The sequence below is a fragment of the Microbacterium sp. AK009 genome, from assembly GCF_013410955.1.
GTDB lineage: Bacteria > Actinomycetota > Actinomycetes > Actinomycetales > Microbacteriaceae > Microbacterium.
In genome coordinates, this window is record NZ_JACCCG010000001.1 from 417605 (window position 1) to 531032 (window position 113428).

The 113428-nt window shown below is 70.8% G+C and carries 103 protein-coding genes, 1 tRNA gene and 1 pseudogene (1 of these 105 only partly in view); 53 read left to right on the top strand and 52 right to left on the bottom strand.

Annotation, left to right across the window (positions count from 1 at the left end; translation table 11 throughout):
* A partial coding sequence (locus HDC37_RS02045) for an Hsp70 family protein (RefSeq protein ID WP_179558717.1) occupies positions 1-2115 on the bottom strand: 2115 nt, incomplete at its 3' end.
* A 315-nt stretch (positions 2116-2430) separates the two neighbouring features.
* On the opposite strand from HDC37_RS02045, the gene groES reads away from it, so the two are divergent.
* Together groES and rarD are read left to right on the top strand one after the other, a co-directional pair.
* Entirely contained in the window at positions 2431-2739 is a 309-nt protein-coding gene (gene groES / locus HDC37_RS02050) for a co-chaperone GroES (protein WP_124294187.1), read from the top strand.
* Between the two features lie 187 nt (positions 2740-2926).
* Positions 2927-3889, top strand: coding sequence for an EamA family transporter RarD (gene rarD, locus HDC37_RS02055; protein WP_179558718.1), 963 nt, complete (start codon positions 2927-2929; stop codon positions 3887-3889).
* A gap of 3 nt (positions 3890-3892) precedes the next feature.
* On the opposite strand, the gene HDC37_RS02060 is transcribed toward rarD, so the two are convergent.
* A complete protein-coding gene (locus tag HDC37_RS02060) occupies positions 3893-4642 on the bottom strand; it encodes an NmrA family NAD(P)-binding protein (RefSeq protein WP_308472053.1) in 750 nt (249 codons plus the stop codon).
* A 186-nt stretch (positions 4643-4828) separates the two neighbouring features.
* Between HDC37_RS02060 and HDC37_RS02065 the strand changes: the two genes are divergently transcribed.
* A complete protein-coding gene (locus HDC37_RS02065) occupies positions 4829-6118 on the top strand; it encodes an ABC transporter substrate-binding protein (RefSeq protein WP_179558720.1) in 1290 nt (429 codons plus the stop codon).
* Between the two features lie 257 nt (positions 6119-6375).
* Here the strand turns inward: HDC37_RS02065 and HDC37_RS02070 are convergent, their stop codons facing one another.
* The 4 genes from HDC37_RS02070 to HDC37_RS02085 all read right to left on the bottom strand — a co-directional run bounded on the left by HDC37_RS02070 (position 6376) and on the right by HDC37_RS02085 (position 10380).
* Complete coding sequence (locus HDC37_RS02070) at positions 6376-7086, bottom strand: ABC transporter ATP-binding protein (RefSeq protein ID WP_179559088.1); 711 nt, start codon at positions 7084-7086, stop codon at positions 6376-6378.
* 44 nt (positions 7087-7130) lie between these two features.
* Positions 7131-8057, bottom strand: a complete 927-nt coding sequence (locus HDC37_RS02075) for an ABC transporter ATP-binding protein (RefSeq protein ID WP_308472074.1) — start codon at positions 8055-8057, stop codon at positions 7131-7133.
* A gap of 82 nt (positions 8058-8139) precedes the next feature.
* Positions 8140-9120 (bottom strand): branched-chain amino acid ABC transporter permease, encoded by a 981-nt coding sequence (locus HDC37_RS02080; protein WP_179558721.1) that lies wholly within the window; start codon positions 9118-9120, stop codon positions 8140-8142.
* 9 nt (positions 9121-9129) lie between these two features.
* Positions 9130-10380 carry a branched-chain amino acid ABC transporter permease gene (locus HDC37_RS02085; RefSeq protein WP_179559089.1) on the bottom strand — a complete coding sequence of 417 codons (1251 nt, stop codon included), beginning with the start codon at positions 10378-10380 and terminating at the stop codon, positions 9130-9132.
* A gap of 283 nt (positions 10381-10663) precedes the next feature.
* On the opposite strand from HDC37_RS02085, the gene guaB reads away from it, so the two are divergent.
* The 3 genes from guaB to HDC37_RS02100 all read left to right on the top strand — a co-directional run bounded on the left by guaB (position 10664) and on the right by HDC37_RS02100 (position 14073).
* Entirely contained in the window at positions 10664-12163 is a 1500-nt protein-coding gene (guaB, locus tag HDC37_RS02090; protein ID WP_179558722.1) for an IMP dehydrogenase, read from the top strand.
* A 347-nt stretch (positions 12164-12510) separates the two neighbouring features.
* Positions 12511-13347: an endonuclease domain-containing protein gene (locus tag HDC37_RS02095; RefSeq protein WP_179558723.1), complete on the top strand. Its 837-nt coding sequence runs from the start codon at positions 12511-12513 to the stop codon at positions 13345-13347.
* Positions 13348-13458: 111 nt separating this feature from the next.
* Positions 13459-14073: a TMEM175 family protein gene (locus tag HDC37_RS02100; protein ID WP_218869266.1), complete on the top strand. Its 615-nt coding sequence runs from the start codon at positions 13459-13461 to the stop codon at positions 14071-14073.
* On the opposite strand, the gene HDC37_RS02105 is transcribed toward HDC37_RS02100, so the two are convergent.
* Positions 14048-15505, bottom strand: a complete 1458-nt coding sequence (locus tag HDC37_RS02105) for a DHA2 family efflux MFS transporter permease subunit (RefSeq protein ID WP_179558725.1) — start codon at positions 15503-15505, stop codon at positions 14048-14050. The two genes, HDC37_RS02100 and HDC37_RS02105, sit on opposite strands and share 26 nt — an antisense overlap.
* A gap of 73 nt (positions 15506-15578) precedes the next feature.
* Between HDC37_RS02105 and HDC37_RS02110 the strand changes: the two genes are divergently transcribed.
* From HDC37_RS02110 to HDC37_RS02125, 4 genes are read left to right on the top strand one after another with little or no spacing between them, the layout of a single operon-like run.
* Entirely contained in the window at positions 15579-16232 is a 654-nt protein-coding gene (locus HDC37_RS02110) for a TetR/AcrR family transcriptional regulator (RefSeq protein WP_179558726.1), read from the top strand.
* Between the two features lie 30 nt (positions 16233-16262).
* Entirely contained in the window at positions 16263-16541 is a 279-nt protein-coding gene (locus HDC37_RS02115) for a DUF2277 domain-containing protein (RefSeq protein ID WP_179558727.1), read from the top strand.
* Positions 16542-16590: 49 nt separating this feature from the next.
* Positions 16591-17706, top strand: coding sequence for a GuaB3 family IMP dehydrogenase-related protein (locus tag HDC37_RS02120; RefSeq protein WP_179559090.1), 1116 nt, complete (start codon positions 16591-16593; stop codon positions 17704-17706).
* Positions 17706-18551, top strand: coding sequence for an SURF1 family protein (locus HDC37_RS02125; RefSeq protein ID WP_374939122.1), 846 nt, complete (start codon positions 17706-17708; stop codon positions 18549-18551). The genes HDC37_RS02120 and HDC37_RS02125 overlap by 1 nt, the downstream gene beginning before the upstream one ends.
* On the opposite strand, the gene HDC37_RS02130 is transcribed toward HDC37_RS02125, so the two are convergent.
* On the bottom strand, positions 18540-19424 hold the full coding sequence (locus tag HDC37_RS02130) for an AraC family transcriptional regulator (protein WP_179558728.1): 885 nt from the start codon (positions 19422-19424) through the stop codon (positions 18540-18542). The genes HDC37_RS02125 and HDC37_RS02130 overlap by 12 nt on opposite strands.
* A gap of 103 nt (positions 19425-19527) precedes the next feature.
* Between HDC37_RS02130 and HDC37_RS02135 the strand changes: the two genes are divergently transcribed.
* The 6 genes from HDC37_RS02135 to HDC37_RS02160 all read left to right on the top strand — a co-directional run bounded on the left by HDC37_RS02135 (position 19528) and on the right by HDC37_RS02160 (position 25817).
* Positions 19528-20316, top strand: coding sequence for an SDR family NAD(P)-dependent oxidoreductase (locus HDC37_RS02135; protein WP_179558729.1), 789 nt, complete (start codon positions 19528-19530; stop codon positions 20314-20316).
* An 87-nt stretch (positions 20317-20403) separates the two neighbouring features.
* Positions 20404-20940 carry a DUF3817 domain-containing protein gene (locus HDC37_RS02140; protein WP_179558730.1) on the top strand — a complete coding sequence of 179 codons (537 nt, stop codon included), beginning with the start codon at positions 20404-20406 and terminating at the stop codon, positions 20938-20940.
* The gene (guaA, locus tag HDC37_RS02145) at positions 20937-22517 is read left to right on the top strand and encodes a glutamine-hydrolyzing GMP synthase (protein ID WP_179558731.1); all 1581 of its coding nucleotides are present in this window, start codon (positions 20937-20939) and stop codon (positions 22515-22517) included. Before HDC37_RS02140 ends, guaA begins: the two co-directional genes overlap by 4 nt.
* 168 nt (positions 22518-22685) lie before the next feature.
* Positions 22686-24074, top strand: a complete 1389-nt coding sequence (locus HDC37_RS02150) for a glycosyltransferase (RefSeq protein ID WP_179558732.1) — start codon at positions 22686-22688, stop codon at positions 24072-24074.
* A gap of 529 nt (positions 24075-24603) precedes the next feature.
* Positions 24604-25233, top strand: a complete 630-nt coding sequence (locus tag HDC37_RS02155) for a ClpP family protease (RefSeq protein WP_179558733.1) — start codon at positions 24604-24606, stop codon at positions 25231-25233.
* Positions 25230-25817 (top strand): ATP-dependent Clp protease proteolytic subunit, encoded by a 588-nt coding sequence (locus HDC37_RS02160; RefSeq protein ID WP_179558734.1) that lies wholly within the window; start codon positions 25230-25232, stop codon positions 25815-25817. Before HDC37_RS02155 ends, HDC37_RS02160 begins: the two co-directional genes overlap by 4 nt.
* 193 nt (positions 25818-26010) lie before the next feature.
* Here HDC37_RS02160 and HDC37_RS02165 read toward each other — a convergent pair whose 3' ends face one another.
* On the bottom strand, positions 26011-26727 hold the full coding sequence (locus tag HDC37_RS02165; protein ID WP_179558735.1) for an MBL fold metallo-hydrolase: 717 nt from the start codon (positions 26725-26727) through the stop codon (positions 26011-26013).
* Positions 26728-26819: 92 nt separating this feature from the next.
* Here HDC37_RS02165 and HDC37_RS02170 point away from each other — a divergent pair, with 92 nt between their 5' ends.
* Positions 26820-27329 (top strand): TetR/AcrR family transcriptional regulator, encoded by a 510-nt coding sequence (locus HDC37_RS02170; protein ID WP_179558736.1) that lies wholly within the window; start codon positions 26820-26822, stop codon positions 27327-27329.
* Here the strand turns inward: HDC37_RS02170 and ligD (HDC37_RS02175) are convergent.
* From ligD (HDC37_RS02175) to HDC37_RS02185, 3 genes are all read right to left on the bottom strand, one after another.
* Positions 27326-28564, bottom strand: a complete 1239-nt coding sequence (gene ligD / locus HDC37_RS02175; protein ID WP_179558737.1) for a non-homologous end-joining DNA ligase — start codon at positions 28562-28564, stop codon at positions 27326-27328. The two genes, HDC37_RS02170 and ligD (HDC37_RS02175), sit on opposite strands and share 4 nt — an antisense overlap.
* 25 nt (positions 28565-28589) lie before the next feature.
* Positions 28590-28892, bottom strand: a complete 303-nt coding sequence (locus HDC37_RS02180) for a helix-turn-helix domain-containing protein (RefSeq protein ID WP_179558738.1) — start codon at positions 28890-28892, stop codon at positions 28590-28592.
* 365 nt (positions 28893-29257) lie between these two features.
* The gene (locus HDC37_RS02185; RefSeq protein WP_179559092.1) at positions 29258-30184 is read right to left on the bottom strand and encodes a Bax inhibitor-1/YccA family protein; all 927 of its coding nucleotides are present in this window, start codon (positions 30182-30184) and stop codon (positions 29258-29260) included.
* Positions 30185-30316: 132 nt separating this feature from the next.
* Here HDC37_RS02185 and HDC37_RS02190 point away from each other — a divergent pair, with 132 nt between their 5' ends.
* Complete coding sequence (locus HDC37_RS02190) at positions 30317-31354, top strand: glycerophosphodiester phosphodiesterase family protein (protein ID WP_179558739.1); 1038 nt, start codon at positions 30317-30319, stop codon at positions 31352-31354.
* Here HDC37_RS02190 and HDC37_RS02195 read toward each other — a convergent pair.
* A complete protein-coding gene (locus tag HDC37_RS02195) occupies positions 31323-31655 on the bottom strand; it encodes a DUF3140 domain-containing protein (RefSeq protein WP_179558740.1) in 333 nt (110 codons plus the stop codon). The genes HDC37_RS02190 and HDC37_RS02195 overlap by 32 nt on opposite strands.
* 168 nt (positions 31656-31823) lie before the next feature.
* Between HDC37_RS02195 and HDC37_RS02200 the strand changes: the two genes are divergently transcribed.
* From HDC37_RS02200 to HDC37_RS02210, 3 genes are read left to right on the top strand one after another with little or no spacing between them, the layout of a single operon-like run.
* Positions 31824-32846, top strand: coding sequence for a 3-oxoacyl-ACP synthase III (locus HDC37_RS02200; protein WP_308472054.1), 1023 nt, complete (start codon positions 31824-31826; stop codon positions 32844-32846).
* A gap of 7 nt (positions 32847-32853) precedes the next feature.
* Positions 32854-35631 (top strand): alpha/beta fold hydrolase, encoded by a 2778-nt coding sequence (locus HDC37_RS02205; protein WP_179558742.1) that lies wholly within the window; start codon positions 32854-32856, stop codon positions 35629-35631.
* Entirely contained in the window at positions 35628-36617 is a 990-nt protein-coding gene (locus tag HDC37_RS02210; RefSeq protein ID WP_179558743.1) for an NAD-dependent epimerase/dehydratase family protein, read from the top strand. The genes HDC37_RS02205 and HDC37_RS02210 overlap by 4 nt, the downstream gene beginning before the upstream one ends.
* A gap of 18 nt (positions 36618-36635) precedes the next feature.
* Here the strand turns inward: HDC37_RS02210 and HDC37_RS02215 are convergent, their stop codons facing one another.
* From HDC37_RS02215 to HDC37_RS02245, 7 genes are read right to left on the bottom strand one after another with little or no spacing between them, the layout of a single operon-like run.
* Entirely contained in the window at positions 36636-37847 is a 1212-nt protein-coding gene (locus tag HDC37_RS02215) for a glycosyltransferase (protein ID WP_179558744.1), read from the bottom strand.
* Positions 37848-37889: 42 nt separating this feature from the next.
* Positions 37890-38993, bottom strand: a complete 1104-nt coding sequence (locus tag HDC37_RS02220) for a glycosyltransferase family 4 protein (RefSeq protein WP_179558745.1) — start codon at positions 38991-38993, stop codon at positions 37890-37892.
* Positions 38990-40567, bottom strand: coding sequence for an ABC transporter permease (locus HDC37_RS02225; protein ID WP_179558746.1), 1578 nt, complete (start codon positions 40565-40567; stop codon positions 38990-38992). Before HDC37_RS02225 ends, HDC37_RS02220 begins: the two co-directional genes overlap by 4 nt.
* A complete protein-coding gene (locus tag HDC37_RS02230) occupies positions 40564-41304 on the bottom strand; it encodes an ABC transporter ATP-binding protein (protein ID WP_179558747.1) in 741 nt (246 codons plus the stop codon). Before HDC37_RS02230 ends, HDC37_RS02225 begins: the two co-directional genes overlap by 4 nt.
* Positions 41294-42316 carry an ABC transporter substrate-binding protein gene (locus tag HDC37_RS02235; RefSeq protein ID WP_179558748.1) on the bottom strand — a complete coding sequence of 341 codons (1023 nt, stop codon included), beginning with the start codon at positions 42314-42316 and terminating at the stop codon, positions 41294-41296. Before HDC37_RS02235 ends, HDC37_RS02230 begins: the two co-directional genes overlap by 11 nt.
* Positions 42313-44007 (bottom strand): lysylphosphatidylglycerol synthase domain-containing protein, encoded by a 1695-nt coding sequence (locus HDC37_RS02240; protein WP_179558749.1) that lies wholly within the window; start codon positions 44005-44007, stop codon positions 42313-42315. The genes HDC37_RS02235 and HDC37_RS02240 overlap by 4 nt, the downstream gene beginning before the upstream one ends.
* A 43-nt stretch (positions 44008-44050) precedes the next feature.
* A complete protein-coding gene (locus HDC37_RS02245) occupies positions 44051-45145 on the bottom strand; it encodes a glycerate kinase (protein ID WP_179558750.1) in 1095 nt (364 codons plus the stop codon).
* Between the two features lie 60 nt (positions 45146-45205).
* On the opposite strand from HDC37_RS02245, the gene HDC37_RS02250 reads away from it, so the two are divergent.
* From HDC37_RS02250 to HDC37_RS02265, 3 genes are all read left to right on the top strand, one after another.
* Positions 45206-46006: an HAD family hydrolase gene (locus HDC37_RS02250; RefSeq protein WP_218869268.1), complete on the top strand. Its 801-nt coding sequence runs from the start codon at positions 45206-45208 to the stop codon at positions 46004-46006.
* Positions 46007-46111: 105 nt separating this feature from the next.
* Positions 46112-47053, top strand: coding sequence for a putative glycolipid-binding domain-containing protein (locus HDC37_RS17015; RefSeq protein WP_257021235.1), 942 nt, complete (start codon positions 46112-46114; stop codon positions 47051-47053).
* 372 nt (positions 47054-47425) lie between these two features.
* Positions 47426-48070 (top strand): GNAT family N-acetyltransferase, encoded by a 645-nt coding sequence (locus HDC37_RS02265; protein WP_179558751.1) that lies wholly within the window; start codon positions 47426-47428, stop codon positions 48068-48070.
* On the opposite strand, the gene HDC37_RS02270 is transcribed toward HDC37_RS02265, so the two are convergent.
* Positions 48016-49323 (bottom strand): CoA transferase, encoded by a 1308-nt coding sequence (locus HDC37_RS02270; protein ID WP_179558752.1) that lies wholly within the window; start codon positions 49321-49323, stop codon positions 48016-48018. The genes HDC37_RS02265 and HDC37_RS02270 overlap by 55 nt on opposite strands.
* A 107-nt stretch (positions 49324-49430) precedes the next feature.
* Between HDC37_RS02270 and HDC37_RS02275 the strand changes: the two genes are divergently transcribed.
* The gene (locus tag HDC37_RS02275) at positions 49431-49745 is read left to right on the top strand and encodes a helix-turn-helix transcriptional regulator (protein ID WP_179558753.1); all 315 of its coding nucleotides are present in this window, start codon (positions 49431-49433) and stop codon (positions 49743-49745) included.
* Positions 49738-50193 carry an SRPBCC domain-containing protein gene (locus tag HDC37_RS02280; RefSeq protein ID WP_179558754.1) on the top strand — a complete coding sequence of 152 codons (456 nt, stop codon included), beginning with the start codon at positions 49738-49740 and terminating at the stop codon, positions 50191-50193. Before HDC37_RS02275 ends, HDC37_RS02280 begins: the two co-directional genes overlap by 8 nt.
* Before the next feature lie 13 nt (positions 50194-50206).
* Here the strand turns inward: HDC37_RS02280 and HDC37_RS02285 are convergent, their stop codons facing one another.
* From HDC37_RS02285 to HDC37_RS02295, 3 genes are all read right to left on the bottom strand, one after another.
* Positions 50207-50917, bottom strand: a complete 711-nt coding sequence (locus tag HDC37_RS02285; protein ID WP_179558755.1) for a hypothetical protein — start codon at positions 50915-50917, stop codon at positions 50207-50209.
* Positions 50918-51029: 112 nt separating this feature from the next.
* Positions 51030-51689 (bottom strand): response regulator transcription factor, encoded by a 660-nt coding sequence (locus HDC37_RS02290; protein WP_179558756.1) that lies wholly within the window; start codon positions 51687-51689, stop codon positions 51030-51032.
* Positions 51679-53742, bottom strand: coding sequence for a sensor histidine kinase (locus tag HDC37_RS02295; protein ID WP_179558757.1), 2064 nt, complete (start codon positions 53740-53742; stop codon positions 51679-51681). The genes HDC37_RS02290 and HDC37_RS02295 overlap by 11 nt, the downstream gene beginning before the upstream one ends.
* A gap of 86 nt (positions 53743-53828) precedes the next feature.
* On the opposite strand from HDC37_RS02295, the gene HDC37_RS02300 reads away from it, so the two are divergent.
* From HDC37_RS02300 to HDC37_RS02320, 5 genes are all read left to right on the top strand, one after another.
* On the top strand, positions 53829-54647 hold the full coding sequence (locus HDC37_RS02300) for an alpha/beta fold hydrolase (protein WP_179558758.1): 819 nt from the start codon (positions 53829-53831) through the stop codon (positions 54645-54647).
* Positions 54648-54731: 84 nt separating this feature from the next.
* Positions 54732-55763 carry an acyl-CoA dehydrogenase gene (locus tag HDC37_RS02305; RefSeq protein ID WP_257021236.1) on the top strand — a complete coding sequence of 344 codons (1032 nt, stop codon included), beginning with the start codon at positions 54732-54734 and terminating at the stop codon, positions 55761-55763.
* Positions 55760-57142, top strand: coding sequence for a PIG-L family deacetylase (locus HDC37_RS02310; protein ID WP_308472055.1), 1383 nt, complete (start codon positions 55760-55762; stop codon positions 57140-57142). The genes HDC37_RS02305 and HDC37_RS02310 overlap by 4 nt, the downstream gene beginning before the upstream one ends.
* Positions 57139-57828 carry a glycosyltransferase family 2 protein gene (locus HDC37_RS02315; protein WP_179558760.1) on the top strand — a complete coding sequence of 230 codons (690 nt, stop codon included), beginning with the start codon at positions 57139-57141 and terminating at the stop codon, positions 57826-57828. The genes HDC37_RS02310 and HDC37_RS02315 overlap by 4 nt, the downstream gene beginning before the upstream one ends.
* A 17-nt stretch (positions 57829-57845) precedes the next feature.
* Positions 57846-58724, top strand: coding sequence for an LLM class flavin-dependent oxidoreductase (locus tag HDC37_RS02320; RefSeq protein WP_179558761.1), 879 nt, complete (start codon positions 57846-57848; stop codon positions 58722-58724).
* 2 nt (positions 58725-58726) lie between these two features.
* Here the strand turns inward: HDC37_RS02320 and HDC37_RS02325 are convergent, their stop codons facing one another.
* Positions 58727-59641, bottom strand: coding sequence for a CHAD domain-containing protein (locus HDC37_RS02325; RefSeq protein WP_179558762.1), 915 nt, complete (start codon positions 59639-59641; stop codon positions 58727-58729).
* Between the two features lie 60 nt (positions 59642-59701).
* On the opposite strand from HDC37_RS02325, the gene HDC37_RS02330 reads away from it, so the two are divergent.
* Positions 59702-60328, top strand: coding sequence for a hypothetical protein (locus tag HDC37_RS02330; protein WP_179558763.1), 627 nt, complete (start codon positions 59702-59704; stop codon positions 60326-60328).
* On the opposite strand, the gene HDC37_RS02335 is transcribed toward HDC37_RS02330, so the two are convergent.
* Together HDC37_RS02335 and HDC37_RS17365 are read right to left on the bottom strand one after the other, a co-directional pair.
* Positions 60325-61488 carry a GTPase family protein gene (locus HDC37_RS02335; protein WP_179558764.1) on the bottom strand — a complete coding sequence of 388 codons (1164 nt, stop codon included), beginning with the start codon at positions 61486-61488 and terminating at the stop codon, positions 60325-60327. The two genes, HDC37_RS02330 and HDC37_RS02335, sit on opposite strands and share 4 nt — an antisense overlap.
* A gap of 27 nt (positions 61489-61515) precedes the next feature.
* Positions 61516-63009 (bottom strand): WYL domain-containing protein, encoded by a 1494-nt coding sequence (locus HDC37_RS17365; RefSeq protein ID WP_179558765.1) that lies wholly within the window; start codon positions 63007-63009, stop codon positions 61516-61518.
* Positions 63010-63108: 99 nt separating this feature from the next.
* Between HDC37_RS17365 and HDC37_RS02345 the strand changes: the two genes are divergently transcribed.
* The gene (locus HDC37_RS02345) at positions 63109-63564 is read left to right on the top strand and encodes a VOC family protein (protein ID WP_179558766.1); all 456 of its coding nucleotides are present in this window, start codon (positions 63109-63111) and stop codon (positions 63562-63564) included.
* A gap of 172 nt (positions 63565-63736) precedes the next feature.
* On the opposite strand, the gene HDC37_RS02350 is transcribed toward HDC37_RS02345, so the two are convergent.
* Positions 63737-65107 carry an HNH endonuclease signature motif containing protein gene (locus HDC37_RS02350; protein ID WP_179558767.1) on the bottom strand — a complete coding sequence of 457 codons (1371 nt, stop codon included), beginning with the start codon at positions 65105-65107 and terminating at the stop codon, positions 63737-63739.
* Positions 65108-65245: 138 nt separating this feature from the next.
* Here HDC37_RS02350 and HDC37_RS02355 point away from each other — a divergent pair, with 138 nt between their 5' ends.
* The 4 genes from HDC37_RS02355 to HDC37_RS02370 all read left to right on the top strand — a co-directional run bounded on the left by HDC37_RS02355 (position 65246) and on the right by HDC37_RS02370 (position 71181).
* Positions 65246-66316: a spore photoproduct lyase family protein gene (locus tag HDC37_RS02355; protein WP_179558768.1), complete on the top strand. Its 1071-nt coding sequence runs from the start codon at positions 65246-65248 to the stop codon at positions 66314-66316.
* Positions 66317-67084: 768 nt separating this feature from the next.
* Positions 67085-67966 carry an ABC transporter ATP-binding protein gene (locus tag HDC37_RS02360; RefSeq protein ID WP_179558769.1) on the top strand — a complete coding sequence of 294 codons (882 nt, stop codon included), beginning with the start codon at positions 67085-67087 and terminating at the stop codon, positions 67964-67966.
* A 102-nt stretch (positions 67967-68068) separates the two neighbouring features.
* A complete protein-coding gene (locus tag HDC37_RS02365; protein ID WP_179558770.1) occupies positions 68069-69106 on the top strand; it encodes an iron-siderophore ABC transporter substrate-binding protein in 1038 nt (345 codons plus the stop codon).
* Between the two features lie 2 nt (positions 69107-69108).
* Positions 69109-71181, top strand: coding sequence for an iron ABC transporter permease (locus tag HDC37_RS02370; protein ID WP_179558771.1), 2073 nt, complete (start codon positions 69109-69111; stop codon positions 71179-71181).
* A gap of 3 nt (positions 71182-71184) precedes the next feature.
* On the opposite strand, the gene HDC37_RS02375 is transcribed toward HDC37_RS02370, so the two are convergent.
* The 5 genes from HDC37_RS02375 to HDC37_RS02395 all read right to left on the bottom strand — a co-directional run bounded on the left by HDC37_RS02375 (position 71185) and on the right by HDC37_RS02395 (position 76904).
* The gene (locus HDC37_RS02375; RefSeq protein ID WP_179558772.1) at positions 71185-71736 is read right to left on the bottom strand and encodes a dihydrofolate reductase family protein; all 552 of its coding nucleotides are present in this window, start codon (positions 71734-71736) and stop codon (positions 71185-71187) included.
* A gap of 111 nt (positions 71737-71847) precedes the next feature.
* Entirely contained in the window at positions 71848-72642 is a 795-nt protein-coding gene (locus HDC37_RS02380) for a cytochrome c oxidase assembly protein (protein WP_179558773.1), read from the bottom strand.
* Entirely contained in the window at positions 72639-73136 is a 498-nt protein-coding gene (locus HDC37_RS02385) for a DUF2243 domain-containing protein (protein WP_308472056.1), read from the bottom strand. The genes HDC37_RS02380 and HDC37_RS02385 overlap by 4 nt, the downstream gene beginning before the upstream one ends.
* 322 nt (positions 73137-73458) lie before the next feature.
* Positions 73459-74106: a VOC family protein gene (locus HDC37_RS02390; RefSeq protein ID WP_179558774.1), complete on the bottom strand. Its 648-nt coding sequence runs from the start codon at positions 74104-74106 to the stop codon at positions 73459-73461.
* A 71-nt stretch (positions 74107-74177) separates the two neighbouring features.
* Positions 74178-76904 carry an AAA family ATPase gene (locus HDC37_RS02395; RefSeq protein WP_308472075.1) on the bottom strand — a complete coding sequence of 909 codons (2727 nt, stop codon included), beginning with the start codon at positions 76902-76904 and terminating at the stop codon, positions 74178-74180.
* A 145-nt stretch (positions 76905-77049) separates the two neighbouring features.
* Between HDC37_RS02395 and HDC37_RS02400 the strand changes: the two genes are divergently transcribed.
* From HDC37_RS02400 to HDC37_RS02410, 3 genes are read left to right on the top strand one after another with little or no spacing between them, the layout of a single operon-like run.
* Complete coding sequence (locus HDC37_RS02400; RefSeq protein WP_179558776.1) at positions 77050-77874, top strand: alpha/beta fold hydrolase; 825 nt, start codon at positions 77050-77052, stop codon at positions 77872-77874.
* 35 nt (positions 77875-77909) lie between these two features.
* Positions 77910-78740 (top strand): alpha/beta hydrolase, encoded by an 831-nt coding sequence (locus tag HDC37_RS02405; protein ID WP_179558777.1) that lies wholly within the window; start codon positions 77910-77912, stop codon positions 78738-78740.
* 27 nt (positions 78741-78767) lie between these two features.
* Positions 78768-79553, top strand: coding sequence for an MBL fold metallo-hydrolase (locus tag HDC37_RS02410; protein WP_179558778.1), 786 nt, complete (start codon positions 78768-78770; stop codon positions 79551-79553).
* 74 nt (positions 79554-79627) lie between these two features.
* Here HDC37_RS02410 and HDC37_RS02415 read toward each other — a convergent pair whose 3' ends face one another.
* The 8 genes from HDC37_RS02415 to HDC37_RS02450 form a co-directional block, all read right to left on the bottom strand.
* On the bottom strand, positions 79628-80173 hold the full coding sequence (locus HDC37_RS02415) for a DUF2510 domain-containing protein (protein WP_179558779.1): 546 nt from the start codon (positions 80171-80173) through the stop codon (positions 79628-79630).
* Positions 80174-80288: 115 nt separating this feature from the next.
* Positions 80289-80861 carry a YdeI family protein gene (locus tag HDC37_RS02420; RefSeq protein ID WP_179558780.1) on the bottom strand — a complete coding sequence of 191 codons (573 nt, stop codon included), beginning with the start codon at positions 80859-80861 and terminating at the stop codon, positions 80289-80291.
* 163 nt (positions 80862-81024) lie between these two features.
* Positions 81025-81948, bottom strand: coding sequence for an N-acetylglucosamine kinase (locus HDC37_RS02425; protein WP_179558781.1), 924 nt, complete (start codon positions 81946-81948; stop codon positions 81025-81027).
* Positions 81945-82871, bottom strand: coding sequence for a 1,4-beta-xylanase (locus HDC37_RS02430; RefSeq protein WP_179559097.1), 927 nt, complete (start codon positions 82869-82871; stop codon positions 81945-81947). The genes HDC37_RS02425 and HDC37_RS02430 overlap by 4 nt, the downstream gene beginning before the upstream one ends.
* 26 nt (positions 82872-82897) lie before the next feature.
* Entirely contained in the window at positions 82898-85387 is a 2490-nt protein-coding gene (locus tag HDC37_RS02435) for a glycoside hydrolase family 2 protein (protein ID WP_179558782.1), read from the bottom strand.
* On the bottom strand, positions 85384-86232 hold the full coding sequence (locus tag HDC37_RS02440) for a carbohydrate ABC transporter permease (RefSeq protein ID WP_179558783.1): 849 nt from the start codon (positions 86230-86232) through the stop codon (positions 85384-85386). The genes HDC37_RS02435 and HDC37_RS02440 overlap by 4 nt, the downstream gene beginning before the upstream one ends.
* Positions 86229-87212, bottom strand: a complete 984-nt coding sequence (locus HDC37_RS02445) for a carbohydrate ABC transporter permease (RefSeq protein ID WP_179558784.1) — start codon at positions 87210-87212, stop codon at positions 86229-86231. Before HDC37_RS02445 ends, HDC37_RS02440 begins: the two co-directional genes overlap by 4 nt.
* A 62-nt stretch (positions 87213-87274) precedes the next feature.
* Positions 87275-88594, bottom strand: coding sequence for an ABC transporter substrate-binding protein (locus tag HDC37_RS02450; RefSeq protein WP_179558785.1), 1320 nt, complete (start codon positions 88592-88594; stop codon positions 87275-87277).
* Positions 88595-88860: 266 nt separating this feature from the next.
* Here HDC37_RS02450 and HDC37_RS02455 point away from each other — a divergent pair, with 266 nt between their 5' ends.
* A complete protein-coding gene (locus HDC37_RS02455) occupies positions 88861-89874 on the top strand; it encodes a LacI family DNA-binding transcriptional regulator (protein ID WP_179558786.1) in 1014 nt (337 codons plus the stop codon).
* 47 nt (positions 89875-89921) lie between these two features.
* On the opposite strand, the gene HDC37_RS02460 is transcribed toward HDC37_RS02455, so the two are convergent.
* A complete protein-coding gene (locus HDC37_RS02460) occupies positions 89922-90374 on the bottom strand; it encodes a pyridoxamine 5'-phosphate oxidase family protein (protein WP_179558787.1) in 453 nt (150 codons plus the stop codon).
* A gap of 175 nt (positions 90375-90549) precedes the next feature.
* Here HDC37_RS02460 and ppsA point away from each other — a divergent pair, with 175 nt between their 5' ends.
* Complete coding sequence (gene ppsA / locus HDC37_RS02465) at positions 90550-92940, top strand: phosphoenolpyruvate synthase (RefSeq protein WP_179558788.1); 2391 nt, start codon at positions 90550-90552, stop codon at positions 92938-92940.
* 23 nt (positions 92941-92963) lie between these two features.
* On the opposite strand, the gene HDC37_RS02470 is transcribed toward ppsA, so the two are convergent.
* The 4 genes from HDC37_RS02470 to HDC37_RS02485 form a co-directional block, all read right to left on the bottom strand.
* The gene (locus tag HDC37_RS02470) at positions 92964-93794 is read right to left on the bottom strand and encodes a universal stress protein (protein WP_218869269.1); all 831 of its coding nucleotides are present in this window, start codon (positions 93792-93794) and stop codon (positions 92964-92966) included.
* Positions 93795-93820: 26 nt separating this feature from the next.
* Positions 93821-94663, bottom strand: a complete 843-nt coding sequence (locus tag HDC37_RS17475) for a universal stress protein (RefSeq protein ID WP_179558790.1) — start codon at positions 94661-94663, stop codon at positions 93821-93823.
* A 151-nt stretch (positions 94664-94814) separates the two neighbouring features.
* Positions 94815-94890, bottom strand: a tRNA-Met gene (locus tag HDC37_RS02480).
* 56 nt (positions 94891-94946) lie between these two features.
* Entirely contained in the window at positions 94947-95960 is a 1014-nt protein-coding gene (locus tag HDC37_RS02485; RefSeq protein ID WP_179558791.1) for a YafY family protein, read from the bottom strand.
* 61 nt (positions 95961-96021) lie between these two features.
* Here HDC37_RS02485 and HDC37_RS02490 point away from each other — a divergent pair.
* Positions 96022-97085, top strand: a pseudogene (locus HDC37_RS02490) (ATP-binding cassette domain-containing protein).
* On the top strand, positions 97082-97891 hold the full coding sequence (locus HDC37_RS02495) for an ABC transporter permease (RefSeq protein ID WP_179558792.1): 810 nt from the start codon (positions 97082-97084) through the stop codon (positions 97889-97891). The pseudogene HDC37_RS02490 and the gene HDC37_RS02495 overlap by 4 nt, the downstream one beginning before the upstream one ends.
* Before the next feature lie 337 nt (positions 97892-98228).
* Here the strand turns inward: HDC37_RS02495 and HDC37_RS02500 are convergent, their stop codons facing one another.
* The gene (locus HDC37_RS02500) at positions 98229-98723 is read right to left on the bottom strand and encodes a DUF6326 family protein (RefSeq protein WP_179558793.1); all 495 of its coding nucleotides are present in this window, start codon (positions 98721-98723) and stop codon (positions 98229-98231) included.
* Positions 98724-98829: 106 nt separating this feature from the next.
* Between HDC37_RS02500 and HDC37_RS02505 the strand changes: the two genes are divergently transcribed.
* Positions 98830-99498, top strand: coding sequence for a TetR/AcrR family transcriptional regulator (locus HDC37_RS02505; protein ID WP_308472057.1), 669 nt, complete (start codon positions 98830-98832; stop codon positions 99496-99498).
* 96 nt (positions 99499-99594) lie between these two features.
* Here the strand turns inward: HDC37_RS02505 and HDC37_RS02510 are convergent, their stop codons facing one another.
* From HDC37_RS02510 to HDC37_RS02520, 3 genes are all read right to left on the bottom strand, one after another.
* Entirely contained in the window at positions 99595-100158 is a 564-nt protein-coding gene (locus HDC37_RS02510; protein WP_179558794.1) for a dihydrofolate reductase family protein, read from the bottom strand.
* Positions 100159-100320: 162 nt separating this feature from the next.
* Positions 100321-100965, bottom strand: coding sequence for an alpha/beta hydrolase (locus HDC37_RS02515; protein WP_308472058.1), 645 nt, complete (start codon positions 100963-100965; stop codon positions 100321-100323).
* A complete protein-coding gene (locus HDC37_RS02520) occupies positions 100962-101930 on the bottom strand; it encodes a ring-cleaving dioxygenase (protein WP_179558795.1) in 969 nt (322 codons plus the stop codon). The genes HDC37_RS02515 and HDC37_RS02520 overlap by 4 nt, the downstream gene beginning before the upstream one ends.
* 132 nt (positions 101931-102062) lie before the next feature.
* Here HDC37_RS02520 and HDC37_RS02525 point away from each other — a divergent pair, with 132 nt between their 5' ends.
* The 3 genes from HDC37_RS02525 (at position 102063) to HDC37_RS02535 (ending at position 105350) form a co-directional block, all read left to right on the top strand.
* Positions 102063-103073 (top strand): hypothetical protein, encoded by a 1011-nt coding sequence (locus HDC37_RS02525; RefSeq protein ID WP_179558796.1) that lies wholly within the window; start codon positions 102063-102065, stop codon positions 103071-103073.
* A 124-nt stretch (positions 103074-103197) separates the two neighbouring features.
* Positions 103198-104208, top strand: a complete 1011-nt coding sequence (locus HDC37_RS02530) for an ABC transporter ATP-binding protein (RefSeq protein WP_179559100.1) — start codon at positions 103198-103200, stop codon at positions 104206-104208.
* Positions 104205-105350 carry an ABC transporter permease gene (locus tag HDC37_RS02535; protein ID WP_179558797.1) on the top strand — a complete coding sequence of 382 codons (1146 nt, stop codon included), beginning with the start codon at positions 104205-104207 and terminating at the stop codon, positions 105348-105350. The genes HDC37_RS02530 and HDC37_RS02535 overlap by 4 nt, the downstream gene beginning before the upstream one ends.
* A 45-nt stretch (positions 105351-105395) precedes the next feature.
* Here HDC37_RS02535 and HDC37_RS02540 read toward each other — a convergent pair whose 3' ends face one another.
* Complete coding sequence (locus HDC37_RS02540) at positions 105396-106382, bottom strand: aldo/keto reductase (RefSeq protein ID WP_179558798.1); 987 nt, start codon at positions 106380-106382, stop codon at positions 105396-105398.
* 162 nt (positions 106383-106544) lie between these two features.
* On the opposite strand from HDC37_RS02540, the gene HDC37_RS02545 reads away from it, so the two are divergent.
* Positions 106545-106943, top strand: a complete 399-nt coding sequence (locus HDC37_RS02545) for a hypothetical protein (RefSeq protein WP_179558799.1) — start codon at positions 106545-106547, stop codon at positions 106941-106943.
* A 35-nt stretch (positions 106944-106978) separates the two neighbouring features.
* Here HDC37_RS02545 and HDC37_RS02550 read toward each other — a convergent pair whose 3' ends face one another.
* Complete coding sequence (locus HDC37_RS02550) at positions 106979-108019, bottom strand: beta-propeller fold lactonase family protein (RefSeq protein ID WP_179558800.1); 1041 nt, start codon at positions 108017-108019, stop codon at positions 106979-106981.
* 73 nt (positions 108020-108092) lie between these two features.
* Here HDC37_RS02550 and HDC37_RS02555 point away from each other — a divergent pair, with 73 nt between their 5' ends.
* The 4 genes from HDC37_RS02555 to HDC37_RS02570 form a co-directional block, all read left to right on the top strand.
* Positions 108093-110561, top strand: coding sequence for an ATP-dependent helicase (locus tag HDC37_RS02555; protein WP_179558801.1), 2469 nt, complete (start codon positions 108093-108095; stop codon positions 110559-110561).
* Between the two features lie 57 nt (positions 110562-110618).
* Positions 110619-111713 (top strand): SseB family protein, encoded by a 1095-nt coding sequence (locus HDC37_RS02560; RefSeq protein ID WP_179558802.1) that lies wholly within the window; start codon positions 110619-110621, stop codon positions 111711-111713.
* Between the two features lie 64 nt (positions 111714-111777).
* On the top strand, positions 111778-112812 hold the full coding sequence (gene ligD / locus HDC37_RS02565) for a non-homologous end-joining DNA ligase (RefSeq protein WP_179558803.1): 1035 nt from the start codon (positions 111778-111780) through the stop codon (positions 112810-112812).
* Positions 112813-113135: 323 nt separating this feature from the next.
* Positions 113136-113428 carry the start of an ATP-dependent DNA ligase gene (locus HDC37_RS02570; RefSeq protein WP_179558804.1) on the top strand. The gene runs 769 nt beyond the window's last position, so 293 of the gene's 1062 nt are visible here — the first part of the coding sequence; its start codon is at positions 113136-113138; its stop codon lies beyond the right edge, outside the window.

Consider the following 113428-nt stretch of genomic DNA (forward strand, 5'->3'; position numbering starts at 1 on the left):
GGTTCCTTCGCCTGAGCCGGTTCCTTCGCCTGAGCCGGTTCCTTCGCCTGAGCCGGTTCCTTCGCCTGAGCCGGTTCCTTCGCCTGAGCCGGTTCCCTCGCCTGAGCCGGTTCCCTCGCCTGAGCCGGTTCCCTCGCCTGAGCCGGTTCCTTCGCCTGAGCCGGTTCCTTCGCCTGAGCCGGTTCCCTCGCCTGAGCCGGTTCCTTCGCCTGAGCCGGTTCCCTCGCCTGAGCCGGTTCCCTCGCCTGAGCCGGTTCCTTCGCCTGAGCCGGTTCCTTCGCCTGAGCCGGTTCCTTCGCCTGAGCCGGTTCCTTCGCCTGAGCCGGTTCCTTCGCCTGAGCCGGTTCCCGTCCCAGTCCCAGGTGCTCCGCCCGTCCCGGTCCCAGGCGTTCCGCCAGTTCCTGTTCCAGGTGTTCCGCCGGTGCCGCTGGAGCTCCCACCGCCCGGCGTGTTACCGCCGCCATCGCTGGTCTGCGTGGGCTTCGGCGACGAGGGCTTCCCTGACGTCGGTGATTGGCTCGCTGCGGGCGCCGTCGGCGGGCGGGTCGCGGCATTGCGCTCGGCAGCCTGCTTGCGCTGATTGGTCGCCTTGGCCTTCGGCTTGGACTGGCTCGAGCCGCGGTCCTGCTTGGCCTGGGGTGCCTGGGGCACCGGGCCTACGGCGACAGGGTCGGAGGTCGGGAGATCTCCGTCAGCCGCCGGCGACGGCGTGAGCTCAACGTCCGCCCACTCCCGCAGGTTCTCGGTCGACCCGGTGGAGTCGAAGGTGCCCGCTCCGAGCCCGCCCGCGCTGGCGAAGACCAGGCCCGTCGCAATGACGAGGGCGCCGGCTCCGGCCGCGGCGACGGCAGGCACGCGCTGGTACCAGCGGCGCGCCGCCTTCTGCTCCGCACGGCCGGCGGCGGGGTCGAACACGGCGAGGTCGGTCGTGGCGGCAGCCGCGGCATCCGTCGTCGCCAGGGCACCTGCCGCAGCCGCGGCACCGACCGGGACGAGGGCCAGCGAGGCGACCGACTCGTCGGCGGTGACCGGCACGAGCGCGCGGGCCGCGCCCAGGGCGATGGATGACTTCGGGTCGGCGTCGATCGCGATCGGCCGGTCGAGCCGCTCGGACAGACGCTCGGCGACCAGTGGGATCCGTGAGGATCCGCCGATGAGAAGGATGCTCTCGAGGGCCTCGGGCTCGAGCCCGGCCGAGTCGAGCCCGTCCTCGAGGGTGTCGATCGTCCGCTCGACGGAGCCGTCGATCATCTCCTCGAACTCCTGGCGCGTGAGGCGCACGCTCGTCGCCCCGGAGGGGAGGAGCACCGGCACGGTGACGTCGGAGTCGAACGAAAGGGCTTCCTTGGCCTCCACGCACTCGCGGCGCAGCTGCGCCAGCGCGAGGCGGATGTCGGGATCGGCGTCGTTGAGGTCGGCCTCCGCGACCCCCGACGAGCGCAGCACATGGCGGAAAACGGCATCGTCGAAGTCGGCGCCGCCGAGATTGTCGATGCCGACCGGGATGCCGACGGGAGCGAACGAGCCGTCGGCGCTCTTGCGCAGGACGACGGAGTCGAAGGTGCCGCCACCGAGGTCGTAGACGGCGAGGGCCTGTCCGGCCTCCATGACGCGACCCGCCTCGTAGTGACGCGCGGCTGCTTCAGGCTCGGTGATGAGGTGGACGTCCTTGACGCCCAGCTTGTCGAGCGCCGACAGGATGAGGCCGATCCGGTGGGGACCCCACGCGGTGGGGTGCGTGAGCATCACCGCGGCGGGGCGCGCGCCCTCGCGCTCGACGACGGCGTCGACGACAGCGGACACGGTGTGCGCCCACAGCTTCTCGGCCGGGATCGACCGTCCGCCGGCGACCACCGGCACATCGTCGCCGATGCTGCGCTTGAACTCGCGCACGAGTCGCTCCGGCTGCGTGATGCCGCGACGTTCGGCGGCGTCTCCGATCAGCAGTTCGCCGTCATCGGCGACGAACACCACCGTGGCGGCGCTGTCGTTGCGGCGTCCTAACGGGAACGGTGCCGCGACGATGCTGCCGTCCGGCGCGGTGCGCGCCGTTGCCGCAGCGATCCGCGTCGTTCCGACGTCGATCCCCAGAAAATACGTAGCCCCAGTAGCCAAGTTCTCATCTCCCCCAAGAGAGTCGATTCCGGAACCTCCCCAGGTTCCGCCCCAATTCGACTCTGTATGCCGCGTTGCTCGTCACTGAGTGGTCTCAGCTGTGAGAGCGGCGTCCCACCTCGGATGATACACACGTCTTCCGACGCGCGATAGGTCGTCCGGTGACCGTTTCCCCGTGTGTCGCGAACTGCTAGTGTGCCCGCTTCGAATCTGGCACTCACGTTGCGGGAGTGCCAGCGGTTTGCCTACACTGGATTAGCACTCTCAAGGTGTGGGTGCTAACCAGTCTTCATCTCAAGAAAGAAGAGGTAGACCGTGACGGTTTCCACTCAGGTTTCCATCAAGCCGCTCGAGGACCGCATCGTCATCAAGCAGGTCGAGGCCGAGCAGACCACCTCGAGCGGTCTGGTCATTCCCGACACCGCCAAGGAGAAGCCCCAGGAGGGCGAGGTCGTGGCCGTGGGCCCCGGTCGCATCGACGACAACGGCAACCGGATCCCGCTCGACGTCGCCGTCGGCGACCGCGTGATCTACTCCAAGTACGGCGGCACCGAGGTCAAGTTCGGCGCGGACGAGTTCCTCGTCCTCTCCGCTCGCGACGTGCTGGCGGTCGTCGTCCGCTGATTCGTCCAGCGACACACTCCACGGGGGTCGGATGCTCAGGCATCCGGCCCCCGTTTCGCGTGCCCGAGCGAGGATCGCGCGACGGATGCAAGATCGGTGGGGCGCGTGTGCCCGCATGAGGCGGAACAGGCCACGGATGAGCGATCGGCCCGACATCCGTCGCGCCTCGCGCGCGTAGGCTGAGCCGGTGACGCGCGAGACGACCGAGACGACCGGGAAAGCCGCGCCGCACGCGGACGCGGCGCGCGAACGCACCCTCGGCGCCGTGTACGCGCTGGCGGCCTACCTCATCTGGGGTTTCCTGCCCCTCTACTTCCTCCTGCTCGAGCCGACGGGCGCGATCGAGGTCGTCGCCTGGCGGATCGTGCTGTCCCTGCTGTTCTGCGCGCTGCTGCTCGCGATCACGCGCGGGTGGGGGAAGTTCCTCGTCATCCTGCGCACACGCCGGCTGCTGCTGTGGACGGCGGTCGCCGGCATCCTCATCTACATCAACTGGCAGGTCTTCCTCATCGCAGCCCTCACCGGGCACGTGATCGAGACGAGCCTGGGCTACTTCATCAATCCCATCGTCACCGTGCTGCTGGGCGTCGTGGTGCTGCGCGAACGGCTGCGGATCACGCAGTGGATCGCCCTCGCGATCGCCGCCGTCGCCTGCATCGTGATCGCCGTCGGCTACGGCGCCTTTCCGTGGATCGCGCTGTCGCTGGCGTTCTCGTTCGGTCTCTACGGCCTGGTCAAGAAGCAGATCGGGCCGTCCGTCGACGCGGTGAGCGGCCTGACGCTGGAGACGCTGTGGCTCACGCCTGTCGCCATCGTCGTTCTCACGACCGTCGGCGTCACCACGGGCATCACGATGGGCACCGCGGGCGTCTGGCACGCCGTGCTGCTGTCGCTCGCGGGCGTCGTGACCGCCACCCCGCTCCTCTTCTTCGCCGCCGGCGCGCGGCGGGTTCCGCTCAGCCTCATCGGGCTGCTGCAGTTCGTCGCGCCCATCCTGCAGTTCCTCACCGGGGCCTTCCTCCTCGGCGAGCCGATGCCTCTCGAGCGGTGGATCGGCTTTAGCCTCGTCTGGATCGCTCTCGTCGTGCTGACCGTCGATTCGATCCGTCACGCCCGGCGCGGGGTGTCGGATGTCGGCGCGGTGACCTGAGGGTCAGGCGAGCCACTCGCCGAGCCGCGTCGGCGCGATCCACGCGTCGTCGCCCGGGAGCAGCTCATCACGCTCGATGACCGCGCCGAAGTAGAGCGCACCCGGGTCGGCGACGACGGTCCGGCCGTCGCCGGTGGCCGCAAGGCAGCGCGAGACGAAGTCGGCGAGGGGCATGATGTCCGGCCCCGCGATCTCGGCGGCGCCACCGGAGGGCGCCTCGTCTGCGAGACCCGCGAGCACCGCCGCGACATCATCGCCCGCGATCGGCTGCACCTCAGCGTCGGCGACGCGCGCGTCATCCGTCCCTCCGGTGCGCGCCTGCGCGCCGATCTGCGCACCGAACTCGAAGAACTGCGTCGCCCGCACGATCGAGAAGGGCACCCCCGAGTCGCGCAGGATCGCCTCGCCGTGAGCCTTTGCCCGGTAGAAGGGGATCGACTGAGGGACGCGCTCGGTCCCCACCGCCGACAGGGCGACATGATGGATGACGCCCGCCCGCGTCTCCGCGCCGGCGAGGTTGCGCGCGGCGCGGTCGAAGTGCCGCGAGACCGCGTCGGGGTCGTAGGTGCGGGGCTTGGACACATCGATCACGACGGATGACCCGGCGAGGGCGTCGTCCAGACCCTCACCCGTGACGAGGTCGACCCCGGTGGAGGGAGAGGCCGCGCGAGCCTCGTGCCCCGCGCTCCGCAGCCGCGCCATGACCTTGCCTCCGATGAGCCCGGTGCCGCCGACGACCGTGATGCGTGCCACGGGTGTCATCCTCCACCCTGATGCGCGATTCGCGCCTTCTTTCTGCACAGTGCCGCGCCGCCCCTGCGCAAGCGTTACAGATCGTTAACGAACGGCAACATTGGCGAGACTCGTTCCCGATTAGGTTTATCCCACTGGAAGCGGCTTTCCCGAGCCGTTTCGCACCCTTACACAGCAAGGAGCAACATGAGCGTCTTCACTCGCTCGCGCAAGCGCACCGTCCTCGGTGCCGTCGCGCTCGCAGGCGCCAGCGCCCTCGTCCTCGCCGGATGTTCCGGCGGCGGCGGCGACACCGGTGGTGGCGACAGCGCAGAGCCGTCGGCCGCGGCCCCCGGCGAAGAACTCGCCCTCAAGATCGGCACCGCGCTGCCGCAGACCGGCAACCTCGCCTTCCTCGGCCCGCCGGAAGAAGCCGGTGTGGGCTATGCCGCGTCGCAGATCAACGAGGTCTCCGACGAGACTGGTCTCTCGATCGACGTCGTGTACGGCGACTCGGGCGACACCGACAACAAGGCGTACGAGACCGAGATCCCCCGCCTCCTCGGCGAGGATGTCTCGGCCATCATCGGCGCCGCCTCGTCGGGCACCTCGCTGCAGTTCATCGACCAGGTCGTGGGAGCGGGCGTCATCCAGTTCTCGCCGGCCAACACCTCCGACGCGTTCACCACCTACGACGACAACGGGCTCTACTTCCGCACCGCGCCGTCGGACGTGCTGCAGGGCGAGGTGCTCGGCAACCTCATCGCCGAGGACGGCAACCAGACGCTCGGCATGATCGTCCTGAACGACTCCTACGGCACCGGCCTCGCCGGGTACGTGACGGAGGCGTTCGAGGCGGCCGGCGGCGAGGTCGTGGCCCAGCCGACGTACAACACCGGTGACACGAACTTCGACGCGCAGATCTCCGAGGTGCTCGCCGCCGACCCCGACGCGATCGCCCTGATCACGTTCGAAGAGGTCACGACGATCCTCCCGGGTCTGCTCGGCTCGTTCCCGGCCGACAAGCTGTACTTCGTCGACGGCAACCTGTCCGACTTCAGCGAGGAGCTCGAGCCCGGTGCCCTCACCGGCGCCAAGGGCACCCTGCCCGGCCTGTCCATCGACTCGATCGGTGACTTCACCGCGTCGCTCGACGAGTGGGTCGCGGCCGAGGGACTCCCCGAGCTCACCGAGTACAGCTACGCGGCCGAGTCGTTCGACGCGGTCGTCCTGCTGGCGCTCGCGTCGCTCGCGGCGGGTTCGACCGAGCCGGCTGACATCGCCGAGAACCTCATCACCGTGTCCGGTGGCGAGGGCGAGGGCGAGAAGTGCACCAGCTACGCGGAGTGCGCCGACATCATCCTCGGTGGCGGCACGGCCGACTACGACGGCATCTCGGGTCCGATCACGTTCGACGAGGTCGGCGACCCGACCGAGGCGTCGATCGGCATCTACCAGTACGGCGAGGACAACACCTACTCGGCGTACGAGGGCTGATTCAGCCTGATACGGCAGCGGGCCCCGGAGTCATCGACTCCGGGGCCCGCTCCTTGTGCGGTGGGGGGGGTCACGCGCTGCGCGCGGGGGTGAGCGTCGAGGGGGCGAGGATGGTCGCCCGTTTCGTCTCGTCGCTGCGCTCCTCGCTCAACGACCGGACGCATCCGCTGTCTCGGTCGTTGAGCGAGCGCAGCGACACGAAACGCCCGACCAGATGCGTCAACCTCGACCGGCGCGCCGCCGCGCGCGCCCGCGCGTCAGGCGCCGAGCGTCCCGAGGTACAGCTCGGTGACCTTGGGGTCGTTCAGCAGCTCGCGGCCGGTGCCGGTGTAGGCGTCGCGTCCCTGGTCGAGCACGTAGCCGCGGTCGCAGATCTGCAGGCACCGGCGTGCGTTCTGCTCGACCATGATGCAGGTGACGCCGGCCTTGTTGATCTCGGAGACGCGGATGAACGCCTCGTCCTGCCGCACGGGGGAGAGGCCGGCCGACGGCTCGTCGAGGAGCAGCACCTTCGGGTTCATCATCAGCGCGCGGCTCATCGCCACCATCTGGCGCTCACCGCCCGAGAGCGATCCGGCGCGCTGCTTGAGCCGCTTGCCGAGCTCGGAGAAGATGCCGGTGACGAACTCCAGACGCTCCTTGTAGGCGCTCGGGCGCTGATAGAGCCCCATCTGGAGGTTCTCCTCGATGGTGAGGCTCGGGAAGACGTTGTTCGTCTGGGGGATGAACCCCACCCCGCGCGCGACGAGCTTGTTCGCCTTCAGGCCCGTGATGTCGTCGCCCTCGAGCGTGACCGTGCCCTGACGGATGTTCACCTGCCCGAAGATCGCCTTCAGCAGGGTGGACTTTCCCGCACCGTTGGGCCCGATGATGCCGATGAGCTCGCCCTGGTGGGCGACCAGCGAGCACCCGTTGAGGATGTTCACGCCGGGGAGATAGCCGGCGTGGACGTCGTCGACGAAGACCACGGGGGTTCCGGTGGTCGTGGCGGCGCCGGTGTCGGTGGGGGTGCTCACTTCTGCTCCTCCTGCTGCTCTTCCTCGGCCAGGCCTTCCTCGACGAGGGTCTGCGCACTGTACGACGCCGAGGCGGCGGCATCCGTCCCCGCATCCGCCTCGATGACGGGGATGCGGCCGGTGACGACACCGAGATCGAGCTCCTGGTGGGCACCGAGGTACGCGTCGATGACCGCGGGGTTCTTCATGACGGATGCCGGGTCGCCTTCGGCGACGATGCGTCCCTCGGCCATGACGACGACCCAGTCGGCGATGTGCCGGACCATGTGCATGTCGTGCTCGACGAAGAGCACCGTCATGCCCTCGTCCTTCAGGTCGAGGATGTGGTCCAGGAGCGACTGGGTCAGCGCCGGGTTCACCCCGGCCATCGGCTCGTCGAGCATGACCAGCGTCGGCTGCGTCATGAGAGCCCGGGCCATCTCGAGGAGCTTTCGCTGACCGCCCGAGAGGCTGGCTGCGAAGTCGGCCGACTTGGCGTCGAGCTTGAACTTCTTCAGCAGGCCCTCGGCGCGCTGCTCGATCTCGGCGTCCTGCTTGCGCCACAGCGGCGGGAAGAGCGAGGCCCAGAACTTCTCGCCGCGCTGCCCGGTGGCGCCGAGCTTCATGTTCTCCATGACCGTGAGGAGGCCGAGGGCCTTGGTCAGCTGGAAGGTGCGGACCAGCCCCATGCGCGACACGCGGTAGGCGGGGATGCCGGAGAGGTTCTTCCCCTCGAAGCTCCACGAGCCCGTGTTGGGCTTGTCGAACCCGGTCAGCAGGTTGAACAGGGTGGTCTTGCCGGCACCGTTCGGCCCGATGAGCGCGGTGATCGCGCCCCGCGGGATCTCGAGGTGCTCGACGTCGACGGCGTTGACGCCGCCGAACGAGCGCTGCACGCCGTCGGCGACGAGGATCGGGTCGACCTTGGGCACCCCGGGCCGCACCTCGCCGACGTGGAGACCGGTGGTCTTCGCGCGTGGCGTCGGGGCGGCAGTGGGGTCGGGAGTGTTATCGGACAGCGGCTGGTTATCGGACAAAGGTCAGCTCCTTCTTGTTGCCGAGGATGCCCTGCGGCATGAAGATCACGAGGAGCATGAGCGCGACGCCCACGATGATGAAGCGCAGCGTTCCCGCCTGGATCTGGGTCATGAAGGGAAGGATGCCCGCCGCCACCAGCGCCGGGAGGACGTTGGAGAGGAACGTCTGGAGCACCCAGAAGATCAGCGATCCCAGGAGCGGGCCGAACACCGTCGCCGCACCGCCCAGCAGAAGCGCCGTCCACACGAAGAACGTCAGCGAGGTCACGTACACACCGGGGCTGACCGCCGAGGGGAGGGCGTACACGATGCCGCCTGCCGCGGCGAGCACACCGCCCAGGATGAGCGACTGCATCTTGTACGCGTACACGTTCTTGCCGAGCGCCCGCACGGCATCCTCGTCCTCGCGGATGCCCTTGATCGTCCGGCCCCAGGGGCTGCGGGTCAGCATCCACACCACGAGCACGGCGAATGCGAGGGTGAGAAGCCCCATGATCCGCACCCACCACTGGGTCTCGTTGTAGGTGAAGGGTCCGAAGCCGTACGTGCCGTCGGGGATCGGGTTCGCCCCGCGGAAGCTCGCGTGATAGCCGCTGAGCCCGTCGGCCGAGCCCGTGACCTCGTCGAACGCGGTGGTGAGGAAGAGCAGTCGCACCACCTCGGCGGCGGCGATCGTCACGATCGCGAGGTAGTCACCGCGCAGCCGCAGGGTCGGGATACCCAGGATGACGGCGAAGACCGCCGAGGCGACCAGGCCCAGGAGCGCGGCGAGCCACCACTCCAGTCCGAAGGTGAGCACGCCGATCGCGTACCCGTATGCTCCGATCGCCATGAATCCGGCGATACCCATGTTGATGAGGCCGGTGTAGCCGAAGTGCACCGCGAGGCCGAGGGCCGCGAGCGCGTAGCCGATGGTCGCCGGACTCAGAATCGAGGAGGCGGTGTTGGAGAGGATCTGCAGCCAGTCCATTGCCGGGCCCTAACCTATTCTCTCTCGCCGGCCCAGGATTCCCTGTGGTCGGAACAGCAGGATCACGATGAGGATGAACAGCGCGCTGGCGTACTTGAGGTCCGACGGGATCCACAGGCTCGACACCTCGACGACGATGCCCACGATGATCGCGCCGACGAGGGCGCCGTAGGCGGTGCCGAGGCCACCGAGGATGACGGCGGCGAACATCAGCAGCAGGATCTGCGCGCCCATGTCCCAGCGGATGCCCGGACGGTAATACGCATACAGGATGCCGGCGAGGCCGGCGAGGGCGCCGGCGAGGATCCACACGATGCGGACCACGAAGTCCACATCGATTCCGGATGCCGCTGCCAGCGACGGGTTGTCCGAGATCGCCCTCGTCGCCTTGCCGATCCGGGATCGGGTCAGCCACAGCGCGAAGGCGACGATGACGATGATCGAGATCGCCAGCGACGCGATGTCGATGACGCTGAGCTCCACCGTGCCGAAGAGCGGAATGCGCGGGGCGTTGGAGCCGGGGAGCTGGATCGTGCCTCCACCGATGAAGAACTGGAAGGTGTAGCGCATCGCCAGCGACAGACCGATCGAGACGATCATCAGCTGAACGATGCCCACCCGCCGGCGCCGCAGCGGCCGCCAGAGCGCCATGTCCATCACGAGGCCGAGAAGGGCGCTCAGCACCACCGCGACCGGGAAGCCGAGCCACCATGGCAGCGCCAGGCTCGCCGGTCCGACCAGGACCGCTGCTATCACCGCCCCGAAGGTCACCATCTCGCCGTGGGCGAAGTTGGAGATTCCGGTCGTGCCGTAGACCAGCGAAAGACCGATGGCCGCGAGGGCCAGCATGAGACCGAAGCTCAGCCCCTGGATGATGCGCTGCACGAACTGGTCGAAGAAGCCGGTGACGTTTCGCTCACCCTCGCCGATGAAGAAGTTGACCGTCGCGCGGCCCCCCTGGCCCATCTCGACTTCCTTGGTGTTGGGGGAATCGTCCTCGGGGTCGACCACGGCGATGCCCTCGGGGAGGGTCTCCTCGTCGAGGGTGACGGTGTAGGTCTCGCCCCGTTCGGGCACACCGACGCGCCACTGGCCGTTCTCGTCGGTCTCGACCTCCTGCTCGCCGCCGGGCCCGTCGATGACCAGCCGCACCCCCTCGAGGGGTTCACCGTCGAGCTGGACGTTGCCGCTGATGCGATACGGGTTCTCGGAATCCGCGGCGAGGGCGGGAACGGACGACACGAAGATGCCCATGAGCATCAGGAACAGGGCGATGATCGCGGGGATCGCCCTGCGTCTCGTCCGCTGAGCCGCAGCGATGGTGGGACTCACAGATCCTCCAGTCCGGCGCCAATGCCGACATCGGGTGCATCGGCATTGATGAACGGTATGAGCGTAATGTGTCGGGCGTGTTTCACCTACGAACCGACTTGGCATTCGTAAGGCGTGCTGATCGAGCATAAGTGACCGATCGGTCGGAATAGGTCGCAGCCTCGCGCGTTTACAATCAGGACACCCCCTCTCGCGCGCAGGAGCCCTCCACATGGAACACGATCCCTTCGGCTTCGTCGGTCTCACGTATGACGACGTGCTGCTGCTTCCCGGCCACACCGACGTCATCCCGAGCGAGGCCGACACCTCTTCGCGCGTGACCCGCCGCATCACGGTGGCCACCCCGCTCCTGTCCAGCGCGATGGACACCGTCACCGAAGCCCGCATGGCGATCGCCATCGCGCGCGAGGGCGGCATCGGCATCATCCATCGCAATCTCTCCATCGAGGAGCAGGCGGCGATGGTCGATCGGGTCAAGCGCAGCGAGTCGGGGATGATCTCCGACCCGATCACCACCACCCCCGACGCCACCATCGAAGAGGTCGACGCCCTGTGCGCGAAGTACCGCATCTCGGGGCTCCCGGTCGTCGACACCGACGGGCAGCTGGTCGGCATCGTCACCAATCGCGACATGCGCTTCGTCTCGGGCTTCGAGCGTCAGACGACCCTGGTGAAGGACGTGATGACCACCGAGGGGCTCATCACCGCGCGCGTCGGGATCGGTGCGAACGACGTCATCGCCCTCTTCGCGAAGCACCGCGTGGAGAAGCTGCCGCTCATCGACGACGACGGCAAGCTCGCCGGGCTGATCACCATCAAGGACTTCGACAAGAGCGAGAAGTACCCGCTCGCGACGAAGGACGAGCAGGGGCGCCTGCGCGTCGGCGCTGCCATCGGCTTCTTCGGCGATGCGTGGCAGCGGGCCGAGGCGCTGCGCGACAAGGGCGTGGACGTGCTCGTGGTCGACACCGCCAACGGCCAGTCCGCTGGTGTCATCGACATCGTCCGGCGCCTCAAGGCAGACCCGTCGTTCGCCGGCGTCGACGTCATCGGCGGCAACGTCGCGACCCGCGAGGGCGCGCAGGCGCTGATCGACGCCGGCGTGGATGCGGTGAAGGTCGGGGTCGGGCCGGGCTCCATCTGCACCACCCGCGTGGTCGCGGGCGTCGGTGTGCCGCAGGTGACGGCGATCTACGAGGCATCCCTCGCCGCCCGCGCCGCGGGCGTGCCGATCATCGCCGACGGCGGCCTGCAGTACTCGGGCGACATCGCCAAGGCGCTCGTCGCCGGAGCCGACACGGTCATGCTCGGGTCGCTTCTCGCCGGCACCGACGAGTCGCCGGGCGAGATCGTCTTCCAGAGCGGCAAGCAGTTCAAGCAGTACCGCGGCATGGGGTCGCTCGGCGCGCTGCAGACGCGCGGCAAGAAGACGTCGTACTCGAAGGACCGCTACTTCCAGGCCGATGTGCCCAACGACGACAAGCTCATCCCCGAGGGGATCGAGGGGCAGGTCCCCTACCGCGGCCCGGTGTCGGCGGTGGCGTACCAGCTCGTCGGCGGCCTGCGGCAGTCGATGTTCTACGTCGGGGCGCGCACCATCGACGAGCTGAAGGCCAAGGGCAAGTTCGTGCGGATCACCTCGGCCGGGCTCAAGGAGTCGCACCCGCACGACGTGCAGATCGTCGTGGAGGCGCCGAACTACAAGCGCTGAGCCGCGGCGCGGCGCGCCGTGCTGCGCGCTCTGTCGGCGCTGCGCGCTCTCGCCGCGCCGTCGCGCCTCGCGCTGCGCGCTGCGCGCTCACTCCGCGGGCCGCGGCGGCGCTGCCGCGCCGCCGCGCTGCGCGCTCACGCCGCGCCGCCGCGCCCCGGCGCGTCCGCCGCAGAATTGCGCCTTCTCCGCAGAATCTCGCCAGGATTCTGTGGAGAAGGCGTCATTTTGTGAGCAGCGCGGAGGGATGCCAGGGCGTGCCTCCTGCACAGGTCCACGTCGCCCGCATTCACTCACAGTTCCGCGCGAACAGGGCCGGGACCGCGGCTCCGAACGCCAAGCTCGCAGGCATGAATCTTGCCCACTGGCTCGCGGCGCGAGACGGGATCGCCCACCGCGCCGACGCCTTGCGTGCGGGCTTCACCGTCGCGGCACTGCGGAGCTTCGTACGCACGGGCGGCGCGGTCCTTATCCGCCGCGCGTGGCTCGCGCTTCCCTCCAGCGATCCGCTTCTCGTCGCGGCGGCCAGAGCCGGAAGCAGGCTGACCTGCGTCACACTCGCTCGTCGCCGCGGATGGTGGATGCTCGACGAGCCTGATCGCCTCCACCTCCATCGGCTGCCTGGGTCGGGGGCGGTGACCGATGGCTTCGATGCGGTGACCCACTGGACTCGACCGATGCTCCCCGGCGGCCACGCACTCGTCGCTCACGTCGAGGATGCGCTGCTCCATATCGCCCATTGCCTGCCGTTCGAATCGGCGCTGGCCGTGTGGGAGTCGGCCGTACGCGTCGAGAAGCTCGCCCCGGAGTACCTGCGCTCCCTCGCGTGGACCTCGACCGCGGCGCACGAGCTGGCCGCGGCGGTCACAGGACTCGCTGACTCCGGCCTCGAGACCCTGCTCGTCACCCCGCTCCGTCGCTGGGGTGTGCACGTGCGTCAGCAGGTGTGGCTCGCTGGTCGTCCGGTAGACGTCCTGGTGGGGGAGCGACTGGTGATCCAGATCGACGGCTGGCAGTTCCACTCCTCGGCTGCGCAGCGTGCGAAGGACATCGCGCACGACGCCGAGCTGCGCCTGCGCGGCTACACCGTGCTGCGGTTCGGGTACGCCCAGGTCGTCCACGACCGAGAGGCGGTGCTCCGCGTCATCCGGCAGTCCATCGCCGCCCGTCTTCACCTGGCCGTCTGAGCGCACGTGCTTCGGAGAGAGGCCTCCTCTTCGGAGCATGGGGCCGATCGGCTCCGAACCTCGCGCGGGTCTCCGCAGTTCGTCCACCCCCACCGTTACCCTGGCGAGGTGATGAGGGCGAAGACCCACCCCGAGGCGACGGTCGGCGCGACGCGCCTGGCCGCGTTCACCGATGGCGTGTTCGCGATCGCGGCGACGCTTCTCGTCCTCAACCTCACCACCCACACGTTCGGAACGATCCGCAGCGACGGCGAGATGTGGGGCGCCCTCGCGGCGATGGGTCCCCAGTTCTTCAACTTCGCCCTCAGCTTCCTGCTGCTGTGTCTGTTGTGGATGACCCACGTCGCGCAGTTCGAATGGATCGTCCGGGTCGACGGCGTCATGATCTGGCTGAACAACATCCGGCTGCTCTTCATCGTCGTCGTGCCGTTCGCCACCGGCCTCACGACCGAGTACTCGCAGTACACGGCCGGCCGTGTGCTCATGCCGATCACCTTCTTCCTGGCGATCCTCACCAGCTGGTTGCAGTGGTCCTGGGCGGTGCGCCGCCGCGCCGACATCATTCCCGACCTCTCCGAGGGAGACGCTCGCGCCTACGGTCGGGGCGCCCTCAGCGCGGTGATCATCTCGGTCGTCGTCGTGATCGTCTCGCCATGGATCGGCTCGGCGGCCTTCCTGCTGTTCGTCTTCGACGGACTGCTCACCCGACTGCTGCGGGGACGCTGATCTCGTCGTCGTCGACGTCGTCGACGTCGTCGACCTCGTCCACGTTCGCCGAGGTCTCGCTCCGCCCCGCGGGAAGGAGCAGAGCGGCGAGGGTCGCGACCCCCAGCACGGCTGCGCCGAGGAAGACGGCCGGTCGCGCGGCGGCCACGTACTCGCCCGGAACGAGCGCGCCGCCCGCCCCGACGAAGACCGCGGTCATCACCGCCGTGCCGAGCGCGACGCCGAGCTCGCGCACCGTGGAGTTGACCCCCGACGCCTTGGCGTGGTCGACGAGCCCGAGGGTGGCGAGCAGCGCCGTCGCCGACGGGGCGAAGACGAGTCCCATGCCGACCCCCGCCATGATGAAGGGCGCCACGAGCGCCCCGTAGGGAACATCGGATGACATCACCGCGGCGATCCACGCCAGAGCGCCGCCCTGCAGGGCGAGCCCGAGCACCAGCAGCGCCCGCGTGCCGACGCGCGGCGCGATGAAGCCGGCGAGGGGAGCGACGAACATCGGGGCGAGGGTCCAGGGGGTCGTCTGCAGCGCCGCCTCGAGCGGCGTCGAGCCCTGCTCGACCTGGAGGAACTGGATGAGGAGGAACACCGCGCCGAACGTGCCGAAGCTGAAGGCGAAGCCGACGAGGTTCGTGATGGAGAACGAGCGGTCGCGGAAGAGACGAAGCGGGATGAGCGGTGCCGCAGTGCGCGCCTGCCACAGCACGAAAGCGAGGAGCAGGATGACGCCGAGGGCGAGCTCGCCGATGACGCCGACGGTGTCCCATCCGTCGTCGTTGGCCCGCACGATCGCGTGCACCAGCGCCAGCACGCCGCCGGCGGCCAGCAGCGCGCCCGGGATGTCGATCCGCGCAAGCGCACCGAAGTCGTTCGGAAGGACGAGGAGGGCGAGGGGGATGGCGATGAGGGCGACCGGGACGTTGATCCAGAAGATCGCCTGCCACGTCCAGCCCTCCATGATCGCCCCGCCCACGAGCGGTCCGACCGCGACCCCGAGTCCCGACACTCCGCCCCAGATGCCGATCGCCAGCGGCCGCCGGGCCGGCGTGACCGCGCCACTGAGGAGGGCGAGCGACAGGGGCAGGACGCCGGCGCCGCCGAGGCCCTGCAGTGCGCGCGCGGCGATCAGCTGACCCGGGTCGCTGCTGAGGGCGGCGAGCACCGAGCCGAGACCGAAGACGCCGATGCCGATCGCGAACACCGTCCGGCGACCGAATCGGTCGCCGAGGGCGGCCGCGACGAGGATCGCGCCGGCGAAGACGAGGGTGTACGCGTTGACGAACCACTGCAGCTCTTCGACGCTCGCGCCCATCTCCCGGCTGAGCACGGGGAGGGCGTTGGTCATCACGAGGTTGTCGAGCGTCGCCATGAACATCGGCAGGGATGCCGCGGCGAGAACGAGGGCGAAGGGGCGACGTGGCGGCGAGACGGGCATCGGAACTCCTCAGTTGTAATCGGATGATTACTTGCTGGAGGACAATGTAGTAATCGACTGATAACATGTCAACATGGCTCCTGCACCGTTGACGCCGACCGCCGCTGCCGCCGATGCGGCGAGTGCCGCTCCCGCTCGGCGCATGAGCTCCGACGAGCGTCGCGAGCAGATCGTCGCCGCAGCGATCGCGATGTTCGGCGCGCGCGGCTACGAAGGAACGACCACCGACGACGTCGCCCGGGCCGCCGGCGTCAGCCAGCCGTACGTGGTGCGTCTGTTCGGCTCGAAGGAGAGCCTGTTCCTCGCCGCCCTCTCCGCGTCATCCGATGCCCTGATGGCGGCCTTCCGTGAGGCGCTCGCCGACGACGCATCCGATCTCGAGCTTCCGCAGCGCATCGGCGACGCCTACGTGCAGCTGGTGAGCGTGCGGGGGCTTCACCAGACCCTGTCGCACGCCTGGCTGCTGGGCAGTCATCCGGTCATCGGACCCGCCGCCCGGAAGATCTTCGCCGACGTCTGGCAGTTCTTCCGCGAGGAGGTCGGCTTCTCCGCGGAGGAGGCCAGCTCGTTCCTCGCGCAGGGGATGCTCATCAACGTCATGATCGGGATGCGACTGGTCGACGACTACGACACCGACCCGCGCATCACGGAGTTGATGCAGACGTGCTTCCCCTCCAAGCTCCCGCAGATCCTCGACATCGCTCCTCGCGCCGCCGAACCCTGGTGACGGGCGCGGGCCCGGCGTATCGTCGCTGGCATGTGTCGGAACATCCACACCCTCCACAACTTCGAGCCCGCCGCCTCGTCGGACGAGGTGCAGGCCGCCGCCCTCCAGTACGTGCGGAAGATCGCCGGCACGACCAAGCCGTCGAAGGCCAACCAGGAGGCCTTCGACCGCGCCGTCGCCGAGATCGCCCACGCCACGCAGCATCTGCTGGACGACCTCGTCACCACCGCGCCTCCGAAGAACCGCGACGAGGAAGCGGCCAAGGCCCGCGCCCGTGCGGTCGCGTCGGGTCGGTACCAGGTCGCCTGAGCGCCCCCGCGGCCGCGTCGGACCCGGCGGGTAGGCTGGGACGGTGACCATGGAGATGGAGATCGGCCGCGCCAAGCGCGCTCGCCGCGCCTACACGTTCGACGACATCGCCGTCGTGCCCTCCAGGCGGACGCGCAACCCCGAGGATGTCTCGACAGCGTGGTCGATCGACGCGTACCAGTTCGACATCCCGGTGCTCGGTGCCCCGATGGATTCCGTCGTGAGCCCCCGGACGGCCATCATGCTCGGTCAGCTCGGCGGTCTCGGCGTGCTCGATCTCGAGGGCCTGTGGACCCGCTACGACGACCCCGAACCGCTCCTCGCCGAGATCGCGAGCCTCCCCGACGCTGCGGCCACCCGTCGCATGCAGGAGCTGTACACCGAGCCGATCAAGCCCGAGCTCGTGCGCGACCGGCTCGCCGAGATCCGCGCCGGCGGCGTGACCGTCGCAGGCTCCCTCACCCCGCAGCGCACCGCCGAGCTCTACGAGACCGTCGTCGCGGCCGGGGTCGACCTGTTCGTCATCCGCGGCACCACCGTCTCGGCAGAGCACGTCTCCAGCGTCGCCGAGCCGCTGAACCTCAAGAAGTTCATCTACGACCTCGACGTACCCGTCATCGTCGGCGGGGCGGCGACCTACACCGCCGCGCTCCACCTCATGCGCACCGGCGCCGCCGGGGTGCTCGTCGGCTTCGGCGGGGGAGCGGCCTCGACGACACGCGCGACCCTCGGCATCCACGCCCCCATGGCGACCGCGGTCGCCGACGTGGCCGGCGCGCGCCGCGACTACCTCGACGAGTCGGGCGGGCGCTACGTGCACGTCATCGCCGACGGCGGTGTCGGCACCTCCGGCGACATCGTCAAGGCCCTCGCGATGGGCGCCGACGCGGTCATGCTGGGCGTCGCGCTCGCGCGCGCGACCGATGCGCCCGGCGGCGGGTTCCACTGGGGCCCTGAGGCCCACCACGCGAAGCTCCCGCGCGGTCGCCGCGTGAAGGTCGACCAGGTCACCACGCTCGAGTCGATCCTCTACGGCCCGGCGCCGGTCGCCGACGGCACCGCGAACCTCATCGGGGCGCTGAAGAAGTCCATGGCGACGACCGGCTACTCCGACCTCAAGGAGTTCCAGCGCGTGGAGGTCGTCGTCGCGCCCTACCCGCAGTGATGACCCAGCCCGCCCCGCTGCCTCAGCCGGCTGCGCCGCAGGAGTTCCCGCCGACGCTGCGCGAGGTGATGATCCGGCCGCAATGGATCGCGCTCCTGGCGCTCTCCCTCGTGGTCGCCGGCCTGTTCGCGTGGCTCGGCCAGTGGCAGCTCGGGCGGGCGATCGACACGGCGCCCCTTCCGCCGGGGGCGACCGAGCAGGTGCGCCCCCTGGACGAGGTGAGCGAGCCCGGCGAGTACCTCCCCGAGCCCTTCGTGGGGCAGCGCGTGAGCGTGAGCGGCTCGTGGGTACCCGGTGACTTCATCGTCGTCTCCTCCCGCTTCAACGACGGGGTCGAGGGCTACTGGGTGACCGGGCAGCTGCGCGTCGCCGACACCGTCACACCCACCTCGATCGCCGTCGCGGTCGGATGGGCGCCGACGCAGGATGCCGCGGACGCGGCCGCCGAGCGCCTGAACGCCGACGTCGCGGGTGGGGCTTCTCCGATCGCGATCGAGGGGCGCCTCATCTCCGACGAGGGCGCGGTCCCGCCGCCGTCGGGCGCGGATCCGCAGACTTCGATCCGGATGTCGCCGGCCGCCCTCCTCTCGCGATGGAGCGACACGGCGGGGCTGGAGGTCTACCGGTCGTACATCGTCGCCGAGGTGCCGCAGGGCGGGCTCGACCAGATCGTCTCGGCGCCGCCCGAGGCGGGGTCGGCGGTGAACTGGCTGAACATCTTCTACGCCGCCGAGTGGGTCATCTTCGCGGGCTTCGCGTTCTACCTCTGGTACCGGCTGGCCAAGGACGCCTGGGAGAAAGAGGTCGAGGACCTCGAAGACGCCCGCGCCGCGTCATCCGCCTGACGCCCGCTGCAGGTCCGCCGTCGGCGACAGCCGGTAGGCGGCCCGGTAGTCGCGCGAGAAGTGAGCCGCGCTGAGGTAGCCGACGGCCGAAGCCGCCTGCGACGCAGACCGCCCCTCGGTGAACATCGCACGCCGAGCCTCCCCGAGGCGGAGGCGCTTCAGGTATCGCATCGGAGTGAGCCCGGTGATCTCACGGAATCGCCGTGTCAGCGTCGCGGGGCTGATGTGACAGAGCGCCGCCGCTTCGTCGACCGTCCACGGACGCGCGAGGGCCGCCGCGAAGTGCTCGATCATCGTGCTGACGGTCTCGGCGTGAGCATGCTCGGCCGCGGCGTGCAGCCTCGCGGCCTGGTCGCTCTGCAGGAGCCGAAGGGTGAGTTCCCGGCTGATCAGGGGCAGAAGCACCGGGATGTCCTCGGGAGTGTCCAGGAGACCGAGGAGTCGGTCGACGGCGTCGGCGATATCCGCCGTCGTCGTGCCCAGTCGCGGGGGCGTGGGCTCCTGTGCGGAGGGCGGGCGCGGGAGCTGGCCGGCGACCTCGGCGACGATTGCGGGATCGAGCTGCCAGTTCAGGGAGAGGAAGTCGCCATTGGCGCCCGTGTCGACGACGCGGGCGATGATTGGCAGCTTGACCGGAGTGATGAGGAACCGGTCCGGTCCCCACTCCAGGCCCCCGGAATCGCCGTCGATGGTCTGCTTGCGACCGTGGAGCACCATCGCAAGACACGGGGGGTAGCGCACGAACAGCATCGGTGTCGGCGCGGTGGTGCGTCCGAGCGTGACTCCCAGCGACTCTGTGCGGCGGAGGCTCCCGATGTGACGGCGAGCCGTGTCGGCCGCCCGATCGAGAGTCGCCGTCGTGCGGGCATCCATCTGCCCATCAAACCTCATCACGCCCGCCGTTCCTGACGTTTTCCGTCAAGGTCCCGACGCGACGGGGCAAGCTCCCCGCGTCGTCGGGCAGGAGTCTTGAGACATGACCTCTTCTTCTGTCCCCACCCTTCCCCGCGACGAGCGTCTGGCCGGCCGCACGGCGATCGTGACCGGATCCTCGAGCGGGATCGGCGAGGCGATCGCCCACGTCCTGGCCGCGTCCGGAGCCCACGTCGTCGTCCACGGCCGCAGCACAGCGCGCACCGAGGCGGTCGCCGCTGCCATCGGCGCGCGCGGCGGACGTGCCTCTGTCGTCATCGCCGACCTGGCCGAGAGCCCCACCGCCGCGCGGGACTTCGCCGCGCGGGCCGTCGACGCCCTGGGCGGACGGGCCGACATCCTCGTCAACAACGCGGGGATCTTCCCCGTCGGACCGACCGCGGATCTTTCGGATGAGGATGTCGCGGCGCTCCTGGCGACCAACATCCGCGTTCCGCACGATCTCGTCGGGGCCCTGGCCCCAGCCATGGCCGAGCGCGGCGAGGGGGTTGTCGTGAACATCACCTCGTGGATGGCGAACGTGGGGACCCCGGCGGTGGGCCTGTACCCGGCGACGAAGGCCGCCCTCGACCATCTGACGAAGGCGTGGGCGGCCGAATACGGCCCGCAGGGTGTGCGCGTGAACTCCGTCGCCCCCGGCGCGACTCTGACCCCCGGGAACGCCGACGCCGCCGCGATCCTCGAGGCGATGACCGCCGGATCTCCGGCGGGCACGCCCGGACGCCCCGTCGACATCGCGTTCGCCGTCCGGTACCTCGCGTCGGACGAGGCGGCATACGTGCACGGTGCGACGATCGACGTCGACGGGGGAATCGTCTCCGCCCGCGTGTGACCCGCAGCCGTGTGAGCCGCCCCCGCACCTGGTTCGGCACCGAGACATCCGAATCGGGCCGGGGGCACCGGCCGGTAGACTCGGGACATGCCGCGTGCCCCGAAACTCGCCTCGTTTCCGGCGATCCGCGGAGCGCTGACCTTCTACCAGATCTGCTCGATCATCACCGGTGTGGGCCTGCTCCTGCTCGTCGCGGAGATGATCCTGAAGTACACCCCGCTGCACATCGAGTTGTTCGCGGGAGGCTCGGGCGGGTTCCTCTGGTTCGCGCCCGTCATCGCCGGCGCCGACTGCCTGTGGTGGTCGCTGTTCCTCCCCGCGACGAACAGCTGCGAGATGATCTCCACGGGTGACGGGTTCAACATCTCCCTGTTCATCCTCGTCGCGCACGGCTGGTTCTACGTCGTGTACCTCTTCGCGTGCTTCCGCATCTGGAGCCTCATGCGCTGGCCGTTCCTGCGCTTCATCACCCTCGCCCTCGGCGGCGTCGTGCCGCTGCTGTCCTTCTTCATGGAGGCGCGGGTGGCTCGCGAGGTCCGCCGCTACCTCGCTGAGCGCGAGGCCCAGGCCGCGGCCGCGGCATCCGAATCTCCCACCGTCCCCGCTTCGGAAGGCACCCGGTGACCGAACAGACCGAGACGTCGCAGCGTCCCGTCCTCGTCGTCGACTTCGGCGCGCAGTACGCGCAGCTGATCGCCCGGCGGGTCCGCGAGGCCGGGGTGTACAGCGAGATCGTGCCGCACACCGCTACGCCCGACGAGATCGCCGCGCGCGAGCCCGTCGGCATCATCCTCTCCGGCGGACCTTCGTCGGTGTACGAGGACGGCGCTCCGGCTCTCGACCCGGGTGTCCTCGAACTCGGGGTCCCGACCCTGGGCATCTGCTACGGCTTCCAGGCCATGGCGAAGGCCCTCGGCGGGGAGGTCGCTCACACCGGTCTCCGCGAATACGGGGCCACCGACGCCACGATCGTCGCTGAGGGGACGCTGCTCGAGGGCCAGCCCGCCGCGCAGAACGTCTGGATGAGCCACGGCGACCAGGTCGCCAAAGCACCGGAGGGCTTCGACGTGCTCGCCCGCACCGCCGCGACCCCGGTCGCCGCGTTCGCGAACGACGCCCGGCGGCTGTACGGCGTGCAGTGGCATCCCGAGGTGAAGCACACCGACCACGGTCAGGCGGTGCTCGAGAACTTCCTGCACAAGGCCGCAGGCCTCCCCGCCGACTGGAACAGCGGCAACGTCATCGCCGAGCAGGTCGAGAAGATCCGCGCCCAGGTCGGCGGCGCCCGCGTCATCTCGGCCCTGTCGGGCGGGGTCGACTCGGCGGTCTCGACGGCGCTCGTGCACCGCGCGGTCGGCGACCAGCTGACGGCGATCTTCGTCGACCACGGGCTGCTGCGGAAGGGCGAGCGCGAGCAGGTCGAGAACGACTACGTCGCCTCCACCGGTGTGCGGCTGGTCACCGTCGACGCGCGCGAGCAGTTCCTCGCCGCGCTCGAAGGGGTTTCTGACCCGGAGCAGAAGCGCAAGATCATCGGGCGCGAGTTCATCCGCGCGTTCGAGGCCGCCGAGCGAGATCTCGTCGCCGAGGCGGCGGCCGACGGCGAACCGATCCGGTTCCTCGTGCAGGGCACGCTCTATCCCGACGTCGTGGAGTCGGGCGGTGGCACGGGGGCGGCCAACATCAAGTCGCATCACAACGTCGGGGGCCTTCCCGAAGATCTGCAGTTCGAGCTCGTCGAGCCGCTGCGCACCCTGTTCAAGGACGAGGTCCGCGCGATCGGGCGCGAGCTCGGCCTCCCGGAGGCGATCGTCGCGCGCCAACCGTTTCCGGGCCCCGGCCTCGGCATCCGGATCGTGGGTGAGGTCACCGCTGACCGTCTCGAGATTCTGCGTGACGCCGACGCGATCGCGCGGGCCGAGCTGACCAAGGCGGGCCTCGACGGGGAGATCTGGCAGTGCCCCGTGGTGCTCCTGGCCGATGTGCGCTCGGTCGGCGTGCAGGGGGATGGCCGCACCTACGGGCATCCGATCGTCCTTCGCCCGGTGTCGTCGGAGGATGCGATGACGGCGGACTGGACGCGCCTGCCCTACGACGTGCTGTCGAAGATCTCCAACCGCATCACCAACGAGGTCCGCGAGGTCAACCGGGTGGTGCTCGACGTCACGTCCAAGCCCCCCGGCACCATCGAGTGGGAGTGAGGCCGTGCCGGCGCGGGGTGCCGGCGGCGTGCGGGGTGCCGGCGGCGTGCGGGTTGCCTGCGGTGTGCGGGGTGATCGACGCACCGGAGGACCGATCGCGCGCGAGCGACCTCCCGTGAGCGGATCTCCTCCCGTGCGCCCGGCCTGCCCCGAGAGGAAGATGGAACGGTGACCGTCTTCCCCGATGCCGAGTACGTCATCCTCTCCAGCCGGCTGATCCCCGACCGGGACGGCGGGTACACCCTCGCAACCCTCGCGCGGGCGCGGCAGATGGCTGCCGCCGGCGTGCACGGCGGGCGAGGGCCGCTCCTCCTCACCGTCGATCCGGGCACCCCCGAGGAGCACGCGCACCACCGCGCCGTCTTCGACGGACGTGACCTCATCCTCGGCGTCGACCGCATGCGGAACCTCTTCGACGAGGCGATCGGAGCGGATGGCGGTGCCGCCGCGTGGCTGCTCGATGCCGCGCGCCCCGGCGATGCCGATCCGGCCCTGCAGTACCGGGCGGTGCCCGGCGATCGCCCGGCCCTGTCGCTTCCCGTCATTCCCGACGACCCCGACTGGCACATCACCACCGCCCCGATCGCCGTGCACGGTCCGGATGGGCGGGTGCGCGGCATCCTGTCCGGGTTCGGTGCGCTGTACCGCGCGTGGCTGGAACATGTGACGGCAGGACTTCGGGCGGGTGACCCGGCGCGGCCCGTCATCGTCGTGTGCGAGTCGCGACAGCTCGGCGAGCTGCTCGCCGGGTGGGACGACCCCGATGTGCGGCTGCTGCACTCGATCCACACCGTGCACATGGAGCCGCCGTACACGCTCGACGCCGAGACGAACGCACTGTGGGAGCGCTGGTTCAGCGTCGCCGAGCGCTTCGATGCGGTGCTCTGGCCCACCGTGGCGCAGCGCGACGCGATCCAGGAGCGGTTCGGGGCGTCGGATGTGCACATCGTCGTGCCGAACGCGGTGCCCGCCGCCTCGGCGGTCGCGCCGCTCGCCGGCCGCGATCCGAACCAGGTCGTGATGCTCAACCGCCTGGCGTTCCAGAAGCGCGTCGATCATGCCGTGCGCGCGTTCGCCGGCGTCATCCGTGTTCTTCCCGAGGCGCGGCTCGATATCTACGGCGACGGGCCGCTGCGCGAAGAGGTGCAGGCGCTCATCGACGAGCTCGGAGTCGGTTCGCACGTGGTGCTGCGCGGATCCACGGATGACCCGGAGCGCGTGCTCGATCACGCCGCCGTGTTCCTCTCCACCTCTCGGCACGAGGGCCAGGGGCTGTCGCTGGCGGAGGCGCTGGTGCGCGGGTGCCCGGTGGTCGCCTATGACGCACCCTTCGGACCGGCCGAGGCGCTCGCCGGCGGAGGCGGACTGCTCGCGCCGAACGGCGACATCGAGGCGATGACGCAGGCCCTGGTGCGTGTGCTCACCGACCTCGACCTGCGCCACCGGCTCTCGGTCGAGGCCGTCGAGGCGGCGCGGCGCATCGAGCCCGAGCACGTGATGACGGCGCTGGCCGGCGCGGTGCGCGACGTGCTGGCGAGGCCGTCCCGGCGGGTGTGAGCGCGTCGCGCCGCGCCGCGCGCGCCTCGCGCCGCACGCCATGGGTGCCGCCCGCGCGCTTCGCGCGCCCCGCATCTCGCCTTCGTGAGGATTTTTGCTCTTCGCGCGGATCGGAGAGCCCCTTCCGGTCCGCGTGAGCGCGAATCTCTTCGTGAACGCGGGGAAGCGGTGCGGCCCGCGCCGCGCGCGCTTCGCGCGCCCCGCATCTCGCCTTCATGAGGCTTTTCGGTCTTCACGCGGATCGGAGAGCCCCTTCCGGTCCGCGTGAGCGCGAATCTCTTCGTGAACGCGGGAAAGCGGTCCGGCCCGCGCCGCGCGCGCCGCGCGCCCACGCTTCTCGCCTACATGAGGATCTTCGGTCTTCACGCGGAGCGGAGAGCCCCTTCCGCGCCGCGTGAGCGCGGATTCCCGCGTGAGCGCGGGGAGGGAAGCGCGAACGCGGGGAGAAGCCGCCCCACTCTGCGCTGAGCCGATCTGCCCAGGGCGGCGCGGGCGGCCGGGCCCGCGGCATCCGTCGCACGATGAGTGCATGTCAGACACTCCCCGCCCTCCGGCGTTCGGTCCCGAGACCCGACGCGAACTGTTCCACCACCGGGTGCTCGTGCTCGACGGTGCGCTCGACGACGACAACGGCACGCTGCTCACCACGCAGCTGCTCACCCTCGCGGCCGAGGATGAGGCCGCCGACATCGCCCTGTGGATCCACTCTCCCGGCGGATCGGTGCCGGCCATGCTCGCGATCCGCGACGTGATGCGGCTGATCCCCAATGACGTCGCCACCCTCGCCCTCGGCATGGCCGCCAGCGCCGGGCAGTTCCTGCTCTCGGCCGGGACGAAGGGCAAGCGCCGCGCCCTCCCGCATGCGCGGGTGCTGATGCACCAGGGTTCGGCGGGCATCGGCGGGTCGGCGGTCGAGGTGGAGATGCAGGCCGACGACCTCCGCCACACGCGCGACACCGTCCTCGCACTTATCGCCGACGACACCGGGCAGCCCGTGGCGCGGGTCTTCGACGACTCGCTCCACGACCGCTGGTACACCGCCGCCGAGGCGCAGGCCTACGGCTTCATCGACGGGATCGTCGACGGCTTCGACCAGGTCGTGCCGCGCCGCCGGCGGCCGGCCGGTCTCAGCGTCAGCGCATCGGAGGTGGCGGCGTGAGCGGGTACACGATCCCGAACGTGGTGGCGCAGCATCCGCGGGGAGATCGCATCATGGATGTCTACTCGCACCTTCTCGCAGAACGCGTGGTCTACCTCGGCACCGCCATCGACGCGGGCGTCGCGAACGCCCTCATCGCCCAGCTGCTGCACCTGGACGCCGACAGCCCGGAGCGCGACATCCAGCTCTACATCAACTGCGAGGGCGGCGACCCCGCGGCGATGCTCGCGATCTACGACACGATGCAGCACGTGCGGCCGGATGTCGCGACGACCGTCGTCGGGCAGGCGATCGGCGTCGGGGCGGTGCTGCTGGCCACCGGCGCCGCCGGGAAGCGGGCTGTGCTCCCGCACGCGCGCGTCGTGCTGCATCAGCCTGCCGGTCAGGGTCGCGGCGCGATCCCCGACTTGATCCTCCAGGCCGACGAGCTCGTGCGGGTGCGCGGTGAAGTCGAGGAGATCCTCGCGCGGCACACCGGTGTCGATGCGGCGAAACTCCGCGTCGACACCGACCGCGACCGTGTCTTCACCGCTGCCGCGGCCGTGGACTACGGCCTGGCCGACACGGTCCTCGAGCGGGCGTAGCCGCCGCGGGTCCTCAACTCCTGCATTTCGGGTCGTCGGGCACCGGATTGCGGTCGCTGAGCCACGCCCGGCGCCGGAATGCAGGAGTTAGGGACAGGCCCGCCCTCGCACTCACCTGCGCAACTCCTCTCATTCGCCTCGCGCAGCCCGCGTTTCCAGCCGATCGGCGCCCCCCGCCCCCGAATCTGAGGAGTTATGCAGACGCCGCCGCCCGCACCGCCGCCACCGCATCGGCGGGCCGGCCGCGCCAGGGCGCGCCGTGGCCGGGAAGGATCCACTCCACGTCCAGCGCGGCGAGCCGGTCGAGCGAGGCGAGGGCCTCGGCCGGCTCATCGGTGAAGGGGGCGGGCTGCGGTCCGACCTCGCCGGTGAGCACCGACCGTGTCGTGAGGGCGTCACCGACGAACGCCGCCCGCACCGCGGGAACATACACCGCGACGCTCCCGGGGGAGTGGCCCGGCAGCGCGACGATCCGCGGATCGCCGGGAAGGGGAAGCACCTGGCCGTCGACGATCTCGACGACCTCGGTGAGGTGCCGGGTACGCGCCCCGCCCTTGCGCGCGGCGTAGAGGAAGAAGCCGACGAGGGCGCCGAGGCGCTTCCGACCCATCGCCGTCGGCGGCTTCGGGCCGCCCTTCGCCCGCTCCGCGTCGGCAGCGTGCACGTACACGGGCACACCGTGCTCGCGCCGCAGGCGCTCGGCGAAACCGAGGTGATCGCTGTCCCCGTGGGTGAGGATGACCCCGCGGATGTCGCTGAGGCCGCGTCCCATCGCGCCAAGCTCGCGCAGCAGGTCGCGCCAGTGCCCGGGGAGTCCGGCGTCGATCAGGGTGATCCCGTCGGCGGTCTCGACGAGGTAGGCCGCGACGATGTCGTTGCCGATGCGGCGGAGCTGGGGGGCGAGTCGCATTGCCGTCTTCTCTCTAGGTGGATTACCATAGCTACGGTACATAGCCTTCATGGCTAACGTCAATAGCTGTCCGATATTCCCCGGAGGCCGCGATGCCCACGCCCGAGCGCACCACCCTCCCCGCGATCGTCGCCTCGGCGCGGGAACTACTCGAGCAGAGCGGGGCCGCGGGGGTGACCATGCAGGCCGTGGCCGAACGCGTCGGCGTGCGCGCGCCCTCCCTGTACAAGCGAGTCCGCGACCGGGACGAACTCCTCCGCCTCGTGGCCGAGGACGCGGCATCCGATCTCTCCCACCGCTTCGCCGCCACCGGCGGAACCGTCACTGAGCTCGCCCACGCGTACCGCGCCTTCGCCCATGCGAATCCCAAGAGCTTCCGCTTGCTGCTCGACTCCGATGCGGCGGCGGGGGCGTTCCGCGACGTCGCCGGCCCCATCCTCGATGCGACGAAGAGCCTCGAGGCGGCCCGCCTCGTCACGGCGTGGGCGACGGGCTTCCTCACGATGGAGCTCGCCGGCGCGTTCCGCCTGGGCGGTGACCTCGACGAGGCCTACGCCTTCGGGCTCGACACCATCGTCGCCGGGCTCGACCGGGCGGCCTAGCGCTCGGCCTTCGGCCAGACCTTCCCCGCCCAGGGGTCGTAGTCGGCGACGAGGTCTTCCTGCGGGGGTCGCTCGCCCTCGGCGACGTGCTGGAGGTTCACCCGCACCCGGTACCAGAGGGAGGATGACCCGCGCATGCCGTCGATCATGACGTCGGCGGGATGCAGCTGCGCCGCCACCCCGGAGTGATGCGCCTTCCAGGTCTCGAGCGCCTCGAGCGCCTCAGGCTTCGTCTTCGTGCGGGCGACCTCGATGAGCGGCATCGTCGACTGCCGACGCCCCGAGCCGTCGCCGCCCCGCGGCGGCTTCTCGGCCGGCCCGAGCTCATCGGCGAGCCGGAGCAGTCCGTCGAGCGACCCGGCGGCGTCGTCGATGCCGGCATGCGGATCGCCGATCTCGGCGTACCGGGTGAGCATCGTGGGCACCGTGAAGGCCTCGGGACGGGCCGTGCGCACCTCGCCCCACGACAGCGGGGCCGACACGCGGGCGTCGGGCCGAGGCCTCACCGAGTACGCCGAGGCGACGGTGCGGTCCTTGGCGTTCTGGTTGAAGTCGACGAAGACGCTCTCGCCGCGCTCCTCCTTCCACCACCGCGCCGTCGCGAGGCCGGGTGCGCGGTTCTCGACCTCGCGCGCGAGGGTCTCGGCGGCGAGGCGCACCTGCTTGTAGTCCCACTCTGGGGCGATGCGGATGAGGATGTGCAGGCCCCGCGATCCGCTCGTCTTCGGCCATCCCGCGAGCCCGACGTCGTCGAGCACCTCGCGGGCGACGAGGGCGACGTCCACGATCTGCGACCACTCGACGCCGGGCATCGGGTCGAGGTCGATCCGCAGCTCATCGGGGTGGTCGAGGTCTTCGGCGCGCACCGGGTGGGGGTTCAAGTCGAGGCATCCGAGGTTCACGACCCACGCGAGCCCGGCCGCGTTGCGGATGACGGCCTCCTCCGCCGACGTGCCCGACGCATAGTGCAGCGTGGCGGTGTCGATGAAGGCCGGGTGGTTCTCGGGCACGCGCTTCTGGAAGAACGGCTCGGCGTCGATGCCGCGGGGGAAGCGCTTGAGCACCATCGGGCGGCCGCCCGCGCCGCGGAGTGCGCCGTCGGCGACGGTGAGGTAGTACTCGACGAGGTCGAGCTTGGTGATGCCGGGCTCGGGGAAGACGACCTTGTCGGGGCTGGATATCCGCACCTCCTCGCCGTCGACGTCGAGGATCGCGGGCGGTGTCTTCGCGGCCATGCGGCCCACCGTACTCGCGCGCGGGTCAGGCGGCGAGGGCGAACGCGCCGCGGACGCTCGTGCTACGCACGCTCTGGACGCTCCGCAGATCGTCGGCGACGCCGAGCGTCAAGTCGATGAGCGTGGTGTCGAGGGCGCCGGCGATGGCGGCGATCATCTCGCTCGAGGGCTCCTTGCGGCCGCGCTCGACCTCCGAGAGATACTGCGGCGACACCCCCGCACGGTGGGCGGTGTCGGTGAGGCGCTCGCCGCGCTCGTGGCGCAGGCGCCGCAGGCGCTCGCCGAGGGCATCGCGCCACAGAGGTTCGGGCGGGAGATGGTCGCTCATGAAGCGAGGGTAGAGAGCGGATGCCGCGCTGCGCCACGCGTTCTGCTCACAGCAGAACGTCTCGCCCGGCGAGCCCGGCCGGGCCCGCTCTGCCTCGCCTGGCTCGCCTGTCCGTGGCTGCCGCCCTTGAGCCGGTGGCCGCGGGCACCGGCTCCACAGAATGACGCCACGTTCACACAATCTCGACGATCCGGTGTGAGATACGCCACATTCTGTGGGGGACGGTGCTGGCAGCCAACGGCCCGCGCCCGGCTGCCGTAAAACGGTCGAGTCGTGCCCGGGCAGGTAACGCGGAACGGCCGGCCCGAGCACCGGGCCGGCCGTTCGTGGCGCGAGTGAGGTCGCTACGCGCTATCCGCGTGGACTTACTCGCTGCCGCGAAGGATCGCGAGGATCCGGAGGATCTCGATGTAGAGCCACACGACGGTGACCATGATGCCGAAGGCGCTCAGCCAGCCGTACTGGCGCGGGGCGCCGTTGCGAACGCCCTGCTGCACCTGGTCGAAGTCGAGCACCAGCGAGTAGGCCGCCATGATGACGACGAGGACGCCGATGATGAGGCCCAGCGGGACACCGGGGATGATCTCCATGCTGCGCAGGCCGAAGGCGCCCCCCGCGATCGGAACGTTGAACAGCATGAGGCCGACGTTGATCAGCGAGAAGACCAGGTAGCCGACCATCGCGATGAGGAAGATCTTCGTCGCCCGCGCCGAGGCGCGGATCTTGCCGCTGGCGAACAGCGCGAGGGTCACGCCGACCACGACGAGGGTCGCGAGCGTCGCCTGGAAGACGATGCCCGGCCACTGCACCTCGAAGAACGCCGAGATGCCACCGACGAAGAGTCCCTCAGCCGCGGCATAGGCGAAGATCAGCGCGGGGCGGACCTTCTTGCGCGACGTGAAGATGATCACCAGCGCCAGGACGAACCCGGCGAGGCCACCGACGATCATCGGCAGCACCGAGACGTTCGGGGTCGTCGGCACGAGGCCGCCGAGCGTCCACACCCAGCCGACGGCGGCGGTGACGAGGAGGATCGCGAAGAGCGACACCGTCTTGACGACGGTGTCCTCGATCGTCATCCGTCCGGTCTCGACCGAACCGGCAGGCGGGCCGGCGAAGGCGCCTTCGAGCTGCGCCTGCGCGGCGAGGTCGACGCCACCACGCGAGGCGGAGCCTGCGGCGTCGGCGGGCGGCGGAGTCAGGCTTGCTGCACGCGCACCGCCCGGGTATGACTGCACGGCGCGCGGGTCCTGGAACGCCGGATTGTTGAATGCGGGGTTGTTGAGGGCCACTGCTCTCACACTCCAAAGTATTCGGGCCACAGCGGTGTGCTGTGAATCAACGATATCGGACCCTTCCCGATTCCCGGCAGGTGGGGTGCTGTGAAGCGACTATGAGCAGAGCTGAGCGTCTAGCCTGAAACCGTGCGCCGCCCCCTCGTCATCGGCCATCGGGGTGCCCCCGGCTACCGTCCCGAGCACTCGCGCTTCTCCTACGCGCTGGCCCTCGAGATGGGGGTCGACGCCGTCGAACCCGACGTGGTGCTGTCGAAAGACGGCGTGCTGGTCGTCCGCCACGAGAATGAGATCTCGGGAACCACGGATGTCGCGGCGCGACCCGAATTCGCCGATCGCCGCACCACGAAGGAGGTCGATGGCATCGCCCTGACCGGGTGGTTCACCGAGGACTTCATCTGGGACGAGCTCGCCACGCTCCGCTGCCGCGAGCGCCTGCCCGAGGTGCGCCCTGCAAGCGCGAGTTTCGACGACCGTCAGCCGGTGCTGCGCCTGACCGACGTGCTCGACCTCGTCCGCGACGCGTCGCTCGCCCAGGGGCGCGAGATCGGCGTCGTCCTCGAGATCAAGCACGCCACCTACATGGACTCGCTCGGCTTCGACCTCGCCGCCATCATCCACGGCGACCTGCGCGCGGCCGGGTGGGCGGCGGGGGAATGGCCTCTCATCGTGGAGTCGTTCGAGTCCAGCATCCTGTTCGCCCTGCAGGATCGGGGGCTCCCTGCCCGCTACGTCTATCTCCTCGAAGCGGCGGGGAAGCCGTTCGACCTCGTGGTCGCCCACGGCGAGGACGCCCCGACCTATCCGTCGATCGCCGAGCCGGGGGGCCTGGACAGCCTGGTCGGACGCGTCGACGGCATCAGCGTGGACAAGCGGATGCTGCTGGCCCCCGACCGCCTGGGCCGGGCCAGCGACCGCTCGCGGATCGTCGCCGACGCCCACGAGCGTGGCCTCGAGGTCTTCACGTGGACGTGCCGGCCCGAGAACCCCTTCCTCCTGAAGCAGTTCCGGGGCGCGGGCGGCAAGGCGGCGTTCGGCGACTACGAGAGGGAGTGGGCACTCATCGCCGACGCGGGCGTGGACGGCGTCTTCGTCGACCACGCCGACCTCGGCGTCCGGTTCTTCCGCGACCGCCTCACTTCTGAGGGTCGTGGCCCCAGTTCATGAGGGAGTAGCGCCACGACGTCTCGGTGACATCCCCGCTCGGGCGCTGCGCTGAATGCCGTGAGACGTACCCGGTGACCTTCTTCATGTGCGCGTAATCGCTGTCGGTGAGGTCGGCCTTCTTCTTCTCGAGGATCTTCACGATCCGCCGACCCGAGGCGTGACCGGTCGATTCGCCGCCGCCGTCCTTCTGCCCGACGTCCTTCGACTCATCGGTGTCGAGCCACTTCTCCAGCTCCCGCGTCGTCATGTTCACGGCCTCGGCGAAGTCATCCGCGATCTTCTTCTGCTCGTCCTTGTCCATGGCGCGATTGTGTGTCGGCACACGCCGGGAATGAACCCCTTGCATCCCGCGCTGGCACATGCAAGCCCGAACCGGTTCCTGAGAGCCTCATGCCAAGGTGCGTATACGCCCCGCGTAGACTTTTGGTTTCACCGACGGGCGTGCTCGAGCCCGTCGAACGGAGGTTTCGTGGCCGGAAATGCGACCACTCGGTTCGGCAACGTGTCGTTGCTGTCGGTGGCGAGCGTGCTCCCGAGCCGGGTGACCACCTCCGACGACATCGAGGATCGCCTCTCCGAGGCTCTGGCCCGCCTGCGGCTGAAGCCCGGACTGCTCCGCCGCGTGGCGGGCGTCAACGAGCGCCGGAACTGGGCCGCGGGCGAGTCATCGGATGACGCCACCATCGCCGCCGGTACGAAGGCGCTCGCCGAGGCGGGTGTCTCCCCGGGCGATGTGGGCCTCCTCATCAACACCTCGGTGACCCGCAAGCACCTCGAGCCCTCGGTGGCGGTGCGCCTGCACCACGGCCTCGGACTCCCCACCTCGGCGATCAATTTCGACATCGCCAACGCCTGCCTCGGATTCGTCAACGGCATGAGCCTTGCCGCCGGCATGATCGAGTCGGGCCAGATCCGCTACGCGATCGTCGTCAACGGCGAGGACGCCGACGAGATCCAGGTCAACACCATCAACCGACTGGTGAACTCCAACGCCGATCGTGACGGGTTCATGAGCGAGTTCGCCTCGCTCACCCTCGGCTCGGGTTCGGCGGCGGCGGTACTGGGCCGCGCGGACGAGCATCCCGAGGGCCATCGGCTGCTCGGCGGGGTGACCCGCGCCGCCACGCAGTTCCATGAGCTGTGCGTGGGGAGCGTCGACGGCATGTTCACCGACGCCAAGGCGCTGCTCAAAGGCGGTCTCAACCTGGTCGTCTCGGCGTGGAAGGAGGCGGCACCCGAGTGGAAGTGGTCGGGTATGGACCGCTACATCACCCACCAGGTCTCCTCGGTGCACACCAACTCGATCGTGAAGGCCGCCAAGCTCGACCCCGAACGGGTGCCGGTCACGTACGACCGCTACGGCAACGTCGGACCCGCGTCGATCCCCATCACCCTCGCCGAGCAGCAGTCGTCGCTCCAGCGCGGCGACCGGGTGCTCCTCATGGGCGTCGGGTCGGGGCTGAACACCGCGATGATGGAACTGGCCTGGTGACGGACCGGTGACGTCGCCGGCCGCGCTGCCCCCCGAAGGTCTTCCCGGACTCGACCCCCGGTTCTCACGCCTCATCGCCGTTCCCGGCCGCGGGGTGGACGAGGGGAGGACGCGCACCTGGCACGTCCTGGACACCGGCCCCGCACTCGAGACGCTCGGCGTCGCCCCGAGGGGGACGATCCTCGCGGTGCACGGCAACCCGACCTGGTCGTACCTCTGGCGGAGCATCGTCGCGCGCTCGTTCGCGGCCGCGGAGGCGGGCGAGCACGCATGGCGGGTCATCGCCGTCGACCAGCTCGACATGGGCTTCTCCGAACGCACCGACGTCATCCGCCCGCTCGCGCAGCGCGTGCTCGACCTCGCCACCCTCACCGACACCCTGGAGCTCGCCGGCCCGGTCGTCACCCTCGGGCACGACTGGGGCGGGGTCATCTCGCTCGGGTGGGCGGTCGATCACCCTGAGCTCCTCGCCGGGGTGATGCTGTTGAACACCGCCGTGCACCATCCCGAGGGGGTGCCGATCCCCGCGCCGCTCCGCCTCGCCGGTGCGCGGGGCGTGCTCGCCGCCTCGACGGTGCAGACCACGGCCTTCCTCGACACCACCCTGGCGCTCGCCTCCCCGGCGCTGACTCCGAAGGTGAAGGCCGCCTTCCGCGCACCGTACGCCACCGCCGAGCGCCGTCGCGCTATCGGCGGTTTCGTCGCCGACATCCCCGTCGACGCCCGCCATGCGAGCTTCGCCGAACTGCAGCGGATCGCCGACGGCGTCAGCCGGCTGACGGTGCCCGCCCTGATGCTCTGGGGCCCTCGCGATCCGATCTTCAGCGACCGGTACCTCGACGACCTGGTCGAGCGGATGCCGCAGGCCGACGTCCACCGCTTCGAAGGCGCCGGGCACCTCATCGCCGAGGATCGCGACTATGCCGCCGCCGTGCTGACCTGGCTCGCCGAGCCTCACGGAATCGCGTCAAAATCACACTCCTCCGCCGGAGAAGTGGGGAGTTCGCGCGATTCTGTGGGTGTGGCGGAGGGCGCGGGCGCCGCGCGGGTGGAGGCGCAGGGTGCCGCCGGCGGCGGGGTGCGGTCGCGGGACGCGGACGCCGCGCGCGTGCAAGCGCAGGGTGCCGCCGGCGGAATGGATGCCGCGTGGACCCCGCTCTGGGAACGCCTCGACGCGCGCCGCGACGACGACGTCACCGCCGTCATCGAGATGGGCGCCACGGGTGTCGTCCGCCGCGTGAGCTGGCGGCAGCTGGACGACCGTGTCCGCACCCTCGCCGCGGGGCTCACCGCCCTCGGCGTGCGCGCTGGCGACCGCGTCTCTCTCCTCGTCCCCCCGGGCCCCACCCTGACGGCGATCATCTACGCGTGCCTGCGCATCGGCGCGGTCGTCGTCGTCGCCGACGCCGGTCTCGGTGTGAGGGGCCTCACCCGCGCCGTGCGCGGCGCCTGGCCCGACGTCGTCATCGGGGAACTCCCCGGCCTCACCGCCGCGCGGGTTCTCGGCTGGCCGGGCCTGCGCATCTCGGTGCCGACGCTCCCCGCCGTGACAGCCCGAGCCCTCGGCATCCGGCACAGCCTCGCCGACGTCACGCGGGAAGGTGCCGCAGCCGGCCTCCCGCCGAGCCCCGGCCCCGACGACCCCGCCGCGATCCTCTTCACCTCGGGCTCGACCGGCCCGGCGAAGGGGGTCGCCTACACCCACCGGCAGCTGTCGGCGCTCCGCGACATCCTCGCCGCGCATTTCGACGTCTCGTCGGGCACCGGCCTCGTCACCGGCTTCGCCCCCTTCGCTCTCCTCGGCCCCGCGCTCGGCACGCTCTCGGTGACACCCGACATGGACGTCTCGGCGCCCCGCACCCTCACCGCGTCCGCGGTCGCGGCGGCCGTCCGCGCGTCACAGGCGCGCATCGTCTTTCTCTCGCCGGCGGCGATCCTCAACGTCGTCGCCACCGCCGACGCCCTCACCGACGATGACCGGGCGGCGCTCGCCGGTGCGGAGACGTTCCTCTCCACCGGGGCGCCGATCAGCGAGGCGCTCCTGAGCGCGGCCGCGCGGGTGATGCCGAACGCGACCGCGCACACTCCGTACGGCATGACCGAGTGCCTGCTCGTCACCGACATCACCCTCGACGGCATCCGTGCGGCGGCCGAGGCTCCCGATGCCGGCGTCTGCGTCGGCACCCCGATCGGCGAGAACCGCATCCGCATCAGCGCCCTCGAGACGGACGGCCGCGCCACCGGCGACCCCGCCGAGACCCCGGGCGTCCTCGGCGAGATCCTCGTCTCGGCCCCCCACCTGAAGGACCACTACGACCGCCTCTGGCTCACCGACCGCGAGGCCTCGCGCCAGACGCCCGACGACGGCGGCCGCTGGCATCGCACCGGAGACGTCGGACACCTCGACGAGGGCGGCCGTCTCTGGGTCGAGGGGCGGGTGCCGCACGTGCTGGTCACCGCCGACGGACCGCTCGCCCCGGTGGGTCCCGAGCAGCAGATCGAGCGCGTCGACGGCGTCCGCCGCGCGGCGGTGGTCGGGGTGGGGCCGCACGGTCTCCGCCAGGCCGTCGCCGTGATCGAGACGACACCGGCCGCGCAAGGCCCGGGCCTCGCCGCCCCGGAGCTCGCTGCCCGCATCCGGGCCGCGACCGACACCCCGCTCGTCGCCGTGCTCGCCGTGCCGGCGCTTCCCACCGACATCCGCCACAACTCCAAGATCGACCGCACCCGCCTGTCGGGTTGGGCGGAGCGCGTGCTCTCCGGCGAGAGGCCGACGGCGCCGTGAAGGTTCTCGTCACCGGGGCATCCGGCTTCCTCGGCGGTGCCGTGGCGGCCGACCTCGTCGCCGCGGATCACGAGGTGCGCACCCTCCAGCGCCGCCCGTCCGGTGTCGCCGCGGCCGACGACATCCTGGGGTCGGTGACGGACCCGGATGCCGCGGCGCGCGCGATCGACGGCATGGACGGCGTCATCCACCTCGCCGCGAAGGTGTCGCTCGCCGGCGACCCGCGCGACTTCGAGGCCGTGAACGTCGGCGGCACGCGCACGATCCTCGATGCGGCCGAACGGGCCGGAGTCTCGCGGTTCGTCTTCGTCTCGTCGCCGTCGGTCGCCCATGCCGGGTCGGCACTCGCCGGGGTGGGGGCAGAGCCCGCCTCGCCCGAGCATGCGCGCGGCGACTACGCCCGCACGAAGGCCGCCGCCGAGCTCCTCGCCCTCTCGCGGGACAGCGCCGGGATGGCGGTCGTGGCGATCCGGCCGCACCTGGTGTGGGGGCCGGGCGACCCGCAGCTGGTGGAGCGCATCGTCGCGCGAGCGCGCGCCGGACGGCTGCCGCTGCTCAACGGCGGGACCGCGCTCATCGACTCCACCTACATCGACAACGCCGCGACCGGCATCACCGCCGCTCTCGTCCGGGCGGAGCACGCCCACGGGCGCGCGTTCGTGCTGACCAACGGCGAGCCCCGCGCCGTCGGGGAGCTCCTCGCCGGCATCTGCCTCGCCGCCGGCGTCGCGCCGCCACGGTGGAGCGTTCCGGCGGGCGTGGCGCGCGCTGCGGGCTCGGTCGTCGAGCGCATCTGGGCCGTGCGGCCCGGTGAGGACGAGCCCCCGATGACCCGTTTTCTCGCCGAACAGCTGTCCACGGCGCACTGGTTCGACCAGCGCGAGACCCGCGACGCGCTCGCGTGGGCACCGACGGTGTCGATCGACGAGGGCCTCGACCGCCTCGCCGAGCACTTCCGCGCCGAGCACTTCCGCGCCGCGCACTGACCCCCGCCGCGCGCGAACCTACGCCGCGAGCGGCACCCGCACCGCGAGCGACTCGATCGCGAGCCGGTACTCCTCGATCATCCGCTCGCGGGACAGGCGCGGCCGCGCCGCGAGTGCCCGGTGCCGGAGGACCGGCCGCGCGGCGAGCACCCGGTCCCAGGCCCCGGCGATCTCGATCGGATCGTGTGCGGTCACGACCCCGAACCCTTCGACGACACGGGCGGCGTCACCGACCGCGGTCGTGATGGGCGTCGCACCCGACGCCGCGCCCTCGATGAGGCACAGCGGCGACGCCTCGCCGAAGGCGCTCGTGAGCGCCACGATGTCGGCGATCCGGTGGAGGTTCGGCATGTCGTCGCGGATCCCCAAGGCGTGAATCCGGGAGGATGCCGCAACACCCGCCTCCCCGCACGCGGCACGCAACGCGGCGTTCGCCTCCGACATCCCCGCCCCGCACATGAGGTAGTGGGTGTCGGGCCGCCGCTGCGAGTGCGCAGCAACCGCTCGGAGGAACAGCCCGGGGTTCTTCATCGCGTCGAATCGCGCCGCGAAGAGCACGACGGGCGCGTCGGCGGGAATGCCGAGCGATCGCCGGATCGCTGCGCGCTCCGGCATCGTCCCCGGTCTGAACCGCTCCGTGTCGATGCCGTTCGCCACGACGTGCGTGGGAACCCCGTCCCCCAGCACCTCGCGGTAGGCGTCGCGGGTCGACTCCGCACAGGCGATCGCTGTGGAGACGAGCCCGGTCCGGGCAGCGTCGGCGAGCCAGTCGCGAGCGGGGCCGGCGTGTCCCGGATCGGAGCGGTGGAGGCTCACGGCGACGGGCACAGCGGGCATCATGCCCCGCTCGCGGAGGGCGAGGAGGAGCCCGAGCGGCTGCTCCTTCAACGACACCACGACGTCGGCCTGCCCGATCAGCGCTGCCGCCCGACGCAGCTGACGCGTCGAGAAGGCCTCGGGCCCGAGCGGCGTGTCGCCCGCCGTGCGCCCGAGGTTTCGCACCTCGACGCCCGCGGCGACGAGGCGTCGGCAGCGCGGGTCTTCCGCCATCCTCTGCACGGTCGCCTCGCGTCGCGCACGCGCCGCGATCGACAGGACGCGGTGATGCTGCGTGCCTCCGTGCAGCCCGGGCAGCCCGTGAAGCCCCGCGACGACATCGGTGTGCAGCACCCGGGCGCCTCCGGCGAAGAACCCTTCGTACAGCGACAGAACCCGGAGGGGTGCGGTCATCGTGGCGCCTCTCATCGATCCGAGCCGTCAGACAACGGTTGGTCAATGCTCGGGTTTCGGCGCCTCGAAGTCGATGAACGCAGAGCGTGGGGTGGGTGAACGGCGGATGACGGCTTCGAGCACCCCGCCGGCGACGCGCGCGGTGTCGAGCCACGACGGAAGGGTGGCGCCTGCGACGCGCGCCGCGCGCGTCATCCGGCCGCGGCGCTCGTGATCGGTGAGCACGGCGCGGAGCGCGGCGGCGAATGCCTGGGGGTCGCCGGGGGGCACGAGCATCCCTGCCTCGGCGGGCACGGTCTCAGGCACCGCGCCGGTGCGGCAGGACACGATCGGAACCCCCCACGCGAGGGCTTCGTCGAACACCAGGCCGTACCCCTCGTAGCGGGTGGCGAGGGCGAACACCGAGGCCTGCGCCCACAGCCCATCGAGCTCGTCGTTCCCGATGCCGCCCGCGATCCGCACCCGTCCCGCGAGCCCGAGGTCGGAAGAGAGCCGCGGCAGCGTCGCGGCGATTGGCGCATCCCACGGCGTCCCGACGATCTCGGCGCGCCAGTCGAGGTCGGTCAGCTGCGCCAGAGCGCGCAGCAGCACGTCGTGCCCTTTCCGGGGATGCTGGATCCCCACCGACAGGATCAGCGGTGGATCGGTGTCGCGCCGGACCCCCCGCGCGGGATCGGTCCCGGGCCGGGCGACCGTGATCATCCCGGGGTCGGCGCCGTACACGTCGACGAGCAGGCGTGCGGTGTGCGGACTCGGCACCAGCACCGCGGCGGCGAGCTGCAGATTGTCGCGCTCGTTCGTGTACAGGTACTCCCGCCGCTCGGGCGACAGCCCCTCCTCATGGGCGAGGGGGTGATGGACCATCCCCAGGATGGGTGCGCGCACGCGCGCGAGCGCCGCGGTCGGCATCGCCCCGAACACGAAGCCGTCCAGGATGAGCGGATGCCGCGGGTCGACCTCCTGCAGGGTCGCCAGCGTGGTATCCACGTCCTCATCGGACGGGTCGGGGAACGAGCCCGCCACCGGCAGGTACGCCGTGTCGACACCGATCTCGCGAAGCCCTTCGAGGAGGCGCTTCTCGTACAGGTACCCGCCGGTGACGGTGTCGAGGTCGCCGGGGATGGCGAAGGCGGCGCGCGCGCTCACGCCTGCTGCTCCGGTGCGTAGACGCGGAGCACCCGCGACTCGATGAGCCCCACCAGGGCATACCCGAGCGCGGAGAGCGCGGTCACGGCCACGACGGCGACGGCGAGGAGGTCGTAGCCCGACTGCGAGGCGGCGAGGGCCATTGCGGCGCCGACGCCGGTGCCGATCGCGAGCCATTCGACAACCGTGACGGCGAGCACCGCGGCCGGCACGCTCATGCGCGCGGCGGCGAAGAAGGCGGGGAGCATGGCAGGGATCCGCACCCGCACGAGCTGCACCCGCGCGGGCGCTCCGTAGCTGCGCAGCACGTCGAGCGCCTGGCCGGGTGCCTGGCGGAGGCCTTCGAGGCAGGCGATGAGGGTGGGGAAGAACACCATGAGCGCCACGAGGGAGATCGCGCCGACGGGACCGAGCCCCAGGAGCAGGATGACGAGGGGGGCCGTCGTGACGATGGGAACGGCGCGCAGCGCAATGGCGATCGGCATCGACACGGTCGCCGCCCGCGGGGCGAGCGTCAGGGCGATCGCACCGACGGCTCCGACGGCGAGGCCGGCGAGGTACCCGGCGACCGCGAGCACTGCGGTCTCACCGAGGGCGGCGAAGAGGATGCCGCGCACCTCGCCGCCGTCGTCGACCCCGGCGAAGATGCGGATGACGTCCACCGGCGTCCGGGCGAAGAACGGGCTGATCCCGGTGACCGCGATCCCTCCCCACCAGAGCGCGACGATCACGACGACGAAGGCCACCGTGGTGACGGCGGTGCTGCGCACCCGCTCGCGCCGTGGCAGGCGGGGGCGGACGGGCGCGAGGATGAGCGGCGGTCGCTCGGTGACGAAGCGGCGCCCGATCGCGCCGATCACGACATAGGCGATGACCGAGACGACGGTGGCGACGGTGGCGAGCGCCCAGGTGAGCTGGATGTCGAGGTCGCGCGACGCGCGGATCGTCAGCACGCCGAGTCCGCTCTGCGCGCCGGTGAACTCGCCGACCATCGCGCCGAGGAACGCCGCGGGCGCGGCGATCTGCAGCCCCGCGATGAGGTAGGGCAGGCTCGCCCGGGCACGCACGTGGACGAGCGCCGCACCCGCGCCCCTCCCGTACGACCGGACGAGGTCGAACCAGGTCGCGGGGGCCGCGCGGAGCCCCACGAGGAGCGGGATCATCGTGGTGTAGTACACCGCGAGGGCCGCGAGGACGACCTGCGGGCCGTCGCCCGGGCCCAGGATGACGCGCAGCACCGGTCCGGTCGCGACGAGCGGCAGGCAGAACACCACGAGCGCCACGGCGGTGACCACCCGCTCGGTCGCGGGCAGCAGCACGGCGAGGGCGGCGAGGGCGATCGCGGCGAGGTTGCCGAGGACGAATCCGGCGAGGGCGGCCTGGCCGGTGACGAGGAGGGCACGCCCGAGCAGCCCCGCCTGGGTGACGAGGGCGGCGGCGACCTCGCTGGGCGCGGCGAGCACGAAGGCCGAGGTGAGCAGGCGCGCCGCGATCTCCCACACGACCAGGAGCAGGACGACGGCGATCGCCGTGTCGCGCCAGGCCCTGGCGCGTGTCGTGGTGACCGTCGTCATGCCGCCCGTGACCGCGAGAGCGCCTCGGTCACCGCGGCGACCACCCGGTCGAACGCCGCATCGTCGTCCCGCGTTACCGCGATGTCGGCCACCACCCGCGCCGGGCGCGGGCTCAGCACGACGATGCGGTCCGCGAGGCGCGCGGCCTCCGAGATGGAGTGGGTGACGAGCAGCGTCGTGGTGCCGCGCTCCCGCCAGAGCGGGGGGAGCTCGGCGATGAGGTCCTGCCGGGTGAGTTCGTCCACCGCGCCGAACGGTTCGTCCAGGAGCAGCAGGCGCGGCTCGGTGATGAGCGCCCGGGCGATGGCGGCGCGCTGCCGCATCCCTCCCGATAGTGCCGCCGGCCGGGCGTCGCCGAAGCCCTCCAGGCCGACGCGTGCGATCATGCGGTCGATCGCTGCCGGGTCGGCGTCGCGGCGGGTGAGGGTGAGCGCGAGAGCGGCGTTCTGACGAACGCTCCGCCAGGGGAGGAGCGAAGGGTCCTGGAACGCGACGGCGAGTTCGCCGCGCTCGGCGACCGCGTGCGGCGAGTCGCCGTCGATCGTGATCGACCCGGAGGTGGGGTCTTCGAGCCCGGCGATCATCCGCAGGAGCGTCGACTTGCCGCATCCCGATGGCCCCACCAGAGCGGTCGTCGAGCCGCCCGCGAACTCCAGATCGAGCGGGGCGACCGCCTCGAGCCCGTCGGGGTAGACCTTCCCTGCGCCCTCGATGAGGACCCGGGGCTCAGCTGCCATGGACTTCTTCCAGCACCGACCGATCCCAGAGGTCGGCGGGGACGTTCTGACCGAGCAGGGCGAGCGTCTCGCGGTTCTGCGCCACGGACTCGTCCGTCCACCAGCCGAAGCCGTTCTCGTCGGTGACCTCCGAGAACATCAGCGGCACCTGCCGCTCGGCCTGCAGTTCCTGCGTTTCCAGGTCGAGACCCGCGTCGGGGAACATCTCCAGCGTGAGGGCGGCCGCCGCGTTCGTGTCGGCGTGGTACTCGTCCCATCCGCGCACCTCGCCGCGCATGAGGGCGACGAGGTCGGCGCGCCGGTTCGCAAGGCTCTCCTCGGTGGCGATGTAGGTCTGCGAATGCAGCGCGTAGCCGTAGTCGGCCATCAGCATCGTCACGCTCTCCACGCCCTGGACGGTCATCGCGACGGGCAGGTCAGTCTCCCAGCAGAGCAGGCAATCCACTTCGTCGGCGAGGAGGGGTTGCGCGGAGTACTGCGTGGGCACCACCTCGATGCCGTCGACATCGACGTCGTTCAGGGTGCAGAGGGTCTCGAGCACGGGCGTGTTCGCCAGAGCCATGCCGATCCGCTTGCCGACGAGATCGGCGGGTTCGTTGACGGGGTTCCCCGGGAGGGAGGCGATGACGAACGGGTTCTTCTGCATCGCGACGCCGATGATCTTGAACGGCGCCCCCTCGGCGACGGCGGCGGCGGTGTAGTCGGCGGCCGAGATGCCGATGAGCGCCGACCCCGACACGACGGGGGGTTCGACGGGGGCGTTCGGTCCTCCCTGCAGCAGGGTGACGTCGAGACCCTCGTACCAGCCGCGGTCCTGCGCGATGTAGCTGCCCCCGAACTGCACCGAGTGCAGCCACGACAGTTGGAGGGATGCCGCGCGCGCGGCGTCTCCGCCGCCGAACAGGCCTCCGGGACGCGTGCTCAGGCCGATGCCGGCCGCCGCGATGCCGGCGACACCGACGATGCCGGCGCCGAGCAGGGTGCGGCGGGTGAGGGTCTTGCGGTCTGTCATGTGGTGGTCTCCAGGGTTCGGCGGCGAGTCCAGACGAGGGTGAGGCCGGGGAGCGAGGCGACGAGGGCCATCAGCCCGAAGGCGGCGCTGGTGGCGAAGGCCTGGGCGGTGGTGAGGCCGGCGATCGGCAGCAGCGCGACGGCAGCCCCCTCGCGCACACCCCAGCCGCCGACCGAGAACGGCAGCACCATCGCGAAGAGCACGAGCGGCACCACCGCGAAGACCGCGCCGAGGGGTAGCGGGGCACCGACCGCGGCAGCGCAGCATGCGAACGCCGCGAGGATGCACACCGTCGCGCCGGCGCTGAGGAGCACCTGGGCGGGGAGCACGCCCGGAGCGGCGAGGCTGCGAAGGGTGCCGTCGACGAGGCGGCCGAGCCGCGAGCCGGGGGCGGGCGGGGCGAACCGCAGGCGCAGGGCGAGGATGAGCCCGGCGACCGCGAGGGCGAGGAGGGCGGCACAGATGCCGGCGGCGAGGACGGGCGGCCACGTGATGCCGCCGGAGGCGAAGAGGGTGACGAGGAAGGCGACGGCGAAGACCGCGAGGAGTGCGACCTGGCCGATCCCCCGCTCGACGACGACGGCACCCACCGAACGGCCGAGCGTGGCCTGGTGGCGGGTGCGGGCGGCACGGGCGGCGTCTCCGACCACGCCACCGGGCAGGGTGGTGTTCACGAGCTGTGCGAGGAAGTACTCGCGGATCGCATGCCCGCCCGAGAGGTCGATGCCGAGCGGTGCGGCGGTCACCCGCCAGCGGAGAGCGGAGAGCACCGTGTGGGTGGCGAGGAGGACGCACGCGGCGAGCAGCCACCAGGGGTTCGCGGTGAACAGGATGCCGAGCACCTCGACCCCGCCGGCGACCTGCCACACGATCGCGAGGATCGCCACGGTGATGAGGGCCTGGCCGAGGCGGATGAGGGCCGGCCGGCCCGAGTCATCCGCATTCCGGCGCAGTTCGCGGATGTCGACGCCGAACGACCACGCCAGCAGCGCCGCGGTGACGATCACGATGGCAATCGCGACGGGGGTCGGGAGGAACGGGAACTGCAGCGCGATGAGGGCGACGAGCTGGAGGACGCAGATGACCTTGCGGCTGTAGCGGGGGCTGATGGGGCCGTTCAGCCACGGGTATGCCAGCGCCGCGGCGCCGAAGAGGTAGCGGGGAAGGCCCAGGGCGATCGCGATGGGCCCCGCCGGCCCGAGGGAGGCGAGGAGGGCGAGAACCAGGGCGAACGCCGAGTCGACCTCCATGTCGAAGCTCGCCCCGAATCGCGACGACAGTCCCTGGCGGCGGGCCAGGTAGCCGTCGACACCGTCGAGGCTGAGTGCGACGATGCTGACCGCGATGACGGCCACGGGGTGACCGCCGCCGGCGAAGAGGACGGCCAGGAGGAAGGCCACGACCGTGAGCCGGATGAGGGTGACCACGTTCGCGCCGCCGAGGCGGGCGAACGGGTGGTGGCGCGAAAGGGCGACGGTCGACCCGACGAGCGCGAGGGTGAGAGCCCCTGCGGCGGCCAGGATCGCCTCGATCGGAAGGCCGATGCCCAGGCTCGCGGCCATCGCGGCGCCGAGGCAGATGAGGGTGAGGGGCGCGAATCGCGACACGGCGGGTCGATTTTCGGCCGTGTCGGGGTGACCGGCCGCGGCGTGCGGTGCTCCCGTGGCCGTGCTCTCACGGGCGACGGTCATACCTCGACGCTACCGCCCGCGCGAGCGGGTGGCTCTGATTGAGCTACCCGAACCGTTGTGCCAGCTCTCCTCCCGCCAACCGCAGCCATCGCGCCGGGTCGCCCAGTGCTGCGGGTGCCGACCCGGCGAGATCGGTCAGCGACGTCGTGGACGCGAAGCCGGTCGTGGCGGCGCCGTCGGCGACCCGCCCGGCGACGAGCGCGACCGGCAGGCGCTGCGCTGCCGCGAGATCCTGCACGTAGGCGACGGTCTTGCCGGCCGCCGACGACGCGTCGAAGGATCCTTCGCCGGTGATCACGAGGGATGCCGCGGCGAGCCGTGCCGGCAGGTCGATGAGCTGCGCCACCGCCTGGGCGCCCGGCACGAGGCGCGCGCCCCATGCGAGCAGTCCGAAGCCCGTGCCGCCCGCGGCTCCCGCGCCCGGTGTGTCGGGGTCGGCCTCGAGGAGGTCGGCGTAGCGGGCGAGCGCGGCGTCGAGGAGGGGGATGTCGTCGGGGGTCGCACCCTTCTGCGGGCCGAACACCGCGGCTGCGCCGCGCTCGCCGAGGAGGGGACTCGTCACATCGGTGAGGACCGTCACGCCGCCGGGAGGCGGGGGAGCGAGGCGAGTGAGGTCGGCGGCGGCGATCGTCGCGAGCCCGCGCGCGCCCGGTGCGATCGGCTGGCCGGCGGCATCGGTGAAGCGTGCGCCGAGGGCGGTCAGCATCCCCGCGCCGCCATCGGTCGAGGCGCTGCTGCCGATGCCCAGGATCAGCCGTGACACCCCGTGCGCGAGCGCGGCGGCGATCGCCTCGCCGAAGCCTCGGGTGTCGGCATCCCACGGTCTGAGCCGCGGTGGTGAGCCGAGCAGTTCGATCCCGGAGGTCGAGGCGAGCTCGACCACGCCCGTCCTGTCCTGCGCGTCATCGGTCGCGGGGAGCAGCAGCCAGGAGGGCTGGCGTCGCGCCCCGGGGATCGCCGCGGCGAAGGCATCCCGCGTCCCCTCCCCGCCGTCGGCCATCGGGCAGAGGACGATCTCGCGCTCCGGGTCCACGCTCCGCCATCCCTCGGCGATCGCCTGCGCCGCGTCTGCCGCGCGGATCGAGCCCTTAAAGGAGTCGATCGCGACGACGACGGGTAACGGGGATGGGTGAGTCATGGTCCCGCCAGGCTAGGCCGAACGGGCCCAGATCCCCTCCACGCCGCCTAGCCTGGAGTCGTGAACGCAGGCCGTCGAACGCTGGTGGCCACCGACATCGATGGCACCCTCGTGCCCGACGGCACGCTCGAGCTCCCCGCCTACACCGCCGACGTGCTTCGCCGTCTCGACACCGCCGGCGTCCCCGTCGTCTTCGTCACCGGCCGCCCGCTGCGGTGGATGACAGGTTTCTGGCCCCACGTCGGCAACCACGGCATGGCGATCGTCTCCAACGGCGCGATCACCTACGACGCCCACGCCGGGGAGATCGTGTCGCTCACGGGCATCGCGGCCGAGGAGGGTCTCGCCCTGTCCTCGGCGATCTCCGCCGAGCTTCCCGGCGCTCGGTTCGCCATCGAGTGCGCCGACGGCATCCGCCTCGACCCCCGATTCGCCGCGCGTACCGCGGTCGCCGACGCCCCGCGCGGTGTGCTCCACGAGATCTGGACCGATCCGGCGGTGAAGCTGCTGGTGCGGGACCCGGACGTCGACCCCGACCTCCTGCAGGGCGAGGTCACCGCGATCGTCGGTGAGGCCGCCACCGTCACCTGGACCATGCCGGGCCTTGTCGAGATCAGCGCGGCCGGCGTCACCAAGGCCAGCGCCCTCCGTGTCCTCTGCGGCCGCCTGGACGTCGATCCGGACGAGGTCATCGCCTTCGGCGACATGCCCAACGACATCCCGATGCTGTCGTGGGCGGGCACGGGCTACGCGATGGCGGGCGCGCACCCGACGGTCCATGAGGTCGCCGACCGTACTGCGCCGGCAACGGCCGACGAGGGCGTCGCCCAGGTGCTCGAGCACCTCTTCGCGCTCTCCTGATCGACCCCGTCCGCCGGGCCGCCGGGGTGATGTCCAGGCTGCCGTGACACGATGGGTGAACGCTCCGCCTTGAAGAAGGCGCATCACAGTCAAGGAGGGGCGCTCATGCCGACATGGTGGGAACACCTGGTCCACGTCGTGACCGGCCGGTCTCGTCGTCACGTCGATCTTCCCGATCTGCGTCATCTGCCCTCGCGGCGAGTCGCACTCGAACGCACGCACTACGTCGTGAACGATCCCGAGCGGCATCACCGCCGCCGGCGCTTGTACGTGCTGCGTCATGAGACCGATCGCCGCTCTCGACGCCCGGTGCGGGTCGCCGTGATCTCGAACGGGCGAGACGTGGGGTACCTGCCGTCGCGCGTGGCGGCGACGGTGGCACCGCACCTCGATACGCTCGGAGGCGCAGCGGTCGTCAACGGCGCGGGGCCGGCGACCGACAGCATCCGACTGCGCGTGGATCTGCCCACGGAAGCCGCCCTTGCGGACTTCGCCGAGTCCCGCGCTCAGCACGAGGAGACGTCGATGACGCGCATCACGTGGCAGGGGCTCGAGGCCGCCAGCACCGAGACCTGCACTGTCGAGTTCACCGTCTCCGGCATGACCGCCGTCGGCGTCGTCGACCTCGGCGCCGACCGCCTCGACTACCGGGTGGTCGCGGACGAGGCGGGCCAGTTCCGCACCGCCGATCTCGCCATCGATGGACGCACACTCAGCCTGTCGTTCTCAGATGGCCGTTGGCTCGTGAACGGTGAGCACCGCGGCGACCTCGACGGGGCGAGCGAGATCGACATCCAGGCGACGCCGCTGACCAACACCCTCCCCGTCCGTCGTCTCGCCCTCGCGATCGGTGAGAGCGCCGATATCGAGACCGCATGGATCGCGGTGCCCGCCCTCACGGTCGTGCGCGACCCGCAGCGCTACACCCGGCTCGACGAGCGGCAGTGGCTCTATGAGTCGCGCGACTCGGACTTCCGCGCCGTTCTCACCGTCGACGACGAGGGTCTCGTGCTCGACTACCCCGGCCTCTTCCGCTCGATCGGCTGACCGCCCGGGCGAGCGCGGGACCTTGGTCCCACGTCCGGCGCGCGTGCCGTGACATCCTGCCGACAACGGATCGACGACGTGGGCATGGGGGTGCCGCGTCAGACGGTCCGGCGCGAGGGGGAGGGATGCCCGGTCACAGCCACGCTGCGACGGCGCCGCTGACGCCACACCCACGTCGGGCGGGCTGCTGGCCGCGCCTCCCCCTCGTGCCCTCCCTTGCCCGGAGATCATGCCGTTCGGATTTCCTCACGTGCCGCGTCGCCTTTCCACGGGCCGAGCGCGCCGTCCCTTCCGCCGTTCCGCCGATCGCGCGAGGGCTGGAGCCCTCCGGCGAGGGGGACGGGCGCCCGGTTGCGTGACAGCATGGGCGCCATGAACGCAACAGGCCACGTCATCAAGCCACTGACGCCCGACACGTTCCCCGCGTGGCTGGCCCTTGCCCAGAAGCACAACGGGGTGTGGGGCGGCTGCTACTGCTCGTACTTCCATGGCGACACGGATGCCACGGTCAAGGCCGACCACGACGGCCCGAGCTTCAAACGACGCCTCGTCGATGAGGGCGTCGCCCGGGCGGCTCTCGTGTTCGACGGGGACGCGGCGATCGCGTGGTGTCAGTTTGGAAGCCCCGACGACCTGCCGAACATCTATCACCGCAAGCAGTACGACGCCGGGGAGACGCGGCCCGCCCCCTGGCGCATCACCTGCTTCTTCGTCGACCGCGACCACCGACGCTCGGGCGTTGCGCGCGAAGCGCTCGACGGCGCGCTCGCTCTCATCGCGGAGGCCGGCGGAGGCGAGGTCGTGTCGTTTCCGAACGAGCTCGTGCCCGGCAAGCGGACCTCGTCGTCCTTCCTCCACAACGGGACCCGCGCGATGTTCGAAAAGGCCGGCTTCACCTTCGAGCGCCACATCGGCAAGAGCAAGACCGTGATGCGGATCACCGTTCTGCCGAGCTCCGACGGTCAGCTGAGCCAGTCCGGCGCATCCGCGCCCCACTCGCCCCCGACGACGGGGTAGTGCTCCGGCGCGCCCGGGAACGCCAGCGGCGGCGGAGCGGTGATGAGCGAAGCCGGCTCGGTCGCCGGGTCTGCCGAGGTCAGCAGCGCGTGGGCGGTGCGAGCGAGAGACATGCGGATGTCGGTCGACCCGCCCTCCTGCCGCTGGGCGCCGAGTGCCTGCACGATGGCGGCGGCCAGGAAGTGCCCGGTCGCATGGTCGAGGGCCTGCACCGGCAGCGCGCCGGGAGTCTTGCCATCGGCGCTCTCGATCGTCGCGATGCCGCTCACCGCCTGCACGATGCTGTCGAACCCGCGGCGCGCGGCCCAGGGTCCCTCGGTGCCCCACGCCGAAATCGAGGCGGTGATGAGCCCCGGATGCCGCTCGGCGAGCTCTCCCGGGTTGAGACCGAAGCGCGTGAGCGCCCCGGGGCGGTAGCCCGTGACGACGACATGCGCCCGGGCCAGGAGTCGCTCGAACGTCTTGCGGTCGATCGGCCGTCCGAGGTCGAGCAGGGTCGAGCGTTTGCCCTGCCCCGTGTCGAGGTGGATCCATCCCGTCTCGGGGAGGCGGGGCGAGTCGACCCGCAGCACCTCGGCCCCGGCGAGGCGGAGGTCTCGTGTGGCGATCGGGCCGGCGATCACCCGTGTGAGGTCGAGTACTCGCACGCCGGCGAGCGGCGCAGCGTCGCCTGGCCAGGTGCGCGGTGCCGCATGACCCCATCGGCGGCGCTCGATGATCGGCGCTGCGGCGACGACGTGACCCTGCGGGTGCGCCAGCCATTCCTCCGGCGTCCGCACCCGGCCGACGATCGCCCCCCTTTCGGCAGCGACGTGCTCGAGCTCCGCGGCCGACCGCGCCGAGATGGCGGCGGCAGCAGCATCCGTCCCCGCATCATCCGGCAGACCGAGCAGCGTGCGCAGCGCCCGCTCGTGATGCGGATAGTTGGCATGCGTGCGCATCCAGCCGTCTGCGGCGCGCCAGAACCCCGACAGCGGCGCCCACGCCGACGGCGCTGCGCCGTTGATGCGCAGCAGCCGCTCGCTGCCGAAGGAGGCCGCGACCCGTTCCCGGTCGACGCGCACGCGGCCGCTTCGCGCGCCGTGAAGGGCGATCGCGAGCGAGGCGAGCGCGACGCTGTCGGTGGCGAGCGTGCCGACCGGGAGATGCGCGCCCCAGGGGAATGATCCGGTCGGTTCGGCGATGCGCTCTCTCGCCGCCGGGTCGATGCCGAGCGCGTCGGCGACCTGCGTTCCCACTGCTCCGAGCGTCATCCCGACAGTGAAGCACCGCTCCTCCCGTCTCGACAGGTCCACCTCATGACCGCTGGTCCTTCTTTTGTCAGTTGACGCTGATATCACGTCTAAGTGATACTTGCGGGATGCACCCCTTCACGGTCCTCAGCGATCCCGTCCGGCGGCGGGTCGTCGAGGACCTGGCTACGGGGCCGCGTACTGCGGGCGAGTTGACCGAGCATGTGCGCGCGGAGTTCGCGGTGTCGCAGCCCGCCGTGTCCAACCACCTCCGGGTGCTGCGCGACGCCGGCTTCGTACGTGTGACTCCGCAGGGTTCGCGGCGCATCTACGAACTGGATCGTGCACCGCTGGATGAGATCGAGCGCTGGATGGCGCGTCACCGGCGGTTCTGGAACGACCAGCTCGACGCCCTCGATGACTCCCTGGACGCTCATGTCTGACAGCCGAATGCTCCGGCTCGATCGCCTCATCCACGCTCCCATCACCCGAGTCTGGACGGCGTGGACGACGCCGCTGGGCCTCAAGGCGTGGTGGTGGAATCACTGGCCCGATGTCGAGATCGCCGCCGACGCCGTGGTGGGCGGCAGGTACCGCTTCGCCGCACCTCGCGCGGGGATCATCGTGACGGGGGAATACCTCTCTGTCGACGAGCCCTCGCACCTCTCCTTCACGTGGCGGTGGGAAGACGTCGACGGGGTGCAGGACGGGGAGATCGTCGATGTGTCCTTCGCGCGCTTCGAGGGTGCCACGCGGGTGAGCGTCGTGCATCGCGGCCCATGGCAGGATGCGACATCCGCCGAGGATTACCGGCAGGGCTGGACATTCGTGCTGAGTGCGCTCGCCGCAGACGCCGAACGGCCCGGCGACCGTGCGGTCACCGGGCCGTGAGGCGCGAGGGGGATCAGCGGGCGGCGATCAGGCGCGCTCCGGCGATCATCAGCGGGGCGTAGCAGACGAGCGCGAGGATCACGCCGATGGGGCCGAGGCCGAAGGCCGGGAGGATCCAGGGCAGGAAGCCGAGCGGTGCGATCCACCACGAGACGGCCTTCGCCCGTGCGAGGGCGAGCGAGAGCAGCGCGATCCCGACGAGCCCGCCGATCATGCCCGAGAACTGCCAGATCGCGACCGACCATTCCTTCGCGACGGTGTCCATCAGCACGGCGTCGTCGATCGAGAGCACGTTGCCGGCGCTCACGAGAAACCAGTCCGACAGCAGCAGACCCGACATCTGCACGGCACCGAAGGCGGTCATCACGGCGGCGATCGGCAGGAAGATCCGGCCGCGGCGGCCACGGAGGAGGCCGAGGGTGGCGAGGGCGCCGAACACGAGCGCGACCCAGCCGTAGTGCAGGGCGTTGGCCGAGACGAGGCTCAGCGCCGGGTCGGCGGCGAGCGACTCGATGTAGCCCGCGGTGCCCGGCGAGGTCTGCTGCGGCGAAGTGAGGAACCCGACGGTGAACAGCAGCGGCGCGGCGATCAGTCCGGCGCCGCCGATGCGCTGCAGGCGATTCGGACGGACGGGGCCGAGCGGCTCGCGCACCTTCCTCTTCGCGGCGGGCGCGGCGGGTGCCGCGGCGGCGGCAGAGGCGGGAGTGGAGGTGAAGAGATCCATGGTGGTGTGTGCCTTTCGGGCGGTTCTGGTTGGTGATTCCAGATTCCCGTCCGGCCGACCCGGGCCCCCAGGGTGCGGCGTCCCGCCATTGTCCCGACCTGGGCCCGGGACGTCAGGACCGCCCGAGTCCCGCGTCGCGGGCGCGCACGATCGCCTCGGCCCGGTCGGCGACCTGCAGCTTGGCGAAGATGTTCGAGACGTTGTTGCGCACGGTCTTGGGTGAGAGGAAGAGCGTCTGCGCGATCTGCGGATTCGACCGCCCCGCGGCGAGCAGGTCGAGGATCTCGCGCTCGCGTGCGGTCAGCTGCGGGAAGACCTCCGCGGCAGGCGAGGAGGCGGGCCCCGTGGTGAAGAACTCGGCGACGCGTCGTGCGATCGCGGCGCCGAACACGAGCTCGCCGCCCGCGACGGCGGTGATGGCCGCCCGGATCTGGTGCTGACTCGCACCCTTGACGAGATACCCGCGTGCGCCGGCGCGCATCGCAGCGAAGACGGTCTCGTCGTCCTCCGACATCGTGAGGATGACGACGGCCAGATGCGGATGCCGCGCCACGATCTCCTTCGTCGCCGCCAGTCCGTCGAGTCGGGGCATCTGCACATCCATCACGACGACGTCGGCGTCGGCGGCGTCGGTCGCCTCGATCGCCTCGGCGCCGTCGGCGGCCGTGGCGACGATCTCGATGCCGTCCATCGACTCCAACAGCATCGACAGCCCTTCGCGGTAGACGGGGTGGTCGTCGACGAGGATCACCCGGATCGATTCAGTCGACATGTGCGACCTCCTCCTCTCGTGCAGTGACTGATCGGAGGGGGAGATGAACGCGGATGACGGTGCCCTCGCCCTCTCGTGAGGAGACCTCGAGCGTGCCGCCGAGTTCGGCGGCGCGCTCGCGCTGCGAGTGCAACCCGACTCCCGTCGAGCCTGGAGCCGCGAGACCGCGCCCGTCATCCGAGACCTCCAGTCGCAGCATCCCGTCCTCTTCGCCGAGTTCCACCTCGACGCGGGCGGCCCCGGAGTGCTTGTGGGCGTTCACCAGCGCCTCCGAGGCGATGCGGAACGCCGCGACCTCGACGGCGGGCGGCAGGTCGGGCGGCACCGCGCCGGTCACCGTCACCGCCATGCCGCCGCCGCTCAGGCGCGCGGCCTGCTGGTCGAGCGCGCCGAGAAGCCCGAGGTCGTCGAGGGCGGGCGGGCGAAGGTCTTGCGTGATGCGGCGGATTTCGCCGATCACCTCCGACTGGTCGTCGATCGCGGCGTCGACGAGCGCGAGCGATCTCGCGGGGTCGCGCTCGGCGAGGTTCCGCGCGGTCTCCAGGCGCAGCTTGACGCCGGCGAGGAGAGGACCGAGGCCGTCGTGGAGCTCTCGGCGCAGACGCGAGCGCTCCTCCTCGCGGGCGAGGACCAGTTTCTCTCGCCCCGCCTGCAGCTCGCGCCCGAGTTCGGCGCTGCGGACCGAAGCGGCGGCGAGCCGTACCAGATCGCCGAGGAGGCGCTGGTCGCGGGTGGAGACGACGGGGCGACGGCCGGCTTCGATGAGGATGCGTCCGATGATTTCGCCCCGGTGGTCGATGGGCACCTCTGCGCCATCCGTGATGGGTGTGCCGTACGTCGCCACCATCGCCTCTCCGCCCGGGCGGTCGAGTTCGACGCGCACCGAGCGCGACCCGAAGGCCTCGGCCACCGCGGCGGCGAGTTCGGAAAGCTGAGCCGGCGCGTCAGGGGCGCGGTCGAGTCGTTCGCCGAGCGACGAGACGACGGCGTAGGGGTCGCCGCGGCGGCCGCTGACGAGGCGGCTGGCGATCGAGAAGAGCGTGCCGCGCAGCGGCGCGTAGGCGATGGTGACGGCGACGACGGCGAGGAGCATGGCGACCCGGTCGTCGATCGCGCTGCCGATGGCGAGCACGATCAGCACGTCGACGAGCACGATGCCGCCGATCAGCAGGCCGTAGACGAGCGTCCACGACAGCAGCCGGTCGATGGAGTAGAGGCGGTAGCGGGTGACGGCGACGACGACCGACGCGCTGACGAGCCCGATCGTCACCCCGAGCAGCAGGTCGACCAGGCCCGTCGGCACGTTCGGGAAGACGAAGACGAGAGCCACGAGGAAGATGAGGGCCGACCACACCAGCCAGCGCAGCTGCGCCTTCTCCACCGGGGTCGCGCCGAAGCGGCGGCTGATGCAGACGAGGAGGGCCAGGAGGAGGCCGAGCCCGAGGCACGGGACGGCTGCGGCGAGGAGGCCCAGCCACACTCCGAGAGGCAGGGGGAGTGTGGGAAGCGCCGGCTCGAACGCGGCGAGCAGGTCGGTGCGGTCGTCGTTGTCGAGGCTCAGCGCCTCGGCGGGGGAGAAGAGGAAGGCGAAGGGCAGCACGAGCCCGAGCACGATGGCGACGATCGAGACGATGCGCCAGACCCGGCCGCGCAGGCGCCCATCGGGGAAGAGGAGCAGCAGCAGGATGATCGGGAAGATCAGCACCGCCCCGAACCGGCTGAAGAACCAGAAGGCCGGCGGAGCCCACCACGCTGCCTGGTCGAAGTACCAGGCGTAGTTGACCGCCGCCGAGGCGAGGCCGTCGACGATCCAGAAGACGCCGAAGACCGTCAGGACCACGGCGATCGGATGCCACGGCAACCGCCACAGCAGGAGCGCACCGGGGATGAGCATCGCCACCCCGGGCAGAACGCCCGACCAGCCGGACGACAGCGGCGGGTTCGGGTGGGCCGGCAGCACCGCAAGGTCGAGGGCGAGGGCGCCGATTCCCGAGACGATCGAGATCGCCACCGCGACGAGGGTGGTGGCGCGGCTGGCGGCGGCGCGGGTCATCCGATCATCGTTCCAGCTGACGTGTCCCGGTGTCACGGGACACGTGTCCCTGTCTTCCGCTCCTCGCGGTGGGTACGGTGTTCCCCATGCCGACTCTCGATCACGCTGGTGCCCGCCTCCACTGGGAGGCCGCCGGCCCCGAGGGCGCACCGGCGCTTCTCTTTCTGCACGTCGGAATCGCGACCTCGGCGATGTGGGATCCGCTGTGGGCCGACCTGCAGCGCGATTTCCGCGTCATCCGCCACGACCTCCGGTGGTTCGGCGACAGCCCTTCCGACGATGTGGAGTACTCGAACCGCGCCGACGCGGTCGCGGTGCTCGACGCGGCGGGGGTCGATCAGGCGATCCTCATCGGCGCCTCGTACGGCGGAGCGGTCGCGATCGACACCGCACTGGAGTACCCCGACCGCGTCGCGGGACTGGTGACGATCGGGTCGGGGCCGAGCGGCTTCCCCGCGGTCGAGCCCACTGCGCGCGAGAGGGAGCTGCAGGCGCCGATCGAAGAGGCCGAGGAGGCGCGGGACTGGGATCGCCTCGTCGAATTGGAAGCTCTCTTCTGGGGTGTCGGTCCGACGCGCGAGACCGCCGACGTCGATCCGCTCTTCCTGCAGCGGCTTCGCGAGCTCGGGGACGCGAACAAGCCGCTTCTCGACGGCGACCCTCAGCCGGTGCCGATGGAGCCGCCGGCGTACGGGCGTCTCGGCGACATCACGGTGCCCGCCCTCTTCATCGTCGGCGAGCACGACACGTCCGCCGCGCGGGCGCAGGCGGAGCATCTCGCAGAAGCCGTCGACGGTGCATCCCTCCATGTCTTCCCCGGCACGGCGCACGTGCCGAGCATCGAGTACCCGCAGCCCTTCCTCGGCCTCCTGCGCGAATGGCTCACCGGGAGGGTCGCCGGCTGATACCAGGGCGTTGCGCGGGCGACAAGCCCACGACCGCGGAAAGAGGCCCCCGACAGAATGGATCCGTCCGAAGGAATGGATCCGATGACCTCCCCCCAACCGCCGCGCCTGTCGTTGTTCGTCGAGCCGGCGGACGGGGTCGAGGACGCGATCGCCGCCGCGGCGGTGATCGACGGGTTCGGCGTCGACGTGCCCGTGACCCTCGCCTGGGCTGCCGAGGTCGGACGGATGCTGCCCGCCGACGCCTCGCTCACCGACCGCTGGCAGCTGCTCGCCGGCACCGCGTTCCTCGACGTCGGCGCCGCGCGCATCCTCGAACCGCACCTGGACGCACTCGCCATCCTCGGCGAGGCGGGGGTGGAGCCCGAGGAGGCGGCGACCTGGGGCGTCTTCGCCGCCGAAGGGGCCGGCACGCGGCTGACGGCCGAGGCGGATGCCACGGGCTGGACGCTTCGCGGAACCAAACCGTGGTGCTCGCTGGCCGGATCCCTCTCGCACGCGCTCGTCACCGCGTGGGTCGACGACGAGGACCGGCGGCTCTTCGCCGTTCCGATTCGACATGGAACCGTGACGCCGCACGCCGGCCCCTGGCACGCCCGCGGCCTCTCCCAGGTGGTCAGCGCGCCGGTCGACTTCGCCGGCACACCGGCGGAGCCGGTCGGCGACGTCGGCTGGTACCTGCGGCGCCCCGGCTTCGCCCACGGCGGCGTGGGCGTGGCAGCGGCATGGTGGGGCGGGGCGATGGGTCTGCTGCCGGCGCTTCGGGCCGCGGCGAGCACCGAGCGCGCGGATCAGATCGCCCACCTGCACCTCGGGGACGCCGATGCGGCGCTGTGGGCGGCGCGCGCGGTGCTCGCCGAGACGGCCGACGTGTTCTCCGCCGGCCCCCGCGCCGACGCCGGGCTCCTCGCGCATCGCGCCCGCACGATCACCGCCCGCGCGGCCACGGCCGCGCTCGAGACGGCCGACCTCGCGCTCGGGCCCCTGCCGCTCGTCGCAGACGAGGCCCACGCGCGTCGCGCCGCCGACCTGCACCTCTATCTCCGCCAGCACCACGGCGCGCGCGACGCGGCGCGCATCGGGCGCGACCTCACGATGTCGGAGCAGCCGTGGTGACCTTCAGCCATCTCGACCCGGGCACCGACGAGGAGCGCTGGCAGGCCGCGTTCGACGCGCGCCGACTTCCCCCCGCCGACACCGACGTCGATGCGCTGGTCGTGATCTCGGCCCACCCCGACGACGAGACGCTCGGCGTCGCCGGGCTCATGCACACCGTCGCCGCGCGCGGTGGCCGGGTCATCGTCGTCGTCGCGACCGACGGGGAGAACTCCCACCCCGGCTCGCCCACCCACACGCCCGACGACCTGCGCTCGGTGCGCCGCGGTGAGGTGCGGCAGGCCCTCGAGAAGGTCTGCCCCGCGGCATCCGTCGCCTTCCTCGGCCATACCGACGGCGGCCTCGATGCGGTGCAGACGCGGCTGACCGGCGAGATCGACGCTCTCGTGCGGACCGTCGGCACGCCCCGCTCGCGCACGCTCGTCGTCTCGCCGTGGACCGGTGACGCGCACCGCGATCACCGGATCGCCGGTGAGGCCGCACACGCCGTCGCCCGGCACCTCGGCGTGCGCTACCGGGCGTACCCGATCTGGCTCTGGCACTGGGGCACCGCGGATGACCCGCCGTGGGGCCACATCGAACTGGTGCCGCTCAGCGCGGAGGCCCGCCGGGCGAAGGGCGAGGCGCTTGCCGCTCACCGCAGCCAGACGGCGGCGCTGTCTGGTGCACCGGGCGACGAGCCGATCGTGAGCGGCGGGATGCTGCAGCACTTCACGCGCGGCTTCGAAACGCTGATCCGCCTCGACGACGACCCCGCGCCCGACGAGGCGTGGCATGGATCGACGCCGCAGGAGCATTTCGCAGACCTCTACGCGCGACGCCCCGACCCGTGGGGCTTCGAGACCCGCTGGTACGAGGAGCGCAAGCGCGCGGTGCTGCTCGCATCGCTGCCGCGGCCGCGGTACGAGCGGGCCGTGGAGCTCGGGTGTTCAACGGGGGTGCTCACCGCGCAGCTCGCCGAGCGGTGCGACGCGCTCCTCGGCATCGACTTCGCCGAGGCGGCGCTCGAGACCGCGCGCGAGCGGCTGGACGGTCGGGCGAACGTCGAGCTGCGGCAGGCGACGCTCCCGGCGGAGTGGCCCGAGGGCACGTTCGACCTCATCGTCATGTCGGAGGTCGGCTACTTCTGGGACGCCCCCGACCTCGAACGCGCGATCGCCCGGGCGATCAGCTCGCTCCGCCCCGACGGGCATCTCGTCGCGTGCCACTGGCGGTACGCGGTCGACACGAACCCGGTGAGCGGCGACGGCGTGCACATCGCGCTTCGGACCCAGAAGGACCTCGCGGTGGTGGTGCGGCACGAGGAGGATGACTTCCTGCTCGAGGTCTTCGCACGCCCGCCGGCGCCGTCCGTCGCGCGCGAGACGGGCATGCTGTGACCGCGGTGGCCGTCGTCGTGCCCGTGCACGACGAGGAAGAGCTGCTGGCTCGCTGCCTCGCGTCGCTCACCGTCGCGCAGGAGGCCGCCGCGCGGGCGGGGGCGCGCGTCGAGGTCGTCGCGGTGCTCGATGCCTGCACCGATCGGTCGGCCGCCATCGCCGCCGAGTTCGACGTGACGCTGGTCGAGGTCTCGGCGGCGCGCGTGGGCACCGCGCGCCGTGCCGGGGTGAGCGCGGCGCTTCGCCGACTCGATCCGGCCGACCTCGCCCAGGTGTGGATCGCGAACACCGACGCCGACTCCGTCGTGCCCGCGAACTGGCTCACCCATCAGCTGACGCTGATGCGCGCAGGCTCCGACCTCATGCTCGGCACGGTGCGTCCTGACTTCGCCGACCTCGCACCCGCGCACGTGGCGTACTGGCGGGCGACGCACCACCGGGGCCGCCCGCCCGGCAACACCCACGGCGCCAACCTCGGAGTGCGAGGGAGTGTGTACCGCGCGGCCGGCGGCTTCACCGAGGTGCCCGAGCACGAGGACGTCCGCCTTGTCGAGGCTGCGCGCGCGCTCGGCGCCATCATCACCCCGAGCGACGTCGCCGAGGTGATGACCTCGGGCCGCTTCGAAGGACGCACCCCCGGCGGGTACGCCGCCTTCGTCCGCGCCACCGCGGCGCAGTTCGCCTGAGCCGTACACTCGGCCTCATGCGCCACGGCATCGTCATCCTCCCGCAGGAGCCCTGGGCCGAGGTCCGCCGGAAGTGGCAGGCGGCCGAGCAGCTGGGCTTCGACCACGCCTGGACCTACGACCACCTCTCGTGGCGGTCTCTCGCCGATCAGCCCTGGTATGCGACGATCCCGACGCTGACCGCCGCGGCCCTCGCGACGACCACGATCAGGCTCGGCACGTTCGTGGCGTCGCCGAACTTCCGGCATCCGGTCCCCTTCGCCAAGGAGATGGCGACCGTCGATGAGATCTCGGGCGGACGGATGCTGCTGGGTGTCGGGTCGGGGGGAACCGGCTTCGACGCCTTCGTCCTCGGTCAGCCCGAGTACACGCCCCGTCAGCGGCACGAACGATACGTCGAGTTCGTCAGCGCGCTCGACGAGCTGCTGCGCTTCGAGGCGCCGGGTTCGGGCGGCATCAGCGTCGACGGCGACTGGTACACCGCCCGGAGCGCCCGGATGGTGGGGCAGCCGGCGCGGCGGCCTCGGATGCCGCTGATCCTCGCGGCGAACGGGCCGAAGGGCCTCGCCCTCGTCGCCGAGCGGGGCGACGCCTGGGTGACGACGGGGCCCGAGGGCACGCCCGAGGAGGAGTGGTGGCAGGCGATCGCGGGGCTTTCGTCGCGGCTCGGTGACGCCCTCGACACGCAGGGGCGCGACCCTCGGACGCTCGACCGGTACCTCTCGCTCGACTCGGAGAGCACCTACTTCCTCGAGAGCGTGCAGAAGTTCGAGGATGCCGCGGGGCACGCCGCCGAGCTCGGGTTCACCGACGTCATCACGCATTGGCCGCGGGCGGACGGGGTCTACGCCGGCAGCGAGGACGTGCTCGTCGAGGTCGCGTCACGCGTCTGCTGAGCTCAGCGCGTCCACGCTCTCACCGACTTCTTCGTCGCCGCCTCCCACGCCTCATCGAAGCGGTGAAGGGCGAGCTCACCGCGCCGTTCCTCACGCGCGTGAAGGCGCCCGTAGAGGAAGGCGGTGTGCGGTGACGTCTCGGAGTCGGCGAGTTCGCGCAGCCGCGCCCGCATCACCACACTGTCCTGATACTCACCGAGCTCTTCCTGCACGTCTTCCATCCGCGACGCGAACTGAGCAGCGGATTCTCCGAAGGCGTCCGTCAGCGCTTCTCCCGCGTATCGGGCCCGCTTCGCCGCCTTCCGCGCTTCGTGGAGCGCGAGGTCGCGATCGTGCGGGGTGACGGCCTCGCGGGCGCGGACGACACGGGTGCGCACTCGCTTGAACGCCTTGCCGGCTCGTCGGGGGAGCGTGCGACGGGCGCGCTTCCCGGCCTTCGCGCTCAGCGGTGGCTCGTCCACGAAGCGTCGCAACGCGAGGACGAGCTGGCGATACCGATGAGAATCCAGCGCGTCACGCAAACCCGCATGCGCTGTCCGGTGCGCGTCATCCATCCTCGCTTCGATACCCGCGCCGAGATCGTCGGTCGCATCCTCGTCGCGGATCGCCGCCGCCATCTCCTCGCGCATCACCTCGGCGTCGCGGGCGACGCCGAGTTCCCCGGCCAGCCAGGTCAGCTCGGCGCGAAAGGAGGCGACCTCCTCTGTTCGGAACATCGGCCCGAACGTCTGCAGCAGGCTTCGCAGCCGGCGCGTCGCGACGCGCATCTGATGCACCCCTCCGGCGACGTCGAGTCGTGCGCGCGTCTCGTTCTCCAAGATGGCCTCGACCTGGGAGCGGGCATACGGAACGAGCACCTCCCCGGCCGTCCCGCCGGACAGAGGACGATCAGCGGCATCCGCGCTGTGTGACGACATGTGTGGCTCCGGAGGTCGTGAGCCCCCACTGTATCGACCGTCCCATGACAGTGTGGGGCCGTGAAACTCTATTCCGACTTCGCGCCGCAGCGGACCCGTCAGATCATCGCCGATGCCCTCGCGCTCGCCGCGATCATCATCTGGATCTGGTTCGGCATCACCGTCTACTCCGCGGTCGCAGCCCTCGCAACGTTCGGCGTGGACATGCAGCGGGCGGGGAGCGGGTTCGAGGCTTCGATGACCGACATCGGCGATCAGCTCGCGGGGGTTCCACTGATCGGCGGGGCCGTGCGGGCGCCGTTCGACGGCGCGAGCTCCGCCGGCGCGGCACTGGAGAGCGCGGGGGAGAGCCAGCAGGTGCTCGTGCAGCAGCTGGCGCTGACGCTCGGGCTCGGCATCGCGCTCATTCCGACGGCGATAGTGCTGGCCGTCTGGCTGATCCCCCGCATCCGTTTCATCCGACGGGCCGGTCGTGCACGGGTCGTCCTCCGCAGCGGTGCGGGGGTGGATCTCCTCGCCCTGCGCGCGCTGGCGAATCAGAAGCTCACGGCCCTCGCCGCCGTCGACCCCGATGCGTCGGGGGCGTGGCGACGCCAAGACCCCGCGGTGCTCGCGCAGCTGGCGGCGCTGGAGCTGAAGTCGTCCGGCATCCGGATCCGCCCCGCCGGCACCACCGCTGCCGGCTAGATCTTCTTCTTCCCGACCCGCTGCTCGGCCATCTTGCGGACGACGTCGAGCGCGCCGGGAACGTACTCTCCCCACGCATCGCCCACCTTGGCGAGATCGAGCTTGCCGGTGTGCACCTGTTCGCACAGGCGCATCCATCCCTCACCCATCGCGACGGTCAGGGCCGCGGCGACGCTGGCGTTGACCGCGTTGCCGGCCCCGGGGATGAGCTTGAGGAAGCTGCGTGCGAGGGCCTGACCTGAGATCTGCACGCCGAGCTGCGCGAGCGTGCCGGCCGACATCATGGTCTTCAGTTCGAGGTCGTAGATGGCGGCGATGCGCCCCATCATCCCGAGCTGGATCGGCGCCAGGGCCAGCGCGTCACCGACGGGAATCGGCGTCGCTGCGACGCCGGCGGCGAGGCTTGCCGCTCCGGTGATGACGGGCCGGGCCATCTCGCGCTTCCAGGGGAGGTTGAGTCGCTGGGCGATGCGAAACGCGTCCTTCGCGTCGGCGGGCGACAGCGCGAGGGTCTCCGCGACGAGATCACCGAGCCCGTGGCCCGCACCCTTTCCGTCTCTCTCGCGCGTGGAGGTGGGCATGACCCGGGCGAACGGGATCGTGATCGGTCGTCCGTTCTCGTCGACGGGATTCTCGAGCCAGTCGATGAACTCGCGCGTGCCCTTCGTGGGGCGACGGCTCCCCTTCAGCGCATTGCGCTCCCAGTCGACCTTCGTCAGCACCAGGATGACCGGCAACCCGCGGGCATCCAACTCTTGGATCATCTCGATGTCGGCGCGCGTGAGCCGGTCGTCGTCGGCCTTCACGCAGTACCAGACCACCGCGATCTGCTCATTGCGCGGGTGCTGCTCGATGGTCTTCAGGTGGTCGCGGAGCTGCTCGCGGGGCGGCACGGCCGAGCCGATCTCGAAGCCCTCGATGTCCCAGATGCCGAGGGAGTCGTCGTGGTAGTACGACACGCCCTTCGTGACAGGGAGGCCTTTGCCGACGGCGGCCCAGTCGCGCTGGAAGACGGCATTCACGAGCGACGACTTGCCGACGCCGGTGTTGCCGATGACGGCGAGGTTGAAACGGCCGTAGCGCGACTTCGCCTCCGACGTCGCCTCGAGGAACGGCCGTTCATCGATCTGCGGCTTCTTTGCGGGCGGGTCGGCGGCCATGCTCGAAACCCTACGCGCGAACGGCCGTCAGGGAGTACGCGGCTCGGCTGTTTCCAAGCGATGAAGGATGGATGCCGCGACCGCGGCGAGCGTCGCCGACGCGTCGATCCGCTCGTGCGGCCCCTGCCACGGTTCGAATGCCTCGGAGCGTGAGCGGATGTCGCTCCACGACGGTTCGCCGACGTGGGCGAGTCCGCGTGCGCGGCCTTCGATCCGGCGCCGGTGCTCGGCGGTGTCAGCGAGGTCGAGCACGAAGAAGCGCAGGGGCGTGCCCGTCGCCGCGCTCGCGCGGCGCCAGGTGTCGCGCGCCGGTTCGCTGTCGTTGACCGCGTCGACGATGACGGTGCGGCCGAGCCTGAGGTTCTGCTCGGCGGCGGCGCGTACCGCTTCATAGGCGGCGACTCCGGTGGTCCATCCCGGTTGGAGACCGCAGGCGAGCAGCGCCTCTTCGACGCTGTCGATCGAGAGGTGGACGGCGCCGAGCATGCGGGCGACCTCGTCGGCGACAGCCGACTTGCCGACGCCGGGGAGTCCGGAGATGACGACGAGCACCCCTTGTTGTCTCGACGAACGCGCGGTCGTTGCGTTCCGGGCCGCGAGCTCGCCGAAGGCGGCAGCGAGCTCGGCGGGGTGGAGCACCTCGATGGCGGTGTCGAATCGGTTGAGGGACGCCGCGAGCGCGATCCATGACCACGAGCCGCCCTCGAGACTGCACCGGTCGTCGCCGAGGTCTTCGACGACGCCGTCGCCGGCGAAGGGGAGCACGGCTCGGGCGGGGAGATGGAGGATCACCTTTCCCACGCACGGCCAGCTGTCGCCCCGTTTGGAGCCCTTGAATTGTCCCGACACGAAGGAGGCGACGTCGCCGCCGGGGATCAGGCGCGGGGTAAACCGGGGCCCGGTGGGCGCGCGGGGTGCGAGGCGATCGACGCGATAGATCCGCCAGTCGGAGCGGTCGAGGTCCCAGCCGACGAGGTACCACCGGCCTTCGAAGACGACGAGGTGATGGGGCTCGACGCGGCGCGGCCGCCCTGCGTGGTCGAAGCGCAGCACGTGCTGGGCGCGGACAGCGGAAGACACGGCGACGAGCACCTCGGGCGAAACGGCCCCGCGGGTCGTGCCGCCGATCTTGCCCGGAATGGCGGTGAAGTCGAGGGCGGTGAGCCGGTGGCGCAGCCGGGACGGCATGACCTGGCGCACGGTGGTGAGAGCCCGCAGCGCCGCTTCCTCGATCCCGACGCCCGAGACGGTCGCGGACTGGAGAGCGATCGCCAGGGCGATGACCTGGTCGTCGTCGAACAGCAGTGGGGGCAGCTCGCTGCCGGCATCCAGTTTGTATCCGCCGATGGGTCCCATGGTCGCGTCGATGCGGTACCCCATCTCCCGCAGTCGGTCGACATCACGGCGCACCGTGCGGGGGCTGATCCCGAGTCGCTCCGCGAGGAGGGACCCGGGCCATTCGCGCCCGGTCTGGAGAAGAGACAGGAGGTTCAGCAGCCGCGAGGTGCTGGTCGCCGTCATGTTCTGAGACTAGATCGTATGTAGGACCGAGACTGACCTAGACGGCTGGAAGTCTTGTGCTGTCGGCGAGGGCCGGCTCCGTCCTCACAGGGAGAAGACATGACCATCCAGACCACCGCCCACCTGAACTTCCGCGGCGATGCGCGGGAGGCGCTGGAGTTCTACCGCTCCGTGTTCGGCGGTCACCTTGCCGTCAGCACCTACGCCGACTTCGGGATGCCGGCAGACATGCCCGGTGCCGAGAAGGTCGTTTTCGGGGTGATCGCCGCCGACAACGGGTTTCGAATCATGGGCTACGACATCCCGGGCCAGATCGAAGGCGGTGTCGCCGGCGGTGGCTCCACGCGTCGCGAGAACAACGCGACGGTGACCGATCAGGCGCTCTTCCTGTCGCTCGTTTCGGACAGCCTCGATGAGCTCCAGGGCTACTGGGACACGTTGTCGGTGGAGGCCACGATCGTCGAACCGCTCGCGGCTTCCGCGTGGAGCGCGGGGTTCGGGATGCTCACGGATCGTTTCGGCGTCACCTGGAGTGTCAGCGTCACCTCGGCCTGACTCGTCGGGAGGTCGGGGAGAGATCCGGTGGCGTCGAGGAGCGCGACGCTTCGCGAGTCAGAGCGGCGCGCTGCTCTCGAGGTGGCGAGGTGCGGACGCCGCGATCCGATGGTGCATCACGGCGCAGTCGGCAGAAGCTCGAGGTGCGCTCCGCCGGCCCCACCGCCGACGGTCAGAACGGGGCGGGTTCGTAGGGGTCGTCGGCCGGTTCGTCGGTGATGCGGAACTCGATGCCCGGGTTCGTCCACTTCGCCCACAGGTCGTCGGGGAGGTCTTCTTCCGGGGTGAAGTGCACCCCGTGGCCGGGTGGGTTGTCGATGTAGACCCGCCCGGTGGGGGAGGTCCACTCGATCACCCCACCGTCGAGTTGCCGGACTGTCCAGGCGGTGAACTGCTTCATGCTGTGATGCCGTTGACACAGGCAACACAGGTTGCAGATCTCCGTCTTCCCACCCAGCGCCGCGTCATGGTTGTGGTCGACTTCGCATTTGCGGGCGGGCATCCGGCATCCGGGCCACCGGCAGTGCTTGTCCCTGCCTTTGATGAACCGGTCCATCGCCTTGGTGCGCTGGTAGGTGTCCACCGCCATCGTCAACCCGGTGATGGGGTGGGTCAGCAGCCGCTCCCACGTGTCGTAGCTGTTCCCCGCCAGCAGCCTCGCGGTTCCCGCGTCGATCGGTCCCACCCCGGCAAGATCGCACGGGACGTCGCTCTGCCCCATGAGCGCCATGACGGGGATGACCACCTGCACCTTCGCCTTGATCGCTCCGAGCCCGCCCGGCTGGTCACCGGTGGGGTCGATCGCGGGGATGGCGGTGAGGAGCATGTCGGCGAACAGGTCGGCACGGACCTCGTCCAGTGACCGGGTGTCACCCGCTCCCGGCTCCCGAGCGGCGATGACGGCGTTCGCCTGCTCCGTGACCCGCTGAAAGATCCCCTCGATCAGCACCGAGGAGTGCGTAGACCGCAGCTCCGACATCCCCTCCCCAATCGTGTAACGGACGATCTTCCGCTCCCGGAACGCCTCCCCATGCCGCTCCGTCAACGTCCGCGGGTGCATCCGTTCGGCGATGACCTCCAACTCCGCCCGGGCACGACCCGGGGTCTCGTCCAGGCAGATCTCCGCCGCGAGCTGATCGAACTCACCCTTCAACTCCAGGGGCACCCGCCGCCCGATGTCTTCCACCACCGCGACGTGTGCCCGGGTGATCAGCCCCTTCTCCAGGCAGTGCACCGTCGCCGGGTAGTCGTTGACCAACGCGAACGCACTATCGATCTGGCGCTGCACCGACCGGTCCGATAGTCGGACCGCCGCGGCGATCTCGGCTGCGACACCCCGCAGCGCCATGTCCCGGTCGCGCACGACCGCCGACGACCCTTCTGCGAGCCGTGCCGCGAACGCCCCCGCCGCCGCCAACGCACGCGTCTGCGCAGCCTCCGCCGCCGCCAACGCGATTTGTGCGGCCTCGGCCTCCGCCAGGATCCCGGTCAGCTCAAACCGGTCCTCGTCGCTGAGGACAGTGAGCCGCGGGTTCGAACGCATGTATGAAGCATCCCACCACCCTCCGACATCCACACCCGAAACCCTCAACCATAGCTTGAACCCGAATCTGAGCCATCCGATTCGGGCCCGCGCAACCCACCGTGCCCCGATGTCCGACCCTCCGGGTAGACAGGAAGGATGCCGAAGACCGCTGCGCCCCTGCTGCAGATCAGCCGCATCTACGCGGAGGATGCCGCGATCGAACTGCCGCGCGGTCAGGAGATCATCGCACGCTGGCCCGACGCCGAGATCGTGCCGATCGCCTCTCACTGGCAGATCCCCGAGGTGCACGGCGATGAGACCAACGTCGCCCGCTGGGTGCGCATCAAGACCGAGGCGCTCGTGCTCGGTGTGAAGAAGAGCGTCGTGACGCGCCCGAACGGCCGGTCGGCCGACTTCATCGCGCCCTCTACGGCAAACGGATGCGCGATGGCCTGCGCCTACTGCTACGTGCCGCGGCGCAAGGGATACAGCAACCCCGTCACGGTGTTCGCGAACATCGACCAGATCACCCGTCACCTCGCACGCCATGTCGCCAAGCAGGGCGAGAAGACCACGCCCAACCAGTGCGACCCCGACTCGTGGGTGTACGACATCGGCGAGAACAGCGATTGCTCCGTTGACGCGATGCTCAGCGAGAACGTCCGCGACCTCTGCGAGCTGTTCCGGATGACGCCGACGGCGAAAGCATCCTTCGCCACGAAGTTCGTCAACCGCGACCTGCTCGGCTGGGATCCCGCGGGGCGGGTCCGCGTGCGCTTCTCCCTCATGCCGCACGCGGTGGCCAAGGTCACCGATATCCGCACCTCGCCGATGAGCGAGCGCATCGCCGCGATCAACGACTTCGTCGATGCCGGCTACGAGGTGCACGTGAACTTCTCTCCCGTCATCCTCACTCCCGGTTGGGTGCAGGAGTGGACCGCGCTGTTCGACGAGCTCGATGCCACCCTCCACGATCGTGCGAAGGCGCAGCTCGCCTGCGAGGTCATTTTCCTCACCCACAACGAGCAGCTCCATGAGGTGAATCTCGGATGGCACCCGAAAGCCGAAGAGCTGCTGTGGACCCCGCAGAACCAGGAGACCAAGCTCTCGCAGAACGGGGCCGTGAACGTGCGGTACCGCTACGGCCTGAAGAGCGCGGCCGTCGCGCAGCTCGAGGCCCTGATCGCGGAGAAGCTCCCGTACTGCCGCGTGCGGTATGCGTTCTGAGTAGGACCTCGGTCGAGCTGGGCCGTTCCGCTCGTGCGGGACTGTCGGGCTCGCGCGCGGGTGGTGCCCGACCGTCCGGATGCGGCGCCTCGCCGATCTGCGCACGCTGACCCTGCCCCGCTCGCGGCCCGTTCGTTCGTCGCAGATGTACGCCGTGGGGCCGTTCGGCGTACATCTGCGACGAACGAAGTCGGGGACGCCTCGGGTTCCGCTGCGCCGAAGCTCGGTGCCGGCCCGCGCGCACCCGGCGTCAACCGCGCTCCGCCCGGGGTCGCCCCCACCCGGGCGTTCGTTCGTCGCAGATGTACGCCCTCGATCCCTGACCGCGTACATATGCGACGAACGAAGCCGGGGGACGGGGCGTGGCAGGCCGCGCCGCCGGAGGCGCCGTCCCGCTCGTCCTTCAGCGGTCCCGCCCGCCGTTCGTTCGTCGCAGATGTACGCCGGCACCCGGCCCGCGCGTACATGCGACGAACGAACGACTCTCGAGCCCCGAACCCCGAACCCCGAACCCCGAACCCCGAACCCCGAACCCCGAACCCCGAACCCCGAACCCCGAGCCCCGAGCCCCGAGCCCCGAGCCCCGCACCCCGGGCCTCAGGCACCGCACGCGCACGCGGCGCGCGCAACCCCTCCTCGCGCGACACCCGCACCCGCGACACCCTCCCCGCGCAACACCCGCCCCGCACCACCCCATCTCTCACGATCGAGAGACCCTGCGACACTCCCGTTTGAACCCGCAGCGACCCTAGGTTAGGCTCACCTAACGTGAGGACCGACACCGAGACGAGCACACCGACGAGCGCGCTGCGCGGCGACTCCCTCGCCCTCAGCTACGGTCGCACCCGCGTGGTGCACGACGTCTCGCTCCACCTCCGCCCCGGTGTGGTCACGGCTCTCATCGGTCCGAACGGCAGCGGCAAGTCCACCGCGCTCCGCGCCCTCGCGCGCCTTCACCGCGTCGACGCCGGCGACGTCCACGTCGACACCCCCGCGGGTCCCCGCGACGCCAGCACGCTCTCGGCCAAGGAGTTCGCCAAGGCCGTCGCCATGCTGTCGCAGTCGCGCCCGCACCCGTCGGGCCTCGAGGTGCGCGACATCGTCTCCCACGGACGCCACCCGCACCGCAGCCGCTTCGCCGGCCTCGGCGACGCCGACCGCGCCGCCATCGACCACGCCCTCCGCCTCACCGGGCTCCTCGCCATGGAGCACCGCCCCGTCGACGAGCTCTCCGGCGGCGAGCTGCAGCGCGTGTGGCTGGCCACCGCGCTTGCGCAGGGCACCGGCATCCTCCTCCTGGACGAGCCCACCAACCACCTCGACCTGCGCTACCAGGTCGAGACGCTCGACCTCATCTGCGACCTCGCCGACCACGGCACCGCCGTCGGCGTCGTGCTCCACGACCTCGACCACGCGGCCCTCATCGCGGACGAGGTCGTGCTGATGAGCCGCGGGCGCGTCCACGCCGCCGGCACACCCGAAGACGTGCTCACCGCGGCGAACCTCACCGAGGTCTACGAGTTCGCCATCGATACAGAAGTGGATGCCGCAACGGGGCGCGTCCGCGTGATTCCGCGTGGCCGCCACGACGCCCGCAACAGGGCCCGCGTCCACTCCGCCCCGCGCCACCTGCACGCCGTCTCCGCCTGACGCCTGACGCCGACGCCTCACAGGCACGCCGCGCGCACGGCGCCGCGCCCCGGCATCCGCTCTTCTCTTCACCGCACCCCCCACCCATCGATGGAGTCCGTCATGACCAAGAAGACCCTCGCCGCGCTCGCCGGCGCCGCCGCCCTCGCCCTCGCGCTCACCGGCTGCGGCACCACCCAGACCACCCCGGCGGCTGACGCCAGCGGCGCAGCCGCGACCTCCACGAGCGAGGGCTGCGCCGACGACACCACGACGACCTCCAGCGGCCCGGTCGAGCTGACCGACGCCTTCGGCCGCACCGTCACCCTCGACCAGCCCGCCGAGCGGGTCGCGGTGCTCGAATGGCAGCAGATCGAAGACGTGCTCGCCCTCTGCCTCACCCCGGTCGCCGTGGCCGACGCCGACGGGTACCGCACGTGGAACTCCGCCGAAGAGCTTCCCGAGAGTGTCGAGAGCGTCGGCACCCGCCAGGAGCCGAACCTCGACGCCCTCTTCGCCACCGAGCCCGACCTGGTGATCGTCGAGGCGTACACCCGCGACGACGCGATCATCGGCCAGCTCGAGGAGTACGGCATCCCCGTGCTCGCCACCGTCGGCGCGAACGCCGAGGACCCGATCGCGCAGATGCTCGACACCTTCGATCTCATCGCGCAGGCGACCGGCCGCGAGGAGCGCGCCGAGGTCGTCACCGACGAGTTCGAGCAGCACCTCGCCGACGCCAAGGCCGAGGTCGAGGGTGCCACGCCCGAGGTCTCCGACTTCGTCTACTTCGACGGCTACGTCGACGGCGGCAACGTGTCGATCCGCCCGTTCGGGCAGGGCTCGCTCGTCGGCGAGCTCGGCGAGGAGCTCGGCCTCACCAACGCCTGGGCCGGCGAGGTCGACCCCGCCTACGGCCTCGGCCAGACCGACATCGAGGGCATGACCACGGTCGGCGACGCGAACTTCTTCTACACCGGCACCGAGGACCCCGACTACGAGAGCTTCATCGATGCCGCCGAGTCCAACCCGGCGTGGGCGTCGATTCCGGCCGTCGCCGAGCGACGCGTCACCGCGTTCCCGGCCGGCATCTGGACCTTCGGCGGCCCGCGCTCCGCCGAGCAGATCATCGACGCGTACGTCGCCGCCATCACCCAGTGAACATGCGGTCGGTGAGCGAGGGGGCTCAAGGCTCCCAAGCCCAGGGTGCAGACCGGACGGATGCTGCGCCCCACGCCCCTCGCTCATCGGCCGCCCTCGGGCTCGGCGTGCTCGCCGCGCTCCTCGTGGTGCTCGTCCTCTCCGCGGGCTGGCATCTGACGCAGGGGACGAGCGGCGCGATCTTCGCCGACGCCGACGTGCTCTGGGGGTCACGCATCCCGCGCCTCGCGGCCGGGGTCGCGGTCGGCGTCGCGCTCGGCGTCGCGGGCCTGCTCATGCAGTCGCTGTCGCGGAACGCGCTCGCCTCGCCCGACACCCTCGGCGTCACCGCCGGGTCGTACCTCGCCGTCACCGCCGTCGCGGCGTTCGGCATCGTCGTGCCGATCTGGGCCTCGGGGGTCGTCGCCTTCGTCGGGGGACTCGCCGCCGCGGCGATCGTCCTGGGGCTCGCCGGCGGCGCCGGGACCTCGACCACCCGGCTCGTCCTCGCCGGATCCGCGCTCGCGCTGGCCTTCCAGGCCGGCACCTCGGCGCTCCTCGTCCTGTTCGCCGAGGAGACCAAGGGGCTGCTCGCGTGGGGGAGCGGCAGCCTCTCGCAGCTCGGGCTCGAGGCGTTCCTGCGCGCCGCGCCGGTCGTCGTCCTCGCGGTCGTCCTCGCACTCGTGCTCTCGCGTCGCCTCGACGTCCTCGCCCTCGGCGACGACACCGCCTCGTCGCTGGGGGTGCCGATCCGTGCGACGCGGGTCGCCGGCATCCTCATCGCGGTTCTGCTGACCGCCACCGCCGTCACCCTTGCCGGCCCCATCGGGTTCGTGGGCCTCTGCGCCCCGGTGCTCGCACGGCTCCTCGTGCGGGTGGTGCCGGCGCTCGGGCGGCACCTCCTGCTCATCCCGCTGTCGGGACTCATCGGCGCGATCGTGGTGATCCTCGCCGACGCGCTGCTGCGCGCCCTCATCGGCGCCGAGGGTGCGATCGCCGTGCCGACCGGAGTTGCGACCACCGTGTTCGGGGCGATCGTGCTCGTCGTGATGGCGCGGCGCCTGCGCGATTCGGGACCCACCCGTCGGCCCCCGTCGATGCGGATCGGCGTGCGCACCCAGCGCCGCTTCGTGATCGTCGTCGCCGCGTCGGCGCTCGTCCTCGGCGGGGTGGTGCTCGCCGGGATGCTGCTCGGCAGCACCCGCCTCCTCACCGGCGACATCGTGCTGTGGCTCACCGATTCTGCGCCCCCTCTCGTCGCGTTCGCGCTGGACGAGCGCGCTCCGCGCGTGGTCGCCGCCGTCGTCGCGGGCGCGGCGCTGGGGCTGTCGGGGAGCATCACGCAGGCGGTCAGCCGCAACCCGCTCGCGGAACCCGGCCTCCTGGGCATCACCGGGGGTGCCGGGCTCGGTGCGGTGCTGGTCGTCACGAGCGCGACGGCGAGCAACTTCGGGATGCTGGTGGCCGCCGTGATCGGTGGACTCCTGGCGTTCGCGCTGGTCTATGCCCTGGCGTGGCGCGGAGGGCTGAGCGCCGACCGGTTCATCCTCATCGGCATCGGCGTCTCGTACGGCGCGGTGGCGCTGACCACCTTCGTGCTGCTGCGCGCGAACCCGTGGGACACCCCGCGCATCTACACCTGGCTGTCGGGCACCACGTACGGGCGCATCTGGGAGCAGGTGATCCCGCTGGCGATCGTGCTGGCGATCGCTTTGCCGTTCGCGCTCGCGCGCCGCCGCGACCTCGACATCCTCGCGATGGATGAGGACACCCCGAAGCTCGTCGGCATCCGCCTCGAACGCACGCGCCTTGCGCTGCTCATCACAGCGGCGGTGCTCGCAGCGCTCGGCGTGGTGGCGGTGGGTGTCATCGGGTTCGTGGGACTGGTCGCCCCGCACGCCGCGCGGGCGCTGGTGGGTGCGAAGCACGGCCGGTCGATTCCGGTCGCGGTGCTGCTCGGAGCGGTGCTGGTCGGCGCCGCCGACACCCTCGGGCGGACGATCATCGCTCCGGCGCAGTTGCCCGCAGGCCTCGTGGTCGCGCTGATCGGGGCGCCGTACTTCGTGTGGCTGCTGTGGCGGTCGCGTGACGCGTGAGGGTCAGCCCGCCGCTTGCACGACCCGGAACCGCAGATGGGTCTCGCTCGCGAACGCCGACGTCTCGAGTCGTTCGAGATCCACACGCATCCCGAGTCCCGCGAACAGCGAGATCCCGTCACCGAGCAGCACTGGCACGACGTCGAGATGGATCTCGTCGACCAGTCCGAGGTGCAGACACTGCCGCGAGATGCTGCCGCCGAGGAGGCTCACCCACTTCTCGCCTGCGGCGCGCTTCGCGCTCTCGACCGCGGTCGCGATGTCATCGACGACGAAGGTGTAGGTGATGCCGTCCCGTTCGATGGGTTCGGCGGGCGTGTGCGTCATGAGGAAGACCGGCGCCTTCACCATTCCGCCGTACGGGATCTCGCCGTCTTCGATCGTGCGGGCCGTGTTCGCGCCCCCGACGACGGCGCCGATGTTCGCGCAGACGCGGTCGACGACCTCCTGATCCTCCGGCGCCGAGGGGAAGTCGAACATCCAGTCCACCTCGCCGTCCGGGCCCGCCAGGAATCCATCGAGGGTCAGGGTGGCGTGGATGAAGACGAGGCTCATGATCGCTCCGGGTTGCGCGTGGCCCCTGCGATGTCGATCAGATTCGCGTTGGTCGCCATGATTCGAGCCTAGACACCGTCGCCTCGCCTCGGCAGCCCCGACAAGGCGGCCCTACGCGACAGCCACCCGAGCAGTTCGCTGCCGACTCCGCCCGGCATGCCGGTACCACTGGGCGCACAGGACGAGCACGACGACTCCGTCGACGACCCCTCCTGCGTAGTACATCAGCATCGCGCCCGCTTCCGCGGCACCAGCGTCGACGCCGGCAGGAGGGTGGGCGTAGATCCACTTCGCGAGGATGCTGTGCGCCGCCATCGCCGCAAGGAGCACTGCCACCCGCATCCCGAACCCGGCGCGATGTGGCGCCGGGTCGATCGGAATAATCGCCGCGGTGAAGAGCAGCCCCGCCAGCAGGAGGTGCACCGACACCGCCGCATGCAGAGCCGCATTGCCCTGCATGATCGCGAACACGCCGGTCGTGTACAGCGCCCACAGTCCGCCCACGTTGAGGACGGCGGCGATGACCGGAGTGCCCACGACCCGCGCAGGGAGGCTTCGCAGCAGCCGTGTGAGACGACGGGCGCGACTGACGTGCAAGGAGCGCAAGGCCAGCGTCACGGGTGCGCCGAGGACGACCAGGAGCGGGCCGACCATGCCGACGAGAAGATGCGCGCCCATGTGAGCGACGAAGTCCGTGTGCGCGGCCGCCGCGAGCGGCCCGAGGAATGTCGCAGCGATGACCGCTACGCCCGTCGTCCACGCGGCGGTCCGGTACCACGGCCATGATCGACCCCGCCGGTGCTGAAGGACAACGCCCGCCGCATAGACGAGGATCGCCACTCCGAACGGGATCGCGATTATCGCTTCGGCGCCGGAGAAGCCGCCGGCCGGGTGGCCGTGCGTCATCGTCCGGCGGGCAGGATGCTGCGGCGCGTCCGGATCACGAGAAGTGAACCGACCACGATCATCACGACGGCGATGATGTTCCATGCCAGGTCGTACGCGAGCAGATCGTCGACGTAGCGGATCTGATGGATTCCGAGGAGCTTGTGCTGGACGAGTCCGTCGTAGAGCTGGAAGGCGCCGCCGCCCAGCAGAACACCACCCCACCATCGCGTCGCCCAGAACGCTCGGCGCCGGCGTAGATCGGCGACGAGGAACAGCCCGCCGATCGTCGCGAACCAGCTCAGTGCGTGGAAGAACCCGTCCGACACCAGGCCGACGTCCGTCCCCGACAGGTCGTAGAAGTGGTGCCAGTGCAGGATCTGGTGGAAGACCGCCTCGTCGATGAACGCCACCGTCCCGACGCCGAAGAGGACGCCCGACCAGACGTTCCGCTGCGAAGCGCGACCCCTCGCCGGCAGGTCGACCTCGGTCTTCTCGCCTGTTGCAGTGCTCACCGGTTCGTCCGCCTCTCTTGTGGAGTGGTCCACGAAACCAGAGCGGCCACCCGGCGCCGAGCCCCTTGACAGGCCGTATTTCGCGCACGGCCGCCGCCGGACCTAGGAGCACGGACGAGGTATGCCTGCGGCGCGTTGCAGAGCTAGGGGTGGCTACTCAGGAGCGGCGAGATGAAAAGCCCGTGGCGGTGCAACAACGCCTGGTCGCATCTGGTTCACGGCGTAGGCGCCTCCCCTGCCAGATGAACGCTCAGTACGGGCGGCGGTCATTTCACAGGCTCCCGCGTCCACGTCGCGGGCGGCCGCACGCATCGATCCGCGCTTACTCATCGCGACCCTGCCACGTCGCGATGTCGACGACGTTTCCCTCGGCGTCGATCAGTGACCACCATGCGGGCGCGTGCCGGTCGCCCAGCATCCGGCCGCCCGCGGCGAGGACGGCGTTCACACGTGCCGTCGCCTCGTCGTGGGGCAGAGAGACGTCGATGTGGATGCGGTTGCGGGGTGGAGTCCAGTCCTTCTCATGGACGGAGAGCGTCGGGCCGATGAGGTTCGGTTCGACCATCGTCCCTGGTCCGACGCGAACGTATCCGAGCGCGGCGCTCCAGAAGTCGGCGACGCTTTCGCGATCGCGAGCGTCGATCGCGATCTCGAGCTGAGACACTCGAGACGGGTCTGCCACGATCCCCATCTCAGCCGCAACAGTGGAGATGCGTCTCGCCAGCTCCAGGTCGAGGTCGGTCAGCCCGGCACCGATGGTGAGCACCTGGACCGTCACCGTGTCGTCGCGCAGGTCGATCATCGGGGAGTGGCCGACGGCCGCGACCTGATCTGCTATCGCCGCGACCAGTCTCGCCCCCGTTGCGAAGTCGCCCGTAGGGAACGCCGTCTTCGCGCCCCAGAACAGGACGCGCCACGACTCCACTCCAGACGCATTCGAGAACTCTTCGTCAGACAGCGGCGACACCATTTCGCAAGGCTAGTCTCGGCGGTGCGGTCGCAACAGGCGCAGGAAGCGAACCCACCGCACGGTCGGTCGGGTCACTTTTCGCTGAACCGGTCCGCCAGTTGCCGCCGCGAGCTGATCTCCAGTTTCCGGAAGACCTTCCGCAGGTGGTAGTCGACGGTGTTCGGGCTGATGAACATCGTCGCGGCGATCTCGGCGTTCGTCGCGCCGCGCGCGGCGAGCAAGGCGACCTGACGCTCCTGGCTGCTCAGCGGATCGACCGACGAGGAATCCGACGGCATCGAACCGCCCGCGGCGAGGATCTCGCGCCGGGCACGCTCGGCGAATCCGATCGCGCCCGTCGCCTCGAAGTCGCGGAGGGCGAGCTCGAGCTGCGCCCGGGCGTCAGCGCGCCGCCGCACGCGGCGAAGCCACTCGCCGTAGATGAGGCGCGCGCGGCCGATGTCGGCCTGATGCGCCGGCGGGAAGAGGGCGATCGCGTCGACGAAGTGGCGCTCGGCGTCGGCGTCATCAGCCATCAGCGCCAGCGACCTCGTGTACAGGGCTCGCCCGACGACCGATCCGTTGATGTCGACGTGCGTCTTCATCCGATGAAGCGCCCACTCGGCCGACGCGCGGTTGCCGCTGTGCACCGCCGCCTCGAAGTACTCGGGCAGGTGGCGGTAGCTCGCCTGCAGGAACGGATGCCGCGCGAGCGGCCCCAATCGCTCGTACGCCGACTCGTACGCTCCGGCGGCGAGCTCGTTCACGGCGATCGCTTCGCCGGTCATCCGCGAGATGCCGCCCCACCCCGCCTCGTGAATGGCGTGGCTGATCTGCTCGACGGTCGTCAGCGGCGTGCCCTGGAAGGCCAGCAGCGCCGCGTTGACCGCCTGCTCGTCGCCGAAGCCGAGCGCGCGGCGAAGCTCTGCCGCTTCGGTGATGTAGTCGGCGGCGGCCTGCGCGTGGCCTCGACTCAGTTCGACGGCACTCAACGTCCACAGACACGCATCCACGTCGCGGAGCGCCCCGGCCTGACGGCCGATCTCGGCGGATCGGCGCAAGAGCTGCGCGGCACCCTCCCAATCCCAGAGCGCGACGCAGGGCATGGTGACGTAGAACGCCAGCGTCGTGTCGCCCGAATCCAACTCGGCACGCAGCGCCTCGACGGCGCGGCGAAGGGCAGGCACGGCGGTCGCGTAGTCGTCGAGGATGAACGTGCTCACCGCCTGCAGCAGGACGGCGGTGACGTCATCGCCGCCGGATGCTTCCCGCATCCGTTCGCCGAGCTCCCGTGTCGTCGCGCCGATCGCCTGCTCCTCGGTCACGGTCGCCGAATTGAGCGCGAGCAGGAGCGCCCGCCGGCGGAGTGTCGGCGACACATCACCGACGAGATCGGCCGCGGTCATGAGCTTCGCCATGCCGGCACGAAGGCCGTTGGGCTCGGAGAGGAACAGGCTCGCCATCGCCTCGACGATGAGTCTGCGCGCCCGCGTCACCTGGGTCAGCGCCGTCTCGTCACCCAGCGGGAGGAGGTGCAGCGCGAGCCGCGCCGCGCCCGCGCTCAGCGCCGCCTCGGCAGCGGCGACGGAGCGATCGCTCGCCTCCGCGGCATCCGGTGTGAGCTCCGCCGCCCGCGCGAGCAGGTGCGCGCGCGACAGCATGCCGCCTCGGGCTCCGGCCGCGTCGGCGGCGGCAGTCAGCTCGGCGGCGACCTCGGCGTCGGGGCCATGCACGGCGGCAGCCGCGTGGTAGGCCGCGACGTCACGCTGCCCGCGCTCGCGTGCGTGGGCGCCGAGCGCCCGGTGCACCCTCCGTCGGGCGGCATCGGTGGCGGCGCCGTAGACGGCGGACCGGATGAGCGGATGCCGGAAGCGCACCGCCTCGCGCACCGAGACGAAGTCGATGCCCTCGGCGGCCGCAGAGGCGTCGGCCGGGATCCCGAGGGCTTCGGCCGCGGCCGCGACAGCGGCGGGGTCGCCGCTGGACTCGGTGGCCGCCACGAGCAGCCAATCTCGGCTCGGTTCGGGGAGCTCCGACATCCGCTCGGCATAGATCAGCTCGAGGCGCCCGCCGATCGGGACGGGAGAGTGGGCGATGGCGGTGGATGTCAGCTGCGCCGCCGACAGCTCGGTCGCGAGCTCGCGGAGCGCGAGCGGGTTGCCGGCGGTGTCGTGGACGTACTCGGCCGCGACGGTGGGGTCGAGCTCGCCGTCCACGTCTTGGCGGAGGAGAGCCGATCCCGCCTCGGCGTCGAGTCCGCCGAGCTCGATCCGCGGCACGCCCGCGAGTGCCCCCTCGACACCCTCGTCGGTGCGCGCGGCGACGATGAGCCCCACCCTCTCCGCCGAGAGCCGGCGCGCGACGAACCCGAGGACGAGCAGCGACTCGGCATCGACGTGCTGGGCGTCATCGACGGTGCAGACGGTCGCTCGGTCGGCCCCCGCGCGGGCGAGGAGGGAGAGGAACCCCAGACCCACCAGCGGCGGTTGCGGCGGCGGTCCCTCGTCGACCCCCGCGGCGATCCGCAGCGCCGCGCGCTGACTGTCGGGAATGTCGTCGACGAACGCGATGAGCGGGCGCCCGAGGCGTTGGAGCGCGCCGAACGCGATGCCGGATTCGACCTCGACGCCCTGGATCGCGAGCACCCGCAGTGACTGCGCATGGTCGTGCAGCGCCGACTCGACCAGCGAGGTCTTGCCGATGCCGGGCTCTCCCGAGACGAGGAGCGCGCCGCCGGCCTCGTTGCGGACGCCCGCGAGCAGCGCGCGGAGTCGTTCGGACTCGTCCGCGCGCCCGAGCAGAGTCCGTCCCGCGTCGATGCGGTCAGGTTAGCGCCCCCGGTCCCACGAGCGGAAGCCTCACCTGCCGGGGGATTCCGCGGCTCCGCGCGAAGGACTACGTGCTCCACGTGGTGCGCTCGCACTCGCCCCGGGCCACGCTGGCGTCGAGCAGATGGAGGACCCCATGCCCTACGTGACCACCGATGACGGAACACAGATCTTCTACAAGGACTGGGATGGCGGCGGGGCACCCGTGCTGCTCAGCCACGGCTGGCCCCTCAACTCCGACGCGTGGGAGGCGACCGCGCTCTTCCTGGCCCAGGAAGGGTACCGCGCGATCGCCCACGACCGACGCGGACACGGCAAGTCGACCCAGACGTGGAACGGCAACGAGATGGACACCTACGCCGACGACCTCGCCTGTCTCATCGATCACCTCGACCTGCAGAACCTCACCCTCATCGGGCACTCCACCGGCGGGGGAGAGGTGCTGCACTACGTCGCGCGCCACGGTTCGACCCGCGTGGCGGGGCTCGTGCTGGTCTCGGCGGTGCCGCCGATGATGGTGCAGACCGACGACAATCCGGGCGGGCTGCCGATCGCCGTCTTCGACGACATCCGTGCAGGCGAAGCATCCCACCGGTCCCAGCTGTACCGCGATCTCGCCGACGGTCCCTTCTTCGGTAACAACCGCACGGGCGACGTGCCGCAGGGCACCCGCGACGCGTTCTGGCTGCAGGGCCTGGCGTCGGGCACCCGCAACGCCTACGAGTGCATCGCCGCGTTCTCGGCCACCGATTTCCGGCCCGACCTCGACAAGGTCGACGTGCCGACGCTCGTGATCCACGGCGACGACGACCAGATCGTGCCGTTCGAGATCAGCGGACGCCTGTCGGCCGCGGGCATCCGCGACGCCGAACTGCTCGTGTACGAAGGCGGGGCCCACGGCCTGCCCGACACCGAGCGCGAGCGTCTGCACCGCGACATCCTCCGCTTCCTCCGATCCTGAACACCCGCGCTCCACCGATCCGAAAGGACCCCCTCATGAGCACCGAAGCCGCACCCGACACGATCGTCCTCGTCCATGGCCTCTGGGTCACCCCGCGCAGCTGGGAGGAGTGGAAGGCGCACTACGAAGCCAAGGGCTTCACCGTACTGACCCCCGCCTACCCGGGGTTCGAGATCGAGGTCGAAGCTCTGCGCGAGAACACCGACGTCATCGCGGATCTCACCGTGCCCGAGACCGTCGCGCACCTCGCGGGCGTCATCGAGGCGCTGCCGCGCCCGCCGATCATCATGGGGCACTCCTTCGGCGGGCTGCTCACGCAGATGCTGCTGGCACGGGGGCTCGGCGCTGCGGGGGTCGCGATCGACTCGGCGCCGACCGAGGGCGTGCGGGTCACCCCGCTGTCGCAGGCCCGGTCGCTCTTCCCGGCGCTGAAGAACCCCGCGAACTTCCGTCGCGCGGTCGGCTTCACCAAGGAGGAGTGGCACTACGCGTTCGCGAACGCTCTCAGCCGGGAGGAATCGGATGCCACGTGGGAGCGCTACGCGATTCCCGCACCGGGCAACTGGGTGTGGGCGTACGGGTTGCTCGCGAACTTCCAGCCCGGGCATCAGGAGACGTGGGTCGACTACTCGGTCGATCGCGCACCGCTGCTGTTCATCGGAGGAAGCGTCGACCACATCATGCCGCCGGCGGTGAACAAGTCCAACGCCAAGCACTGGGAGAAGTCGCCGGCCCTCACCGAGTACCACGAATTCGAGGGCCGCGGCCACTGGACGTGCGGCGAACCGGGGTGGGAGGCCGTCGCCGACTACGCGCTCGACTGGGCGCTGCATCACGCGCGGGCGTCTGTGCGGTCGGACGCCTGATCTGTTCACGTCGACGAGGATCTCGCGATGAAGCTCACGCGGATCGGCGGGCCGACCGTGCTCGTCGAGCTGGCGGGGTGGCGGATCCTCGTCGACCCGACTTTTGACCCGCCCGGGCGGCGGTACGGGTTCGGGCTCGGGACGTCGAGCACGAAGACGGCGGGGCCGTTCGTGGCCGCGCCGGATCTCGGGCCGATCGATGTGATCCTGCTCAGTCACGATCACCACGCCGACAATCTGGATGACGCGGGCCGCGCGCTCCTGCCCGAGGCGACGCATGTCGTGACGACGGCGAGCGGCGCGCGGAGGCTGGGGATGGTGTCTGTCCGGGGCTTGCGCCCAGACGAGTCGGTTCTGCTCGAGGGAGAGGGAAAGGAGACGCTCCGCGTGCTGGCGACGCCGGGGCGGCACGGGCCTCCCCTCAGCCGGGCGATCGGCGGTGACGTGATCGGCTTCACTCTGCGGCGGCAGCACCGCCCGCATCCGGATCTGTGGATCAGCGGCGACACCGTCCTCACCCGCGAGCTCGTGCGGATCGCTCGCGGGATGACGGTGGATGTCGCGATCGTCAACGCCGGCGGAGTGGGATTCCCGGCAACCGGGCCGCTGACGTACACGATGACCGGACGCGACGTGGTGCGGTTCATCGACGCGTTGCGGTCGGGTGTCGTCGTGCCGGCGCACTACGAGGGGTGGTCGCACTTCCGCGACGGGGAGGTGGGGCTGCGAAGGGCTCTGGATGCGGCGCCGCCCGCCGTGCGCGACCGGGTGCGGTGGCTGCCCGACGGGGTGGCGGTGGAGGTTTCGGAGTAGGGCGTCCCGGTCGTTGAGCGAGGGCGCGGAGCACCCGAGTCGAAACGCGTCGACGCACTTTCGAGCGCGGCTCGCTACTGCCCCATCACCCGGACCGCGTTGGCGCGGCGAACCAGGGTGGGGAGGAGGAAGAGGTCCACGACCCACCAGATCGCCGCCGCGAGGATCATCGGGATGCCGATCAGCAGGATCGACAGCAGCCACCCGCCCCACCACAGGATGTTGAAGACGATCGCCGAGGGGATCAGACCGAGGTAGAAGCGCTGTGCGGCGACGCCTCCGAGAAGGAGGAGGAAGAGGTAGGCGATCCCCACCTCTTTCGCAGGCGCCACGACCGAGGGTGCGAACGGACCCCACTGCCGGCCGTCCCACCACCGCAGCGCTCCGGTCGGACCCGGATACCACCCGGCGGCCGCAGACTCCACGAGGGGAGTCATCGGCACAGTCGCAACGGTGGTCGTCGCGCGCGGCGGCGGCAGGTACGGATCGAGCGCCTCGTACTCGGCCGTCGCGCTCGGCGCGCCGACGACATCGGCCGACCAGCTCTTGCCGTCCCAGAATCGCTTCCCCCCGGCGGGAACGTCGTACCAGCCGGCCGGGGGCGTGGGGGGAGGGTTCATCGTCGGGTCCTTCGCTTGGCGTCACCGGTGGCGCGCCCGCCCAGGGTAACTCTCGAAGCGCCGCGTGTCCCGGGTGCAGGGCATCTTCAAGGCTGTCGCGCCGCCGCAGCTCCCCCTAGTGGATCGTCTCGCCGCGCTCGAGCATGGCGACGTACTGGGCGACGCGGGCAGCGCGGGACTCCGGCCGCTTGAGGTTGCTGATCCGGAACGACATCGCGAAGCGGTTCTGCGCCGACTGGGCCGCGAACGCCGCGGCGATGGTCGGGTCGGAGTCCAGAGCCGCCTGCAACTCGGCGGGGATGTCGCCGTCGCTCTGGCGGTACGCGGCGTCCCAGCGCCCGTCGGCTTTCGCGCGGTCGATCTCACGCTGCCCGGGCGGGCGCATCCGTCCCTCGGCGATGAGACGCTCCGCGTGCGCGATGTTGACCTTCGACCAGACCCCGCGCGGCCGGCGCGGCGTGAACACCTGGAGGAAGTAGTCCGCGTCGAGCGACAGCTTCTGACCGTCGATCCATCCGAAGCACAGCGCTGCGTCGAGCGCCTCGGCATACGTGATGCCGGGTTTCTTCGAAGCCGTCTTCCGCACGCGCAGCCGTACGCCCTCGGGGCCGGGACCGGACTCGAGCCAGCGTTCCCACTCCTCGACGGTGTCGACGTGGAGTTCGGGCTTGTCGGAGGTCGCGACCATGGTTGCAGGGTAGGCGCAGGGGCGGACGTTGCGCGGGCGTTTCGTCCCGCTGCGCGGTGCGGACGGTCGTTGAGCGAGGGAGCGGAGCGACTGAGACGAAACGAGACCCGGGGGTGCGCGTTTCGTCTCGCTGCGCTCGCTCAACGACCGAGGGGCGCCCGGGCTACGCCACGGAGACGTGGGACAGCAGGGGGTGGCCCGGCCCGAGCCGCGCGAGCTCGGCCGTGCCGTCCACGCCGGCACCCCGCGCGGACCGCAGGCGCACGCGCGGATGCCGGAGGGCCAGCTCCAGGGCGAACCCGTCGCGGATGATGGCGGCGCGAAAGACGCCGCCGATCGCGGCGACCTGGGCCTCGGCGTCCGGATCCTCGGCCACACGGTCGAGCGCGGTCGCAACCGACAGGGCCAGTTCGGCGGCGGCGCGACGGCAGATGTCGGCTGCCACCGCGTCGTCCGCCGCGAGCTCGGCGACACCGCGCGCGAGTGCGGCGATCTGAGCGACCCGGTCGGCGGCGCCCTGCAGCTCGATGTAGGCGCTCTCTACCTCGGGCCAGCGCTCGGCGACGAGCCCAGACAGCGCGGTGCGCGGGCCGCGCCCGTCGTAGGCCCGCATCACGGCCTCGAGTGCTTCGCGGCCGATCCAGTAGCCGCTGCCGGCGTCGCCCATGATGTTGCCCCACCCGTCCACGCGCGCCACGCGGTGCCGGCCGACGGCGAGGGTGACGACGCCCGTTCCCGCGGCGACGACGGCGCCCGGGCGGTCGCCGAGCGCCCCGAGGTAGGAGGTGACCGAGTCGTGGGCCAGCAGCACCCGATCCGGCGCCTCGGCGGCGACCGCGGCGCGAAGCGACGCGGCATCCGACTCCGCGTCGGTGAGGCCCGAGACCCCGGCGGCCAGCACGTCGATGCGCACCTCGTGGTGGCGGGCCGCGGCGATCGCCACCGACGCCAGCTGCGGCAGCAGCGGCTCATGGGTGCGGATGCCGGGGAAGACCTGATCCACCGGCGCCGCCCCGTGCGGGGCGACGCGCACCTTCATCCCCGTCTGTCCGGCGTCGATCGCGACCACCGCGCTCGCCGCCGTCATCGCACCTTCTCCCTCTGCCAGCGCAGGTAGGTCTCGCGCATGAGGTCGCCCGCCGGCTTGCCGTACGGGCAGTAGTCGTCGTTCCGGGCCGCGTCTTCCCGCGCGTACAGCCGCGCCGGCCAGTCCCAGAGCATCAGCCCGCCCACCCAGTCACGGCTCTCGCACGCGGCGAACATCTCGGCGTAGTACGCCCGCTGCTCGTCACCCGACGGCGGCCCCGCGAGGCTCCAGTCGTTCGGCAGGCGGGCCGAGCCCTCGCGACTCGGGCACCCCACCTCCATGAAGAAGAACGGCTTGTCCTCGCGCTCGACGACCGCCTCGATCCGGTCGAGCTGCTCGTGCCACGTGCCGGTGGGGTAGTACCCGCTGGAGGAGATGACGTCCACCGCATCCCACCAGGTGATGCGGTCCTCCTGGTACTTGTCGCAGTTGTAGGTCAGGGGCCCGGAGTAGACCGCGCGGATGTCGGCGATCAGCGCCCGCCAGTGCGCCTCCTGCCCGTCGGCGCGCACCATCTCGCACCCGATGCAGAGCATCGCCACGCCCTCCGCCTCGGCGATCCGCGCCGCGTGCAGCAGGAACCGGCGGTACGAGGCGAACCACTCGGTCCACGACGGCTCGCCCGGAACATCCCAGTCGAAGAAGCCGATGTGCGCCCGCCACGTACCGTCGGCGACGTTCACCACGGGCTTGAGCACCACCTTCAGCCCCAGGCGGTGGGCGCGACGGATGGCTGCCACGATCTCGTCGTCGGTGACCGTCGGTTCGTCTTCGAACGGGATGCTGGTGGAGAACGCCGTCGCCTGCTCGGCGGCGTAGGCCAGCGCCGTCCAGGTGACCCCGTGCTCGGCCATCGCGGTCATCGAAGCCTCGGCCTCGGGGGTGTCCCATTCGCCGCGGACGCCGACCCATCCCCAGGTCATCCCGCAGACGGGCCCGCCCTCGAGCGTCACGAGGTCACCAGTTCGTTCAGGGTGCGCGCCACGCGCCGATCGGCCAGCGCCGCGGCATCCAACTCCCCCTCGTGCCGGATCCGCACGGTCGCGCGCTCGCCGGGAAGGAGTGTGATCAGCCCCTCTTCGGCGTGGGCCGCGGGGTCGACCTTGTCGACGAGGAAGGTGAGGTCGCGCACGAGCGAGCGTGCGCTGATCGTCACCGCGCTGCCGCCCTCGACCGACACGACCTCGAGGTCGAAGTCGTCGCTGGGGAGCGCGCTGTCGCGGGCTTCGGCGAAGAACCAGGTGCCGCGCACCTCACCCGCGTCCGCCACCAGGAACTCCTCGGTCGGGGCATCGGTCTCGGCCAGCTCGCTCGGCAGCGCGAGCGTCGACGTCCCGCGCGCAGCGATGTCGAAGCCGAGCGACTCCTCGGCCCGCACGTCGCCGGAGAAACCAAGGCGTCGCACGCGCAGCGTGCCCGACCAGGCCTCGCCGGTGTCGTTCGTCACGATCGCGGCGAGCCCGCCTTCACGGGGCTGGATCGTGACGGTCCGCGGTGCGAAGGCGTTCCGCAGCGCATGGAAGAGCGGCTTCGGCCGCTCGTCGCCGTCGACCGCCGCCCACGAGGTGACCGGCCAGCAGTCGTTGAGCTGCCACACGATCGCGCCCATGGTGTGCGGGGCCCAGGAGCGGAAGTGCTCCAGCGCCGTGCGCACCGCGATCGCCTGATTCAGCTGCATCGCCCAGTGCCAGGTCTCCATGTCGTCGGGCACGCGCAGGTGCGGCACGAGCCCGGCGGTGAGCTTGACGTTCCCTTCCATCGCCTTCTGGTGCACGATCATGCCCGGCGACTCCGGGGTGAGCGGGTCGTCCGACACCGAGCGGCGGAGGGTCGTCCACGCGGGCGGACCCTGCCAGCCGAACTCGGCGACGAAGCGCGGCCGATGGTCGCGGTAGGTGAGCCAGTCCTGGCGGTTCCACTGCTCCCACAGGTGCATCGACCCGTGCTCCTCGGCGTTGGGGTGCTGGCCACCCGGGCTGAAGGGGCTCCCCGGCGCGTACGGCACGTGCGGGGCGAGGTCGGCGATGAGACGCGGGAAGAGGTCGTGGTAGTAGTACGCGCCCCAGGTGCGGCCGTCGAGCCGGCGCTTCCAGTCCCAGTCCTCGTAGCCCCAGAGGTTCTCGTTGTTGCCGGTCAGGAGCACCAGGGACGGATGGGATGCCAGGCGCACGATGTTCTCGCGAGCCTCGGCCTCGACCTCCGAGCGCAGCGGCTCCTCCTCGGGGTAGGCGGCGCAGGCGAAGAGGAAGTCCTGCCAGGTGAGGAGCCCGAGCTCATCGCAGAGCTCGTAGAAGTCGTCGCTCTCGTAGAGGCCGCCGCCCCAGACCCGGATGAGGTTGAGGTTCGCCTCGAGCGCCTGGCGGAGCCGCCGCTCGTAGCGGGCACGGTCGACCCGCACCGGCAGGGCGTCGTCGGGGATCCAGTTCGCCCCCTTGACGAAGACCGGCTGGTCGTTGACGACGAGGGTGAAGGGTGTGCCCTCGGTGTCGGGGGCGGTGTCCCACTCCACGGTGCGGAAGCCGACGCGGCGCGCGGCCGTGTCGAGGGTGTCGTCGCCCGCGCGCAGCGTAATGGTGACGTCGGACAGGTGGGCCTCCCCGTAGCCGGCCGGCCACCACCGCTCGACCTGATCGAGGTGGAGCGAGACCGTGACCTCCTCGGCCTCCGCGGGCACGACGGCGCCGGTCTCGGTGCCCGCGACCTTCAGGCGCACCTCTAGGTCGGCTGCGGCCGCGGCATCTGCTCGCTCGATCCGCACCGTCGCGGTGACCGTGCCGCCCTCGCCCTCGGGAGCGGCGTGCACGCGCACCTCAGCAAGTCGCGCGGTCGACCACGACTCCAGGCGCACCTCGCGCCAGATGCCGGAGGTGAAGGTGGCGATGCCCCAGTCCCAGCCGAAGTTGCATGCCGACTTGCGGATCGCCTCGTAGGGCAGCGGGTAGGGGCGGGGGCGAGCGCCGAGCGCGACGCTCTGCGCGTTGGCGTACGGCACCGGGGCGGTGAAGTGCACGGCGAGGTCGTTCTCGCCCTCGCGGAGCACACCGTCCCCCGTGCCGGCACCGTCGAGCGGCAGGCGGTACGACCGGTGCTGGTTCGCCGTCTCGGCCACGGTGCGGCCGTTGACCTCGATGCGTGCGACCGTGTCGAGCCCGTCGAAGACGAGGTCGTGCCGGTCGTGACCGTCGGGCGCCCACGCGAACGTGGTGCGGTAGGTCCAATCGACCCGGCCGATCCAGGCCAGCAGCGCCTCGTTGTCGTCGAGGTACGGGTCGGGGATGAGCTCGGCGGCGAGCAGGTCGGTGTGCACGCACCCGGGAACCGTCGCCGGCACCGCGGCATCCGAGAGCTGCGCGCGCAGCGGATCGGGCACGGCACCCGCGGCGGCCTGAAGCGTCCATCCATCGATGAGGGGGCGGCGGACGAGAGGGCTGAGGGTCACTTGACGGCTCCGGCGGTCAGGCCGCGATAGATCCAGCGCTGCAGAGCGAGGAACGCGACGAGGGTGGGGATGATGACGAGGATCGTGCCGGCGGCGATGATCTCCCAGTTCGCACCGAACGGTCCCTTGAACCGGAACAGCGATGTGGAGATGAGGCCCTCCGACGGCAGGTAGAGGAAGGGAAGGTAGAACTCGTTGTAGATGGCGATGCCCTTGATGATCACGACCGTGGCGATCGCGGGCTTCAGCAGCGGCAGCACGATGCGCCAGTAGATCGTCCAGCGATTGGCGCCGTCGATCATCGCCGCCTCGTCGAGCGAGACGGGAATCGACTGCATGAACTGGATGAAGATGTAGATCGAGATGATGTCGGTGCCCATGAACAGCAGCACCAGTGCCGCCATCGAGTCGTAGAGCCCGAGGCCGTTGATGATCTGGAAGGTCGCGACCTGGCTCGTCACCCCGGGAATCAGCGTGGCGACGAGGAAGAGCCCGACGACCAGCTTCTTGCCGCGGAAGCGGAACCGGTCGAGCGCGTAGGCGGCGGTCGTGCCGATGAAGATCGTCCCGACCAGCGAGAACGCCAGCACGATCGTGGTGTTGATGAACCCCTCGACCATGCCGCCCTGCTCGAAGGCGATGACGAAGTTCTCGAAGTTCAGCCACGATCCCGGCGCCTCGAAGGGGCCGGTGGTGCCGATCTCCTGCGAGGTCTTCAGGCTCGCGATCAGCACGACCGACAGCGGCACGAGCGTGACGACCACGCCGGCGATGAGCGAAAGATACTTCACGGTCGCGCCGATCGAGCGGCCGACGCGGGGAGGGCGGAGGGCGGTCGCGCTCATGTCAGGTCCACCTTCTCGTCGGGGAACACGCGGCGTTGCACCCAGGTCACGATCAGCACGATCGCGAGAAGAACGATCGCCATCGCCGAGGCGAGCCCCACCTGCCGGAACGTGAACGCGGTCTGCAGCGTCTGGATGACGAATGTCGAGGTGCCGTTCGCGCCGCCGGTCATGATGAACGGGATTTCGAACACCGACAGGCTCCCGGCGACGGCGAGGATGAAGCTCAGCCCGATGATGCGACGGATGCCGGGGAAGGTCAGCGCCCAGAACTGCTGCCAGTCGTTCGCGCCGTCGATCTCGGCCGCCTCGTAGAGCTCGCGGGGGATCGACTGCATCGCGCCGAGGAAGAGCACGAAGTTCATGCCGGTGTAGCGCCAGACGCTCGTTCCCGCGAGGGAGAAGTTCGCCACGTCGGGATCGCCGAGCCACTGCGGCGTCTCCACCATGCCGAACCACCCGAGCACGGTGTCGAGCGTCCCGCCGGGCTGGAAGAGATAGAGGAAGACGAAGCCGATCGCCACGCCGTTGATGAGGTAGGGGAAGAACAGCACCCCGCGGAAGAAGTTCGAGAACCGCGTGCGGGTCGACAGCAGCGCGGCGAAGTACAGCGCGATCGCCATCTGCACGAAGGCGCCGATGAAGTAGTAGATGCTCACGAAGAACACCCCGAACACGCGGGGGTTGGTGAACACCTCGAGGTAGTTCTGCAGCCCGATGAAGTTCTGCTCTTTGTCGATGCCGTCCCAGTCGGTGAGGCTGTACCAGAGCATGTTCGCCGCGGGCAGGTAGGTCAGCAGGAGCAGGAGACCCACGGCGGCGGCGATGAAGAGATAGGGCGTCAGCCGATTCAGGATGCTGCGCCGGCCGGCCGGGCCGCGAGCGCGGCCTCGACGCGGGGCGGGGTCCCGCGGGGAGATCGGGACGATGGCGGGACCCGACGCGGCGGGGGCGTCGGGGGCTGCGGCGGTGAACGACATGATTCCTCCGTGGTTCCGGCCGGGACGGTGAGCCCCGGCCGGAACCGATCAGCGGTGCGGGCTCAACCCACCTGGGCGCGGGAGTCGGCCCACGCGGTGTTCAGCTCTGCGAAGTACGACTCCTTGTCGCCGTCGGCGGCGCCTCGGGCGATGTCCACGAGCTTCTGGCGGTAGATGTTGCCGTAGAGGTCGATCTGCGCGCCATCGGCGATGTCGTTGAGAAGCGACTCCTCACCGGCCGGGGCGGGGCTGAGTTCGAGCAGCTCGACGCCCTCTTCCTCCAGCCCGGCGAGGTTCGACGGCAGCGGGTCGGCGGACAGCGCCGAAACCATGCCCTGCGTCTCGGTGAAGCCCGACTCCTCGAGGAGGAAGTCGATCCAGGCCTTCGCCGCGGCCTTCACGTCGGAGTTGACGTTGATGCCGAGGTTGTAGTCGCCGCCGACCATGGCGTACTGGGTGCCGTCGGACGCGGTGGCGGGGAAGGTCATGTAGCCCACGACGTCCGCGGACTCGCCGTTGTCTTCCGCGGCGGCCTGCAGCTGTGAGATCGCCCACGAGCCGAGGCCCATCACGCCGATCTTGCCGGTGGCGAAGTCGACCTTCGACTGCTCCCAGTTGGTGGTGAGCGGGTCGTCTTCGGTGTACCCGCCGGCGACGGCATCGAAGATGAGAGAGTCGATGGCGTAGATGTCGGTGCCCTCCGTCCAGGGCGCGTCGTCCGTGGTCATCGCGTTCATCGCGTCGGCATCGCCGCTCGGGGCGCCGACGTTGCTGGTCCACTGGCTGAGCGGCCAGCCGTCCTTGTAGTTGGTGTACATCGGGATGGCGTCGGTGTTCTCCTCGATCGCCTGCAGCGCCGCGAGGAACTCCTCCTCGGTCTTGGGCACCTCGGCGACGCCCGCCTCTTCGAAGACCGCGGTGTTGTAGACCAGGCCGTTGGCATTGCCGCCGAGGGCCAGGCCGTACTGCACCCCGTCGTAGCTCTTGGGGGCGAGAAAGCGGTAGGTGCCCTCGAGGTCGTCGGTCTGGCCGAGCGGCTCGAAGTAGTCGACGAACTGGTCGGGCTGCACGCTGTTGGGGATTCCGAGCACGTCGCCGTAGCTTTCCGTCGACAGGCGGGTGCGCATCTCGCCTTCGTAGTCGGTGATGCCCTCGAAGGTGACCGAGGCGTCGGGGTACATCTCGGTGAACTGCTCGGCGTACGCCTCGAAGGTGCCGTCCTGCACCAGGTCGGTGCGCCAGGTCACGAAGGTCACCTCGCCCTGCACCTCGCCGTCGATGGTGTTGTCGGGGTCGTCGGCCCCTGTGCCACCCGCGCAGCCGGCCAGTGCCAGTGCGCTCACCATCCCGAGGGAGGTGATCGCAATCATCTTGCGCCTCATGTGCATCTCCTTTGCAGATTCACCGTTGATCCGTCCGTGCGGCCGCGACCTCGCGGCGTCTCGTAGACCATAAGGCGCAATGTCCGACGTTGACAAGGTCGGAGACAAAGCCTGTCCGGGCTTGACCGATCGGATGAAACCTGGTCAGACTGTGCCTGACCGGGGCTTTTCATATGGCATCCGGCTTTCAAGGAGATTGAGATGTCCGATTTCATGTCTACGTCAGACATTTGCGGTGACGGCGCGCTTCACGCGGGCGGAAGCCGATGACCACGCAGCGTGCGACCGTCGAGGACGTGGCACGGTTGGCGCACGTCAGCGCCAAGACCGTGTCGCGGGTCTTCAGTCAGCGCGAGCTCGTCGCCCCCGAGACGGCCGAGCGGGTGCTCGCGGCGGCCAAGCGTCTGCGCTTCCGCCCCAACGCCCTCGCCCAGGGGCTTCGCCGCGGCGGCAGGACGCGCACCATGGGCCTCATCATCGGTGAGCTCGGCAACCCGTTCTATTACAAGGTCGCCTCGGGCATCGAACGCGTGCTGCGCGAAGAGGGGTACGGCCTCGTCCTCGCCACGACCGACGACACCGAGGAGGGGGAGGAGCAGGTCGCCGAGACTCTGCTCGGTCAGCGCATCGACGCGCTGCTGCTCATCCCGGTCAGTCGCGACCAGGGATACCTCGAGGGGGAGCGGCAGCTCGGCACCGCCGTGGTCAGCGTCGACCGGCCGGCGCGCAACCTCATCGCCGACTCGGTGGTGCTCGCCAACCGCGCGGGCGTGGCGGATGCGACATCCCGGCTCATCGCCCGCGGCCACCGCCGCATCGCGTACGTGTGCAATCCGGCCGCGGTCTACTCGCAGGAGGAGCGGCTGGCCGGGCGCCGCGGAGCGCTCGCCGCCGCGGGCATCGACGACGCCGCCCGCTGGGAGCTCTTGGCGGATGACCCGACCGAGCCCCCCGAGCGACTGGTCGGTCAGCTGCTCGATGCCGCCGAACCGCCGAGCGCGATCATCGCCGGCAACAACCGCATGACGATCGGAGCGCTGCGTGCCCTCCGGGCACGAGGCGACGAGACCACCGCGCTGATCGGGTTCGACGATTTCGACACCGCCGACCTCATGGGGGTGACCGTGATCTCGTACGACCCGGTCGACCTCGGCCGACAGGCCGCCCGCCTGGCGCTCGAGCGGATCGAGGACCCCACCGGGTTCAGCCGCCAGATCGAGCTGCCGACGTGGATCGTGGAGCGCGGAACGGGGGAGCGACCGCCGCGCGCGGCGGTCTGACGCGGGGGCGTTTCGACTCGCTGCGCTCGCTCAACGACCGACGGGGCTCACGTCCACTGGTCGTTCGCGGCGGAGTCGTACCGGTCGGGCTCGGGTCCGCGCTGGAAGCGACGGCCCGTGATCGAGGTGGGCGACAGGCGCACCCAGCGGTACTTGAGGGTCGGGATCCAGGGGGTGAGGGGGAGCGCCTCGGCCGCATCGATCTCGCTCTGCAGCTCCAGACGCGACGCGATCCCCTTGAGCACCACGCTGGCGGCACCGTCGTCGTCGTACTCGTCGACCTCGAACGCGATGCGGGGGTTAGCCGAGAGCTCCGCGAGCTTCGACCCCGGTGCCGTGCGGAACAGCACGTGCGGCCCGTCCGTCACGTAGTTGATGGGGAAGATGTCGGGCTCCCCCTGGATCGACACCGCCAGACGCCCCACCTGGCCGCGCGCGAGCAGGTTCCAGCACTCGTCCTCGCTGAGACTCCACACGGGGGCTTGGGCGGTGTCATCCATCGTTGGTTCTCCTCGCGTCGGGGTCGGGAGGAGTCTTTCGGCCGGTCCCGGCCGATGCCGGGACATTGGTCCCACGGCATCCGGATGCCGCCTGCGGGACCTTGGACCCGGCCGGCCCGCCCTCGTCCCCCGACACTGACCGTGCACCGGCCGGCGGATGCGGAAAGAGGTCACCATGGGCGCAGAGCGCGCGAGCAGCGTCATTCCCCTCGCCGACATCGGGATGGCGGACCTGCCCCAGGTCGGTGGGAAGAACGCCTCACTCGGCGAGATGATCTCGCGACTGGCATCCAGCGGGGTGCGGGTTCCGGGGGGATTCGCCACCACCGCCCGGGCCTACCGGGCCTTTCTCGCGGCCGACGGACTCGCGGACCGCATCGCCCGGATCCTGGCGGCGCTCGATGTCTCCGATGTCGCGGCCCTCGCCCGGGCGGGAACCGAGATCCGCGGGATGATCAACGCCCAGCCCCTTCCGGCCGACCTGGAGCGCGACATCCGCGAGGCCTTCGCCGCGGTGGAAGCCGAGGATCCCGGGGCCACGGACGTCACCTGGGCGGTGCGCTCGTCGGCCACCGCCGAAGACCTGCCCGACGCCTCTTTCGCGGGGCAGCAGGAGACCTTCCTGCACATCGCCGGCATCGAGAACATCCTCGCCGCCATCACGGGGGTGTTCGCCTCGCTTTACAACGATCGCGCGATCGCCTATCGCGTGCATCAGGGCTTCGCGCACTCCGACGTGGCACTGTCCGCCAGCGTGCAGCGCATGGTGCGATCCGACATCGGAGCGTCGGGGGTGATCTTCACCGTCGACACCGAGTCGGGGTTCCGCGACAGCGTGCTGATCACCAGTGCGTACGGGCTGGGGGAGGCGGTGGTGCAGGGTGCGGTGAACCCGGACGAGTTCCTGGTCTTCAAGCCCGGGCTGCGCTCGGGCCGGCCCGCGATCCTGCGGCGGCGCCTCGGCGAGAAGGCCATCGCCCTGCGCTTCGCCGCTGAGAGCACCGTCGGTCACAGCACGACGTTCGAGGAGGTTCCCGACGCAGAGCGCTCGCGGTTCAGCATCACCGACGATGAGGTCGCCGAACTCGCGCGCTCGGCACTCGTGATCGAGGAGCACTACGGCCGGCCGATGGACATCGAGTGGGCGCGCGACGGTCAGGACGGGCGCCTGTACATCCTGCAGGCGCGCCCGGAGACTGTCGTGTCGCGAGAGGACGGCGTGACGCTCGACCACTTCGTGCTGCGCGAGCACGGCGACCTTCTCATCTCGGGCCGCGCGATCGGTCGCCGCATCGGCGTCGGACCTGTGCGGGTGATGTCATCCGCCGAGCACATGGAGCGGGTGCGGGACGGTGATGTGATCGTCGCCGACATGACCGACCCCGACTGGGAGCCGGTGATGAAGAAGGCCGCTGCCATCGTCACCGACCGCGGCGGCCGGACGTGCCACGCGGCCATCGTCGCGCGCGAGCTCGGCATCCCCGCCGTCGTCGGTACGGTGACCGCGACCCGCGAGCTCACCGACGGCGCGCTCGTGACGGTCAGCTGCAGCGACGGCGACGAGGGCCATGTCTTCGCCGGTCGTGCGGAGTTCACCGAGGAGCACACCCGGATCGATCGGATGCCGCAGATCCCCGTCGAGCTGATGATGAACGTTGGGGCGCCCGACCAGGCCTTCGCCTTCGCCGCGCTCCCCAACGCGGGGGTCGGGCTCGCGCGACTGGAGTTCATCATCAACGAGCTCATCGGCATCCACCCCCAGGCCCTGCTGGATTCCGCATCGCTGGATGATGAGCTGCGCGGCGAGATCGCCGCGCGAACGAGCCCGTACGGGACACCCCGGGAGTACTTCGTCCGACGGCTCGCCGAAGGCGTCTCGACCATCGCCGCCGCGTTCGCGCCCAAACCGGTGATCGTCCGCACGAGCGACTTCAAGACCAACGAATACGCGCATCTCCTCGGTGGCGAGCGGTACGAACCGCAGGAGGAGAACCCGATGCTCGGGTGGCGCGGCGCGTCGCGCTATGTCACCCACCGCTTCGCCGACTGCTTCGCGATGGAGTGCGACGCGCTGCGCTTCGTCCGCGACGAGATGGGGCTGACGAACGTGAAGATCATGATCCCGTTCGTCCGCACCGTCGACGAGGCGGCGGCCGTCGAGCGGGCGCTCGCCGAGAACGGCCTCCGACGGGGTGACAACGGGCTCGAGGTGCTGATGATGTGCGAGATCCCCTCGAACGCCCTCCTCGCCGACCGGTTCCTCGACCACTTCGACGGGTTCTCCATCGGATCCAACGACATGACCCAGCTCGTCCTCGGCGTCGACAGGGACTCGGAGCTGGTCGCAGAGGCCTTCGACGAGCGGAACCCGGCGGTGCTGAGCGTGCTGCAGGTGGCGATCGAGGCCTGCAACCGGAGGGGGAGATACGTCGGCATCTGCGGACAGGGTCCGTCGGATCATCCCGATCTCGCCGATTGGCTCGTCGATCACGGCATCGGATCGATCTCGCTCAACCCCGACAGCATCATCCAGACGTGGTTGTCGTTGGCCACCCGCGTGGCCTGAGCCGGGCCGATCGCGCCAGGGCGTCAGCGCCCCGACGGCACGACGGCGATGGGAGTCGGGAGGCGGCCGATGAGATCCTGTCCGACCGAGCCGAAGAACCCGCCGGCGAGCACTCCCCGCCCGTGGGTGCCGAGCACGAGGAGCGAGCTGTCGCGCGCGGCCCTGCTCAGGGCCGACACGGGATTGTCGTGGATGAGGACCGGATCGACCGTGAGGCCGGGAATGTCCCGGTGCAGGCCCTCGACGGCGTCGTGCAGGAGCTCCTCGTGCTGGGCCCGCACGTCGCGTGGTGGCGATACCGCTGCGGATGCGGCCGCGGGCAGGGTCCGGGTGGGGAGCGGGCCCGACCACGCGTGCAGGACCCGGACGGTCTCGCCCGCGGCATCCCCTTCCGCCGCGGCGAACGCCAGCGCCCCGTCGCTCGACGCATCCGCGGCGAGACCGACCGTGACCGGCCCGCGCGTCTCGGACCACCCGGAGGGGACGACGCAGGTGGGCACCGTTGCCGTCGCACTCACGCGCAGCGACATCCACCCGTGCAAGGCTTCCCGCATCGGGCGGCCGATGTCGGCGCCGACCACCAGGAGGTCGGCATGGGTCGCGGCTGCCGTCAGTGCGCGGGGCATGCGGCCGTCGATGCGCGCGGTCTCGATGGGAAGCGACGCATCGGCCGTGCGGAGGCGGCGCTCGGCGCGGGCGAGGTCTCCGTCCGCCCGCGGCTGATCCTGGAGGAACGGGTTGGTGACGATGACGACCTCGACGCGGGCCCGACGGCGCAGCGCGCGTTCGGTGACCCAGTCGAGGGCAGCGTCTGCGCCGTCGCCGGCGTCGTAGCCCAGCAGAATGCGTTCCATGGTGACCGTCCGTTCGCGTGGTGGAGTCATCGCACGACCACCGTCGCGGTGGCGAGGCGCAGGAGGACCTGTTGGCTGGTGGATCCGAGGAGGAACCGGGCGAGCCGGCCGCGGCCGTGTGAACCGATGACGCAGAGCCGCGCCCCGGAGGCGAGCCGATTGACCACCGTCTCGGGTCTCTCGCTGCTCTCCACGACGCGGCGCACCTTCACGTCGGGGTACCGGGTGGAGATGCCGGCCATCGATATGCCGAGTGCCTCTTCGGTCAGAGTCTGCATGTTGCGCAGATACCCCTCGGGATACGACCGGACGGAGAGGGGGATGGCGATGGGCGACCAGGTGCTCACCGCCGTCAGCGCCTCCCCGGAACGGTCGGCGTCGGCGGCCGCGAACGCGATGGCGGACTCGGACGCTTCCGAGCCGTCGACTCCGACGACGACGCCCGACCTGCCGGTCAGATCGAGATCGGGCACGACCACGACGGGGCAGTGCGCGCCGGCCGCGATACGCATTCCGTGCGGACCTCGAGCCGGCCGTGACTCGGTACCGCGATAGTCGCTGCCGATCACCAGCAGCGATGCGTCCTCCGAGGCCGCGATCAACCGTTCGACCGGTCTCCCTCGATCAAGGCGCACCTCGACGGGCACGCCGCGTGCGCGGACGCGCTCGGCGTGGTTACGCAGCACGTCCTCTGTCCACTCCTGCGCCCAGTCGACCACGAGGTCTTCCTCGCCGACGCCGACGGCGCCGTCGACGACCGAGATCAGCTCGAGCCGATCCCCGCGCTCGGCCGCCCTGTCGACCGCCCAATCCACGACACGACGCGACACCGCCGCATCCGTGACGGCGACCACCACCTTCTGCTCCACCTCGCCACCCTCCTTCACGACCCGATCGCGCCGCGCTGATTCGACCCTCCCGTCACCGCGACGGCGCGGTAGGGCCGGAAGTCCCGGCGAGGGGGACGTGAGACGCTGTCGGCTGCGTATCGGCTCCCGCCCGAATCGGGGCCCTGCGAACTGGACGCGACGGCGGGAGTCGAACCCGCAACGCTGCCGGTTATGAGCCGGAGCCCGGGACCACCCGGATCGCCGCGATGCCAGCGACGCTACGTCACCCCGACGACATCGGCCAGCTCTGTGAAGGAGAGTGTCAGGGTGTGACGGAGTGTTGCGCGGACATCGATCGAGCGGGCGGGGCGGGAGCATCGAGCGCCCGCAGCATCCGCTCGAGCACCTCGCGCAGTTCGGAGCGCGACGGCTCGGCCAGGTCGGTGGTGTAGTCGACGCCGGCCGGGATCCACGACAGTCCGTACATGGTCTCGCGGAAGTCGGCGCCACCGACGGGCCACCGCGTGTGCGCGGCATCCTCTTCGGTCGCTCCCTGCCCCCAGATGCCGAAGTACTCCTTCATCACGTCGATCGGCAGGTCGATGACGGCGTCGGCTTCGACGGGCTGCCGCGTCCACGAGCGGGCCACGAGGATGAATTCCTCGACCTCCTCGGGCGTCAGCGGCCGCGGCTCGAACAGCACCCGGGTGTGCTCGACGCGCGCGAGTCGATCCACGCGGAAGGTGCGCCAGTCGTCGCGCTCGAGGTCCCAGCAGAGCAGATACCAGTGCCGGTCGGCGGGAGCGAGGGCGTGCGGCTCCACCCGCCGGCGCGTCTCGGCGCCGGTCATCGAGGTGTAGTCGAACCGCACCCGCTCGTGGTCGCGGATCGCGAGCGCCAGCTCGCCGAGCACCTCGCTCGACACCGCCGCGCCCGACTGGATCCCCGCCGGCTGCACGGCGTCGGCCAGCGCCGTCACCCGGCGCCGGAGCGGTGCGGGCAAGACCTGTTCGAGTTTGGCCAGCGCCGTGAGGGTCGTCTCAGGTCCGCTCACGAGCCGCTGGGATGCCGCGACGCGCAGCCCGATCGCCATCGCGACGGCCTCCTCGTCGGTGAGGAGGAGCGGCGGCACGGCGCTCCCGGCCTCGAGGCGGTAGCCGCCGGTGATGCCCGGCGTCGACTCGATGCGGTAGCCGAGGTCGCGGAGGCGCTCGACGTCTCTCCGCACGGTGCGCTCGGTCACGCCCAGCCGCGCAGCGAGCTCCGTGCCGGGCCAGTGGCGGTGCGTCTGCAGCAGATTCAGCAGGGCGAGCGCGCGCGTCGTTGTGTCGGACATGGCTCCATTCTGCCGGCTATCGCGGACAGCACCTGTCCGGGTTCGCTCCTACCGTCTTTCCATGGCGAACGAACCGATCATCGAAGCGCAGGGTCTCACTAAGCGCTTCACCGTCAAGAAGAAGACCGTGGCGGCGGTCACCGACCTCTCGTTCGAGGTGCAGCGCGGCGAACTCGTCGCGTTCCTCGGACCCAATGGCGCCGGCAAATCGACCAGCCTGCGCATGCTCACGACCCTCCTTCCGCCCACCTCCGGCACCGCGCGGGTCGTCGGTCACGACATCCTCCGCGACCCGGCGGGCGTCCGCGCCCGCATCGGCTACGTCGGCCAGCTCACCAGCGGCAGCTACTCGCAGCGCGCCCGCGACGAGCTGCTGAGCCAGGGCGCGTTCTACGGAATGGGCCGCGCTGCGGCATCCGCTCGGGCCGACGAGCTCATCGACTCGCTCGATCTTGCGGGATCGCGACGCGGACCGTGCAGCAGCTCAGCGGCGGACAGAAGCGGCGGCTCGACATCGCACTCGGGCTCATGCACGCCCCGCCGCTGATCTTCCTCGATGAGCCCTCCACGGGCCTCGACCCGCAGAGCAGGGCGAATCTGTGGGAGCACATCCTCGACCTGCGCGAACGCTTCGGCACGACCATCTTCCTCACCACGCACTACCTCGAAGAAGCCGACCGCTACGCCGAACGCGTCATGGTCATGGACAAGGGACGGGTCATCGCCGACGACACCGCCGCACGGCTGAAGGCCGAACTCGCGGGCGATGTGCTGACCCTGGGGTTCAGAACAGCGGATGCCGCCGACCGCGCGCTGCCGCTCCTGTCGGCGCTCAGCGGGCGCGACGTGCGGCGCGTCGCGCGGAGCGACGCGGCCGATCTGGCCGTGACGGTGCCGGAGGGCGACCTGCTCCTGCCGCGCGCGGTGCGCGAGCTCGACGCCGCGGGCATCGAGGTGGTGCGCGCGACCGGGGTCCCGCCGACGCTGGACGACGTGTTCCTCAGCCTCACGGGGCGGACGCTCCGCGACGCCGACCAGCCGGCGGACCACGCAGAGGAGGCGGCCGAGGGCGCCGCCGATGGAGATCAGGCCGCTCAGGCCGCAACCGAAGGAGTGGTGCGATGAGCACGCAGATCAGTCAGTCCGTGGCATCCGGTCGTCCTGACACCGTGGTGCGACCGAACGTCGCGCGCGACACGTGGAATGTGCTCGCTCGCGAGCTGCGGCCGACGCTGCGCGACCCGTTCACGGTGATCTTCAGCCTCGTGCAGCCGTTGGTGTTCCTGGGGCTCTTCGCGCCGCTGCTGGTGGGGCAGTCGGGCGCGCCGGTGAGTGAGACGCTCCGCTGGTTCGTGCCCGGGGTGCTCGTGATGATCGTGCTGTTCGGCACGGGGGCGACCGGGTCGAACCTGCAGTACGAGATGATGACCGGCTCGCACGAGCGGACGCTGGTCGCCCCGATCTCGCGGGCATCGCTGCTCGTCGGGCGGGCGCTGAAGGAGATCGTGCCGATCGTGGCGCAGGCGATCGTCATCGTGCTGATCGCCCTGCCGTTCGGATTCCCCGTCGACATGGCGGGGATGGTGATCGGGATCGCGCTGCTGGCGGTGTTCGGCGTCGGGCTCGGGTCGCTGTCGTACACCCTCGCGATCAAGACGAAGGGACGTGAGTGGCTCTTCTGGGGTGTGCAGCAGACGCTGATCTTCCCGCTGCTGATCCTCTCGGGGGTGCTGCTGCCGCTCGACGACGGGCCGGCGTGGATGCGCGCGGTCGCGACGGTCAATCCGATCAACTGGGTCGTGCAGGCCGAGCGGGCGCTGTTCGCCGGCGACCTCGGCGCACCGGTGGTGCTCTGGGGGTGGGTCGCGGCGCTCGTGCTGGCGGGTGTCGGGCTCGCGGTCGGGGTGCGCGCGATGCGCAGGAGCGACTGAGGGGGCGGGGCTGGCCTAACTCCTGCAGAATCGACGGGCGTGGGCTTCTGCGAGGCCGTTCGGGCCTCGCGGCGTCGATTCTGCAGGAGTTAGGGGCGGGCTGCCCCGCGGCGCGGCGGGCCGCCCCGCGGCGCGGCGTTGTGCGACAGGCGAGACGTCCGCCCGCACGCCCGGGCCCGCTCCCCCGTCACGTTCTGCCCCTCGGCGAGGCGTTTCGGGGCCGATTGTGACGGGGGAGCGGCGGGGTGATGGCTTCCCCCGTCACGTTCTGCCCCTCGGCGAGGCGTTTCGGGGCCGATTGTGACGGGGGAGCGGCGGGGTGTCCGCCGGCGGGCCGTCAGCGTCGGGCGGAGTCGACCATCGAGGCTGCTGCACCGGGTGTCGTGATCGCGACGGCCGCGCTGCGCGGCCAGGTCCACGCGGTGCGCAGGATGAAGGCCAGGAGCAGCAGCTCGATGCCGATCGAAATGGCGTAGAACGCCGCCCACTCCCACGTCGAGCCGGCTGCGTTGAAGATCGAGTAGGGGATTAGAAGCGAGGCGATCCCGAGGTTGACGGCGCGGTTGACCCGGGCCGGCAGGGTCATGGAGAGGACGACCATCACCGCGGGGATCGAGACCGACACGAGGAAGATCGTCAGCAGCGTCGAGCTGATCTCGAACCGCCAGATGAGTCCGTCCGTGATGCCGTCGATCACCCCCGGCTTGTAGAAGTTCAAGATGTCGACGTAGACGTACAGGAACACGAAGCTCGTCCAGGCGGCGGCGAGCTTCGCGCGGACGGACATCGGGGCGCTGTCGAGCAGCGGGCGGGGCGTGGCGGTGGTGGTCATCAGCTCATCCTTTGGTGGTCGGAAACGGTCGTACGCTGTACGTCGTACACCGTACTATGACCCGTACGCTGTACGGTTGTCAAGCGACGAGAGGAGATTCGTGCCCGTGAGCGAAGACGCCGAGGCCGTGGCATCCGCGGGTCTGAACAAGCGGCGGGTGGTGATCGAGGCGATCCGGCTCGCCGACGGCGAAGGCGTGCACGGGCTGAGCATGCGGCGACTCGCCACCGCGCTCGGTGCGGGGGCCATGTCGCTCTACCACTACGTCGCGAACAAGGAGCAGCTCCTCGACGCCATGGTCGATGTCGTCTTCGAGGAGATCGCGCTGCCGCGCGAGGGCGCCCCGTGGCAGGAGGCGATCCGCGAGCGGGCGCTCTCGGCCCGCGCGGCGCTCGCGCGCCACCGGTGGGCGATCGGACTGCTCGACACGCGCACCGCGCCGGGCCCGGCGAACCTCCGCCACCACGAGGCGGTCACCGCGTGCCTGCGGAAGGCCGGGTTCTCCGTCGAGATGGCGACGCACGCGAACTGGGTCCTCGACAGCTACGTCTACGGCTACGCCCTGCAGGAGGGCGGGCTGTCTCTGGACACCCCGGATGACTTCGCCGAAGCGATCGACGGTACCTACCTGCCGCAGCTGCCCGCCGACGAGTTCCCGTACCTCAGCGAGTCGGCCGCGACGCTGGCCGCCTCGGGTTACGACCCCGCCGAGGAGTTCCTCTTCGGCCTCGATCTCATCCTCACCGGGCTCGAGGCTCGGCGCGGGGAGGCGTAGCGCGAGCTCTCCCCGACAGCTGCTGCCGTCTCGCACGGCGAATCACCGGTGAAGCCGACGGGGGAGGCGAGGATCTCGCCACGCGCGCGAGCGCGGTCACGCGACCCGCGGGCGGTAGCGCAGCAGCACCACCCCGTTGTCGAAGCGGCGCTCGTCGAGCAACTGGAGCTCGAGCCGGATGCCGGTGGGCAGGCCCGGCTTCCCGCCGCCGACCGAGACCGGCGCGATGTAGAGCTGCACCTCGTCGACGAGCCCGGCGCGCAGCGCCTGACCCGCGAGATCGGCGCCGCCGACGAGCAGGTCGCGCTCGGCGGCATCCTTCTGTCTCCGCACCGCCGCAGGGTCGAAGCCCCGCTCGATGCGGGTGCGCGCCGTCGGCGCCCCGGTGAGGGTCGTTGAGTGGACGACCTTGTCCGTGTCGCTGAAGGCAGCCGCGAAGGCGGCGAGGGCGGGCGACCGCCCGGCGAAGGACGGGTCGGTCTCCCACACCGACATCCGTTCGTACAGGCGCCGGCCGTAGACGAGGGTGCCGATCGACTCCATCAGCTCCGTGTGCGCGGCGAAGACGTCATCGCCGGTTGGTAGGAAGTCGAAGCCGCCGTCCGGGTCTTCGATGAACCCGTCGAGCGACACGTTCGTCGTGTAGATGAGTCGCGCCATCGATACCCCCCGCGCCTCTCACGCTACTCTTCGGCTCCCGTCAGCGCGTATCCCCGGGTTCGGGGCGGCCGATTCCGGTTGGCGCGGGCGTTGGCGCCCCAACCGGAAGAACGCGCCCCGAACACGGGAAGGGGGATGACGCCGTGCCGCTCGCGCCACGCGTCAGCGCGCCGCGAGCCACTCCCGCGCGGCGTCGACGTCGCTCTGCGCGAGGCCGTGGCCGCCGGGGCGGACGTGCCGCTCGACCGTCGCGCCGTGCGCCCGCGCGACCTCGACAAGCCGGTCGACGCTCGCCGACGGCGCCATCGGGTCGGCCGCGCCGTTGAGCAGCACCAGTTCGACGGCTGACACGTCGCCGAGCGGGTCGCGGTCGGCGAACGGGTACATCCCGCTGAACGCCACGACCCGGTCGAGGGTCTCGGGATGCAGCAGCGCGGTCGCCACGCCGATGTTCGCCCCGTTCGAGAACCCGGCCGCGATGATCCGCCGGTCGCCGAGCTCATAGCGCTCACGCGCCGCGGCGACGAACGCGACGAGCTCACCCGCGCGCACGATCACGTCGTCCACGTCGAACACGCCCTCGCCCATGCGACGGAACCACCGCGTCATCCCCTGCTCGTTCGCCCGCCCGCGCGGCGAAAGCACACCCGCGCCCGGCCACAGGTGCGGCACGAGCGCCGTGATTTCCTGCTCGTTGCCGCCCGTGCCGTGCAGGGTCAGCAGCACCGGGGCATCGCGGTCGCCCGGCTCGAAGACGTGCGGCCAAGCGTCCAGGTCGACAGCGCCGGCCCCGCCGGCCCCGCTCACGCGGCGACCTCGGGGTTGTTCTCGCTCGGCAGCGACACCGGCTGCACGCGAGCCTCGATCGCCTCGCGCGACGGCTCGAGCCACGGCGGCAGCTTCAGCGAGCGGCCGAGTTCGAGCAGCGGCTCATCGATGTCGAACCCGGGCGTGTCAGTGGCGATCTCGAAGAGCACACCACCCGGCTCGCGGAAGTAGATGCTGGTGAAGTACTGCCGGTCGAGGATCTCGGTCACCTGGTGTCCGCGCGAGACGAGGTCGTTGCGCCACGCCAGCTGGGTCTCCTGGTCGGGCACCCGGAAGGCGATGTGGTGCACGGTGCCGCCGGCGGTCAGGCCCTCAGGGGCGAGGCCCGAGGCGTGCACGTCGACGAGGGCGCCGGGGCCCCCGGGGCCGGCGGCCAGGCGCGTGCGCCCGCCCTCCTGCTCGACGATGCGCATGCCGAGGTCGTTCACCATGAGCCCCACGGTGCCCTCAGCGTCACGCACCGTCAGCACACTCGAGTGCTGCCCGCGGATCGCGTGCTCAGCGGGCACGCTCGCCGAATCCCACGGGTCGCGCGGGTCGCTCTCATTCGTCGCGACGAGCTCGATCTGCAACCCGTCGGGGTCGCGGACGAGCAGGCGCTCCTCGCTGGAGCTCGTCGAGGTGATGTTCGCCTCGGAGCCGACCGATGCGAAGTGGTCGACCCACCAGCCGAGCGATCCGGCGGGAACCGAGAACGCCGTCGAGGTCGACTGACCCGCCCCGATCCGCCCGGGGGCGATCCCGCGCCACGGGAAGAACGTCATGAGGCTGCCGGGGCGCCCGGCCTCGTCGCCGTAGTAGAGGTGATAGGTGCCGGGGGCGTCGAAGTTGACGGTCTTCTTGACCAGTCGGAGCCCGAGCCCGGTGATGTAGAAGTCGATGTTCTTCTGAGGGTCGCCCGCGAGTGCGGTGACGTGGTGCAGACCCTGCGTGGCGGCGGTCATGATCTCTCCTGAAGTCCGAAGCCGGATGATGTCCATGCAAACGCATGAATCGCCCGATCCATTCCCGGATGCCGCAGCGCGGCCGATTCGGGCAGGTCGGGCGGGTGCGGCGGCATCCGTTAGCGTTGTCGGATGGCGATGGTGACGCGGCGGGGCATCCTCGCCGGCGTCGCGGCCGCCGTGGCCGGGGTGCTGGCCGTCGGACTCGTGACCGCGGTCGTGCTCACCACCCTGCAGGTGCTCCCCGCAGGAGAGAGCCCGGTTGTCGACGACACCACGATCGGGGTCCAGCTGACCGGAGCCGCAGATGCCGACCCCGGACGCGACGCCGTCATGGCGTGGCTGGCCCGCGGCATCCTCCTCCTCGCTCTCACCTGGGGCGTGATCGGCATGTTCGCCGCACGCACCCGGCTGGTGCGCCGTCCGGGAGCAGCGGCCGCTCGTGCGAGCTGGCTCGGCTCGACCCGGCCCTGGCGTGCCCGCGAATCGACCCTCGGCCTGCTGCAGCTGGACAAGTGGCTGCTCATCCTCGTCCCCGGAGCACTGTTGCTCGGCACCCGGGCCGTGCAGACGTCCTTCCTCTCGTGGGTGCACCTCGCGGTCGTCATGAGCGGATGGTGCGTGGCCGTCCTCGTGCTGCGGGCGCTCGTGGGTGCGCGCTCGCCCTGGCCGGTGCTGGCCGCCGCGGGCGGAGCAGTGGTGCTGCGCTGCGTGTGGACGCTGATCCCGGTCGCGATCGGCGGACCGGCGGCGGCGTGGTCGGCGTTGTGGACCGAGCCGGTGCTGCGCTGGTTCTCTGCGCTCGTCGCGGCGGTGCTGCTTGTCTGGGTCTTCGTCGCCGCCGCCTGGGCGCTCGTGATGCAGGTGGGGCCGAAGGCGGCCACAGGCTTCGTGCTCGCGGCAATCGGTGCGGGGCTGGCGCTGCCGGCACTGGTGATCGGCATCGTCGGGGGTGAGACCGTCGCCGAGGCGTGGGCGGCCTCGCTCGCGCCGCTCGGCGGACTGGCCGACCCGCCCTTCGTGTGGCTGGAGTTCCCTGTCGCCTCGGCGTGGTGGGCGGCGACGGCCGGAGGCGTGCTGTGCGTCGTGGGTGCCGTGCTGGCCATTCCCGGGCGGGGCGCGGGCGGGTCGACGGCGGAGTGATTCTCGGAAAACCTACATCCGGTGTTCCTCGGGTTCGTCGGGGCCGCCGCCTAGGCTGAGCCGCGTGACCTCTTCCGACGCCGCTGCTCCCGACCCTTCTTCGACCGCGGTGGGTGGCGGCGGGATCGCCTCCCAGGGGATCGTCGCCACGCACGTGCGCCGATCCTTCGGCGACGTGCACGCTGTGCGCGATGTGAGTCTGCACGCCCTCCCCGGCAAGGTCACCGGGCTCGTCGGGCCCAACGGGTCCGGCAAGACGACGCTGCTGCTGATGCTGTCGTCGCTGCTGGCGCCCGACGTCGGTGACATCCGCGTCGCCGGGATCGACCCGGTTGCCGAGCCGCAGCGAGCTCGGGCCGTCATCGGGTGGATGCCCGACGCGCTCGGCGCGTGGGGCTCGCTCACCGTGCGCGAAACCCTCGTCACCACCGGGCGGCTGTACGATCTGCCGCGCAGCGAGGCGGCGGATCGAGCGGAGTCGCTAATCGACCTGCTCGACCTGCGGGCCCTCGCCGCATCGCCGGCGCGCGTGCTCTCGCGCGGACAGAAGCAGCGCCTGGGGCTCGCCCGCGCGCTCGTGCACAACCCGCGCGTGCTGCTGCTCGACGAGCCCGCGTCGGGCCTGGACCCCGAGTCGCGTGTGCACCTGCGGGTGCTGCTGCGGCGCCTCGCCGATGACGGACGGACCGTGCTGATCTCGAGTCACATCCTCTCCGAGCTCGAGGAGCTCGTCGACGACGCCGCGTTCCTCATCGCGGGCGAATCCGTCTCGGCCGACCGGGTCGCCGCCTCGGCGCAGCGGCAGCGGTTCTGGCGCGTGCGGGTCGCCGGCGGTGACCTGCTCGCTGCGCAGGCCGCGATCGCGGCGGCGCTGGGGCGGACGGATGTCACGGGCGATCGTGCCGGTGCGCTCGTCGCGTTCTCGAGCGAGTCCGACGCGGCCACGGGACTCGCGGCCATCGTCGGTGCGGGCATCGCGGTGGCGGAATTCGCCCCGTCGACGGGGCGCCTCGAGCAGACCCTCCTCGACCTGCGGGAAGGGGCGGGAGACCCGGGGCCGGCGGGGCCGGGTGTGGATGGGCCGGAGCCGCCTGCAGAGACCAGTGGGCCGACCACGGGGGAGGGCGACCGATGAACGCTCAGCGCATCGCCACCATCATCCGTCTGGAACTGACCCAGCGGGTGCGCAGCGTCGCCTGGTACGTGCTGCTCGGCGTGTTCGGGGTCCTGCTGCTCGGGGTGACCGCACTGACCTTCATCTCGGTGCCGCGCGACGCGTTCCAGGAGGCGGGGAGCACGGCGTACTCGATCATCGTGTTCTTCGTGCTGCTGCTCGTGGTGCTCGTCTCGCCCACCCTCAGCGGCAACGCGATCAACGGCGACCGCGATGCGGCGACGCTCGCGCCCGTGCAGGTGACCCTCGCGACGACGACCGACATCATCGTCGGGAAGTTCCTGGCGGCCTGGATCACGGGGCTCGCGTTCCTCGTCGTCGCCGCGCCGTTCCTCATCTTCGCGGCCGTGTTCGGTGAGGTGCGAGCCGATGTGCTGCTGGTGTCGCTGGTGATCCTCGTGATCGAGGTGGCGGTCGTCGCCGGGTTGGGGGTGGCCCTCAGCGGCATCCTCGCCCGTCCGCTCTTCTCGGTCGCGGTGACCTACCTGACGGTCGCCGCGCTGGTGGTCGGGACGCCGATCGCCTTCGGGCTCGTGGGCACCGCCTTCCCGACCGAGATCGAGTCGCGTCAGCGATTCCTGGAGCCGGTGTTCACCGAGCCGATGCAGGTGCCCGAGGAGTGCATGACGGCTGAGCCCGGCGCGGCGACACCCTTGCCCGAATGCGTCGACCTCGGTTTCGGGCCGGGGGTGGAGGAGCCGGAGTACGTGTGCGGTGAGTGGATGACCTCGACCTACACCGTGCCGCGGTTCGACCGGGTGTGGTGGCTGCTGTCGGCGAACCCGTTCGTGATCCTCGCCGATGCGACGCCGACGGTGTGGCGCGACGGGTACCCGGTCGACGCGTTCGGGACGCTCAAGGTGGGGGTGCGCACCGCGCAGATCGCGCCCGAGACGCGACAGGTCTACGACGAGTGCGAGAATGCGACCCTGGCGCCCGGCGAGCAGTACCCGACGGCCGAGGAGCAGGTCGCGGGCACCGTGCCGAGCTGGTTCGTGGGGCTCGGGGTGCAGCTGGCGCTGCTCGCCCTGCTGATGTGGCGCGCCGCGGTGCGGACGCACACGCCGTCGCGGCGGCTGCCGCCGGGCACGCGCATCGCATAGCTCCGCCGCGGGCCGCGGGCGCCGGCTGCCCGCCGCCCGGGCCGGTCAGCGGTCGACGAAGCGGAGGTGCTGTTCGTTGTAGCGGTCGCCCTGCACGCCGATGCGCTGCGCGAGACGGTCGAGGTCGTCACGCTCGTCCGCCGACAGAGCGACCGCCGTCGCGGCGCTGTTCTCGGCGATCCGCTCGACGCGGCGCGTTCCGGGGATCGGCACAACCCACGGCTGCTGCGCCAGCAGCCACGCCAGCGCGATCTGGCCCGGCGTCGCACCCTTGGCCGCAGCGAGCCGCGAGACCTCGTCGATGAGCGCGCGGTTGGCCGCCAGGTTCTCCTTCTCGAACCGCGGCAGCGCGCGGCGCATGTCGTCATCGGCGAGGGTGGTCGACGCGTCCATCGTGCCGGTGAGATAGCCGCGCCCGAGCGGGCTGAAGGGCACGAACCCGATCCCGAGTTCGGCGACGACGGGCAGCACGTCGGACTCGGGGTCGCGGGTCCACAGCGAGTACTCGCTCTGCAGCGCCGTCACCGGGAACACCGCGTGGGCGCGGCGGATGGTCGACGCGGATGCTTCTGAGAGTCCGAAGTGGCGCACCTTTCCCTCGGCGACGAGCTCGGCGACGGTTCCGGCGACCTCCTCGATCGGAACGGCGGGGTCGACGCGATGCTGGTAGAAGACGTCGATGACGTCGGTGCGAAGCCGCCCCAAGGACTCCTCCGCGACGCGGCGAATGTGGTCGGGGCGGCTGTTCACGCCGACGCTCCTGCCATCCCGGATGTCCCACCCGAACTTCGTCGCGAGCACGACCTCGTCGCGCACCGGCGCGAGCGCCTCACCGACGAGCTCCTCGTTGACGTAGGGCCCGTACACCTCGGCGGTGTCGAAAAGGGTCACGCCGAGGCCGACGGCCGCACGCAGCACCCCGATCATGTCGTCACGGCTGCCGGGGTTCGGGCCGTAGCTCTGCGACATCCCCATGCAGCCGAGTCCGATCGCCGAGACCCGCAGGCCCTGGCCGAGGGTGCGTGTGTGCATCGTGCTGCTCCTCCTGCGTATCCGGGCTTCCTCTGATGACGCTACGCCGGGAGGCGCCGCCCGGAAAACGCGTCGTCACATCGCGACGCGCGATGAGCGCCGCGGCGCGGCGTCCGCTCGCCCCCCCTCGCGGGTGTCGGTGGCCGGTGGCAGGCTCGGCGCATGACGAGATTCGCGATCGATGCGGCGACGGCGCTGCGGCTGCTGGCCGATGAGAGGGATGTCGCGGGCGCGCACTCCCTCGTCGCGCCGGCGATCATGCGCTCCGACGCCCTGCGTGTCGTCTATGCCGAGGTGCGGGCGGGGCGGCTCGATGACCGCGCAGCGAAACGGACCCTCGAGGCGCTTGCGTCGCAGAAGGTGCGGCTGCTGGCCGACCGGGTGTCGCGAGCGACGGCGTTCGCGCTCGCACGGGAGCGGGACTGGGATGACCCGGGCCCGGCCGAGTATCTCGCCGTCGCGAAGCTGCAGGCCGACGCGATCATCACCGACGATCCGCTGCTCATCTCGGGCGCGGAGGGCGTGGTGACCGTCGCCGAGTACGAGGCGCTGTTCCGCTGAGGAGCGGGGGAGTGCACCCGTGTGCGCGGGAGGGGTCAGGCGAAGCGCACCCAGTTCGCGCCGCGGCCGGTCTCGACCTGCTCGAGGAGGTCGAGGGTGTCGCCGTCGACGGCGTACAGCGACACCGTCGTCGAGCGCTCGCCCGCGGTGACGAGGAAGCGTCCGTCGGCGCTCAGCGCGAAGCCGCGCGGCTGCGGTTCGGTCACGACGAACCGGGTCGGCGCGGAGACGCTCCCGTCCTCGCCGACCGCGACCGCCGCGAGGGTGCTCTCGGTGCGCTCGGTCGCCCAGAGGTACTGCTCGTCGGCGCCGAGGTGCAGGTCGGCGCCCCAGATGAGGTGCCCGGCCATCGGGTCGGCGCCGAAGGTGCTGTGTGCGAGGCCCATCGTCCGGTCGTACGCCGTCGCCGCGCCGACGAGGCGCAGCGTCCCGTGGGCGGTGTCTCGGGCGTAGTGCAGCACTTCGCCCGAGAACTCCGTCAGCACGTACACCGCGTCCTGTGCGGCGTTCAGCACGAGGTGCCGGGGACCGCTGCCCTCCGGCGCCGCCACCGTCTCGGGGTCGAGCGGCACGAGCGCGAGGTCGTCGTCGAGCGCGTACTGCGCGACGAGGTCGTCGCCGAGGGATACGAAGTACGCGTAGCGCCCGTCGGTGCTCGGCAGCACCGCGTGCAGGTTCGCGAATTCCACCCGGCTCACCGGATCGCCGACCACGCCGTCGTCGATCGGGCACGAGATGCCGTAGCCGCCGCTGTACGCGGCGCCGAGGAGGCCCGTTCCGTCGCGCGTGAGCGCGAGGTAGTTCATGCCGCCGTCGGGGAGGTCCAGGCGCGAGCGCGGCTCCAGTCGGCCGCTCTCCCTGTCGAGCGCGAGGGTGAGGACGCCGGCGGGCTCCCCCTCCTTCGATCCCTTCACTCCCGCGTAGACGAGGTCGCGTGCGGCGTCGACGGCGAAGGTCGAGCATCCGGCGAGCCCCTCCGTGACGGCGAGACGCGTCATCCGCTCGCCTTCGAAACGGAAGACGCTGATCGAGCCGTCACCGGCGTTTGCAACGAGGACGAGCGCAGAGTCGGTCATCCCTCGATCGTAGGTGCAGGGTCACGACGACTCGAGGGCTGATGTCGTAGCCCCGACCTAGAATTGACGGGCAATGACTGACGTCTCTCCGGCCGCGCATCCCGCGGCATCCGTCCCTCTCATCGTCGACGGCGATCGCGGGCCCCGACCGGGCTCCGGCGCTCGCGTCGACGAAGACCTGCTCGCAGGGCTCAACCCCGAGCAGCGCGAGGCGGTGACCTATCGCGGTCAGGCGCTCCTCATCGTCGCGGGCGCCGGGTCGGGCAAGACCAGTGTGCTGACGCGGCGCATCGCGTCCCTTCTGCGCAACAAAGAGGCGTGGCCGAGCCAGATCCTCGCCATCACCTTCACCAACAAGGCTGCGGGTGAGATGCGCGAGCGCGTGCACCAGCTCGTCGGCGACCGGTCGCAGGGCATGTGGATCTCGACGTTCCACTCGGCGTGCGTGCGGATCCTCAGGCGCGAGGCCGAGCAGTTCGGGTTCACCAAGTCGTTCACGATCTACGACTCCGGCGATTCGCGGGCGCTCGTCAAGCGGCTGGTGAAAGAGCACGAGGCGGATGCCTACGGACTGACCCCCTCGGCGGTGCAGGGGAAGATCTCCAAGCTCAAGAACGAGCTCGCCGATGCGGAGTCGTACGCCCGCTCGGCGAACATGAACGACCCGGCCGAGCGCGTCTTCTGCGACGTGTTCGCTGCGTACCAGCGCGAGCTGCAGCGGGCCAACGCGTTCGACTTCGACGACCTGATCGCACAGACGGTGTACCTGTTCCGGGCGTTCCCGCAGGTGGCGGATGTGTACCGCCGGCGGTTCCGGCACATCCTCGTCGACGAGTACCAGGACACCAACCATTCGCAGTACGCGCTGATCCACGAGCTGACCCGCGCGCCGGGGTCTGACGGCGGGCCCATCGCCGAGTCGGGCGGCATGATGATCTTCGACGCGCCGGCGACCGAAGAGGCCGCGTCGCTCACGGTCGTCGGTGACTCCGACCAGTCGATCTACGCGTTCCGCGGAGCGGACATCCGGAACATCAGCGAGTTCGAGCGCGACTTCCCGGGCGCGAAGGTCGTGCTCCTCGAGCAGAACTACCGGTCGACCCAGAACATCCTGTCGGCGGCGAATGCGGTGATCAGCCACAACTTCGACCGCAAGGACAAGCGGCTGTGGACCGATGTCGGCGCGGGCGAGAAGATCGTCGGCTTCACCGGGTACTCGCAGCACGACGAGGCGCAGTTCGTCGCCGACGAGATCGAGGTGCTGCACAAGGGCGGGGTGCCGTACGACCAGGTGGCGGTGTTCTACCGCACGAACTCGCAGTCGCGTGCGCTGGAGGAGATCTTCATCCGCGCGGCCGTGCCGTACAAGATCATGGGCGGCACGAAGTTCTACGAGCGCGCAGAGATCAAAGACGCCCTGGCCTATCTCGTCGCGGCGGCGAACCCCGCCGATGAGATGGCGATGCGCCGCATCATCAACCGGCCGCGCCGTGGCATCGGTGACGTGACGATCGAGACGATCAGTCGGTACGCAGCCGATGAGCAGATCACCTTCCGTGACGCGCTCGGCAATGCCTCGGCGCTCGGTGTCGGACCCAAGATCCAGGCGGCGATCGCGCACTTGGATGCGGTTCTCGCCGAGGCATCCGATCTCATGCTGCCGCCGTCAGGTGAGCTGCCCCCGCCGACCGCCGTCGCCGACGGACTGCAGCTGCTGCTGTCGAAGAGCGGGTATCTCGACGCGCTGCGCGCGAGCCGCGACCCGCAGGACGAGGCGCGCGTGGAGAACCTCGACGAGCTCGTCGCCGTGGCCCGCGAGTTCGCGCGCAACAACCCGGAGGGGACGATCGTCGACTTCCTCACCGAGGTGGCGCTCGTCTCGGACGCCGATGATCTCGAGGATGCCTCGGGGTCGGTGTCGCTCATGACGATGCACACCGCGAAGGGCCTCGAGTACGACGCGGTCTTCCTCACCGGTGTCGAGGAGGACCTGATCCCGCACCGGATCTCGGCTGGGGAGCCGGGAGGCCCGCAGGAGGAGCGGCGGCTGTTCTACGTCGGCGTCACCCGGGCGCGTAAGCGCCTGTACCTGACGCTGGCGATGACCCGCGCGCAATTCACAGAGGTGTCGGTGGCGATGCCGAGCCGGTTCCTGCAGGAGATCCCGTCGGATCTGCTCGACTGGCGCCAGTCGCCGGGCGACGTCAACTCGCGCGGCGGGACGCAGTCGCGGGCGCTCAATGCGCGGCGCGGGTCCTCTGGGTCGGGGTTCGGCGGGTCGGGGTCGGGGCGGCGCTACGGCGACGATCTCGTGCCGAAGTCGACGTCGGTGGAGAAGTTCGCCAACCGCATCCCGGCGAAGGTGCGCGACAACGGCGACATGGAGCTGGCGCCGGGCGACCGCATCCGTCACGACGATTTCGGCGAGGGCCGCATCGACGCGATCACCGGTGAGGGTGCGAAGCGCGTCGCTCACGTGCGCTTCGACACAGTCGGCATGAAGAAGCTCCTGGTCAAGATCGCGCCGATCGCGAAGCTGTAGCCGCGCGCGAAGGCGAAGCCGGGCGCGACCCGAAGGGTCGCCGCGTAGGCTGGCACGATGGCACTCTTCGGGCGACGTAAGAAGACCGACGACCACAGCGACGACGCGAAACCGCAGACGGGAACGCCCGACCCCGAGGCTCCCGAGACGGACGTCGACGTCGCCGAGGCGCCCGGGCTGGCCCCGCGCGAGGGCGAGGACTCCGGCCCGGGTGGCGACGCCGCATCCGGTGCAGACTCGGCCGAGGAGCCGGTTCCGCACGTGAACATCTCGGTGTCGACCTATGGGGCGCCGCGCACAGCGCCCAGCGCGCCTGCGGCGCAGCCCTCTGCGAGCACCCCGGCGCCCCGCACCCTCGGCCCGGCCGAAGCACCCGCGCCGTCGCAGACCGTCCCGGGCCTGCCCGACAACGGGCTGGTCATCCAGGCGCTGCGAAAGCTTCCCGACAAGCCCGAGTCGCTCGACCTCATCCACGTCGCCCGGCAGCTGCTGCAGGGCCAGCTGTTCCTGCGGATCAAGGGCGACGCCCGGCAGCTGCTGTCGGAGGGCGCTCAGCTCCCGCTCGCCGTCGCGACCGTGGGCGAGAAGCAGTACGTGCTGGCCTTCAGCGGCGGCGCGGCGCTGCAGGCGAGCGTGGCGGCCGACGGCGACCAGCAGACCTCCGCTGTCGCCCAGCCCGCAGCCACCGTGCTCCGCCACGTGGTGACCGGGACCTACGCCGGCATCATCATCGACCCGTCATCGGCGCCCGCGCGCGCGGTGATCCCCAGGGAACTCATCGAGCGGATGCTCGACCAGGCCGACCCGAACGCGCTGGTCAAGCACCTCCTCGCAGGCCCGCGCACGGCCGCGACGGGTGCCGAGATCGTTGCGGCGATGCCCGGTGCCCGACTCTGGGTCGCGGTCAACGAGACCCCCGACGGCAAGGTCGGCGTCGCCGAGGCGCGTGCCAACGGCGAGCGGCTGTTGCAGGTGTTCACACATCCGCTCGAGGTGGCCGCCATCGGCCGCGGCGACAAGGCGGCGCCCATCACGGCCGACCGGCTCGGCGCTGCGCTGGCGGCAGACACGGCACTCGCCGGCATCCTCGTCGACGCCGCGGGTCCGTGGATCCGGCTCGGTCGCGAGGACCTCGGCCCGATTCTGCCGTGAGAGCGTGATGCCCCGACGCGTGTCCCCCTGATGCGTTCCCCGGCGACGCGATAGCGTCGCGTGCATGGCGAGCCCGTTCACGATGCTGACCGTTCCCGGGCCCGCGGGGGACCGCGAGGTGCGCCTGTCGAATCCCGACCGCGTGCTGTGGCCCGCCCTCGGGATCACCAAGCACGAGCTCGCCGAATACCTCATGGCGGTCTCGGGGCCGTTCCTCGCCGCGAACGGCAACCGGCCGGTGTCGCTCGAGCGATTTCCGGAGTCTGTCGAAGGGGAGCGGTTCTACTCCAAGAACCCGCCGAAGGGCACCCCCGACTACGTCGAGGCGGTGACCGTGCGCTACAACAGCGGGCGGCGGCATCCGCAGATCGTGCTGACCGAGCCCGCGGCTGTCGTGTGGGCGGCGCAGATGAACACCATCGTGTTCCACCCGTGGGCGTCACTGACGAGCAACACCGACAATCCCGTCGAGCTGCGCATCGACCTCGACCCGCAGCCGGGCACCGACTTCGGCGACGCCGCCGCGGTCGCGCCCGCCCTGCGTGATGTGCTCGCCGAGGCGGGGCTGACGGCGTTCCTCAAGACGAGCGGCAATCGTGGCATCCATGTCTTCTGCCCCATCGAGCCGGAGTGGGAGTTCCTCGATGTGCGGCACGCCGTCATCGCCGCCGGGCGTGAGCTGGAGCGCCGGATGCCCGACCGGGTGACCACGAACTGGTGGAAGGAAGAGCGCGGCGAGCGCATCTTCATCGACTTCAACCAGGCCAACCGCGACCGCACGATGGCGGGGGCCTACAGCCCGCGGGCGCTCGCGGGTGCGACCGTGTCGACGCCGATCACGTGGGACGAGCTGGCGGATGCCGACCCTGCGGCCTTCACCGTGCGCTCGGTGCCGGAGCGGCTGTCGTCGGTGGGAGACCCGTGGGAGGGGATGCTCGAGACGCCCGGGCGCATCGACGTGCTGCTGGAGTGGTGGCAGCGCGACCTCGACGACGGGCTCGGCGAGCTGCCCTTCCCGCCCGACTTCCCGAAGATGCCCGGCGAACCGCCGCGCGTGCAGCCGAGTCGCAAGAACGAAGCGAACTGGCCGAAGGAGTAGCGCGCGTCCGTTCCGGGGCGGTTGGTGCCGGATGCCGCGGTGCAACGTCGCGCGGTGTGCGCCCGGAGCGCGAGGCGCGTGCTTCCGCCGTCACGTTCGGCCCTTGCGGCGCGTGGAAAGGGGCGGAAGTTGTCGGGGGAGCGTCAGGGGCCGTGCTTCCGCCGTCACGTTCGGCCCTTGCGGCGCGTGAAAAGGGGCGGAAGTTGTCGGGGGAGGGTTGCGCGCCCGACGACGCGCTCCCGAACGCCGCACGCACGCGTGTCGCACGCGCACGAAGAGGGCGCGGGATGGCGCGAGACAACGCGGCACGCGAGACTGAGGCGATGGACCTCCCCGTCATGCCCCCGGTCGCGCCGATGCTCGCGAAGTCGGTCTCGGCCATCCCCGACCTCGGGCACGTCGAACCCAAGTGGGACGGGTTCCGCACGATCGTCTTCCGCGACGGCGACGAGGTCGAACTCGGCAGCCGTAACGAACGACCGATGACGCGCTATTTCCCCGAGCTCGTCGAGGCACTCCGCGCCCAGCTCCCCGAGCGCTGCGTGGTCGATGGCGAGATCGTCGTCGCCACCGACGGCGGTCTCGACTTCGAGGCGCTGCAGCAGCGGATCCACCC

Coding starts and splice junctions, on each gene's coding strand:
- HDC37_RS02525 (WP_179558796.1), top strand. CDS start 102,063: ATGGCGATGGTGACGCGGCGGGGCATCCTCGCCGGCGTCGCGGCCGCC.
- HDC37_RS02105 (WP_179558725.1), bottom strand. CDS start 15,505: ATGCCCGTCTCGCCGCCACGTCGCCCCTTCGCCCTCGTTCTCGCCGCG.
- HDC37_RS02425 (WP_179558781.1), bottom strand. CDS start 81,948: ATGACGGCGGCGAGCGCGGTGGTCGCGATCGACGCCGGACAGACGGGG.
- HDC37_RS02270 (WP_179558752.1), bottom strand. CDS start 49,323: ATGACGCTCGGAGCAGTGGGAACGCAGGTCGCCGACGCGCTCGGCATC.
- HDC37_RS02265 (WP_179558751.1), top strand. CDS start 47,426: ATGAACGCAACAGGCCACGTCATCAAGCCACTGACGCCCGACACGTTC.
- HDC37_RS02305 (WP_257021236.1), top strand. CDS start 54,732: ATGACCTCCCCCCAACCGCCGCGCCTGTCGTTGTTCGTCGAGCCGGCG.
- HDC37_RS02290 (WP_179558756.1), bottom strand. CDS start 51,689: ATGTCGACTGAATCGATCCGGGTGATCCTCGTCGACGACCACCCCGTC.
- HDC37_RS02410 (WP_179558778.1), top strand. CDS start 78,768: ATGAAGCTCACGCGGATCGGCGGGCCGACCGTGCTCGTCGAGCTGGCG.
- HDC37_RS02195 (WP_179558740.1), bottom strand. CDS start 31,655: ATGGACAAGGACGAGCAGAAGAAGATCGCGGATGACTTCGCCGAGGCC.
- HDC37_RS02470 (WP_218869269.1), bottom strand. CDS start 93,794: ATGGAACGCATTCTGCTGGGCTACGACGCCGGCGACGGCGCAGACGCT.
- HDC37_RS02300 (WP_179558758.1), top strand. CDS start 53,829: ATGCCGACTCTCGATCACGCTGGTGCCCGCCTCCACTGGGAGGCCGCC.
- HDC37_RS02405 (WP_179558777.1), top strand. CDS start 77,910: ATGAGCACCGAAGCCGCACCCGACACGATCGTCCTCGTCCATGGCCTC.
- HDC37_RS02390 (WP_179558774.1), bottom strand. CDS start 74,106: ATGGTGTCGCCGCTGTCTGACGAAGAGTTCTCGAATGCGTCTGGAGTG.
- HDC37_RS02135 (WP_179558729.1), top strand. CDS start 19,528: ATGACCTCTTCTTCTGTCCCCACCCTTCCCCGCGACGAGCGTCTGGCC.
- HDC37_RS02445 (WP_179558784.1), bottom strand. CDS start 87,212: ATGTCGTTCACCGCCGCAGCCCCCGACGCCCCCGCCGCGTCGGGTCCC.
- guaB (WP_179558722.1), top strand. CDS start 10,664: ATGGAACACGATCCCTTCGGCTTCGTCGGTCTCACGTATGACGACGTG.
- HDC37_RS02370 (WP_179558771.1), top strand. CDS start 69,109: ATGCGGTCGGTGAGCGAGGGGGCTCAAGGCTCCCAAGCCCAGGGTGCA.
- HDC37_RS02225 (WP_179558746.1), bottom strand. CDS start 40,567: ATGACGACGGTCACCACGACACGCGCCAGGGCCTGGCGCGACACGGCG.
- HDC37_RS02535 (WP_179558797.1), top strand. CDS start 104,205: ATGAACGCTCAGCGCATCGCCACCATCATCCGTCTGGAACTGACCCAG.
- HDC37_RS02560 (WP_179558802.1), top strand. CDS start 110,619: ATGGCACTCTTCGGGCGACGTAAGAAGACCGACGACCACAGCGACGAC.
- HDC37_RS02320 (WP_179558761.1), top strand. CDS start 57,846: ATGCGCCACGGCATCGTCATCCTCCCGCAGGAGCCCTGGGCCGAGGTC.
- ppsA (WP_179558788.1), top strand. CDS start 90,550: ATGGGCGCAGAGCGCGCGAGCAGCGTCATTCCCCTCGCCGACATCGGG.
- HDC37_RS02440 (WP_179558783.1), bottom strand. CDS start 86,232: ATGAGCGCGACCGCCCTCCGCCCTCCCCGCGTCGGCCGCTCGATCGGC.
- HDC37_RS02500 (WP_179558793.1), bottom strand. CDS start 98,723: ATGACCACCACCGCCACGCCCCGCCCGCTGCTCGACAGCGCCCCGATG.
- HDC37_RS02345 (WP_179558766.1), top strand. CDS start 63,109: ATGACCATCCAGACCACCGCCCACCTGAACTTCCGCGGCGATGCGCGG.
- HDC37_RS02550 (WP_179558800.1), bottom strand. CDS start 108,019: ATGACCGACTCTGCGCTCGTCCTCGTTGCAAACGCCGGTGACGGCTCG.
- HDC37_RS02545 (WP_179558799.1), top strand. CDS start 106,545: ATGACGAGATTCGCGATCGATGCGGCGACGGCGCTGCGGCTGCTGGCC.
- HDC37_RS02155 (WP_179558733.1), top strand. CDS start 24,604: ATGTCAGACACTCCCCGCCCTCCGGCGTTCGGTCCCGAGACCCGACGC.
- HDC37_RS17365 (WP_179558765.1), bottom strand. CDS start 63,009: ATGACGGCGACCAGCACCTCGCGGCTGCTGAACCTCCTGTCTCTTCTC.
- HDC37_RS02380 (WP_179558773.1), bottom strand. CDS start 72,642: ATGACGCACGGCCACCCGGCCGGCGGCTTCTCCGGCGCCGAAGCGATA.
- HDC37_RS02280 (WP_179558754.1), top strand. CDS start 49,738: ATGTCTGACAGCCGAATGCTCCGGCTCGATCGCCTCATCCACGCTCCC.
- HDC37_RS02285 (WP_179558755.1), bottom strand. CDS start 50,917: ATGGATCTCTTCACCTCCACTCCCGCCTCTGCCGCCGCCGCGGCACCC.
- HDC37_RS02095 (WP_179558723.1), top strand. CDS start 12,511: ATGAATCTTGCCCACTGGCTCGCGGCGCGAGACGGGATCGCCCACCGC.
- HDC37_RS02230 (WP_179558747.1), bottom strand. CDS start 41,304: ATGGCAGCTGAGCCCCGGGTCCTCATCGAGGGCGCAGGGAAGGTCTAC.
- HDC37_RS02115 (WP_179558727.1), top strand. CDS start 16,263: ATGTGTCGGAACATCCACACCCTCCACAACTTCGAGCCCGCCGCCTCG.
- HDC37_RS02140 (WP_179558730.1), top strand. CDS start 20,404: ATGCCGCGTGCCCCGAAACTCGCCTCGTTTCCGGCGATCCGCGGAGCG.
- HDC37_RS02485 (WP_179558791.1), bottom strand. CDS start 95,960: ATGTCCGACACAACGACGCGCGCGCTCGCCCTGCTGAATCTGCTGCAG.
- HDC37_RS02080 (WP_179558721.1), bottom strand. CDS start 9,120: ATGGACTGGCTGCAGATCCTCTCCAACACCGCCTCCTCGATTCTGAGT.
- ligD (WP_179558803.1), top strand. CDS start 111,778: ATGGCGAGCCCGTTCACGATGCTGACCGTTCCCGGGCCCGCGGGGGAC.
- HDC37_RS02450 (WP_179558785.1), bottom strand. CDS start 88,594: ATGAGGCGCAAGATGATTGCGATCACCTCCCTCGGGATGGTGAGCGCA.
- HDC37_RS02510 (WP_179558794.1), bottom strand. CDS start 100,158: ATGGCGCGACTCATCTACACGACGAACGTGTCGCTCGACGGGTTCATC.
- HDC37_RS02555 (WP_179558801.1), top strand. CDS start 108,093: ATGACTGACGTCTCTCCGGCCGCGCATCCCGCGGCATCCGTCCCTCTC.
- HDC37_RS02125 (WP_374939122.1), top strand. CDS start 17,706: ATGACCCAGCCCGCCCCGCTGCCTCAGCCGGCTGCGCCGCAGGAGTTC.
- HDC37_RS02130 (WP_179558728.1), bottom strand. CDS start 19,424: ATGGATGCCCGCACGACGGCGACTCTCGATCGGGCGGCCGACACGGCT.
- HDC37_RS02065 (WP_179558720.1), top strand. CDS start 4,829: ATGAGCGTCTTCACTCGCTCGCGCAAGCGCACCGTCCTCGGTGCCGTC.
- HDC37_RS02520 (WP_179558795.1), bottom strand. CDS start 101,930: ATGACCGCCGCCACGCAGGGTCTGCACCACGTCACCGCACTCGCGGGC.
- HDC37_RS02110 (WP_179558726.1), top strand. CDS start 15,579: ATGGCTCCTGCACCGTTGACGCCGACCGCCGCTGCCGCCGATGCGGCG.
- HDC37_RS02455 (WP_179558786.1), top strand. CDS start 88,861: ATGACCACGCAGCGTGCGACCGTCGAGGACGTGGCACGGTTGGCGCAC.
- HDC37_RS02120 (WP_179559090.1), top strand. CDS start 16,591: ATGGAGATGGAGATCGGCCGCGCCAAGCGCGCTCGCCGCGCCTACACG.
- HDC37_RS02245 (WP_179558750.1), bottom strand. CDS start 45,145: ATGACTCACCCATCCCCGTTACCCGTCGTCGTCGCGATCGACTCCTTT.
- HDC37_RS02165 (WP_179558735.1), bottom strand. CDS start 26,727: ATGCGACTCGCCCCCCAGCTCCGCCGCATCGGCAACGACATCGTCGCG.
- HDC37_RS02415 (WP_179558779.1), bottom strand. CDS start 80,173: ATGAACCCTCCCCCCACGCCCCCGGCCGGCTGGTACGACGTTCCCGCC.
- ligD (WP_179558737.1), bottom strand. CDS start 28,564: ATGGCCGCGAAGACACCGCCCGCGATCCTCGACGTCGACGGCGAGGAG.
- HDC37_RS02355 (WP_179558768.1), top strand. CDS start 65,246: ATGCCGAAGACCGCTGCGCCCCTGCTGCAGATCAGCCGCATCTACGCG.
- HDC37_RS02365 (WP_179558770.1), top strand. CDS start 68,069: ATGACCAAGAAGACCCTCGCCGCGCTCGCCGGCGCCGCCGCCCTCGCC.
- HDC37_RS02430 (WP_179559097.1), bottom strand. CDS start 82,871: ATGACCTGGGGATGGGTCGGCGTCCGCGGCGAATGGGACACCCCCGAG.
- HDC37_RS02240 (WP_179558749.1), bottom strand. CDS start 44,007: ATGACCGTCGCCCGTGAGAGCACGGCCACGGGAGCACCGCACGCCGCG.
- HDC37_RS17015 (WP_257021235.1), top strand. CDS start 46,112: ATGCCGACATGGTGGGAACACCTGGTCCACGTCGTGACCGGCCGGTCT.
- HDC37_RS02400 (WP_179558776.1), top strand. CDS start 77,050: ATGCCCTACGTGACCACCGATGACGGAACACAGATCTTCTACAAGGAC.
- HDC37_RS02375 (WP_179558772.1), bottom strand. CDS start 71,736: ATGAGCCTCGTCTTCATCCACGCCACCCTGACCCTCGATGGATTCCTG.
- HDC37_RS02335 (WP_179558764.1), bottom strand. CDS start 61,488: ATGGCCGCCGACCCGCCCGCAAAGAAGCCGCAGATCGATGAACGGCCG.
- HDC37_RS02350 (WP_179558767.1), bottom strand. CDS start 65,107: ATGCGTTCGAACCCGCGGCTCACTGTCCTCAGCGACGAGGACCGGTTT.
- HDC37_RS02235 (WP_179558748.1), bottom strand. CDS start 42,316: ATGACAGACCGCAAGACCCTCACCCGCCGCACCCTGCTCGGCGCCGGC.
- HDC37_RS02540 (WP_179558798.1), bottom strand. CDS start 106,382: ATGCACACACGCACCCTCGGCCAGGGCCTGCGGGTCTCGGCGATCGGA.
- HDC37_RS02325 (WP_179558762.1), bottom strand. CDS start 59,641: ATGTCGTCACACAGCGCGGATGCCGCTGATCGTCCTCTGTCCGGCGGG.
- HDC37_RS02495 (WP_179558792.1), top strand. CDS start 97,082: ATGAGCACGCAGATCAGTCAGTCCGTGGCATCCGGTCGTCCTGACACC.
- HDC37_RS02170 (WP_179558736.1), top strand. CDS start 26,820: ATGCCCACGCCCGAGCGCACCACCCTCCCCGCGATCGTCGCCTCGGCG.
- HDC37_RS02420 (WP_179558780.1), bottom strand. CDS start 80,861: ATGGTCGCGACCTCCGACAAGCCCGAACTCCACGTCGACACCGTCGAG.
- HDC37_RS02085 (WP_179559089.1), bottom strand. CDS start 10,380: ATGCTCATGGGCATCTTCGTGTCGTCCGTTCCCGCCCTCGCCGCGGAT.
- HDC37_RS02295 (WP_179558757.1), bottom strand. CDS start 53,742: ATGACCCGCGCCGCCGCCAGCCGCGCCACCACCCTCGTCGCGGTGGCG.
- HDC37_RS02180 (WP_179558738.1), bottom strand. CDS start 28,892: ATGAGCGACCATCTCCCGCCCGAACCTCTGTGGCGCGATGCCCTCGGC.
- HDC37_RS02460 (WP_179558787.1), bottom strand. CDS start 90,374: ATGGATGACACCGCCCAAGCCCCCGTGTGGAGTCTCAGCGAGGACGAG.
- HDC37_RS02275 (WP_179558753.1), top strand. CDS start 49,431: ATGCACCCCTTCACGGTCCTCAGCGATCCCGTCCGGCGGCGGGTCGTC.
- HDC37_RS02215 (WP_179558744.1), bottom strand. CDS start 37,847: ATGACCGCACCCCTCCGGGTTCTGTCGCTGTACGAAGGGTTCTTCGCC.
- HDC37_RS02100 (WP_218869266.1), top strand. CDS start 13,459: ATGAGGGCGAAGACCCACCCCGAGGCGACGGTCGGCGCGACGCGCCTG.